Here is an 86,035-nt window from a genome sequence, read left to right as displayed (position 1 = left end):
TATGGGCGGCGATCTGGGGTTTTCTGGGTGCCAAGATCTTTGATAACCTGGAGCATTGGGATACTTTTGTTGCTGATCCGATCAACAGCTTATTGTCATTCAGTGGTTTGACCTTTTACGGCGGACTGATCTGCGGTGGTGCTGCCGTGCTGTATATTGCCAGAAAGAACAACATTAAACCCCTGCACATGCTGGACATCGGTGGACCCGGGATGATGCTTGCTTACAGCATCGGACGGATCGGGTGTCATATGTCTGGAGATGGCGACTGGGGAATTGCGAACCTAAATCCTAAGCCCTTTACCTGGCTTCCGGACTGGCTATGGGCCTATACGTATCCTAACAACGTGGCCAATGAAGGTCAGCATATAGCCGGCTGTGTGGGTAAATTCTGTAACGAGCTTCCATTACCGGTATATCCTACACCTATTTATGAGGTGATCGTTTGTTTTATCCTGTTTCTGATCCTCTGGCGTATCCGTACGCGGATCCATCTGCCGGGAATGATGTTCGGCATTTACCTGATGATGAATGGTGTGGAACGCTTTTTCGTAGAGCTGATCCGTGTGAATACGAAGTATCACGTCGCGGGAATTGCCTTTACACAGGCAGAGATGATTTCTTTAATCCTTTTCCTTTCTGGTCTGCTTCTTGTCGTTTTTGCAATTAAGAATAAGGAAAAACACGCAAACTACTAAAATCAGGGCTTTGAATTACGAATTATTATGTGCTAAAGTCGTTTCGATCGTAAGGCTGACTGGCAATTATATCCGCAGGGAATCGATGACCTTCAATGAGCAGTCTATAGAACTGAAGGGATTGAACGATCTGGTGTCTCATGTTGATAAAAATGCAGAGAAACAGCTGGTACGAAATTTAACAAAGCTGATTCCTGAGGCTGGATTTTTTACAGAAGAAGATACCGTCAATACCAATGGGGAACATTTTAACTGGATCATCGATCCTCTCGATGGGACCACCAACTTTATTCATGGTGTGCCGACCTACGCGGTCAGCGTTGCCCTGTATGAAGACGGAAAGCCGGTGATCGGCGTCGTATATGAGATCAACCGCGGAGAGATGTTCTCTACGTACAAGGGCGGTGCTGCTTATCTGAATAACAAAGAAATCCGGGTTTCTCAGCGAACTGCTCTTTCGAACTCGCTGCTGGCAACAGGCTTCCCTTATTATCAGTTTGATAAACAACCTCAGTATATGCGACTGCTGGAAGATCTCATGAAGAAGTGCCATGGCTTGCGTCGAATTGGTTCAGCAGCTACTGATCTTGCTTATGTGGCTTGTGGCCGCTTTGATGCCTTCTTTGAGTATAATCTGAATGCTTACGATGTTGCTGCCGGGGCATATCTTGTAGAGCAGGCGGGAGGGAAGATCCTTAACTTCTCCGGAGGCAATGAGTTTATTGAAAAACGCGAAATCCTGGCTAGCAATGGTGGGGTTACCGAAGAATTGCTTACCAACATTGCCCAGCATTTCAATTCCGACATTTAGCATTTTATTTTTTTCTTCTTGGTTGTCCTGTTATTCGAGGCCGGCAGGTGTTTTATTCATAAAAATTCATGCTGGTATGTTGGCCGTGTATGTCACGCAGGAATCTGGATAGTCTGAACTTGGTAAAGGATATGGATAAGATTGATGGGCGAAAAGATCAAAAATACTTCTGCGCTCATTCTGATCTTGTTTTCTATTGAAGGTAGGTTGGGTTCATATTGTCCCCTGGTTGGTGGGACCTTCCATGTACCAATAGTCCCGGTAAGCTGGTGTCAAGCATAACTGATGCAGCAAACAGATCCACACTAATGCAAAACAAGATGAGCACAAGCAAATAATATAAGCGGAGCAAATTCAAAATACGTTTGCATTTTAAACACAGGAGTGCTAAATTGGTCAGCAATTAATTGAAAGTCACTTACAAAATTAAACTAACTAACTATGGCAATCGCAAATCACAACAACGGCCTGTTTATCGGGAAAGTCGGCAACACCGTTACTTATCTACTTAATGGAAAGTACGTCATGCGTACTATTGGCAAATCTAAAAAAAAGCTCAGTGACAAACAACTGGCGAACCTGATGTCCATGAGGGTAACCATGAAATTCCTTTGCTCCCTGAAACCTTTCGTTGATGCGGGCTTCGGACTGGAGGCTGTGGGGACGGATAAAAATGCTTTTAACCTCGCTACCTCTGCAGTCAAAAAACACGCAATTAAGGGAGAATATCCAAATTTAAATATCGATTACAGCAAGGTGCTACTGAGTAGGGGCACAGTGCCTGCACCGGAGGGAGTAAGTATCAGCAAAGCAGATCATGGGATACTGATCAAATGGGATGAAGCCCGGCCGGGACAGGCCCGCAGACTGGAAGACAGTGTAATGGTGCTGCTCCATTTTCCTGAAACGGATAATTCTATGATGACATTTCATGCTGGAAAACGAAAAGACGGGTCATGTTTCTATGAACTACCAAAATCTTACCAAAACAGGCACATTGAAGCGTACGTCAGTTTTAGACAGAGTGATGCAAAGGCGGTATCTGATTCGGTATATGCGGGATCATTAAATGCTGAATACAAAAGGGATAAGGACATCGAGAACAACAAACGTTACACGGAAACGAAAGCGCGTTTTGATGTAATAGAAGCGACTTTGAAGAAAAAGCTGGTCCTCAGCAACGGCATGATCATTAACAATAAACCTTACAGGCATTTAACCAGGGAATATGAGGTGCTGAAGGAGCAACTGAAAAATATGCCAGGGAAGTCACTCTCCTAAAAAGGCAATCGATTAGGGATCATATCAGTACAGCAATAAAAAAAAACCTGTAACCCCAGTCTTATAGGCATGCGTTTTTCCCTGTAAAAAGGTAAAACAAGGTATTGGTATGCGGTTTTTTTTGTCAGCAAATTTAAAAAGTATACTCCTGACTTAAGCATATAGGTCGGATGCCTGATGTGCGCCCAATAAAAAAAGCCTTTATACAAAGAGCACATATAAAATCTTTCCTTCAAAAGATTTTGAGTCCGATTGTATAAAGGCCTTTTTTTAACCTAAAACAACAATAATGATTGTATTATAGCGCTTCAGATACTACTTCTTTTACTTCCGGAACCATGCGCTGTAACAAGTTCTGTATACCTGATTTTAGCGTGATGGTAGAAGAAGGGCAACCGCTGCATGAACCGCGAAGTTCTACAGTAACGACACCTTCGTCGAAAGATTTATAACTGATGGCACCACCGTCCTGTTCAACAGCCGGGCGCACATAGTCATGAAGAATCTGCTGAATCTTGATCTCCAGGTCAGAACCTTCAAATGCAGGAGCTTCAGCCTGTGTTTCTTCTTTGATTTTATATTCTGATTCTACAGCACCTTTGACAAAATCTTTAAGGAGTGCTTCAATGTCTTGCCAGTCAGCATCCTCTGTTTTTGTGATGGTCACAAAATTGCTGGCAAAGAATACACCGTTCACAAAGTTGAACTTGAACAGTTCCTTTGCAAACTGCGAATGTTCAGCGCTTTCTCTTGTTGCAAAATCTTCACTGCCATTGATCAATAATTTATTGACCATGAATTTCATGGTGGCAGGGTTAGGGGTTTGTTCTGTATATACGTTGATAGTCATTGTCTTTTTTTATTACAAAAATAAATAATTCGACTAAGCAATTTATGGTGCCGATGTCTGTTTTAGGTCATTATAATATTAGAAAATTCCCGTGTAGTTGAAAGGGGTAATTTTCTTAAGCTCAGTTTTAATGAGGTCACTTACCTGAAGGCCGTCAATGAATACGGCCATGGTATCAGCTGTAATCTTCTGATTTGTTCTGGTGAGGTCTTTTAACGCTTCATAAGGGTTCGGGTAGGCCTCTCTTCTCAGCACAGTCTGGATCGCTTCAGCCACAACAGCCCAGTTGTTTTCCAGATCTGCGGCAATCATCTCGTTGTTCAGGAGCAGCTTATTAAGTCCCCTTAAGGTAGAATTGATCGCGATGGTGGTGTGTGCCATCGGAACGCCTACATTTCTCAGTACTGTAGAGTCTGTAAGGTCACGTTGTAACCTCGATATTGGCAATTTGGCCGCAAAGAATTCAAATAATGCATTTGCAATGCCGGCGTTACCTTCTGCGTTCTCAAAATCGATTGGATTGACTTTATGAGGCATGGCAGAGGATCCCACTTCACCTTCTTTAATTTTCTGTTTGAAATAATTTTTGGAGATGTAGGCCCAGATGTCCCTGTCCAGATCGATGATGATGTTGTTGATTCTTTTTAGCGCATCACATTGAGCCGCAAACTGATCATAATGTTCAATCTGGGTGGTGTGCTGTGCACGTGTAAGTCCCAGGACATTGTTTACGAAGTTGTTGGAGAAGTCTACCCAATTCAGTTCCGGATAGGCGATGTGGTGTGCATTGAAATTTCCTGTAGCACCACCAAATTTTGCACTGTTGGGGATATTTTGCAGATTCTTCAATTGTATTTCCAATCGCTCAGCGAACACCAGGAATTCCTTTCCCAGTTTTGTGGGAGATGCCGGTTGTCCGTGGGTATGTGCGAGCAGGGGAATGTCTTTCCATTCTGTCGCCAGTTCTTTGATCCTTCCGATCAGGCTGGTGATGGCCGGATAGTACACTTCCTGCAGGGCAAGTTTAAATGTATAAGGAATCGCGGTGTTATTGATGTCCTGAGAGGTCAGTCCGAAGTGGATAAACTCTTTGTAGTCCTGAAGACCGAGGATGTCAAATTGTTTCTTAATGAAATATTCAACCGCTTTGACGTCGTGGTTGGTGATTTTTTCGGTGTCTTTGATTTCCTGTGCATGGCTGTCGTCAAATTGTTTATAGATCAGACGCAGCTTATCGTATGTTCCTTTATCAAATTCAGTAAGGCCAGGGAGTCCGGTTTCCGCCAATGCGATGAAATACTCTACCTCTACATATACTCTGTATTTGATCAGTGCATATTCCGAAAAATATTTTGAAAGGTTTTCTGTAGTATTTCTATAACGTCCATCAACAGGGGAGATGGCTTGAAGTGATGATAAATTCATGAATGTAACGATTTTTAAAAATGCAAAGTTAACATTATTAGCCGTTTTTCATGAATATGATTGCTGAAAGCAGTGGGAGGAGGATTGGTCAGATAGGTTATATCGACCGGGCTTGATGAATGAAAGGACAGCCGTAAGCCTGGGCGGAAGTTATGGACATAAAAAAAGTCTTTGGAATCATCCAAAGACTTTTTTTATAAAGCTTTTTTAAGCTTAGTGTTTAGCTACAGTGTCAGTAGTAGTAGTTGTAGTTTTAACTGTAGTATCTTTTACAGTTGAATCAACAACGTTAGTATCAACTTCAGTAACAACTGCGCTTGAATCAGTTACAGTAGTATCTGTAGATTCGCCAGTTTTTTCTGAACCGCCACAAGCTGAAACTGATAAAGTGATTGCTAAAGCTAAAAAGCCTAATTTAAATGCGTTTTTCATTCTAATTCTGTTTTAAATAATTAATTAATTTTACAGATTAATACCTCAAATATGAAAAGGTAACCCAGTAACCTTAAAAAAAATAAAAAATATTTTTTCGATGCGATTTAGGTTACCCACAGCGTTCTTCAGGTATTAAGCTGCAGGTTATTTTCCTACCAGATACCGCGGTATTTGGTATTCACGCGGCGAAGGTAAAAAAAATATTTTTTTTTGCTATCATTGGGTTACCATTCACGTATAAATGTATTAATTGGTGAGTAATAAGTTAAGCAGTTCAGTTCCAACAGATAGAGAGGTAGTTTTAGGGGTACTTAATAACTCAGATGATGCACTAAATAAATTGTATACCGGGTACTTTCCGATGATTTTACAATTTATATTAAATAATAACGGTGACGAGGATGATGCAAAAGATGTGTATCAGGAAGGAATCATCGTTTTATATAATAAGATTAAAGGTGGTGATTTTGAGTTGAGCAGTAAGTTAAAGACCTATATCTATTCAGTTTGCAGACGCATATGGCTAAAGAAGCTTGCACAGCAGAGTAAGAAGACCAGCAACATTGCGGACTTTGAAGATGTGATCTCCGTCGAGGTAGATGTAGAGCATCATGAAGAGAAGGACAAACAATTTGATAAGATGCAGGATGCATTGGTCCATCTGGGAGAACCTTGCAAAACCATTATTCAGGATTTTTACATCAACAATCTCAGCATGCAGGACATCTGTGAGAAATTTGGCTACACGAATACAGACAATGCCAAAACACAGAAATATAAATGTCTGCAGCGACTGAAGAAGTTGTTTTTTCAAGTTTAAGGTGATATGAGAAACGAGATTGAGTTACAGGTTATAATAGAAGACTACCTTAAGGGTAATCTTTCGGAATCAGAGGCAAAAGCTTTTGAGGAACTGCGCATTAGCGATCCTTCGGTAGATCATAAGGTAGTTACTCATAAGGTGTTTCTTGATGCTATGGGAGATTATGCTGCTACGCTTGATTTGAAGAGCAGGATGGATCAGATCCATGCGGATATCGACGTTCCGGCGCTGAGCAGGGAGCTTGGACCTCATCCATCGAAGATCGTCAATATGTGGCGTAAAAATAAAGCTGCAATTGCTGTTGCTGCTTCATTCATCTTCCTGGCCTCGGTTACCGTATATTCCATTAAACAAAATACAAAACAGATTGGTGACGTTCAGTTGGTGAGCAGACAGCTTGCGAAGATGAGCTCTGTTCAGAACAACCTGATCCGTAAGTTAAATAACGGTGCAGCTGCGCAGAAAAGCGCTAAACCTGCAAACTATGGTGGAACAGGCTTTGCGCTGACCGCAAATGGCTACATCTGCACAAACCTTCATGTGGTCGATGGAGCAGACTCCGTCTATGTTCAGAATAGCAAGGGTGAATCATTTAAAGTTTCTATTCCTTTCCGTGATCCTCAGTATGACCTTGCCATTTTGAAAATTGAGGATGAGGGTTTCAAATCATTATCAAATCTGCCATACAAGATCAGAAATAACAACATCGGCATGGGAGAACAAGTATATACACTGGGCTTTCCTAAGGATGATGCTGTTTTTGGTGAAGGTTATGTGAGTTCTAAAACCGGTCACAATGGTGACACTACCCAGTATCAGGTTTCTATATTAGTGAATCCGGGCAACAGTGGTGGTCCTTTGCTGGACAACCAGGGAAATGTGATCGGTGTGGTCTCTGCGAAGGAGAACCAGGTTGATGGTGCCACTTTCGCCATTAAATCTAAATATGTCCAGGAGGCTTTGCGCTCTATTGCCGATGATTCCTTAGGCAGAAGGACACCTTTTAATAAAAGAAAGTCGCTTCAGGGCTTGAGCAGAACCAAGCAGATTGAGAAAATGCAGGATTATGTATTTATGATCAAAGTATATAAATAGTCATCATTCATTTCGATGATGAATCTTAAAAACCCCGAAACTAATTGTTAGTTTCGGGGTTTTTATTTGATAGGTCAGGTCTTAAAATCGTTAGCTATTTTAGCATTGACAACAAAATACTTATATATGGAATTTGGAAAAGCATCAACAGAATCAATCAATAGTATCGATTTTACCCTGCCACCAGATGGCTTGCAGACCTTGGAAACCTTAAAAGGAAGGCCTGCAGATGCATTTTCCAGTTTTGTAGGCTGTGCAAAATGGGGTAGAAAGGAATGGGTTAACATGATTTACCCAGCAAAAACAAAGGAAGCCGATTTTCTTGACCAATATGTCAGACACTTTAATTCTATTGAACTCAATGCCGTATTTTACAGCATCCCTGGTCCTGAGCTGATCCGTAAATGGAAGGAAAAGGCTGAGGCAAATCATACGCAGGACTTTGTATTCTGTCCCAAGTTTTCACGTACCATCAGCCATATCAAACGGTTGAAAGATGCTGAAGAAGCAACAGACCTTTTCCTGAGCAGCATTTATGAGTTTGGTAAATATCTGGGTCCTTGCTTTTTACAGATGGGTGATAACTTCGGTCCGAAGAATATGGAGGTACTTGAGAAGTTCCTAACCTATCTTCCTATTGATCTGGACGTTTTTGTGGAGGTCCGTCATGAAGGCTGGTTTGCTGATCCTAAAGTACGCCAGGAACTGTTCGCCATGCTTTCCAGGTTAAAAAAGGGCGCTGTGATTACTGATGCCAGTGCCAGACGGGACTGTGTACACATGGAGTTGCCTACTTCACAGGCTTTTATCCGTTTTGTCGGGAATGGATCTGATTTTCAGGCATCCGATGAAGCCAGGATTGATGAATGGGTGCAGCGGCTGAAACTCTGGAAAGCACAAGGACTGGAGAAGCTTTATTTCTTTCTGCATCAGCACGATGAAAAGGATACACCATACATCGCTGATTATACGATCCGGGCATTTAACGAGCACCTGGGAACTGCAATTCCCACGGTCACTTTTCTATCTGAAAAAATTTCAGGCAAGGAAGATATGACAAAACAGCGTTCGTTATTTTAAAAAGTATACCTAACTTGTAGATTATTTTATATCCTTAAAAAAACACAATATTATGAGTTTAAGAATCGGGGACGTTGCTCCCAACTTTAAAGCACAAACATCCATTGGCAATATCGATTTTTATGAATTTTTAGGAGATAGCTGGGGTGTTTTATTTTCACATCCGGCAGACTATACTCCGGTTTGTACCACAGAGCTTGGCCGCACCGCCTCTCTGAAATCAGAGTTTGAAAAGAGAAATGTCAAAGTTCTGGCTTTAAGCGTGGACTCTGCAGAGTCGCACAAGGGCTGGATCAACGACATTAACGAAACTCAGAACACTAATGTAGAGTTCCCGATCATTGCCGATGAAGATAAAAAAGTGGCCGACCTTTATGATATGATCCATCCAAACGCATCTGAAACGTTGACGGTAAGGTCGCTGTTTGTGATTTCACCAGATAAAAAGGTCAAGCTGATGCTTACTTACCCTGCATCAACAGGAAGAAATTTCGATGAAGTCTTGAGAGTAATCGATTCCTTACAGCTTACTGCAAACTATAGCGTGGCTACTCCGGCCGACTGGAAAGATGGTGATGATGTGGTGGTAATGAACAGCATCAAAACAGAAGATATCCCGGCGAAGTTCCCTAAAGGGCATAAGGTCATCAAACCTTACCTGAGAACCACACCACAACCTAATAAATAAGAAGTTGTAATTATTTAATTAAGCAATCGTCATCATGGACTTCCAAGATGACGATTGTTGTTTATAAGTTGGTTGTCTACTGCTTTTAGCAATTTAAAAACTAGCCTAAAGAAGCGGTGAAGGCGTCTTCGAGCTGTCTACAGCGATCTTTGATCAATGTATGCAGACCTTGCTGTTTGTTCACTGCCGTGAGTTGCTGCAAACCGTTAAGAACGTGCATGCCCCATTGTATATCCCGTATCCTTCGCCGTTGTTGATTTCCTGTTAATGAAGTAAGGTATGCAAGTTCCTGATCAACAAATGAAAAGGTACTCTTAGCAAGCTGTGCCGCCTCATTTGGAGCTTTAAGTTCGTACAAAAGGTGTATGGTTTCCAGCTTATTCAGAGAATCTTTGATGGTATAATTTCTGGTAGGCATTTGCCTGATTGTTTTCAATAATAAATTGCGGGCTTTTGTGGGTTCTCCTGCCGTTAAAAGATTTCTGGCCAATGTATTATTGGTGGACCAGGTGCCGAACGCGATTCTGCGCGCCTCTGGGTCAAGATAATGAGCACGACGAAATGCAGAGAAGTCCATTTTGTCCATGACATTTTGATACATGACGTCATTGTTTGTGAGTTCTTCTTTTATACGTTCGTCCTTAGGGTCGCGCGCGAGTGGGAGCAGGCGGTAGGCATAACCTTCCTGATAAAGGTATTTGTCCAGGCCGATATAGGTGTCCTCAGACAAAGAAGTTCCAAAGTACACAGGTCTTTCCCAGTTGTTGTTGATCAGAATATCGAACATGGCGAGATCGGCCTTTCCGGCAAAATTTTTATTGAACGTCCACTCTATATTGCTGATCTGGTCCTTTTGCTCCCTGGATACCGTATTTGTTTTGATGACCTGGTCAGCATGTACAGTCAGCTTTAGTTTTTTGGTAGGCAGAAAATTCCTGTAAGTGCCATCCATCATTGGCACCTGATCTTCCTTCGCATCAGAAGTAAGTACTCCCAGCAGGTCCTTCAATTCAACACTATCTGTAAAATCATAATCTACATAAGGAAGGTAGTCCCTCAGACCTTTAACATATTTGCTTTCTGTCATTCTTATAGGAAGAGGGGCTGACTTGTTCATTTGTTTTTTCATCTGATTGATGTAGTTGTCATCACCCAGAAACTGCAGACAGACGACCCTAACATCTGTCCTGATCCCCTCTACTTCCTGCGCATACCATAAAGGGAAAGTATCATTGTCTGCGTTGGTGAATAGAATAGCATTTGCTGCGCATGAATTCAAGTAGTTTGTAGCATACTGAAGTGCCGTCGTTTTATTTGAACGGTTGTGGTCGTCCCATCCTTCTAAACCCATGAGTACAGGGACGGCCAATATGCAGGAGATAGCGGCTGCGACAAGACTAAGTCTGGCGGACACGTAGCGGTTTAGTAAATCTTTTACTGCAAGGAAGCCGAAGCCGATGAGAATGGCGAAGGCATAGAAGGATCCGACGTAAGCATAATCTCTTTCCCGCACCTGTAAAGGATCCTGGTTTAAGTAAAGGATAATGGCAAGCCCTGTGAAAAAGAACAAGGTGCAGACGACGAGGGCGATACCTTTGTTTCGCTGATAGAGAAAGACCAGTCCTGCGATGCCTAATAATAAGGGAAGGCCATAGTAAACATTTCTACCTTCGTTATTTTTTAATGTTTCTGGTAGATGGGATTGATTGCCCAGGCGCATGGCATCCAGTGGTTTGATGCCACTGATCCAGTTTCCTTCATGAAGGCTGCCCTGCCCTTGCTCATCATTCTGTCGTCCCACGAAATTCCAAAGGAAATAGCGGAAATACATGAATCCAACCTGGTAGCTGCTAAAAAAATGAAGGTTCTGAAAAAAGCCAGGACTCGTCCCTTCCTGAAGCCCCGTCCATTGCCTGTAGAATTCGGGATGCTGAGCTTTGTTGCTATACATCCGTGGAAAGAACATGTTTTTGTCGTACTCCAGCTTGAAGGACTGACCGGACTCTTCGTAAGTTGCTGCAGCTTTTCTATAGGTTTTGCCGGTGTCCTTCGATCCTGTCTGCTCTGCATCAAATGTCCTTCCATAGAGCAGCGGTGTTTCTCCATAATTTGTTCGCCCCAGATAATCGTATAGTGAATAGGCGTTATCAGGATTGGACAAGTTGATGTTCGGTTTAGCATTTGCCCTAATGACGATGGTAAAATAGCTGCTGAATCCGAACAACAGAAAGGTAAGGCAAACGAGTCCGAGGTTGAGCCGGTATTTTTTTTTGTGATTGGAATAGTAAAGCCCGTAACCGAGGCCGACGGCAACAATAAATATAAAAAACAGCGCTCCGGAGCCAAAGCCTAGTTTAAGCGTGTTCACAAAAAAGAGATCCATTTTTGCCGCCATGAGCACCGTATATTGCACGATGAGCACCTGTACGATGCCAACAAGGAGACAGCCGACACCTAAGGTTTTCCAGATGCCGGCGGTGCTCAGCTTTGGTGTCTTGTTGAGATAGTAGATGAATACCACAGCAGGAATTGTCAGCAGACTGAGCAAATGTGCACCTATGGAAAGACCAATGAGAAATGCAATGAAAATCAGCCAGCGATCGTTCTGCTGTCGCTCCCACTTCAGGATGGCCCAGAATACCATCGCTGTAAACAAAGAGGAGAGGGCATATACTTCAGCCTCTACCGCCGAAAACCAAAAGGTATCAGAAAAGGTGTAAGCCAGAGCCCCTACTATGCCAGCAGCAAATATGCCGGCAGTTTCCAGTTTCCGGCGACTGGGGTAAAGGCGTAGCGCCAGGGCGGTAATGGTCCAGTATAAAAACATAATTGTCCCTGCACTAAACAATACGGAGCTAAAGTTGAGCCAATAGGCCACTTTGGCGGTATCTCCCATTGCAAGAATAGAAAACATCCGTCCAATCATTAGAAACAGAGGTGCTCCCGGTTGATGTCCTACCTGGAGTTTATAAGCCGCGGAGAGGAACTCACCACAGTCCCAGAAACTAAGCGATGGTTCCATTGTAAGCCAATACACACCGGTGGCGACCGCAAAAAGAATAAACCCGATAAGATTGTTGATGCGTTGGTAATTTTTCATGAAAGCGGGATTTGGTTAGGTAATTTCAAAAGACACGGCCGTCAACTTGAAAAGAAAATGCGGCCTGTCATTCAAAAATACTTAAATCCTTGTCATTTAGTTTTTTACAAACGTTAAAGTATGTTAAAAAATGTTAATAGTGCTGCTCTATTTCGGTGTCAATAATGACATTCCCCCCATCTTTGGTCTGCGTGAAGATGAGGAAACGTAGCTGATCAGGTTTGATCTTGTACTTTTTTACCAGCTGTTCTGCTTTGTCAGGATAGTTTCTGGAGATCACATTTGCCTTTAAATTTTTTTCTTTCTTCAGTGTGGTTGCGGAAAGAAAACCCCGGACTTTAAACCGCCGTCCCGGAAATTCGGGGATTGCTGATGCTGACGTGTAAAGTTGTGTCTGATGCTGCAGTTTAAAAAGACCATAGCGCTCGCCAATCAGGTTAAATGCACCGCTTTTCAAGAGCGCTGCGTCAGGTTCATAAAGATACTCCTGAACCGGCCCCTGAAGCAGCCTTGCCTCCAGCTCTTCTTCTCCCTTTATGAAACTGAAGATTTTTTCTTCTTCATTTAGCGTGATGCAGCTGATTATTAACGCTTCCGGCTGTTTTTTTTCTAATATCCAGACCAGCTCTTTACATTCATTCCTGACACTTACAATGTGTATTTCAGCAACATGGTGCAGTTCCTTGAGACCAGAGCTAAGGTCAAGCAGGGGAGCAGTCTTCAGGATGACCCGATGTGCCCTGCTGAGGAGCAAGCTAAGGTTTTCTACAACATTGGGCGTACAATCCTTGAGCATGAAAACTTTGCCCATTGTACCCCTTCTGGCGGGGTCTATATAGATGTTGTCATAATGGGTTGTGTTGTTTTGGAGCTGAGCAATGCCATCTCCCGCAAAGAAAGTCAGGTTATCCTGCCCGAGGGTAGCCGCGTTATGGGCTGCAATTTCAGAGAGTTCCTGATTCAGCTCACAATGTGTGACGCTGCTGCAGCTTTTGGCGAAATAGAAGCTGTCGACACCAAAACCACCGGTAAGGTCGATCAAAGTGCCTTTTAAGGCCAGTCTGGATTTGTAAATTGCCGTACGTTCCGAGGAACATTGTTCTATGGATAACACCGGCGGAAAATACAGAAAGGAGCGCTCATACCACAACGGCAGCTTTTTCAGACATTTCTGCTTTGCCACAATCTGACCCGCAAGCTCCTGCCCGCTGACCGTAGGAAAAGGGCTTTTGGCCATGGCTATTTTGTAGGCGTCCTCATGAAGGTGCTGCCGGATGTAATGTTGTACCTCGCTATCTAAAATGTCTGGGTTCAAGGGCTGCCTGCTTACAAGTTTAACTGGTATGTTCCTTATCTCTCATTACGATCTGGCAGGTGTTGCGGCTTTTGACCTCCAGTAGGATGTTTTTATTGATTGTTACGCGGTCGATGGTCTGCTGGTTATAATACCTGATGGTCACCAATTCCAGTCCCGTGTTGTATTTTACCTGATAACGTACAGATAGCGCGGCAATCAATGCCTGTAGTTTTTCGGCATTGTCGTCAATACTCACTGAAAAGCTGATCGCCGAATTCAACATGGTGTTGATCTTTACCTTATGCTCATGAAAGATGTTGAAGATGTCACTCAGGTTTTCCTCAATGATGAACGAGAAGTCTTTTGGCAGAATGGAGATCAGGACCTGGTTGACCTTGAAGATGAACGAGGGTACCGGCAGATGATTCTCGGCGGTAGTAATGTCTGTTCCTTCAGCAGTGCTGTCGATGAAAGACCTCACATACAGCGGGATATTTTTATTTTGTAAAGGTTTGATGGTTTTAGGGTGAATGATCGTTGCCCCATAGTAAGCAAGTTCAATGGCATCACGATAGGACAATTGCGGAATTCTTTCCGTTTCATCAAACCATTTAGGATCCGCATTCAGGACACCTGGAACATCTTTCCAGATCGTCAGGTAATCAGCATGGAGGCAGGAGCAGAAGATGGCCGCACTGTAGTCGGAGCCCTCACGTCCAAGGGTTGTGGTGAAATTTTCGCTGGTGCCGCCGATGAACCCTTGCGTGACAACAATATTTTTTTCAAGTACCTGAGGAAGCTGAGCGCGGATGTCCATTTCTGTTTTTTCCCAATTTACATTCCCCTCGCGGTAGTTATTGTCGGTATGGATAAAGTTTCTGGCATCCACCCATTTTGCCTGGCATCCGGCGCTGTTCAGGTAGGCAGCAACGATTTTTGTCGACACCAACTCGCCAATGGACACAATCTGATCGTAGATGTAGTCCGGGGCATCTGAAGGCTCTTCTTCCAGCAGCCATTCCACCTCGACAAAGCTGTTGTTTACATCATCAAAAACAGGGTTTTTATGATCCGGAAAGAGCGTCGCCATCATGTTAAAGTGAAAGGCCTTGATCCCGTCAAAGATCTCCTGGGTATGGTCCATCCCTGAGATGTAGGCCCTGTAGAGGTCTTCCAGCTGATTGGTGATTTTTCCCATTGCGGAAATTACGATAAGCAGCTTTTCCTGTTGATGGTTACGTACAATATTGGCAACATTCATCACGCCTGTTGCGTCTTTCACAGAGGCGCCTCCGAATTTAAAAACGATCATATTATTTTGTGGTACTAAGTAAGTTATCTTGTCGGGCAATGGTATTGAGCTCGGCAAAAGGAATCAGCAGTTCCGTAGTGCCAAAGGCATAGGCTTTAATTTCATAAGGGTTGTACAGGAACTTGAGGCCATCTTTGGTGATGGTGAAGTTTCCGTTCAAATGAAAACGGTCGTTCTCAAAGAAGTAGACATCCTTCAGGCTTGCTGTAGGAGAGAGCTTCTCATTTTTCCTGAAGATCTGCTCTGCTAAGGCAACGAGCTGGGGCATGGTGCCCGGTTTGATCAGCGAGTCGAGCAGAATTTCCTGGTGTGTGGTGGGGTTGTAGTTCCAGTAGACTGCCATACTGTTTGGATGGGCACCACCGGCAAAACTTTCCGTAAAATGCAGGAGCGAAAGATAGTTGGGGTTTTTGGTGATGACCTCCGTTCTGTCGTTCAGCATCCAGGTTTGCGCGTACTCCTTATTTTCTTTAGCGAATTTGTCGAAATCATTGATAAATGTCGACACGACCTCCTGATACGATTTTGGTTTGGCCTGATCCGGTGAGTTGACCGATGCCTGAAGCACTTTCTCCTGTACAAAAGCATTGATCTGTGTGTCCTTGAAGATTGGGTATACCAGCACGGCGGTAGTCGTGTCAGCAATGCCGCTCTCGCCGGGCACCAGTTTTTTGCTGTCTACACTGATGGTATCATAAGAAAAACTCAGTGCGTTGGCATTGCCCTCATGAGTGGTGGTGTCGGTAGTGTCATTTGTTTTTTTCTCACTCTGACAAGCGGCGAAGCTTAAAGAAATCAATAATATGGCTAATTTTTTCATCTGCATTTGCTTTATGTTTACTCATGACCAGAACAAAGGCTGTGCCTTTATTCTAATTTTCAATTTTGTCCAGCTGCGCCGCAGACAGGGAAGCATTGAGCCATCCGGCTTCCACACCGGCATTGTATTTATTGTAGAAGTTGATCGCCGGAGTATTCCAGTCGAGCACCTGCCATACCATACCGGAGTAATTGCCTTCGCGTGCTTCCTGTACCACACGGTCAAACAATATTTTTCCTATGCCCTTGCCGCGTTGTGCATCTGTTACGATGAAATCTTCGAGGTATAACCTGCGTCCTTTCCAGGTAGAATAGCGGGTATAGAACAAGGCAAATCCAGCAATTTGACCATCACATTCTGCAACAAAAGCTTTCCATACCGGCTTTAGACCAAAACCTGCATCTACAAACTCTTCCAGTGTCACGGTGACTTCTTCCGGTGCTTTCTCGTAAAGCGCAAGTTCATGGATCAGCTCCATCAGCCGCCCACAGTCTTCCTGGCGTGCCGTTCTCATTGATATTTCCATTATTCGGCTTTCCAATGTTTGATTTTACGCTTTCCAAAAATACTGCTGCCAATGCGCACCATGGTACTTCCCGCTTCGATGGCAATTTTATAATCACCGGACATGCCCATAGACAACTCTTTGAAAGCGTCATCTTTTCTGAAGAAGCTGAGTTTGATGCCATCAAAAAGCACTTTAAGCTCGGTAAACTCGTCGTTGGTCTGCTTTTCTGATGCGTTGTTGCTTGCAATTCCCATCAGGCCGACAATGCGTACATTTTTAAGTACTGCAAACTCTTCGGAACGCAGGAGCTCAACGGCTTCGTCAAAGCCCAGACCAAATTTGGTATCTTCATCAGCAATATAAATCTGCAGCAGGCAGTCGATTACTCTTTTATGCTTTGCTGCCTGTTTATCAATCTCTATCAGTAGTTTAAGGCTGTCTACCGATTGGATCAGGCTGATGAATGGGGCAATGTATTTGACTTTGTTCGTTTGCAGGTGTCCGATCAGGTGCCATTCAATGTCCTTTGGTAGCTGAGCCTGTTTGTCAACAAGTTCCTGTACAATATTTTCTCCAAACACCCTTTGTCCGGCTTCATATGCTTCCAAAACTGCTTCGGCTTCATTGAATTTAGAAACCGCAATTAGTTGTACCTGCTCACTATCCAGCTCACTTTTATATTTTAATAAGTTATCTGCTATACTCATTTATCAGTATTTTTGGTAAAATTAAGAACCTTAGCGAACTTTGACTAAGAAATAATGATGTTTTGACCATAATGAGAAACTTTTTATATATAGCCCTCCTGATTTTATCCCTCAGCGGATGTAAGCCTGGAGTTCCCGGAGACATCATTCCAGCATCAGAAATGAGCAGCGTACTGATTGATATTCATGTTGCTGACGGCATCATTGGGAACATTCCTACGCCAGATTCGGCAAAAAAGATTGCCAGTGCTTATTACAATGGAATCTTCAAAAAGTACGGAATAGATTCTGCAAAATATGTGAAAAGCATGAACTATTACAACAGGAACCCTAAGGTAATGGACGAAATATACACTAGGGTAGTGGTTAACCTCGGGCATCAGAAAGATCTGATTTCCAAGGCCGACTCCCTGTCGTCGGTGAAGATGATGGCAGAAAGTAAATTAAAGATGCAGCGGGATTCCCTGAAAAGAGCCGGTCCTGAAGCACAGGTAAAGATGTTGCTCCGTGACACGGCCACGAAGACCATCGACTATGTCCAGTTTAAAATGAATTATAAATTGCCCAATAAATAAGTATGTTATATCCGGAGAATTGTTTAGAGCGTTTGGGATTTAATGAGATCAGACAACTTATTCATCAGCACTGCCTGAGCCCTATGGGCCAGCAGATGGTTAGTAAAATGCAGGTCATGACCAAGTATGACCAGATTAATAAATTTCTGAGGCAGACACATGAGTTCAAGAGCATTCTTGAAAATCAGGAACCCCTGCAGATCAGTACCTTTTTTGACATTAAAACTTTAGCCGATAAGATCAAGGTAGAAGGAACGTACCTCGTGGAGGAGGAGCTGCACCAGATGTATGCCTCCTTGCAGACGGTATTTTCCGTGCTCCGTTTTTTTGAAGAACGTAAAGAAGTATATCCGAACCTGGAGGCTCTTCTGGAACACCTTCCGGTAGAGAAGAATATCCTAAAACGCATTGAGACGGTGCTGGATCCAAAAGGAAAGATCAAGCCCAATGCCTCAACGGCCCTGCAGACCATCATTGGCGATATTGCAAAGACAGAACAGGATGTCCGCAAGCGGATGGACTCCATTTATAAACAGGCGGTAAGCAACAATTGGGTTGCTGATGGCAGCCTTACCATCCGTGATGGGAGGATGTGTATCCCTATCCTTGCTGAAAACAAAAGGAAGCTAAAGGGCTTTATCCATGATGAGTCGGCAAGTGGTCAGACAGTATATCTGGAACCTGAGGAAGTGTTCACCATGAACAACAAACTCAGGGACCTTGAATTTGACAAACGCCGGGAGATCATCAAGATCCTGATTGCGCTTACCACGGACCTGAGGCCTTATACGCCACTGCTGCTGTCCTATCATGGCTTCCTGACTAAACTCGACTTTGTGCGGGCGAAAGCTTTGTTCGCCATAGACATCGAAGCGGATATGCCCGTATTGGTGAAGGGACCCGTGGCCAGATTGATCAATGCCAGGCATCCACTACTGTACCTGTCTTTCAAAGAAGACCGTAAAACTGTAGTGCCACTCAATGTAGAAATTAAGGAAGACCTGCGTATTGTACTGGTGTCCGGCCCAAATGCAGGAGGAAAGTCAGTATGCATGAAGACTGTTGGCCTTTTACAGCTCATGTTGCAATCAGGGCTGCTGATTCCTGTTCATGAGTCCAGTGAGGTAGGGATCTATGAGAATATTTTTGCGGACATTGGTGATGACCAGTCTATTGAAAGTGATTTAAGTACTTACAGCGCACACCTGACCAAAATGCGCTACTTCGTGGCGCATGCCAGTCCCAAAACCCTCGTGCTGATCGATGAGTTTGGTACGGGTACGGATCCTCAGTTTGGAGGGCCGATGGCTGAAGCGGTGCTTGAAGTGCTGAACAACAAAAAGGTTCGTGGCGTGATTACCACGCACTATTCCAATTTAAAGCTGTTTGCCGGAAATACCCCGGGCCTGGAAAATGCATCCATGCTGTTCGACAATGACCGCATGAAACCGCTGTATGTGCTGGAAGTAGGTAAGCCGGGCAGTTCGTATGCTTTTGAAATTGCGCAGAACATCGGACTGCAAAAGGAGGTGCTGGAGCTCGCAAGGGCTAAAACAGGCACAAACCAGAACCGCATCGACAGCCTGCTGGTGGATCTTGAAAGGGAGAAAAAGCAGATTTACGATACCAAACTGCACCTCTCTACACAGCAGAATAAGGTGAAAAACCTGGTTGCTGAAAACGAGAAGCTGAAGTTGTTTCTTGATGAGAACAAAAAAGTGCTCATCAAAGAGGCGAAGCTGGAGGCACAGGCCATCATCAAAAATGCAAACAAGCTGGTAGAAAATACCATTGCTGAGATTAAAGAGAAGCAGGCCGACAAAACGGTAACCAAGCAACTGAGACAAAACCTGCAGAAGGTGATGGTACAGAACCATGTGAAGGAGGAGCCTAAGCCGGAACAGTCGGTACCCCTGAACACGCCTATCGAGGTGGGGGACTGGGTTCAGCTGCGCGACAGTGAGACTACAGGGCAGGTGCTGGAAATCAACAGGGATAACCTTGTTATTGCCCTTGGGGACCTGCGCTCGGTACTTAAGAAAAACAGGGTATTCAAGATCAGCAATAAACAGGCTAAAAAAGCCATACAGGCCAATTCTTATACCGGCAGCATCTCGGAGGCCATCGGGAACTTTACCGCAGAACTTGACCTGCGTGGTATGCGTGGCGATAATGCCCTTCACGAAGTAGAGAAGTATCTTGATAAGTCGATCATGCTGGGTTTCCCTTTTATCAAAATCATCCATGGTAAAGGTGATGGTATCCTCAGGAAACTGATCCGGGAATACCTTAGGAAATATAGCCAGGTCAACCGTGTGGAAGATGAACATGCCGACAGGGGTGGGGATGGGATCACTTACGTGTACTTTAATTGATGTTTTTAGGTTTCAGTGCGTTGACAGCCAATTGGTTTTGTGTTGATTTCAGTTAGTTCCGTGTTGATTTCATTTGGTTTTGTATCAGGTATCAGCCGGTTGTGTAATTGCTAAACATATTGAGGACATTGCTGTTGTATATCAAAAGCAATGTCCTATGAAACACTTGATGATAAGCGCTTTAGTGCTGCTGATTTGCTGCACGGCCTGTAAGAAGAACAAGTCCGATAATGGTGAAGAAACTCTTCCTGACGTCGACATCAAAACCCGGGTGGTGGCTTCGGGATTATCAAATCCCTGGGAAATGATCTATGGCCCGGATGGATTGCTTTGGATCACAGAGCGATCAGGAAAGATCAGTAGGGTAAACCCACAGACTGGGGCGGTGACCTTACTCCATACTGTTTCAGACGTGGTCTCCAATGGAGAAGGGGGGCTGCTGGGCATGGCCTTACATCCCAATTTCACAGCAAATCCTTATGTATATGTAGTGTATAATTATAACAGCAGCGGCAACTACAGGGAGAAGGTGGTACGCTTTTCTTATGCAAACAATGCACTGAGCAATCCGCAGATCCTCCTCCAGCAGATCCCGGCGGCGAACATTCACAATGGCTCAAGATTACTCATCACCTCTGATCAGAAACTGTTGATCAGCACCGGGGATGCCAACGTAGCTGAAAATGCACAGAATAAAAACTCCCTCTCCGGAAAAATCCTGCGCATCAATCTTGATGGATCGATTCCTGCAGATAATCCCGTTGCCGGCAATCCGATGTGGAGCTTTGGACATCGCAACGCACAGGGACTGATACAGGTGGGCGACCGTATTTATGCTTCTGAACATGGTCCGGATAGCGACGATGAGATCAACCTGATCACAAAAGGAAAAAATTATGGATGGCCTAACGTGAAAGGCTTTTGCAATGAACCTGCTGAGCAGACCTTCTGCGCTGCCAATGATGTTGCAGAGCCACTGAAAGCCTGGACGCCGACCATTGCTACGGCCAGTATTTCCTATTATAATTCTGACTACATCCCGCAGTGGAAAAACTCCTTACTGCTCATGACACTCAAGGGGACCCGTCTGGTGCAATTGAAGTTAAATGAAGCAGGTACTGAGATCACAGCAAGCAAAGATTTCCTGGACGGCGACTTTGGTCGTCTTCGTGCCATTACGCAATCTCCTGATGGTAAGGTGTATATATCCAGCAGTAATGGTAACGATGATAAAATCATTGAAATAGCCAAATAAATTGTTCAAACACAATTTATACTATAATTTAGTGGCAAAACCATTTATATGATCAACAAAGTAGTTTCGGGTCCTGAAGAAGCCATCAGCGACATCGAGAACGGGCAAACGTTGATGCTGGGCGGATTCGGGCTTTGCGGAATCCCCGAGAACTGCATCAATGCACTGGTAAAAAAGGGCGTTAGCGGACTGACCTGCATCTCCAACAATGCAGGTGTGGACGACTTCGGGATAGGCCTGATGCTGCAACAGCGTCAGGTAAAAAAAATGATTTCTTCTTATGTAGGTGAAAATGCAGAATTCGAGCGGCAGCTACTGAGCGGTGAGCTTGAGGTGGAACTGATTCCTCAGGGTACGCTGGCTACGCGCTGCATGGCTGCGGGATATGGTATGCCTGCAATCTTCACTCCTGCAGGAGTGGGAACTGAAGTTGCTGAGGGTAAAGAAGTCAGGAACTTTAATGGCAAGGATTACCTGATGGAGTATGCTTTTGAGGCAGACTTTGCCCTTGTGAAAGCCTGGAAGGGGGATACCGCAGGAAACCTGATCTTCAGGTCTACGAGTAGGAACTTTAACCCTGTGATGGCTATGGCAGGTAAGGTAACGATTGCCGAAGTCGAGGAACTGGTGGAGGCAGGAAGCCTTGATCCCGATCATATCCATACGCCAGGTGTATTTGTACACCGTATTTTCCAGGGCAAAGGATATGAAAAAAGAATTGAACAGCGAACAGTCAGAACAAGAAATTAATCATCCTAAGCATGTTGGATAAAAATGGAATTGCGAAACGTATCGCAAAAGAAATCAAAGACGGATATTATGTGAACCTTGGGATAGGTATCCCTACCCTGGTGGCCAACTACATACCTGAGGGCATCAACGTGGTACTACAGTCAGAAAACGGCTTGTTGGGTATGGGGCCATTTCCTTTCGAAGGGGAAGAAGATGCGGACCTCATCAATGCCGGTAAACAGACCATCACCACATTGCCAGGCTCGTCGATCTTCGATTCGGCACTCAGCTTTGGCATGATCAGAAGCCAGAAAATCGACCTTACCATCCTTGGTGCTATGGAAGTTTCAGAATATGGTGACATTGCCAACTGGAAGATTCCCGGAAAGATGGTGAAGGGGATGGGCGGAGCGATGGACCTTGTTGCTTCCGCAAAGAACATCATCGTGGCCATGCAGCATGTCAATAAAGCTGGTGAAAGTAAATTACTGCCAAGCTGTACCTTACCGTTAACAGGTGTCAAATGCATCAAAAAGATCGTTACTGAGCTTGCTGTATTGGATGTTCTGCCGGAAGGAGGATTTAAGTTGATCGAGCGTGCACCAGGAGTGAGTGTAGATTACATCAGACAGGCAACAGCAGGAAAGTTATATGCTGATGATGACGTGCCCGAAATGGCATTTGGTTAATCATTCGCAAATGATATTTACAAAAAAGGGGCATTAAAGCCCCTTTGCTTATTCTTCAGTTCTCCTGAAATATTTTGCTTTCAGTTCTTCTGAGATCTCTTCAGTAATCCTGATGATGTCATCAGGCATATTCGAGTTGTTGATCACCAGCTTATTGCATTCGTTCTTGTAGGGAAGGAGGAACTCTTTATACGCCGGCACGACGTGGTTTTCCCATTTGTACCTGACATCTTCTTCCGGATAACCCCTTTCCATTCCATCACGCTTTATGCGGCGCTGAAGTGCGATTTCCTCGTCTGCCTCCACAAAAATGCGGTGGTCCAGTGTCTGGGCGATCTCCTTAAAATGGAGGATAAAAAGCCCTTCAACAATAATGATTGGGGCAGGTTTGATTTCCAGGATCTTCACCACCGCAAGCGGGTTGTTGAAGTTATATTCCTTTTTATAAACAACATCTCCCTTGACCAGCTGTTTGATGTCATGGAGAAACTGACCGTCATCAATCGTAGAAGGAAGGTCAAAGTTATAAAGTTTGTTTTCTTCCTGGGTCATGTCTCCCGCAGGGATGTAATAATCATCCTGCGAGACCAGTGTCACTTCATCGTGTTTAAAATGATGAAGAAAGCAGTTTAAGAAAAAAGTCTTCCCGGAGCCGCTGCCTCCGGCAATACCTATAATGAAAGGTTTATTGGTCATTATCCTGTCCGCCGTATGTTAAATTGCAAAAAAATCTTTTATCGATGGCACCAAGTGCATCGGCAACAGCTTTCGTCATTACGATGATCACATCTTTGGTGGATTCATTTTCGGTAAACTTCCCTACGACTTTGGCGAAGGTGGATCTGTTGGTCATTGGGTTGGTAATTTTCATCACCGTACCAATTGGTGCATTGCGGTGTAAAACCAACATTTTCGATGGATCAAGATCTTGGTTGTCAATCCATACTGCAGTTCCCTTTTCATCAATCTGGTTCAGCCCATACCTGCTGGCGGGAAACCTTAAAGAAGGATCTTTGATAGAGGAAAGCGTATCGGCATCATTGTCCTGGGTAGGAAGGTGTCTTTCTGATGGCCGCGGATAAGTTCCTTTGATGAGCAGATGCTGACCTACGCGAAGCGAATTATCAGTCAGGTTGTTCTTTGCCTTCAACTGCTCCATCGTCAATTTATATTTTGTAGCAATTGAATACATGGTCTCATTAGAGGCCACTGTGTGCTCAATAAATTCTTCCTCTTGTTCTTTTACCGCCGGCACAACCTTTTCTTTTCTCTTTTCTTTCTCATCTACAATGGGAACGATAGGTGCTTTAGGTTGCTCCGTAGGTTTAGGTGCAGTCACCACTTGTTCCTTTGGCTTTTCTTCGACAGGAGTCTCAGTTTCAGTTGCAGGGTTTTTTGTCGGTATTTTTAACAGCTGCCCAATCTGAAGGTTGATTGTCCTCAGGTTATTTATCCTTTTTATCTCATTTACTGTAGTGCCATAACGTTCAGCAAGCAAATTGAGGTTTTCCTTCCGTTGCACCGCATGTTCTACCAGTGTAATGCCATCTTCGGTAACGGTAGTTTCAGTAGTTTCCGTTACGCCGCCGGCAGGAGTGGTGGTCGTGTTTCCTACAGGGTTCTTTCCTGCAGTTGTACTGTTACTGCCTGCTGATTTGTCAAATGGAATATTGGTAGGGACCTTAATGATGACACCGATCTGGAGAAACTTGTTGTCATTAAAGGTGATGATATCTTTAGGTAAGACACTGTATCTGCGGCCAATGGAGTAATAGGTGTCTTTGGCTACAACCTGGTGTACAATTAGCTTTTTACCATTGTAATTCTCTACACCAATAGAGTCTCTGGTATTGCTACTTGCATGGGCAGTCAGACTACCTAAAACTGCAAACAGCGATACTACATAATATTTATACATTAAATGATCTTATAAGTTAATTTTAGCAATGATACGAATAATAAAAGAAAGCGGGGATAGTGAATATCTAACGCTGAATCCAATGCCGTATTATATCTGATTATATAACAATTTTCAAACATTAGATAGTAGCAATTGTTGTATATTCATCCCTATATTAAAGAACAAAAATAAATAATTTTATATCATGGACGCAAAAGAAATCAGTTTAAATGAGAAAGAAGTAAAGCCAGTTGTAGACTTGTTGAACGACTATCTGGCTAATTATCATATACATTATCAGAAATTAAGAGGCTGTCACTGGAACATCAAAGGGCAGAATTTTTTCACATTACATGTCAAATTTGAAGAGTTATATACCAATGCCCAGCTCACCATCGACGAGATTGCTGAACGTGTACTTACCCTCGGTAAACCGCCGCACAGCCGTTTTGCAGATTACATCAAAGAGTCTGGAATCAAGGAAATTGACACCATCGGACTAAAAGATTTGGATATGGTGGATGCCATTCTGGATGACATGGCACACTTGATCCAGCTGGAACGCGAGTTGCTCGAAGCCACTGCAGATGCTGGTGATGACGGATCAAATGATATGGTCAACAGGTTCATGCAGTTCAAAGAAAAGAACACCTGGATGCTGCGCTCGTTTGCAGGCAAGAAATAGGCATTTGCCATCCCTAAATTAGAAAAGCCATGCCCAAAGCATGGTTTTTTCTGTTTAAGATCATTTGTACAAGCTGATTTGTTGATATCTTTGGCTTACTATGGGATATCAGAGTTTAGCAGAATGCGTCGCCGATCTAGAAAAACACGGACACCTGATCCGGATAAAGGAAGAAGTTGATCCCTACCTGGAGATGGCTGCCATTCATTTACGTGTATATGAAAAGCAGGGGCCTGCGTTATTGTTTGAAAATGTCAAAGGCTCTAAGTTTCCTGCGGTTTCCAACTTATTTGGTACGCTGGAGCGTTCTAAATTTATGTTTCGGGATAGCCTGCATAAGGTCGAGCAGCTCGTTGGCTTGCGCTCGGATCCCATGAAGGTCCTTAAAAACCCACTGAAACTTCCTGGGATTGGCTTAACGGCATTGACCGCCCTGCCGATGAAGCAGCGTTTCCAGTCGGCCTTCAGTAAAACGACCATAAGTGCCTTGCCACAGATTGTCAATTGGCCCATGGATGGAGGGCCTTTTATTACAATGCCACAGGTATACACGGAGGATATAGATAAACCAGGGATTATGAATGCAAACCTTGGGATGTACAGGATACAGCTTGCGGGAAACGACTACATACAGGATAAGGAAATAGGACTGCATTATCAGATCCACCGTGGCATAGGTGTACATCAATCCAAGGCCAATGCTAAAGGTCAGCCTTTAAAGGTCAGCATATTTGTTGGAGGGCCTCCATCTCATCCTTTAGCTGCGGTCATGCCATTGCCCGAAGGTTTGTCGGAAATGACCTTCGCGGGTGCATTGGGAAACAGGCGCTTCCGTTATTTCTATGATGAGGAAGGCTTTTGTATCTCTGCGGATGCAGATTTTATCATTACCGGCACCGTCTATCCGCAGGAGAATAAACCCGAGGGACCTTTTGGTGACCACCTGGGATATTACAGCCTTACCCATCCTTTTCCGCTGATGAAGGTGCACAATGTTTACCACCGCAATGATGCGATCTGGTCATTTACCGTAGTAGGCCGCCCTCCACAGGAAGACACGAGTTTTGGGGCGTTGATCCATGAAATCTCGGGATCTGCATTGCCGCAGGAGATCCATGGATTGAAAGAAGTCAATGCAGTAGATGCAGCAGGGGTGCACCCATTGCTTTTTGCGATTGGTAGTGAACGTTATACGCCATATTTAAAGGAACGCAGACCTCAGGAAATTCTGACAATTGCCAACCACATCCTGGGTAAAAACCAGCTTAGTCTGGCGAAGTATCTTTTCATTGCCGCCCGGGAGGATGATGAACAACTGGATACACATGATTTATCGGCATTTATGCAGCATGTACTTTCCAGGATGGACTTCAAGAAAGACCTTCATTTTCATACCCACACCACAATAGATACGCTGGATTATAGTGGCGACGGATTGAACAGTGGATCAAAGGTGGTGTTTGCAGCTGCGGGAAGTCAAAAAAGAACGTTATCAGCAGTGCTTCCTCAGGGATTTTCGCTCCCACCAGTTTTTGAACAGCCGTATGTCGCTATTCCAGGTGTAGTGGCGGTTAAAGCGCCGGCTTATATAAATCATGTACAGGCAAAACAAGAGATTTTGGCATTAAATGAGCATTTACAGGATTTTGACTTATCAGGTGTTGCTCTGCTGGTGATCTGTGATGACAGTGCATTTACTGCGGCGAATATCAATAACCTGGTATGGGTAACCTTTACAAGGAGCAATCCAGCTTCAGATATTGACGGCATTGGTGCTTATCATGAAAACAAACATTGGGGATGCAAAGGACCGGTAATCATTGACGCGCGTAAAAAGCCACATCACGCACCAGAACTGATTAAAGATGAAGAGGTAGAGCGGCGTGTGGACCTGATGGCTACGGCCGGTGGGTCATTGCATGGTATCATCTAATTGCCAATCAAAGGTATTCTGCTGATCAGTTTTTGATATTCTGATCATTCTATGAAATAAAAAAATCCCGCAACAGGCAAGATGCACGGTGCGGGATTTTTCATGTCTTTTATCTTGGTAGTTAGAACCTAACGCCAAATGTCAGGAATACATTGTTTCTTGAAGTTTTGATGTCTGCTACGGGCTCTAAAAGCTCACCATTTGGTCCATCCAAAACGTAAGGAGCAAGTTCAGTGTTGGTTTGTACCCTTTGGAATGCAGCATCAACAAAGTAGTTTTTTACCCGGTAGCCGATACCGCCAGTGTAGTAGTTGGTCTCAAATTTACTGGCACCATCTACAGGACTACCCTTGAAACCATAACCAGCTCTCAGGCTTACAAAATCATCTACCTTAAATTCACCACCAAACCTATAGTTTACCGCTTCTTTATAAGTGTTTCTGATTTCATTATTTTGGGAATTGATGATGCTCTCATCACCATTTTGGTCAATTGAAAAATGCATGGTTGAATAATCGATATAGTCGATGTCGGCGGAGAGCAATGCTCTGTTTCCAATCACGTAACTGGCACCGAAAGATCCCTTTAATGGAGTTCTCAAGCGATAGGAGAAAGGGAAGTATCCCGGGTCAGGCATGGTTGTTCCGGCAGTAGGACCACTCTCGATTCTTGAATCCAGAACGATTGAGGTATTGTCCTCTACCAGCATCCAGGTGGGAGTCTCTAAGGTTGCACCGACTCTGAAGTTGCTTACCGGTCTGAAGATCATACCAATCCGTGCGTTCACGCCATTTCCGCGTGTCTCCTGATTTTGTCTTAATGAAAGGCTGTAACCAGGGCTACCTGTATCTATCGTAGTTCCGCTTTCAGTAAACTCAGAGACATTGTCATATCTGGAGTTTACAAAATTCAGGCTGGCACCTACATAAAATTGATTGGAGATGTTCAGGGCGCCGGCCAGGTTTACTTCAGAAGTGGATCCCGCTCTTACTTCTCTTTTTGATTGTAAGTTTGGTCCTGTTACAGCAGAGGTATAGACATCATTGGCTTCATTATAGTCATATAGCAGTCCATCAAATGCCATTGTTTCAGGATAACCATCAGGTAAGGCATTAGGATTATCATTAGCCAGTTGAACATAATGATCAACTATGGAGTTTCTGGTATTCTGTCCCTGATATTTGAATGTCGCCCTATAGTCGCTATGGCGGCTATAACCGATACCAAAAACTGTACTAAGTACACCTGTTTTGGTATCCTGACCTTTTACCTTGTAAGTAGGGTTATAAAATACAACCCCAAGGTTGTTGATGTTCAAGCTATTTCTGTCAGAATTGGTCGTTTCGCCAAGGTAGTTCGCTTTTCCTTTCATCATATTGAATTCAGGAGTAAAGCTGAATTCAGACTTTGTGAAAAGGCCTAAACCGGCAGGGTTGGCACTTAAAGAACTCATATCGCCGCCCACACCGATCTGCGCGCCGCCCATTCCTTTAAATCTTGCAGAGCTTCCGTAATCATTTTGTGAGAACCTTGCGGCGTCTGGGACATATTGTGCATATGATGTTCCGATAGTTGCTACTGTAGCAACTACAGATAATAATAGTTTTTTCATGTGTGTTATAATAAGTCGAGAATGATGGATTTTCCGGAGTACCTAACTATACTCCGGAAAATGATGTTTTTAGCCTCTACCGCCTCTGGATGATCTGCCTGAAGAGCCTGAGCCTGACGAAGATCTACCGCCGCCGCTTTCGCCGCGTGACGAAGGTGGAGGTGAATAGGTAGGTCTGCTTTGGGGTTCAGGTCTGTAGCTTTCCCTGGTTGGCCTGTTCTGTGGTGCAGGTCTCGAAGCTTCTCCTGTTGGCCTGGTACCACGTGTGGACTGCCCATTTGCAGGACGGGTTCCGTTGCCGTCAGTATTATATATTTCGGCTCGTGTTCTTCTGGTGACTACGTTTCCATTTGCGTCCGTGCGTGTCGAAGAACCTCTAGATCCTCTGACGCCGTTACTACCACCAATACCAAAATTGCTTCGTGGTGTGTTTTCACGACCCATGGATGGACGAGGGACATTTGTAGTCCTGCCAGTATAGGTTCCGCCACCATAGTAACCTCCGCCATAATAACCGCCTCCATAGAATCCACCTCCGTAAAAGCCTCCGCCGTAGAAATTGTTGTATCCCCATCCCCACGGACTGTAAAGGTTACTGAAAGGAGAATAGAAGCTTCCCCATCCGTAGTATGGAGAGTTCCAGATCGAACCGAAGCCTAATCCTAACGAAAATCCATTATAACCAAATCCGTTGTAACCATAAAAACCGTTGTCAAAATACGGATCATAGTACGATCTCCATGAGCTGCCATTATAGAACCTGTTGATACGTGACGAATAGTCCATGTCATAGTATGGATCACTTGTTCCATAGTAATCGTCATTCTCGTCGTAAGTATCCTGATATGCTTGTTGCTGTACCGGAGCAAGAGGAGTATATTCCTTCGCTTGAGCAGTCGAACCGTAAACATCATCCGCACTATTACTTTGCTGCGCAATGCGGGGCGCAGAGCAGGAAGTAACAACTATCGTTGCCAAAGCCAGCATACTGGTGAATAAATATTTGGGTTTCATGACTATATGTGTTGTTTGTGTGTTGCACAATTTTTTTGTAGGTATAAATTTATAAATTTGTAACCTACGTTACAAGCAAAGTTACACAAAAAACGTTCCATATAGTTATGAGCAAAGGCATTACAAGTAAAAACGAAGATTATTCCCAGTGGTATAACGACATTGTTATAAAGGCTGATCTGGCAGAGCACTCCTCTGTGAAAGGATGTATGGTGATTAAACCTTATGGATATTCCATATGGGAGAAAATACAGGCAGTTTTGGACCAGAAATTCAAAGATACAGGCCACAGTAATGCTTATTTTCCGTTATTCATTCCTAAGTCATATTTTTCTAAGGAAGCTTCCCACGTGGAGGGTTTCGCCACAGAATGTGCCGTAGTGACACACTACCGCCTTAAAAATGATGGAAATGGCAACATCATTGTCGATGAAACTGCTAAACTTGAAGAGGAGCTGATCGTCAGACCGACTTCAGAAACCATCATCTGGAATACCTACAAAGGATGGATCCAATCCTACAGGGACCTTCCCTTGCTCATCAACCAATGGGCCAACGTGGTGCGCTGGGAAATGCGTACCCGTTTATTCCTGCGTACCACAGAATTTCTTTGGCAGGAGGGGCATACTGCGCACTCTACCGCTGAAGAGGCCATCGAGGAAACAGAAAGAATGCTGAACGTGTATGCCGATTTTGCAGAAAACTGGCTGGCTCTGCCGGTGGTAAGAGGTCTGAAAACCCCTAATGAGCGTTTCGCCGGTGCCTTGGATACCTATTGTATTGAGGCGCTGATGCAGGATGGTAAAGCCCTGCAGGCAGGTACTTCTCACTTCCTGGGTCAGAACTTCGCCAAAGCATTTGATGTAAAATTCACCAATAAAGAAGGTAAAATTGAACACGTATGGGCTACTTCATGGGGTGTATCCACCCGTTTGATGGGTGCATTGATCATGGCCCACAGTGATGATGCCGGACTGGTATTGCCACCGAAACTGGCGCCGATCCAGGTGGTCATCGTGCCGATTTACAAAGGCGATGAAGAATTGAAAAAGATCTCTTCATTTGTTGATGAGCTGATGCCGAAGCTGAAACGCCTGGGTATTTCTGTGAAATATGACGACCGTGATACGCAACGTCCAGGGTTCAAGTTTGCTGAATATGAACTGAAAGGCGTGCCAATTCGTCTGGCTATCGGTGGCCGCGACATGGAGAATGGCACCGTGGAACTTGCCCGTCGTGATACCCGTGAGAAACAAACCGTCATTCAGGATGGTCTTGAGATCCATATTGCTCAGTTGCTCGAAGAGATTCAGCAGAATATCTTTAACAAGGCGTTGAACTTCCGGGATGAACACATCACTGAAGCCAACTCTTATGACGAACTGAAAGAATTGCTGGATTCAAAGGCTGGATTTATCTCGGCACATTGGGATGGCACACCGGAAACTGAACAGAAGATCAAAGAAGAAACAAAGGCGACCATCAGGTGTGTGCCTTTAAACAATAAACTGGAGGATGGTGTTTGTATCTATTCTGGTAAGCCTTCAAAACAACGTGTGTTGTTTGCCAGAGCTTACTAATCCTTCATTTAACTCAATAACGATATGAAATTCGCAACTAAAGCCATACATGCCGGTCAGGAGCCTGATCCTACAACAGGAGCGGTAATGACGCCAATATACCAGACTTCCACTTACTGGCAAAAGTCTCCCGGTGATAACAAGGGATTTGAATACTCCAGGGGTACTAACCCTACGCGTAAAGCACTCGAAGATTGCCTGGCGGCATTGGAGAATGCCAAATATGGTCTGGCTTTTTCCAGCGGGATGGGTGCTACGGATGCGGTGATGAAGTTGCTGCAACCTGGCGATGAAGTGATTACCGGTAATGACCTCTATGGAGGATCTTACCGCATCTTCACTAAGATCTATGCGAAGTACGGCATCAAATTTCATTTCATTGACCTCTCGAAGCCTGAAAATGTGCTTCCTTACATCAATGATAAAACGAAACTGGTATGGATTGAAACACCGACCAACCCAACGATGCAGGTCATTGACATCGAGGGAGTCGCGAAGATCACTAAGGAACGTAAGCTGCTGCTGACGGTCGACAATACCTTTGCTTCGCCATACCTGCAGAATCCAATGGACCTGGGCGCAGATATCGTCATGCACTCTGTGACCAAATACATCGGTGGTCACTCTGATGTGGTGATGGGTGCGTTGTTGGTAAATGACGATCAGTTGTATAAAGACCTTTGGTTCATCTACAATGCCTGCGGTGCTACTCCAGGACCTCAGGATGCCTTTCTCGTATTACGGGGGATCAAAACCCTTCACCTCAGAATGAAGGCGCATTGTGAAAACGGAGAGAAGGTCGCTCATTTCCTGAAAAACCACCCCCGGATTGATAAGATCTACTGGCCTGGTTTTGAAGATCACCCTAACCATGATATTGCTAAAAAACAGATGCGTGGTTTCGGAGGAATGGTCTCCATCACGCTCAAAGGCGCCGATCTGCAGGAGACTTTCCGTATCGCTTCCTCTTTCAAGGTGTTTACCCTTGCGGAATCTTTAGGGGGTGTAGAGTCACTCATCAATCACCCAACCAGTATGACACATGGATCTATTCCCAAAGAAGAACGTGAAAAAGTTGGTGTAACCGATAACCTGCTCCGTCTGAGTGTGGGTGTAGAAGACATAGACGACCTGATTGCGGATTTAGAACAAGCTTTAAAATAATTAATTTGGAATTCCTGGAGCTCAAAGATTTTCTGGATCTGAAAGTGGATCAGTACAACAGACCCAACTTCATTCAGAACGACCCCATTTGTATTCCCCATCGTTTCACAAAGAAACAAGATGTTGAAATTGCCGCATTCTTTGCGGCAATTTTAGCATGGGGACAACGTAAAACCATTATCAATAAATGCAGCGAGCTATTTGACCGCATGGACAATCAGCCCTACGATTTCATGTTAAACCATGGTGATGATGACCTGAAACGACTATTGGGCTTCAAACACCGCACGTTTAATGATACGGACTTGCTCTACTTCGTATCTTTCTTCAATCATCACTACCAGCAATCTGACAGCCTGGAAACGGCCTTTCTCTTTCCTGATCCGATGTTCACTGAGAGACTGGCCAGCCACGTTGAAGGATCGGAAGGGAAAGGTATTGGCAAGGTCAACAAAGCTGGAAAAAAACAAAATACCATAGAAGAAGCACGCAGCATTCCAGTCGGGGAAGAGGCGCTGAACTATTTCAGGTCTTATTTCTTCAGTCTGCCCGACTTTCCACGAAGGACCATCAAACACATCTCATCGCCTTTGCAAAAGTCGACCTGTAAAAGGCTGAATATGTTTCTTCGCTGGATGGTGCGTAGTGACGACCGGGGCGTCGACTTTGGTTTGTGGCACAAACTGACCCCTGCCGACTTGATTTGCCCATGTGATGTACACGTTGACCGTGTGGCACGAAGGCTTTCCCTGATCAGCCGCAAGCAGACCGACTGGAGGACAGCAGTGGAGCTTACTGAGGAACTTCGTCGCTTTGATCCCCTGGATCCGGTTAAATATGATTTTGCACTCTTTGGCCTCGGTGTGGAAGAAAAGTTTTAATTTAAGGATACAGATTGACAAACAATCAAATCATTATGATCACATTTAAAGCAGAAATAGAGCGGTTTGAAAAAATGGGAGAGAAGACCGGATGGACTTATATTGCTGTGCCGGCGGCAATAGCGGAACAGATTAAAGCAGGATGTAAAAAAAGCTACCGCATTAAAGGGTATTTGGATCAGGTGCCGATTGCCGGGCTGTCGATGGTGCCCATGGGAGAGGGGAACTTTATCATCGCCTTAAAGGCTTCTTTACGTAAAGAGCTGCGCAAGCAGGAGGGTGGGGTATTGCAGGTTTCTTTGGAAGAGGATACGACTTTTAAGATTGAGATGCCTGAAGACCTGGAACTCTGTCTTGCCGATGAGCCTGTATTGCTTGACCGTTTTCTGAGTCAGGCTAAGTCGCACCAAAACTATTACATCACCTGGCTGAATTCTGCGAAAACGGAGCCTACCCGTACAAAGAGAATAGTGAAAATCATCGAAGCGATGTCCAGGGACTGGGATTTTGGAACGATGATCAGGGATGGAAAACCGCCGAAAAGTAGCTAATAATACCTTTTCTAGCTGTTATTTATAATTTCTGAACCAGCTCCACACTTTCATCTGGATCACGCCAATGAAAGCTTCTCTGAAGATACGGGTACTCATCTTCGAACTGCCCTCGGTACGGTCAGTAAAAATGATCGGTACTTCCTGGACTTTGAAGCCATATTTTATGGCGGTAAACTTCATTTCTATCTGAAAGGCATAACCTACAAATTTAATCTTGTCCAAAGGGATTTTTGCCAGTACACGCCTGCGGTAACATTTAAACCCGGCAGTGGCATCCTGGATATTGATGCGCGTAATCAGGCGGACATACATTGAAGCAAAATAGGACATCAGCACCCTGCTCATCGGCCAGTTGACCACATTGACACCATTGACATAACGTGAACCAATGGCTACGTCGGCGCCTTTTACACAGGCATCCCGAAGACGCGTCAGGTCATCTGGATTGTGGGAGAAATCGGCGTCCATCTCAAAAATGTATTCGTATTCTTCTTTTGCCAAAGCCCATTTAAATCCATGGATGTAGGCCGTGCCCAGTCCGAGTTTACCGGTACGCTGTTCCAGGTGAAGTGCGGGGAATTCCGTTTGTAAACGTTTCACAATGTCGGCAGTGCCATCCGGTGAACCATCATCAATGATGAGTACTTCAAAAAAATAGGGTAAGGAAAAGACTTTCCTGATGATCTTTTCAATGTTTTCCTTTTCGTTGTAGGTGGGGATGATGATTAAACTGTCTGACACGTAAATTTGATTATTCAGCGAAATTATGGATTCTAAACGAAAAACCCTCAGCATATCGAATATACTGAGGGTTAAAATTTGTTAAAAGCTTTCTATTTGACCTCCTGCATTAGTTTTCTTACAAATGGACTGATCAGGATCAGCACCACACCTGCAACCAACGAATAGATGGCCAGCGTTTTGTAACCGTCAGTATAAGTGATCAGCTTGTCTACCAGGCTTTCTGATTCACTGTTGGTGCCAGACATACTGGCGCCTATAATACCAGCAGCATACTGTCCATAAGCGCTGGCAAGGAACCACATGCCCATCATTACACCTTGCAATTTCACGGGAGATAGTTTGGTCATGATGGAAAGGCCAATTGGCGATAGACACAACTCCCCGAAGGTCACAAACAGATAAGCAACAGTGAAGACATCAAGCGAAGTCACCCCATTTGCGTCTGCGAAAAATCTGGTTGCATAGAAGATGTAATAAGCCAGGGCCAGGAACAAAAAGCCCATTCCGAACTTAATCAAAGTATTCGGCTCTATTTTCTTTTTTGCCATTGCCAGCCAGATGATTCCAAAAAGGAAAGCAAAGATGATTACAAAAAGGGAGTTTGCCGCGTTATTCACACCGTTAGGGTCCACCACGATGCTTCCCAACAAGGTATTGTTCAGGTTTCTCGCAGCAAAGAGGCTTAGTGAACCACCGCTTTGTTCAAAGATACCCCAGAAGATGATAGAGAATAGAATAAATACCAATGCAGCAAGCAGTTTCTTTCTCTCTGCCCAGCTGTATTTTGTCATCTCATAAAACAGGTACAACAAGGTTGCGGGACCAATGATGTACATGAACTTGTCGGTATACTCCGTTTTGGCGACCATGATCATGATGACCGGAATGACGGCCAAAGATCCTGCATAAACGGCATAGTCGTACCATTTTTTGTTTGCCGACTTCCGTACGATGGTCGCAGGTGTTGTGTCAGGATTGTTTCCGATACCATCTACGGTAACCTCTTCCAATGTTTCATGTTCACCTGGCGCCAGCCCTATGGGCCCCAGCGTACGCTTGGTGAAAACGAAAGTGATCAGACTGATCGTCATCACGATCCCCGCCAGACCGAAGGCCAGGTGCCAGGAATATTCCTTACCGATGGCAATACACGCATATCCGCCCAGTAAAGCACCAATGTTGATCCCTGCGTAGAACAAGGAAAACCCTGCATCGCGTCTTTCATCACCGGATTTATACAATGAACCCACCATTGTGGAAATGTTTGGTTTAAAAAATCCCGTACCTACTACGGTGAAGCTGATGCCAAGAAAGAAAAACTGATGAGGATCGTAAGAAAGTATGGCACTTCCCACAATCATCAGCAAGCCACCCCAGAACAACGACTTTCGGAAACCGAGTATCTTATCGGCAAACAATCCCCCAATAAAGGTGAACGCATAAACAAAAGCTTGTGTAGCCCCATATTGCAGGTTGGCAACATCATCTTTCATCATCAGTTGCGTCACCATAAAGTAGGTGAGCATTCCCCGCATTCCGTAGAAGCAGAAACGCTCCCACATTTCTGAGAAAAACAGGTACCATAGTTGTTTTGGGTATTTGCCTTTAAAATTCTGAATTTGTTCAAGGCTAAGATTCTCTGGCATATCTTATTATCGTTCTGTTAGGTTTTGTTCAAATATTGCTCATCAAAAAAGCCTTTGGGTTTATCCAAAGGCTTTCTGTTGTGTTTTCTATTTTACACCGTGCATTAATTTTTTCATAATCGGTGTCAGCAGGATGATGAACACGCCTAGTCCCACAGGAATCAGGGTGAAGATCAGGAAGAAGGTAGACATCGAGTATTTGGCGGTAATTTCATCAATCATACCACCCATGGTACCGGCAATCTTGTTTCCGATGGCAATTGCCAGGTACCAGATGCCAAACATGATGGCGATCATCCGTCCTGGAACCAGCTTGCTCACATATGAAAGCCCGACAGGGGAGATGAACAGCTCACCCATGGTGTGGAAAAAGTAGGCCAGCACCAACCATACCATACTTACCTGCGCTACGGTGGCTCCTTGTGGGATAGAGCTCGCTCCATAAGCCAATGCTGCAAATCCAATACCGAGCAGGATCATCCCAAACCCGTTTTTGAGCGTAGCCACGGGATTGTATTTACTTTCCCATAACTTGGAAACAATAGGTGCACAGCTGATGATAAACAGGGAGTTTAAGATCCCAAACCAGGTGGCAGGAACTTCAGATTTAACCTCGCTGTACTGGTTGCTCAGCATATAAATTACAATGCCCCAGATGATCACAAAGCTGCCTGCAAGAATCAAGTTCCCCAAAGCATACTTTGCGAAAGTTTTGCTGAAAAGTTTGAAGAGTACATAGGAGATGATCGCAAGAGGGATCACCGTAATCAAGGTATTGACAATATTAAAGATGACCTTTGAGTCGCCTGTAAGTACACGTTGGGTGTAATCTTTGGCGAAGATGGTCATCGAACCGCCAGCCTGCTCAAATGAAGCCCAGAAGAAAATCGTAATGAAAGCAAGTACGATGACGGCAATCATTTTGTCACGCAGTACCGGTGTATACTGAGAAATCCTTTTGATCAGAATGAAAATAAACAAAATCAGGGCTACAGAAATCATGAAGCTGCTGCCGTCCATACTTCCTACCTGGAAGCTAAAAAGATTCAGGCTGGTGATTTTCGAAACCGGGTCATTGATGATCCAGGACAGGCCGATTACAGAAATGAGGGCGATGATCACCAGGTCAAACTTCGAGAATGGGTTGCGTGTCGCTTCATCAGGATGTTCCGTAGCTTCCTGTTTGTCCGCTACAGGTTTCAGTCCGATAGAACCAAAGATGTTCTGTGTGAAATAAAACTGGAGCATACCGAAGAACATGAAAATTCCGGCAAGTCCAAAGCCATAAGCCCATCCCCATTCCGGGCTCTCACCGATGTATCCGCACAACAACATTCCCAGAAACGCACCAGCGTTTACACCCATATAGAAGATGGTATATGCACCGTCTTTCTTTTCAGGATGTTCTTTATACATCTGAGCTACGATGGAGGTCATGTTTGGTTTGAAGAAACCGTTACCAATAACCAGAAGACCAAGTCCGAGGTACATGAAAGCATGGTCGATTTCTATGGCCATGGACAAGTGTCCCAATGTCATCAGGAATGCACCAACAATTACTGCCCAGCGGTATCCGATAATCCTGTCGGCAATATAACCACCGAGAATAGGAGTGAGGTACGCCAGACCAGTGTAAGAACCGTAGATGGCAAGCGCATGCTCACGTGGCCATCCCCAGCCGGCATTTTCACCAATTAGTGAGGAGGTCAGGAAGAGAACCAGCAGGGCCCTCATACCGTAATAAGAGAACCGCTCCCACATTTCGGTAAAGAACAGGACGAACAGTCCTGCCGGATGTCCTAATACCTTACTTTCAAAAAAGTTATTTGGAGACTCCAAATTTTGTGCATTCATGTGTTAGTTTTTTTGTGTAATAATTTATAAGAAAAGTTCAGTTAGTTCTTGTTTGATGGTTTAAAATGGAATGCCCCTGAGTTAACCACCGCGCAAGATAGGCACATGCAGCGAAACTCACAAATTTTTTAAAGTTGATTAAAGCATTGCCAGTGCTGTTTAAAGCTTCTTTATCGGGCTTATATTTTTGTCTTTAGGATCTATGTACAGTTCATCAGCATCGTTTGGATCATTCTTAAGTTCGACATCTTCCACCAGCCTCAGTCTGCCACCTGCAATCCGGTAGCCATCAAAAGAAAGGTCTGACGCATAATATTCAAAGTTGCCTTCCATATCCGGCGTAAACGGTGCCAGGTGGTCAAGTATGATCATATTTACCTGTTTATCCACCTTCAAGGTCATGGTGTTGAGCTTATTGTATTCATAGATCATCCTGTTTCTTCCTTTTGGTGTTTTCTGATCGAAGACATTTTTCCCGAATACAGGGGCGTCTTTCACAAAAGAAAGGATTTCGATGACCTTTTTGGTCGTCTTCTGATTGTTGCCTTTCCAGCCAATCAAGGCATAGTACGTACTGCCATTACCGTTTACAGGGATGATCTCATAATAGCGGGCACCAAACCAGTTTTTGTTGTCCGTCACCTGATTCGGGTCTGTCAGCTGCTCAGTTTCGTCGATCAAAGGAAATAATTTGAGCTTTCCATCTTTTGTGGCAAGTTGTATGGCACCGAAGAAGCGGTAGCTGCCGTCGTCTACCGGCAGGTGCCAGGAGAATATTTTGAGAAGATTGTCCGGTGATTTCAGGATGGAAATCTTTTTCAGGGAGTCAAAACCGTAGTTGAAGGAGCCATTGGTCTTTAGTGCGTTGACGAGGGTTTTGATGAAGACCGCATTTTGCTCAAAGCGGGGTTCATTAGATGGCGAGTTATAGGTGCTGTCGCTGATGCGGACCAGGGAATCCTGATATTTGTTCATTTCCAGCAGGTTTCCTTTCGGAAAGGTATGCTGTGCAGTCACTTTAGCAACTACACAGCACAACATCATCAATAATATTAAAGGTGTTAAGACCTTAGACATAGGTTTATATTTTTTCAATTACAATCGCACTTGCACCACCACCACCATTACATATACCTGCCACGCCTATTTTCCCGTCATTCTGGTTCAATACAGAAAGTAAGGTGACGACAATCCTGGCGCCCGAGGCCCCCAGTGGATGGCCGATCGCTACAGCACCACCATTTACGTTTACTTTGGTGTCGTCAAGGTTCAGTATTTTGTTGTTGGCCAGTGAAACTACAGAAAAAGCTTCATTGATTTCGAAAAAATCTACATCAGCAAGTGTTTTGCCTGCTTTTTCTAATGCAAGAGGGATCGCCTTTGCAGGGGCAGTGGTGAACCACTCCGGTGCCTGTTGGGCATCTGCATAACCAAGGATTTTAGCGAGGGGCTTCAATCCCAGTGATTTTGCTTTTTCAGCGCTCATCAATACGAGCGCTGCGGCGCCATCATTTAATGTTGAAGCATTGGCTGCTGTAACGGTGCCTTCTTTTTTGAATACAGGTTTCAGGCCGGGAATCTTGTCGAACTTCACTGCGAAAGGCTCTTCATCCTTGTCAATCCTGCTGATTTCCCCCTTACGGTCTTTTACTTCAATCGCTACGATTTCATTGTCAAACTTACCTGCTGTCTGTGCGGCCTGAGATTTTTTATAGGAGTTGATGGCAAAAGCATCCTGATCTTCCCTGCTGATGTCACAGTCCGCAGCACAAAGCTCGGCAGCAGAACCCATGTGGTAGTCGTTGTATACGTCCCAGAGGCCATCTTTCAACAGGCCGTCGGTTAGCTGCCCATGCCCTAAGCGATAGCCGTTCCGCGCTTTGTCCAGGTAATAGGGTACATTGCTCATGCTCTCCATGCCGCCCGCTATGACGATTTCCTGATGTCCCAAGGCGATGCTTTGCGCAGCAAGCATGATGGCTTTTGTGCCTGAAGCACACACTTTGTTTACAGTGGTTGCAGGCAGGTCTGGCAAACCTGCCAATTTCGCCGCTTGTGTGGCGGGTGCCTGGCCAAGATTAGCAGACAATACGTTGCCCATATATACTTCCTGAACTTCTTCTGGTTTGATGCCGGCACGGTCTACTGCCGCTTTAATCGAATAGCCACCCAGTTGAGCAGCTGAAAAACCGGATAATGAACCACCAAAGCTGCCTATTGGCGTTCTTACAGCGGATACTATTACTACTTCTATCATTTAAGTCGTTGAGTTTTGGTTAGCAGCAAAGTTAAGTAATTACTGACATCCGCTGGTTGCCCTCAATTCGCATTTAACATTTTCACTATGTATCATTTTTGTTTACTCTCTTTTTTCTCTTTGATTTCAGGGCTTCCGACAGCAGGTATTCTATCTGGCCATTGGTGCTCCTGAATTCATCGGCAGCCCACTGCTCAATTTCCTTGAGCAGTGCCGGACTGATTCTGAGTGCAAAAGCTTTTTTATCTTTATCTGACATGTTTGTTTTTATCTGACATGCGTCGGGTGTCTGCAGGCAATTGTGTTTGTAGCCGTCTCGTGTATTGCTAATGTGTTATACGCTGCCCTGTTGTTTTTTACAATGCTACTTACTCATACTGCAGATGAGTGGAGCTTATTAATGCTGCTTGTCAATTTTCTGAGAAAAAGTGGCGCCTAATTGTATAATGTTCCTGTGTTTACCACCGGCTGGACATTACGGTCGCCGCACAGTACCACAAGCAGGTTGCTTACCATTGCCGCTTTTCGCTCCTCATCCAGCTCCACAATGTTTTTCTCTGATAAACGGTCCAGTGCCATTTCCACCATTCCTACGGCACCTTCGACAATCAGTTTCCGGGCAGCAATGACCGCGGTAGCCTGCTGACGCTGTAACATGGCACTTGCAATCTCCTGCGCATAGGCAAGGTGAGAGATCCTGGCCTCGATGACCAGTATGCCAGCCCTCGACAAACGTTCACTCAGCTCAGCCTCCAATATGGAACTTACCTTTTCTGCACCGTCTTTTAGTGTGATGGTTGCTTCTTCATCCTCAAAATTATCATAAGGAAAAATGTTTGCAAGGTGTCTTACTGCAGCCTCGCTTTGAATGGTAACATACTGAAGATAATCTTCTACTGCAAAGCTTGCCTTTGCAGTTTCCTCTATCTGCCATACCACTACAGCTGCAATTTCAATAGGGTTCCCCAGCTTGTCGTTCACCTTAATCTGATGGCCATTCAGGTTCCTGGCTTTTAAGGAAACCTTTTTCTTTCCTGTAAGTGGGTTTACCCAGAAAAAGCCATCCGCTTTTACCGTGCCTACATATTTGCCGAAAAGTGTGAGCACTTTAGCTTCATTGGGATTGTTGATGATCAGGCCGGGCAGCACCAGTATGAAATCAATTAATAATACGGTGACACCAATTGCCACCTGTTGTGTGGCACAGGCGAAGATGCCGCCGCCAAGAAGGAGGAGGAATAGAAAGAAGGTAATATAACCTGAAGGTGGGGTGATGATTTTTTCCTGATACATAGCTGGGTTCTGCTTTGGTTAAATTATTGTTTTATGAAACTGTTAACTGTTGGTAGTCATCTTAATACCTTGTATATGTGTTATTGTTATGATATTATTTTGATATCACTAATTACTGAAATGTTTTTGTGAAATGCAAGCTTTTTATTTGCTTTGCGCTTTCACACCTTAAATTTGTCTTCTGTTCTATTCCTGGGGGAGCACTTTTGCTTACATGATTAGTCACCGTTAGACCCGGGTTGGCTGCCGTTGGATCTGCGCCTGGTAACGGTAGGTACCAGTTCCTTAGCAGGCCTATATCAAATCCATTACGAAGCCAGATCGCAAGCATCTCAAGTCTACGTTTTACCAGAAAAACGTGGACTAGACGTGGATATGGGGTGGATTTGATATAGGCTTGGTATAGCCCGTGTCTAGGGATCGTCAGGTTCAGCCGTACACTAGATTGGCTATATAATTTTCGAGTGTAGTTACTGGATTTTGGTTTAGAATTTACATTATTCTGCTGATATAATTACATGAATTTGCCCTGGTATACGTCATCACTTTTCAATTGACTCCTCCGTTTTACCGCTGTTCGGTTGCAATTAAAACAATTACCAGAAAAAATGTATTATTTTTGAATAAAATCAAGAACTCATCATTTTGGCTAAAATCAAAAAGAATTCCCACAGGGTGCTTTATCGCAAGTACTCGTCCAATATCAAATATGTGATGATGGTGCTTTGTGTAGTGATCGTCACCGCCTTTCTACCAAAACAACCACGCTTTAGGTACGAATTTGAAAAAGGAGAGGTCTGGAAAAACAAAGACTTAATTTCTCCTTTCAGTTTCGCCATATTGAAAACTGCACCCCAGGTGATCACCGATAAAAAAGATGCACTTGATAATGTATTGCCAATTTACAGGATGAACCGGGAGCTCATCAATGCCGTGGATGAAGCTTATCAGAATGAGTTTGATGTCAAATGGAAAACCAATGCTTTTCCTGAAAATGACCGGGTAGGTTACAAAACTTCTTCACTAAAGCTGTTGGATGCAATTTATACCCGCGGGATCATTGCCTCTGATGCCAAACATCAGCAGGGCAACAAGTACTATGATTTCACACTAATGGACAATAATATTGGCAGGAAATTGAGCACCCAGGACGTCTTTACCGTAAATACCGCACTTGAATATTATTCAAGAACATATAATTCTGTCAATCTCAAGATGAAGGACATGATCCTGGAATTGGTGGAAGACCATCTGCAGCCCAATATCATTTTTGATGACAAGCTGACTACCGTGGTGCAGAACAATACCGTAAACAGTCTCTCGACCACGAGGGGTATGGTGCAGAAAGGAGAGCTGATCATTGCCAAAGATAATGTGATCGATGATGAGGTTTATCAGAAGCTGCAGTCGTTCAAGGAGGCTTATGAGGCACAAACAAAAACAATAGGAGACAGCAAGCTGGTCTATCTGGGGCAAATTCTCCTTGTAGGGTTTATCGTGGCACTTCAGATGGTATTCCTGAAGTTGTTCAGGAAAGACATCTTCGCTGATAACAGGCAGCTGTCGCTGCTCTTGCTGGTCATTACTACCATGCTGCTATGTTTAACCTGGGCCATTAAACTGAACCTGAATAGCATTTATTACATTCCTTTTTGTATCGTTCCCATCATTATTCGTATTTTATTTGATACCAGGCTTGCTTTATACCTGCATTTACTGGTGGTGCTGATTGCCGGTTTTTTTGTGCCCAATAGCTTTGAATTTGTATTCTACCAGATCACTGCCGGTATGGTGGCCATCTACAGCATCAGGAACCTGATCAAAAGAGAACAGCTGTTGTTGTCAGCATTGTTTATCCTCACAGCGTACTTCATATCTTTTGTCGGAATAGGTCTGCTTAGGGAAGGGTCTTTCACAGAAATTGAATGGGCCAATTTCTCTCCGTTTATCATTAGTGTGTTGCTTTCGCTGTTGGCCTATCCATTGATCTACGCTTTCGAGCGGATGTTCGGCATTACCTCAGATATTGCTTTGATAGAGCTGACGAACACCAATAACAAATTGCTGCGTGAGTTGGCTTATAAAGCGCCAGGGACATTCCAGCATTCGTTGCAGGTGGCGAACCTCGCAGAAGCAGCGATATTCAAGATAGGAGGGAATTCCCTGCTGGTGCGGGCGGGTGCGCTGTATCATGATATTGGGAAAATTGAGAACCCACAGTATTTCATCGAGAACCAGAATACCGGCGTCAGTCCGCATGATAAGTTGCCTTACGAACAAAGTGCACAGATCATTATTAAACACGTTCACAAGGGTATTGAAATTACGCGCAGGCATCAGTTACCGGAGACTGTCATTGATTTCATCAGAACACACCATGGGAATACGAGGGTAGATTATTTTTATCAATCGTTTTTGAAAAACTCCCCGGAGAAATTTGTGGATGAAAATATTTTCAGATATCCCGGACCCATCCCTTTTTCGAAGGAAACAGGTGTTTTAATGCTTGCGGATTCGGTGGAAGCGGCCTCAAGAAGCCTTAAAAATCCAGATGCCCAGGGCATCAATGACCTGGTCGAACGCATCATTAATTACAAACTTGAACAAAATCAGCTTGACAACTGTGATATTACGTTAAAAGATTTAGAAACTATCAAACTGATATTCAAGACTATGCTTATGAGCATCTATCATGTGCGCATAGATTACCTCCAAAATGTGTAATTTTATTTTGCAAATATGAACTAATCACTATATTTGCATTCCCGAAAACGGGGAGCGTTTTTTGAAAAGGAGAGGTGCCTGAGTGGCCGAAAGGAACAGTTTGCTAAACTGTCGTACTGGCAACGGTACCGCGGGTTCGAATCCCGCCCTCTCCGCTTTAAAAATTGATTTTATCCAATAGGATTTGTCATTTTTAAATTGTTACTTTGCACACCCTTCGGAAGAAGGAAAAAAGGTGATACCAAAGATCGGGGTGTAGCGTAGCCCGGTATCGCGCCACATTTGGGATGTGGAGGTCGTAGGTTCGAATCCTGCCACCCCGACTAAAAAGCCAAATGGCGCCACTTAAAGACAAGTGGTGCCATTTTTTGTTTAAGTGGCTTTTTCCAACCATAGGAAGGGTTCGTGTTGAGATTTTCTTTAGTTGCAAAAGTATGTTTTAACTGTTTTTGAATTAAAAGTTGAGAATATTGAAATATGTTGACAGGATTCGAACCACGTTCACGTTTTTAAATATTTTCATTTTTTCAACCGATCTTGATTTTGATAGAAATACAAATTTCTGCAAGTTTTAACAGGAAGGATAGAACTTTGGTGGCATTTTGAGTTGATATTTTATTCCCTTTGTTCAATTCAATTTTTATAACATTCGAGATTAACTCTTGTTGTTCTTTGCTAATATTTTTGAGAATGTCTGCTTCTTCAAAATTCTCTTTCGCATTTGAGTACTGAGATCCATAGACGATCCTAACCTCATCTTTCAATTGACTTATAAAGTCGGGATCGTTATATACAAAATCTTTATTCAAGAACAACGAAGCAACTTTTAATTCTATAGAATTATCTGTACCACGAAAAATAAGAGCGGGCTTTAAGAAACATTTTGTAGGCTTTTTTAAACTCTGCTTCTGCTGTACATCAAGTTTATAAACATCATTGAGTTGCGTGCCTAAGATGTCAATTCTATTCTCACAGTCTGATTTTATTGAAAGATAGTCTTCTTCGTCAATAATACCTTTTACTAAAAGCTCCCTTGCATTAGCAACTCGTTCTATCATCATATGTAATGATCTATTGATATTGGTTTTATCAATAGATTTTTGTTCGTACAAATTGCCGTAAATCTTTCTGATAAGATCTTCGAAAATTGGAGTATATTCCACATTGGGTTTTAGCAAACCAATCCCTGATAATAAGTTTTCATTTACTTGATCTGCCCGTACTCGATAACCACAAGAAGAAGAACAATGATAATAAAAGTACTTTTTAGACCTTCCTTTTGAACCACTTCCAGACATTTTTTTTGAACAAAGAGAACAACTGAGTATTCCTCTAAACATAAGTTCACTATTGGTGTTTTGTTTAATGTATTTTTTGTCGCGTCGTTTAATTCTTGATTGTACTTCATCAAAAAGTTCTATCGAAATTAAAGAATTATGGATTCCGTAAACCTCTACTATATTTTTTCCATCTAAAGATGGGACTCTTATTTTACCACAGTAGACTGGATTTTGAAGTATATTGAAGAAAGCATTTAGACTACATTTTAACCCTGTATTGAGAACTGTTTTATAGTAAGAGCGAACGGACACACTTTCATCGAATCCTTCAAATATTTTTTTGATTAATGTTGCCTCTGGCTCACGGGGAATGATTGTTTTGTTCCGTCTGGCAACGATATATTGAGATAACCTATAGGTGCTCGCCCCATATATCGTCCTTCCTTCTTGGCTTTGTGTATACCTTGCTTAATATTTAAAGATCTTCGGTCATTCTCTACTTCTGCTGTGACAATGTACATCGCCAGTAATACTTTGTTTTCAGGTACCGACATATCCAAAGGTTGATCTGTAGCCTGAGGTTCAATACCGAGTTTTTGTAGTTGCGTGATCATGTAATAAGCATTTGCTGTATTCCTGCTAAATCGATCCCAACGAGTAAATAGGATAAGTCGTGGCCTTGCAGCTTTATTCATGTTCAATTGTTTCATCATGGTAGTCCATGCCGGCCGTTCGAAGTTTTTTGCTGAATGGTCTTCAAATACGGTCTGGACAATTTCAATTTGATTGTCTTTACAATATTTATTTAATTTTTCTTCTTGGCTACGTTGAGAGTACCCTTTTTGTGCTTGTTCGTCTGTGCTGACTCTGATGTAAATAATTGCTGTTTTCATAGTGATAAAACTTTGCGTTAATATAGTAGCAATTAAGTCCTTGATTGCGAAAGGAGTTGGAATTAGGTGGTATTGCAAAGGTGAACTGGTTTGGAATTCCTTTTGATACTTTGTTTGTATAATTAATAACATTAAATTCGCACAATATGCGTATTAAATAGCATCGTATGAAAATCAATCGACTGAAAATTGTACTAACAGAACAATCTAGAACCAGTAAATGGTTGGCTAAAGAGCTGGGCAAAAGTGCCAGTACTGTTTCCCGTTGGTGTACTAATGAAGTACAGCCATCAGTGGAAACTTTGGCAGAGATTGCCCAATTATTGAAAATTGATGTACGGGAATTATTAAACCCAACAAGCAAAAGTTAATGGGAGATTTGCCTAACATACAAATTGAAGTAGAAAATTAAGACGAGAATCGATAAATAATAAAAATGACGACACATCAACAACATATCAAATTCATTTGGGATATAGCAGACTTATTACGTGGACCTTACCGTCCTCCACAATACGAACGAGTGATGCTACCTATGACGGTTTTGCGTCGTTTTGATTCAGTACTGGAAAATTCGAAATCGGACGTTTTGCAAGAATTTGAGAGCTTAAAGGTGAGGTATAAAGGAGAAATACCTCCTTCTATTTTAAGTTCCAAGTTAGAAAAAATTACAGGTCAAAAATTTTATAATACCTCTCCTTTTACATTTGAAAAATTGAAGGGAGCACCTGATAGTATTGCTCAGGATCTGGTGAGCTACATCAATGGGTTTTCACCTAATGTGCGACGAATCTTTGAATACTTCGACTTTGAGAAAGAGATCTTTGCAATGAACGATGCCAATATTTTATATCTAATCGTTTCTGAGTTTGCAAAGGTCAACTTGCATCCCAGCTTAGTTTCTAACCGGGACATGGGGTTGATATTCGAAAACCTGATTCGTCGATTCAACGAATTAGCCAATGAAACGGCCGGGGATCACTTTACGCCTCGTGAGATTATCAAGTTGATGGTCAATCTATTGTTTGTGGATGATGATAAATTTTTGAGAGATAAGTATCACTTGAGAAAAATCTTAGATCCCACCTGTGGTACAGGTGGGATGTTATCTGAAGCTAAAAATTATCTGAAGCAAAATAACTCTGACATTATATTGTTGACATATGGACAAGAGTACAATAAGAGAGCTTATGCTACTGCTGCGTCAGATTTATTAATAAAGGGCCGTAGTTCAGATAAAGTTGGAAAATATGAACAAGCAGAAGGTGAGATAAAATTTGGAGATACTTTAACTGAAGATCAATTCGAAGATGATACTTTTGATTATCTGATTGCCAACCCACCTTTTGGTGTGGATTGGAAAAAGCAAAAACCACAGATAGATCGTGATAAAACAGGTCGTTTTGAAGCAGGTTTACCTCGTGTGAACGATGGTGCTTTATTGTTTTTGCAGCACATGATCAGCAAGTTTGAGCCTTATGAACCCAAAAATAAAAAATTCGGTTCCCGTTTAGCCATTGTATTCAGTGGTTCACCTATGTTCTCGGGGGGAGCCGGTTCAGGTGAAAGTGATATTCGAAAATGGATTATAGAAAATGACTGGCTGGAAGGTATTATTGCCTTGCCGGAACAGATGTTTTATAACACAGGTATCAATACCTATATCTGGGTTTTGACCAACAGAAAATCTAAGAATCGAAAAGGTAAAATTCAATTGTTTGATGCCCGGGAATTTTATATCCAAATGCGAAAAAGCCAGGGAAGCAAACGCCGAAAAATAGGTGAAGGTGAGGTAGATGATGGAATTATTCATGTGATGGAGCCGAATCAAATAGCCGAGATTATTACCGAATACGGTCAGTTTGACAATACGACAAATGCTAAGCTATTCGATAATGAAGATTTTGGTTTTACACGGGTAACGGTAGAACGTCCTTTACGTTTGAAATACCAAATGACGGCAGAAAGAAAACTAGCATTTTTAGATGCTTGCCCACATTTGCTAGACGATGTACAGACAATTGACAAAAAATTAGGTCAGGAAATCCTGATGGATTGGAACAAGGTATTGAAAGACATCAAAAAGATAAGTGAACAGAAATGGTCGGCTAGAGAATTGGTAATTTTCCGCAACGTATTTACTGATAAAGATCCCGAAGCAGCCAAAGTACAAAAAGGAAAAAATGACTTTGAAGCGGATGCAGATTTAAGGGAATTCGAAAATGTGCCATTGAAGATAGATATTGACACCTATTTCAAAAACGAAGTTTTACCCTTTGCACCTGATGCATGGACGGATCGCTCTAAAGACAAAGTAGGTTACGAAATCAATTTTAACCGTTATTTCTTTAAAAATGCGGAGAATCGTTCTTTAAAAGTCATCAATAAAGAATTGAGTGAGATTGAAAAGGAAATTTTAGAATTATTGAATAATTAACATAGTAATGAATCAAATATCAGTTAAATATATATTCAATATTTTCAGTGGATCTACTCCGGAATCTGGTCAGGCATTTTTCTGGGATGGCGATCATAATTGGTTTACCCCAGATGATTTAGGGAAAATTGGTAATAAAATATATGTAGATGAATCCAATAGAAAAATCACGGATGAAGGAGTAGAGAATGCGAATTTAAAATTTGGAGTGGCAAATTCAATAATCATTACAAAACGAGCCCCTATTGGAAATTTAGCTATTACTACATTACCTTCAAGCTGTAATCAAGGCTGCTTTATTCTTGAACAAAAAAATTCTGATATTAATGTTAAATACTACTATTATTACTTTTTAATTCAGAAGGACAAGCTGAATAATTTAGGTAGAGGTTCAACTTTTTTAGAGTTGAATGCTGATGAAATGAAGAGCTACAAAGCTCCCTTACCATCACTTTCACAACAAAACAAAATAGTTGACTATCTTGATAATGAAGTAGCGAAAATAGATGCCTTAATTGAGAAGAAAACCCAGCTAGTCACTATTCTCGAAGAAAAGAAAAAAGCAGTGATCAACCAAACGGTAACTAAGGGCTTAGATCCGAATGTTTCTATGAAAGATTCTGGAATTCAGTGGTTAGGATATATTCCGAAACATTGGGAACTAGTGAAATTGAAATATGTTTCAAATTTAAAAAGTGGAGATTTTTTACCTGCTGAAAATATTAAAGAAGAAGGTGATTTTAAAGTTTTTGGAGGGAATGGAGCGCGTGGCTATTTTGACAATTATAATCACGAAGGAGATCTTATTTTAATCGGACGTCAGGGAGCATTATGTGGCAATATTAATTTTGCTAATGAAAAATTTTGGGCGACAGAACATGCTATAGTATGTAATCCAATCGCTCTGTTTGATTATTATTGGCTGGGAAAGCAGCTAGAATTGATGAATCTAAATCAATATTCATTAGCAGCTGCACAACCAGGATTATCAGTTGATGTAATTAAAAATTTATTTATAGTATTCCCTCCTATAAATGAGCAACGTTCAATCTCAAATTATTTACTAGAACTAGATAAAAAAAATGGTTTAGCTGTAAAAAAAATAAGAGATTCAATAGACTTATTAAAAGAAAAACGAACCGCCGTTATATCAGCCGCGGTTAATGGTGAACTAAATGCAATCTTGTCATGAGAATTAATACATTAGAGCTGACCAATGTGCGTGGTTTTACACATGCAAAGCTGGAATTTCAACCCGGTTTTAATCTCATTGTGGGAATTAATGGTGTTGGTAAAACTACTGTTTTGGAAGCCTTAAGAATATCTATGACCCATATTCTTAAAGAAATAAAATCACCCATTATCGCAAGTGAATCTTTTAAGAAATCTGACATCAACATCAATACAGATCAGTTACATGTAAATACATCATTTACGATTGATGAGCATAATTATGATTTTATTTATTCTAAATCGGCAAAGAGTTCTTATATTAAGGAAGTAGAAATTATTACATCTCAAAACAAAGCAATAAGACGAGAGCAAGAAGCAAAAGAAAGTGAGAAGGCTAAACAAAAGCTAGAAGCTGAAAAAAGCGGAATCGAAGAAGCGAAAGAAGAAAAATCAGAAACTAAAATTCCTTTTAGAGAAGAAGGCATCACATTAGAGGATATTATTAGTTTTAAACCTGAAATAAAAAGAACACAGAATACCCCGGAGTTAGGCTTATTTTTTTCAACAAGAAGATCATTATTAGTCAATCAAAGTCAAAAATCTGGCAACCCGAAAATTCCTCATTCAGCTGCGTATGTACATGCTTTGTCTGAAACTAGGGCTTTCAATGTAAAGATGTTTGCAGAATGGTTTAAAGTTCGTAAAGAATTAGCCAATTTTACGCCAGAACAAATAAATGTTATAAAACTGATCGAACAAACCATTTATACATTTTTACCCGGTTTTTCTGACTTGGATTTAGTAGAAGATGAAATTTCAAAAGAACTGATCTTTTGTATTACCAAATCCAAAAAGGTTCTAAATTTCAACCAGCTTTCTGATGGTGAGAGGGGCGTATTAGCATTGGTATTTGATATTGCAAGGAGGTTAATCATTGCTTATATGCATAGTGATAATCCTTTAGAAGGAGAAGCTGTCATTTTAATTGATGAACTCGATTTGCACCTGCATCCCAAATGGCAACGCACCATTGTAAGCGATTTACAACGAACTTTTCCTAATTGCCAATTTATTGCTACAACGCATTCGCCTCAGATTATATCTTCAGTACTTCCTGAAAATATTCAAATCATCAAAAACTTTGAAATTGATCAAACCGTAAAGAGTTTCGGATTGGATATTAACTGGATTTTAAAATTTATCATGGAAGACAGTGATCGGTTAAAGGAATCGGAAGAAGCGATTACAGCAGTTCAAAAATTAATAGATGAAGTAGAATTTGAAAAAGCCAGAGCCCTAATCAATCAATACAAAAATCAAGAAAATCTTAACCTTGACGAATGGATAATGTTTGAAGCCCGAATGTCTCACTTTGAAATGTTTGACGATGAAGAGGATAATTAAAGGGCATGAACCAGCAAGCTTTATTCAATTTAAACAAGAGAATGAGAAGGGGGGAGTAAAGTTACGCTATGATGAAAGTTTAGGAAGTGCACAAAGAACTCCTATTAAGGAAGCTTTACTAAAAGAGCAAGGTTATATCTGTGCATATACATTGAAGCGTATCGCCTTAGAATCAAGTCATATTGAACATTTAAAGCCAGAAGAATTGTGCAGGAAGCAAATGGAAGAAGAAATAGTTACAGTATCGGATTTGGATTATGGCAATATGGTAGCCTGTTTTCCCAAAAAAGGACTAAAAGGAATCCCTAATGAAAAGTATTTTGGAGCCATTAAAAAAGATGCTTGGTGGGAAAATGAAGGAGCTGATTTCATAAGTCCTTTAAGAGAAGATTGCGAAATTCATTTTAAATACAATAAAGATGGTTCTGTCGAAGAGGTAACTCTTAAAGGCAAAAAAACAATTGAAGTGTTAAGCTTAAATCATGACATTTTAAAACATGAGAGAGCTAATGCGATTAATGAATTTATCTATAAGAATGATAAACCTCTAAATACGTTACAGACGCTTCATGCTATTGAAAATATATGCAAAAAGAATAAAGGTAGTTTTGTTGAATTTTGTATACCAATAAAACATTCCTTAGATAATCATTTGGAATATTTGGAGAAGGTTAAACAAAAAAGGAAAATTATATCAAAAGCAAAAAAGAAACAGTAATGAGGAATAACCAAACCAAAGAAATAGCATTTGAAGAAAGCATAGAGCAAGTGCTTTGGGTCAATGGATATTTATCATTAGCCAGCTCCGCTTATGATAAAGAAAAAGCGATATTCCCGGATACCTTGATTGCGTTTATCCAGGCTACCCAACCTAAAGCATGGACTAAACTGTATTCTATTCTGGGAGATAATACCGCCAATCAGATCATCTATGACTTGACGAAATGGATAGAGTTGAATGGTATGCTTTCTACGCTTCGCCATGGCTTTAAATGTTACGGTACACAATTACAATTAGCCTATTTCAAACCTTCTCATTCTATGAATGCGGAAGTATTGGAACGTTATGATAAAAATATCTTTGGCATTACCCGACAATTATATTACAGTTCACGTAATCAAAATTCAATAGATGTTGTATTAAGTGTGAACGGTATTCCGCTGATCACTTTGGAGCTTAAAAATCCATTATCCCATCAAAATATCAATCATGCCAAACACCAATATAGGCATGATCGTGATCCTCGTGAATTGATATTCGAGTTCAAGAAAAGAACATTGGTTCATTTTGCCGTAGATACCGATGTAGTAGAAATGACCACACGATTAGCCAAAGATGCTACCTATTTCCTTCCATTCAACAAGGGTAATCAAGGTGGTGCAGGCAATCCGATAGATCAGGAGGGACTGAGTTATAAGACGGCTTATCTCTGGAAAGAAGTCTTACAAAAAGATAGCCTGATGGATATCCTTGGAAAATTCATGCACCTGCAAACAGATGAACGGTATACCGAAGAAGGCAGGAAGGTGAAAAAAGAAACCATGATCTTTCCCCGCTACCACCAATTACAGGCAGTTCATCAAATGATACAAACATCATTAGCAGATGAAGTAGGTACCAATTATTTGATCGAGCATTCAGCAGGCAGTGGAAAAAGTAATACTATTGCTTGGGTGGCACATCGCTTGTCCTCTTTGCATAAAACAGATAATACCAAATTATTCGATTCGGTGGTGGTGATTACCGATCGTGTGGTTTTGGATCGTCAATTACAGGATACCATCTACCAGTTTGAACATAAAAAAGGTGTGGTACTGAAAATTGATAAAGACTCCAAGCAATTAGCCGAAGCTCTGGAAAATTCAGTACCTATTGTCATTACCACTTTACAAAAATTCCCGTTCGTCACCGAGCAATTGCGTAAACTGGCTGAAGAACGTGGCGAAGATTCTAAAGGCTTATTAAAAACCCGGAATTACGCTATTTTGGTAGATGAAGCACATAGCTCGCAATCAGGTGAAACAGCTGTCGATTTAAAAGAAGTATTAGGAGGTGAGAAACTTGCCAGAGAAGCAGAAGAAAGAGCGAAGGAAGATGGAGAAAATACTTTGGAACTCTTGTATCGAAATATGGCAAAAAGAGGAAAGCAAAAGAACATCAGTTTTTTTGCTTTTACAGCAACACCCAAACATAAAACCATCAAATTATTTTCCAGCAATGGAGAACCATTGCATAAATATACCATGCGACAAGCCATTGAGGAAGGCTTTATCCTAGATGTATTGCAAAACTATACCTCGTATGCTACATTTTATAAACTGGTAAAAGCCTCGGAAGATGATCCAAAAGTAGAGCGTAAAAAAGCAGCAAAAGCTTTAGGGCGTTTTATGCGTTTGCATCCGCATAATATTGCACAGAAAACAGAAATCATGGTAGAACATTTCTACCAGTCTACCCGGCATAAAATAGGTGGTAAAGCTAAAGCTATGGTGGTAACAGGATCTCGCTTAGAAGCGGTTCGTTATAAGCAAAGCTTTGATGAGATCATTAAGACCAAAGGATATAAAATCAAATCCTTAGTTGCTTTTTCAGGCGAAGTTGCCGATGATAAAATTCCCGATCTGACCTATACGGAGGTTGGGATGAACAATGGTATTAAAGAAAAAGATCTACCTGAAAAATTTGATACGGCAGAATATCACATTCTTTTAGTTGCCGAAAAATATCAGACGGGTTTCGACCAGCCTTTATTACATACCATGTATGTAGATAAGAGATTATCAGGCATTCAGTCGGTCCAGACCTTATCTCGTTTGAACCGTATTCATCCCTTGAAAGAGGATACTTTTGTGTTGGATTTTGTAAATGATCGGGATGAAATTCAGGCCGCTTTTAAAACCTACTATGATGGTGCAGCACTAGGACAGGAAGCCGATCCAAATAATTTGTATCGTATTCAACAAGAATTATTATTAGCTGATGTTTTCACAACGGAGGACATAGATGCTTTCACAGCGATTTATTTCAAATCCAGAGAAAAACAGAGCCATAAAGATCATGAAGATATGAATCACATCTTAGACCATCCTGTTGAAAGATTCAGGGAGTTTTCACAAGAAAAAGAAGAAGATGCAGAATTATGGAGGGGTAAGATTACTGCTTTTAAGAACTTGTACGCTTTCTTAAGCCAGATCATTCCTTACCAAGATACGGATCTTGAAAAGTTGTTTATTTTCCTGAGACATTTGTCAAGTAAGTTGCCTAAACGCAATACAGGTCCCAACTATAATTTTGATGATTCTGTAAGATTGGAATACTATCGATTGCAAAAAATCAGTGAAGGTTCTATAAGTCTTAATACAGCTAAAGAATATAAACTGGATGGTCCGACAGATGTAGGTACCGGAATAGTGAGAGAACCAGAAGTTCCTTTTTCCCGGATCATAGATGTGGTAAATAATCGGTTTGGAACAGAATTTAATCAGGCAGATCAATACTTTTTTGATCAGATTATAGAAACAGCTATTGCGGATGAAGACATTATTCAGGCAGCTCAATCCAATTCTCAGGATAAGTTTATCTTGATGTTTAAAAGTATTTTACAACAATTATTCATTGAGCGTATCGACCAGAACGAAGATATTTTTGCCCGTTTTATGGAAGAGAAAGATTTTAATAAAACCTTGACCGAGTTGTTGGCGAAAGAAGCTTTTAAGAAAATAAAGAAAAATGAATAAAACGATATATGAGACAAGATCGCTTAGCTATACTTATAGTAGGGAATCCTAATTCAGGAAAAACAACTACACTCAAACATTTTTGTAACGAATATAATAAACCACATACGGTATCTACTTTCAAACAAGGATGGAGATACTCTATAACTCCTTTTGCTGATAAATATTTTGGTGTAAAAATCGTGGCATATTTTTTACCATCTTCCAGAACAGAAAGAGCAATGCCACTGAAAGAAACTTTTGATTCTCTTGATTGGTGGCCAGACTTTTTATTTATGGCAGAGCAATTGAATGGTGCTGAATATGCAAATACTATTAAAACCTTAAGAGAAAAGGACTACCATATTAAAGAGTTTGTTCTTGATAACAATAATCCGGATACTATATGGAATTATTATGACCCTGCAGATGAAAGCCTATTTTTACAATACAGAAAAGAAGCAATTGCAGAGTATGTACGCCAATTTATTTTAGCAAGAATATAATCTCTAATTCAAATGAACACTTTTGGAAAAACCATACGATTATTTTTAGTAGATGGGACTGCTAATGGTCTTACGACAGCAGAATTGAGTAACTGGACGGGGGTAGGCATTAAAGTACCTCGCATTAAAATCAAAGAATATAGTAACCGTCCAGAATTTCAAAAGCCTGGTGTTTATATTCTGATAGGTAAAGGAGAAAATAACGAAGATGCCGCCTACATTGGCGAAGCCGAGGTAATTGCTAATCGTTTGTTTCAACAAATCTCTGATAAAGATTTTTGGAATGAAGCTATCTTTTTTAGCAGTAAAGACAAATATCTGAATAAAGCGAGTATAAAATATTTGGAGAACCGTTTGCATGACTTGGCCCTGAAAGCTAATAGGTATTCTATCGATCAAAATATCCCTACCAGATCTGAATTATCAGAAGCAGAGCAGGCAGAGTTGGAAGAATTTTTGGCACATATAAAAATCCTTACCGCCACTTTGGGACACAAGTTATTTGAAGCCTTGGATGAAACTATTGAAGATAAAGAAGTACAAAATCAACTCTTTTATTGTCGAAATGGAGCGGGAGCTGACAGCAAGGGAAGCCCATCTACAGAAGGCTTTATTGTTTATAAAGATTCACTATTTATGGTTCAAGAACAACCTTCTTTAGCTGAGGGTATTCACCTTGAAAGACAAAAAATGCTAAGTGATGGAACTTTGAAAACTGAAGGAGCATTTTATCTGCTTACAAAAGATTATGTATTCACATCACCATCTCGGGCTGCCGCTGCAACACTTGCCAGATCAGCAAGTGGTCCTTTGGAATGGAAAACAGCTGAAGGTATTCAGTTGAAGTTTTTTGACATCTAAAATTAGATCGAACGCATAAACTAAGAAATTATGTCATACTATAGCCTTACTTTGGAGCTTAAAAAGTAAAACTATAGTATGGCTATTTAATTTGACAAATGCTTAAATGGGCTAAATGAAGGAAATTGTTAGTGAGATTGGAGTATATTACTGTAACCTGCTTTCGTTATGAATTAAAAATCATTCATTAGTATCTATTTTAAGCTTTAATGCGTTATATTTCATTCAAAAATAAAGTTTTAAAAAACCAAATAATCATCATTTTCGGAGGTCAATTTTCTTAAATCTTCCAAAAAATGGTTCGAAAATTGTCCCGACAGGACGACACAATGCTAACAAGCTTCGAAACCCCTTGAAATCTAAGATTTAAGGGGTTTTTTGTTTTTCCTTAAATTTTGGGTATTTCGGCGTGATGGTGCCAGTGATTTCGGTCAAACCGTGCCACTTAAAAGATCATACAATGATATAAAAAAGCTGGGATTATTCCTTTTTCAATATTCCTTTTCTGAGGGATTCACCTTTCAGATCAATCCTGTGTGAGGAGTTTACAATCCGATCCAATATTGCATCTGCAATAGTTCCTTCACCACCGATAATTTCGTACCATGCCGAGACTGGTATTTGTGAGGATATGATAGTTGATTTTTTACCATGCCGGTCGTCTATAATATCCATCAGTGTTTCCCGGTCCTGGTTATCGAAAGCCTGCAGTCCAAAGTCATCCAGTATGAGCAGATCCATTTTAGTTAGTTTTTCCAGTTCCTTGAGGTAGGTTCCATCAACTTTGCTCAATTTCAGCTTTTTGATCAGCCTGGCGGTTACTGTATAGAGTGTTTTTACTCCAGTAAGACATGCCTGATGTCCAAGGGCCTGTGAGAGATAGCTTTTGCCTGTGCCGCAGGCGCCACATATAATGATGTTCTCCTTTCTCATTGTAAAGTCCAGTGTGCCAAGTCGTGCAAACATGTTCTTGTCCAGATTTCTTTCACTGGCATAGTTTATATCGGCAAGACTGGCGTTCTGCCTAAAGTTTGCCAGTTTCAGCAACCGATCAATTTTGTTGTTCTCGCGGTCTTCCCACTGATGGTCGGTCAGTAGTGCCAGGTATTCATCGCATGTGATGCCTTCAAACCTGTTTTCCTTTACATACTGTTGGTGTAATTGAGCCATCGCCCCAAGGCGCATGTTACGTAGTTTTTCAACTGTCTGATTATTCATTGTTGTGATTTTTGATTGTCTTTATTGGTAAGCGGAAGCACCGCGTATGTTGTTATGAAAAGGTATATGTGGTTTTATGGTATCGGGTTGCTCATCAATAGCGGGCAGTCTGTCCATATTATTTTTCAGGATGTTCTTTATGCGCAGGTAAGAGCAGCTATCTGTTGCCAGAGCTCTTTTGCAGGCATTATTGAGCCGCTCAGAGCCATAGGAACGGTTCAAATGAATAATGCCCAAAGAGCGCTTATAGCTTATTTCCGGGTAATCCTGCGAGGCCAGTACTTTTTCTATGCATGCCAAAACATATTCACCATGTGGCAACGCTTTTTTCCTGAAGAACTCAGGGCTCCAATCCGAGTAGAACTTATGTGTGCTGCTCAAGTGATCTGTGTTAGTGATGTAGCTACCTTTATTCAGGTTACGCTGATGCAGGGCAATCCTCTCATGATTATAATAGATCTCAATACGACTCTTGGTGTAGTGGATCATGGTCTCCTTTCCAATATATCGGTAGGAACACTGTAATAACATTTGTCAGGAGAAAAGTATGCGTAACCCATCTTCTGCACCTTGGCCCTTTTATAGTCTTTCATTTCATAGGTACTGGGTGGTAGCTCTTTTAGATACTGACGTTCAATACTTTGGAAGAGTTCAATACGGCTGGATTCTTTTCGTTTGAACAAAAGCGTGTTGTAACACTCCAATAAGACAGCAATTTCCCTGTTAAGATCTTCCAGAGAAAAGAAGGTCATTTCCCGTAGAGGATAATAAATACGCTGGTAGACCAAATGCACCGCATTCTCAACCAGCGCCTTGTCCTGGGGAGCGTAACTACGGGTGGGGTTGATAACACAATTATAATGGCGGGCAAAGTCTTTAAAGCTACGGTTGATATCGGCCTCGTATTTACTCGATCTGTTAACTGCGGACTTAAGGTTATCCGATACAATCGCTTTAGGCGATCCGCCATAGAAACGTAAGGCATCAGCACAACATGATAGCATGTCTTCGCGTTTTTGGCTCATACATGCCTGAACATAAGTGTACTGGCTGCAGGGAAGTATGGCTACAAATACTTCCACGGGAACAATCTCCCCGGTCTGCTTATCGATGATCTGCAGCTTTTTACCGGCAAAGTCTATGAACATTTCTTCGCCAGCCAAGTGCTGAAGTTTCATTGACCCTTTTTCTTTAGGATACTTGCGGCGAAAATGCTCAAGGAACTGCGTATAACTGTAAGGTTCTGCCGCCAGCTCAACATATTGCTGATAATGATACAGGAAGGTAAAACCGGGATGGTTCCGGGCCTTGTTGACCCCCTCAAAATAAAGCATGAGCTCATTGTGGCGAATGGTGTCCAGGGTGGTATGTGATGAGAACAGTTCGGATAAGGCAACCGTATCAAACCCCAGAAGCTCCTGACATGAATAGTCGCTACCAGCAAATAGTTGCATATAGGTGTTGACAGTGTTACGGGAAATACCGAGAACAGAACCTATTTTACGGTTACTGTAACCCTCCAGATGTAATGTGAGTATTTGTTTTAAGTCCATCGGATCAAGTTTGTTGGCCATATCGCTGTATTTAATAGCGAAAAGGTAATTCTTTCTTGATCTTTTAAAGTGGCACAGTTTGAACCGTAAAAACCGATAAATGGATGAAAATTTAAACCACCAAAGTGGCATCATTTAAACCGTAATCGCTGGCACTAACAGACCGAAATAGCTGGCACCATTCGAACCGTAATATCCAAATTTGTCCAGATCAATAACTTTCAAGGAAAATGTGCCCTATTCGGTGCCTAGGTTTCTAATATTTATATTAGGGCACAGATATTTTTCTGTTATGATGTCAATTTTATGGTAAACGATTCGCTTGAAAAATTAAAGAAAAAAGTTGAAGAACTAGCGTTCAAAATAAATGCCCCGTCAAACCTACTGCCGGAATTTGGACGGGAAATTTGGAATGCACCCCGTAATGTCCAGGTAGACGGCTTTGGGTTTATGCATTATTTTATTTTTGAGGACTGTCAGGAAATTGAAAGAAGGATAACCAACGAAATCGATGAAATACTTTATTGGATTTTCGCGGATGTTACTCTTTCTATGGCAATTAATTATGAGCGTCACCATAGGGTTCAACGACAGGATTTTAGAAGAGTAAGATTTGACAAACAGGAAGAGTTACTTGGAAAACTTAGCCAGAAATGGAAAGACAAAGAATATGCAGAACATCAACGTTTGTTGACATCATATCCTTTTGATGACCTGGCAAGACCAGATTCCAGAAAGAATTTTGAAGATTTTTATTGTCATGTCAGAAATGAGTTTTCACAGATTGGACTGTTAAATGCCTGGACTAGATATGACTGGAGCTTGGGAGGCAATGAGAATAGTTTCATAATGTCGGAACTTTGTATGGAAATGGCAGGTTGGGTATCGAAAGGCAGTCAAACGGATACTAAGTGTTTTATGGATATCATTGAGCAGTATCTGACAGATGGAGATATTGCCCTTATTTCCATGATTTACACAGATTTCCTGGTCGCGATTGTAGAATTGAAATCGAATGAAAGAGATGTGATTAAGGGGATGATGGGAGTGGAAACTAGGACTCATTATCAAAACCTATTAAATTTATATAGCGAGAACGATTAATGGTAACGTTCCGAATTCCTTTTCAGGGATGAAAAGCTGCTGATTTTAAAGCAGCCTTTCTACCATTCAGTTTGAGAAAAAACAATCTTTCCTGCGGGCGGGTGACCTCTTTAAGAACGCAAAAAACTCACTTTATGTCAACAGGTCTTTCAATCCGAATGCGGCAAGAACTTTTGCATATTCAACATTTACTGCCTCATTAGCCCTTTCAACAATTTCTCCTGTGGATGAATCAACGACCGTTCTCAGTGGCCTTTGTCCTTTTGGTAAATTGATCAGGTTGATCACTGCATCTGCTACATCCTGTGGGTTAGGTTTCGCAGTTTCAAATATTTGACCAATGGCACTAAACATCTTATCTGGAAATTCAGCTATCGCTTTGTAATCCTCAACAACCGATGGATCAGAGCCCAGTTGAAGCTTCTGGGACATTTCAGTAGGAAAAGCCCCCGGTTGAATAATGGCTACATCCACACCTAACGGACGTAATTCATAATGCAAGCCTTCACTTAAACCTTCCAAAGCGAACTTCGACGCAGCATATACTGCTGAAAAAGGAGCTGAGAACCGTCCCCATCCACTTGAAACATTGATGATTAATCCTTCTGATTGTTTGCGCATAGCCGGTAATGCCAATTTCATCAACCTCCATGGTGCGATTACGTTGACGTCAAACATCCGTTGGACATCGGCAGGAGTAGCGCTCTCGGCCACGCCAAACATTGAAATCCCTGCGTTATTCACCAATACATCAATTGTCCCTTCTGTAGCTATAACGGTGTCAATAGCGTTTTTTACACTTGTTTCATCGGTGAGTGTCACATCCAGAACCGTAACATTCGCTACCTGGGCCAACGCTTTTGCCTTATCAGCATTCTTTCCAGCAGTATCTCTCATGGTAGCATAAACTTTATGCCCCAAAGCTGCAACACTATTGGCAGTAAGCCATCCGAAGCCACTGTTTGTTCCTGTGATTAATACGACTTTTTTGTTCATCTTTTTTTCGTTGATTAAAATAATGATACAAATGTTGTGGTATAAAAAAGGAAACCGTTTACCAATTGGTAAAAAGTGATGTTAACGGATGTTTTTCCTTATCCTGCTCAATGACTGCTGAGTAATTCCCAGGTAAGAAGCGATATAAGAAAGGGGAATGCGGTTAACCAGCGTCGGGAATTTTTCAATGAACGATAAGTACCGGGTGGTTGCATCTTCAGAAACCAGGGGACTTCTCCTTTCTATCGTTTCCATTAAACATTTTCTGACCATCTTGACTTCAATCTTATCCCAGCCGACTATTGTGTTTGAGATGTCGTCCCAGTCTTTTTTCGAAAATACCAGCATCTTACAGTTAGTAACTGCCTGTACATATTCGGATGCCACTGCCTGTATTTCAAACTTTTGATAATCCGTCACAAAACTGTTATCCTCAATAAAATAGTTCGTGATTTCTTCGCCTTTATTGTTATAATAGCAAAAGCGAAATATGCCCTCAAGAACAAATCCAACCTGCTTTGGAACCTTTCCTGCTTCAGAAAAATATTCGTCTTTATGAAGTTCAAGCCTCGTTGCTTTGCTCAAAATGAAGTCGATCTGTTGTTCATTCAGATTACCAAACTGCAGGATATAATCAGTAAAAGCTTTCATGTGTGAAAGATAGCGTTTATTGTAAACAAGAAATTTACCATATGGTAAAAAAGGTCATCGACATTTATCTACGCTTTTTTTCGACATAGGTCATCTTCAACTTTTGCGTGATAGTCGAACTTTGCTTCATCAATTATTTTTTTAGTTCTATATCATCTAACTATCAAATCATGTCAAAAAATGGAAAAGCAGGTCTTGAGGCCTTATTGCTTCCCGAAGACAGTATTGTCGTATTAATCGATCACCAGCCTTTCCAGTTCACAAACCTGGACAGCCACGATCCATCCGCAATGATCAATGCTGTTGCCGGATTTGCCAATATCCTCGTAGAACATGGCGGTACAAGAGGTGTAGCATTTGCCTGGGAACAACAACTGTTGAATACCCCTGTACCCGCAGAATAAATTATTCTCCAGCAAGGTGGCATCTTGATTGGTATCAAGATGTTATTTGTTTGTTATATGAAAAGATCTCTGAATCCATCGGAGGTAACAATAATAAGAAATTGTAAACAACAGTAAATCGTAAACAATAGTAAGTCATAAACTAAAAAAGAAGATAACATGGAAATAGGTATAGATAGTTTTGCTTCGGCAATGTACGGAAGTAAGGCTTTAAGCAGTGAGGCAGCAATGGAGCAACTGTTGGACAGAATAGTCGCTGCGGATGAGGCCGGCCTGGATATTTTTGGCATTGGCGAGCATCATAAGAAAGAATTTCTGGACTCCGTTCCTGCTGTGATACTTGCAGCGGCAGCGGCCCGCACTAAAAATATCCGGTTGACCAGTGCTGTGACTGTACTCAGCACCTCAGATCCTGTCCGCGTATTTCAAAGTTTCGCAACGCTGGATATTATTTCCAAAGGGCGTGCGGAAATGGTGGTTGGCCGGGGCTCCGCAATAGAAGCATATCCTTTATTTGGGTTTGACCTGAACCAATATGATGCGTTGTTCAAGGAAAAACTGAACCTGTTGCTGCGCCTGCGTGAAGATGAATTCATCACCTGGTCTGGAAAATTCAGACCTGCATTAACAAATCAGCCCGTATATCCACGGCCTTTACAGGAAAAAATACCTGTATGGCTGGGAGTAGGAGGTACACCTGAATCATTTGTACGCGCAGGAATGCTGGGACTTCCCCTGATGGTTGCCATCATAGGTGGCGAGACTGAACGCTTTAGGCCCTTGATAGACCTATATAGGAGATCTGGCAAGGAAGCAGGATTCAGTCCGGAGGAGCTTAAAGTCGGACTGCATTCACCGGGTTACGTCGGCGACAACGACCAGTCTGCAGAAGCCGATTATTACCCGGGATATGCTGAATTGTGGACAAAGTTAGGGCATGAGCGGGGATGGCCGCCGGTAACAAGAAGACAGTTTGAAGATCTGATTGCGCCTAAAGGTGTACTCGTTGTGGGGGGGCCGGAAAAGGTAGCTGAGAAACTGCTGAGACATAGCGAAGCCCTTGGTGGTGTAGACCGCTTTACCTTTCAGATGGACAATGCAGGCCTTAGTCACCAACAGCTCTTAAAGTCCATTGACTTGATCGGCACCAAGGTGATACCACTGATCAGACCAGGCGCCTAAGGATTTCTACAATGTCATGTACGCCAAAATAGATTATGCCTGGTTGGCCTTGACTCTTTTTCTGATCCTGCTGAGTGAGGGATTGGTGATACCCAGAAAGGAAGATATGTGGTAAGCTGGAATGCGCTCTATGATATTCGGGTGTTCTTCAAGCAGCCTCAAAAACCTTTTTTCATGGGACAAAAACAGGAACTCCTCAGCCCGGGATTGGGCATAGGCAAAAAATGTTTCCGCCAGCAGCCTGCCGAATTTGCCCCAGTTCAGGTTTCTTTCATAAAGACTATTGAGGTCCTGGTAGGAAATGAAAATAACTTCGGAATCTTCCATCGCTTCAATAAAATACCAGCAAGGGTTCTGGGAGATGAAACTTCTGAAAGAGACTACAAACTGATTTTCTGAGAAGAAGAAGAGATTTTTCTCTTCTTCACCCTCGGGGTCTCTGTAATAAATGCGGAATATGCCTTTGACGATTAATCCGAGGTCATTACAGACCATACTCTGCATGTTGAAGAAATCCCCCTTAGCAATCTTTCGGGGTTTCCAGAAAGCTTTGCTCTCGGCGATGTCCTGGTCAGTTAATGCTGCGAAACTTTTTAAATGCTGTTGTAATAGCTCATTGTGATCACTCATGACAAAATGTTTTTATAGGTAAATATAGGCATGACGTCATTACGGTCAGGATGGACAAAGTACGGAATTGGAATCCTATTATTTCTAACTCAAGGTAAAATCCGCTGTAAATGTAATCTTAGGCTTCGTGGCGCTGTTTTTATAAATATTGCGCTATCGGCAGTCAATAACAGCGACTATAAAATGACAAAACAGAGATCTCAAATTGTAGACTGTAATGGTATATTTGAGTACATTGATCGCGACAGATGGAGGAGACAAAAGGACTACTGGAGAAAATCAGGCAACATGATAAACTATCCATTGCACTCAACAAAGACTGCAAGATTGCTTTACCAGATGACGTAATGGAGATTTTAGTCAAGCCTCACAGACTTTCCTTTTATTATTTTCAGTACATAGATGTGGGTTCGGCAATTTTTAAGACAGACCTGGAGGAATTTACGATCAGGGATGGTCAACTCGCTTTCGGCGTACCTAACCAGATCATCACGAAACTTCCCTACGATAAAAGCATGCTTCATTATGCACTTTCGTTTGATGAACAGACGTTGACACTGCTGCCAGGATCCTACCCCTTTCTCGGTAATCCATTAAATGCGAACTCGATCACATTTGATCCGATGGCACAGGAAAGGGTGAAGATCATCTTGCTGACGTTGTTTCAACTGCTCCACTTTTCCAAAATACAAAGAAAGGCCGAGGTGATCCTGGCATACCTGCATACCCTGATGACGGAATTCAATAGCGCCTATTTTGAGGAACATAAAGGACGGGAAATGCTATCTAATTCCAGGATTTCCAAATACATTGCCTTTAAACTTGCGGTGGAGACCAACATGACTGAACAGCATGATGTAAACAACATCGCGGAAAGCCTTGCAATGACCTCCAATAGCCTTTATCGCACGGTAAAAGAATTTTCAGGCGTTTCCCCTAAAGAATGGATCACCAACAGGCTGATGCTGGAAGCTCAGCGTAAACTGCAATATTCCACAATTTCCGTTAAGGAGCTGGCCTATAGCCTTGGCTTTAATGATCCGGGGTATTTTTCGCGACTTTTCAAAAAGAATACGGGTAGAAGTGTCAGCAGTTATCTTGCAGAGTTGCAGGATTTGTCCCGCAATTAAGTCGATTTGTCCTCAGTAGTCGGTGCTGACCTTGACTACCTTCGCTTCATCAAAAAGAGAAATCAGATGAAAACAGCATTAGTCACCGGTGCCAATAAAGGAATTGGCTTTCAAATCGTAAAACAACTCGCAGAAAAAGGTTTTTTTGTTTATTTAGGTTGTCGCAATCCTGAAAAGGGCTTGTCAGCAGTTGAAAAACTTAAGGCCGATGGTATTGAACATATAGAAGCCATCCAGCTCGATGTAACTAGTCAGGCATCGGTAGATGCAGCCCGGGAGCTGATCGGTACGAAAACAGACACATTGGATGTACTGATCAACAATGCAGGGATCTCAGGAGATTTCCAGCAATCTGCATTGGCATCAACAGCTGATCAATATCAGTTGGTTTATGATACCAATGTGTTCGGCGTAGTAAGAGTTACACAAGCATTTATCGACTTACTGAGCAAATCAGCGGAACCCCGGATTGTGAATGTGAGTACCGCAATGGCATCGCTTTCACAGGCCTCAGATCTGGATAACGCGAACTATCCGAAACGATATGTTGTTTACCAATCTTCCAAATCCGCGCTTAATATGTTTACCGTAAATCTTGCTTTTGAGCTTAAGGACACGTCGTTCAAGGTGAATGCCGTTTGTCCCGGATGGACTCAAACTGATTTCACAGGAAACCAGGGTACAAGTACAGCTGAAGAGGCTGCACAACGCATCATTAAGTATGTGGTCATTGACCAGGATGGACCTACAGGTAAGTTTTTTAGCGAGGAATATTTCGGGGAGAACGTTTGTCCCTGGTAGTTTTAAATGAGTAATTTTGTCGGCTATGAACTTAAAACCATTAAGACCGGGCCGTCAGCTCATGCCTTCTGATGTTAAAAGGTTGGAAGAGATATTACACCAGGAATACAACAGTTCTGAGTTTATCGCCATGTATTACAGTTATCCTCTGAACGACAACCGCCTGCTACTGGAGTACATCATCAACCTTTACGGAAATGACGATCATACCCGGTTCTTCAGGACAGCTTATAAGAAAAATGGAGACTGGTATTTAAGTGCGGATCTGAGAACGCTGACCTATAAAATAGGAACCGAGGATGGTCAAACTGAAGAAATGGCAAAAGTGATTTATGATTACCTCGGGGAATAGAGCTGATTTTTCCATGTAGCACAGTACCTGACAAAAAATGAAGGTTGCTCATGAGGTGACTGCGTAATAAGAATATAAAAACAAGAAATGAAATTTTATAAACGCTATTTTGAAATTGGAACACTATTAGCTGAATATTCATTCAAAATATAGCATCTAAAATTATGCAGATACATCCTTATTGGGGCAATGTCGGACAGGATTGGGCGGGTTTCTCCTCAGACATTACTTTTAATCATTCTTTTTTTCAAGGTTCCGATATAGAGATCTTCCTGGGTGAAGAGTTTGATGAGGATGGTGACGAAATTGAAGAAGCCCCAACCTCCGCGCAACTCGATGGTTTCGCTGCGACCTATCAGCATTTCATGAATAACATGGAAAGCTGTCTGGATGAATTGTGTCAAAAAGCTTTTGAGCGATACCAGCGACTGTATGCACATTATTATGAACATACTGAGGAGTCGGGAGAACCACCGTTAAATGTGGACACCATTGATAAACATGATCCCTATATCAAAGAGCTGATGTACCTTCGTGTGCTGGAAGGTCATACCGTCAAATTGACCATCCGTTACGAATTGGATACCGAACATGGCATGGAATTTCGATTTGAAAATGGACTCATCGCTGCCGTTGGAGGCATTGCGACTACCTGATGTCTTCTAGACGTCCAGAGGCTGAAGTTCCTTTTTAGGTTGTTCCTTTTTTTGCTTTTCCGGTCTGATGATCAGCCTTAATGTTGGATCATTCGTTACAAAACTCCAGAACCAGTTCATCGCCAGCATCCATTTGTTTCGGAATCCTGCGATAGGGATGATGTGGATAAACAACCATACCAGCCATGCAAAGAAACCTTTAAAGAACCCCTTCGGGAGGTCTACAACAGCCTTAAACTTTGCAATGATCGCCATGCTTCCCTTGTCATTGTATTTGAATGGACGTAGTGATTTTCCTTCCGCCATGTTCAGGAAATTATGTGCGAGCAATGCACTTTGCTGAAGGGCTACCTGTGCCAGCTGCGGGTGTCCTTTAGGAAACTGCTCATCGCTTTGCTGCAGGCTGATGTCACCAAGGGCAAATACATTTTCCAGTCCATTTACCTTATTGTATTCATCAACCATAATCCTTCTTCCACGGGCAATTACTTCTTCCGGTAATCCCGGAGCTGGTCTGCCGATTACTCCTGATGCCCAGATGAGCGTAGCTGCAGTGATACTTTGACCATCACCAAATATGACTTTGTCGCCGGTATAGTCCTTCACCGTGGTATTGAGCATAATTTGTACACCCAACTTTGAAAGCACCTGGTAGGCCTCGTCCTGTGATTTTTTTGACATTGGTGCCAGCAGTGTCCCCAACGCATCAACAAGATAAATCTTTCCTACGCCCTTTCTTGCGGTAGGATAGTCTTTTGATACAATATTTCCGCCCATCTCGGCCAGCATCCCTGCGATCTCGACACCTGTTGGCCCGCCACCGGCAATGACCACATTTCCTAATTTCTCTTTCTCCTTGATGTTTTGCGAGCGTGCTGCTTCCTCCAGTTGCAGAAGGACGTGGTTTCTCAATTTTAGTGCATCATCAATGGTCTTCATCGGCATGGACTTCTCTTTCACATTATCCATTCCAAAGTAATTGGTCTCTGTACCCATGGCCAGCACCAGATAATCGTAGTGCAGCGTTCCATTCTCTGTCTCAATATAGTTTCTTTGATGGTTGATCTGTTGCAGCTCGCCCATAAAGAAACTCAGGTTTCTCTTTTCCTGAAACATGCGTCGGAAAGGGTAGGAGATATTGGAAGGTTCTATAAATGCGGTCGATACCTGGTAGAGTAACGGCGGGAAGAAATGATAGTTATTCTTGTCGACAAGTGTCACCTGATAGATGTCGTGATTAGCCAGCTTCTTGGCGAGATTCAGCCCTGCAAAACCTCCCCCAACGATTACGATTCTCTTGATAGATGCTTTCATACTGAGATAACCATTTATCTGGTATAAAGTTTTGTGTACTCCATGTTGTTCATGTGCCGCAATCGTACTATCTTAAGGCAGTTTAGACGAGACGATATGGTTACAGAAACCCAAAACTTAAAGCTGACTAATTCTAAATATTTCCTGGCAATCCTGCTTTCAGTCCTTATTATGGCCTGTACAGGCACAAAAAGGACTGAAAAAGCTGTAGCTGACACTCTTGAACTATCAGGTGACAGCCAACTTAAGCAGCGCTCGGACTTGAGGAGTGTCAGGCAGCAGGACACATCCACTGTAAACATACCTTCTTTTAAAACGGCAGATGGTTTATCAACAGTTGGCATCACAAATGACAGTTGTCTGATCATTACAGATGCTAAGACAGGGAAACCAACCTTCGATAAATGCTTTGAAAACATCATCATTCAGTTCAGACCTATGAAGGGGAATGTGCTGCCCTTAACATTCATCAGTGGAAAACATTATATGGATATTGATTTTCGACCTGAAGGAGGAGAGTGGGTCGCCAGTGAAGTGATGATCTTTAATCCGGCGAAAGATGGAGAAAAAGGAGCACTAAAAAAGGTTCATGTTGTCCTTAGTGATTTTGATTACAGCAGCATCGCGGAAGGTGAATGATGCTGCTATTAAATGAATGATTAATTATTCGGGCTTGCGTTTATTCCAGATTTGTCGACACTGGAAGTAACCTTCGTGTTTGACGGTATGGCTTGCCTTCCGGTAGTATCTGCTGCTGTGGAATCCACCGAAGATGAGTCTTTCATGCTCCCGTCAGCAGTGTTTTCAGATCCACAGGCGGAGATGAATAAAACTGAGCATAGGGTCAGGCTAAATAGTATCTTTTTCATAATTGTGATTTTAGTTAAATAGTAAAGGATCGTGCTCGCTGATAGTTATTTAACTATTTTCAAAATAATTGGTTTTGATTATATGAAATCAGTCTGGATTGATGATTTATAAGTAGGGTACCGGTATGGTGAATTGAAAAAAATCTGAAACCATACAATTTGGAAATGGCTGACCGATGATCGGAAGTGATAATAGTGCCACGGTTTGTCCTATTATTACAATATAGTTCCATGTATCTTTGTTAAACAGATTAAAGGAGGAATATGATGGCGAAAAAAGTGAAACAGATCAATAACCTGCAGGAGTTCAGGCAAGGATTCATGACTGCTCAGCAGTCCTTGTGTGCCACTGCAACCGATCATGGTCATCATACTTCTGAACAGCTGAATCATAACAACTTCTTTCAGGTTGCTCCATTGGAGAAATTGAGAGCATTGATGAAAAGTGACATGCTGGGATCGACAAAAAGAAGTTTTTATACCATCGTACTGATCACCGCCGGAAATGTAAAAGAGACCATTGGGTTTAATAGTTATGAATTTGGTGCCAACATGCTCTATTTTATCCCTGAAAACCAATTGCACACCATCAGCCACTGGAGCAAGGATCTGAAAGGTTTTCATTGCATCTTCGATGCGGACTATTTCCTGCTTTGTCTGCGGGATCAGGTACGGCTCAGCGAATATCCTTTCTTTCAGCCGGAAAAAGACCATGCAATGAAGTTGTCGGACCTGCAGGCGGACAACATTGTCAGACTCTTTGAGAAGATGTCTTTTGAATATTGCGCCCGTAAAACACATAACGACGATTTGCTGGTCCGCTTATACCTGAACGTATTGCTGATTGAAGCGGAGAGGATTTATAAAAGTCAGCAGCAGGCTGAGCTGATGAACCTTCCTAAAAAGAAAAATCTGGTTTCAAGCTTTCGCCTGCTGGTGGCGCAGCACTACCTGATCAAGCGACAGGTAATGGATTATGCCGAGCTCCTGTATGTGACTCCTCATTATATAAACGACAGTGTGCGCGAGGAGACGGGGAAGCCTGCAAGTGAGTTTATCCGCGACTACATACTCAGCGAAGCGAAATCTCTGCTGATACAAACCAGCCTGACAGTGGCCCAGGTTTCTGCGGAGCTGAACTTCTCCGAACAGTCTTACTTTGGCAGGTTTTTTAAAAAACATACTGGATTGAGCCCTGCCGCTTTCAGAAAACAACACCTAACGCAAGTCTGACAACATCCATTTTCTCATGATGCACATCGATCCGGAATCAGTTGAGGGAAAATTGTCCAGACGTTCTTTTATTGCAAGAGGAGGGGTGGCAGTAGCGCTGTTTACTGCCGGTGTTCCCCTGCTTTCATTTCAAAAAAATAATCTTATGACAGAACAGAATACTTATGACGTCATCATTATCGGTGGCAGTTACGCAGGCCTTTCAGCCGCAATGGCACTTGGTAGGTCGCTGAGAAAAACCCTGATCATTGACAGCGGTTTACCATGTAACAGGCAGACGCCTCAATCACACAACCTGATCACCCAGGATGGCGTGCCGCCTGCGGAAATCGCTGCAATTGCAAAAGGGCAGGTATTGAAATATGATACGGTACAGTTTATTCATGATCAGGCTTTAACTGCCAGAAAAATAGGAACGGCCTTTGAGGTAGCCACCAAAAGTGGCGAGCGCTTTAATGCTTCCAAAATTCTGTTTACTGCGGGTATCAAAGATCTGCTGCCGGAGATCGATGGTGTTACAGCATGCTGGGGAATCTCGGTCATCCACTGCCCATATTGCCATGGTTATGAATATAGTCATCAAAAAACTGGAATTCTTGCCAATGGCGATGTCGCTTTTGAGATGGGTAAGCTGATCTCCAACTGGACGGAGCAGCTGACCATCTTGACGAATGGGAAATCCACCATCCAGGCTGCTGAGCGGGACAAGTTAGTTAAACATGGGATCAATATCGTGGAAGATGAAATTGAAAGACTGGAACATCAGGATGGCCACCTCCGGAAAGTCATTTTTAAAAATCGTGCTGAACTGGAGATCAACGCGATGTATGCCAGGCCGGCATTTGTGCAACATACCGATATTCCCGAAATGCTGAACTGCGAATTTACGGAACAGGGGCATATTAAAGTAGATGCTTTTCAAAAGACGACTATTGAAGGTGCCTATGCGGCGGGGGACAGTACCTCAGCGATGCGCTCTGTGTCTAATGCAATCAGCGCTGGCGCAATGGCGGGGGCGATGATCAACAGGGAGCTGATCGAAGAACGCTTCTAGGGAAAGGCCTTAGGTTCCGGTCGCAGTTCGAAAATAACCTGTCTTCATTGTGACGGAATCGTTGAAGAATCATAAAACATGCTACTCAGCATGTTTTATGATGTCAGATCTTATCCAAAAAACGCTTTGTCCAGATCCCAGTGGAAACCTTCAGCTCCCAATTTCAGTCTTTTTTCATATTCGCCGGTAGCGATTGCTCCCGCCTGGTAGCGTAGTTGATCTTTGCCATCAGTCGCTGCTTCGTAAATGACTGCTGATACGTTTTCGGCAGCGTCCAGGTTAGTCATCAGCTCCTCGTTGAAAAATAGTTTCTGAAACTTGTCAAACATTTCGGTGTAGGCGGCATGTTCAGGAATCACCAGCGAACGTCCTGCGAAATCAGTCCTGGTAGGGCCGGGCTGTACGGTCTTAATTTGGATGCCAAAATTCTTTAGCTCGAAAGCCATGCTCTCCGTCCAGCCTTCAATGGCCCATTTTGTCGCATGATAGAGGGAAAAGAAGGGATAGGCAACGAGGCCCCCGATGGAGGAGATGGTAATGAAGACTCCGCTTTGTCTCTCCCTGAAGTGCGGAATGAATGCCTTGGTCAGCTGGATGACACCCAGGAAGTTAGTGTCTATGATTTGCCTGATGTCTTCATCAGAGGTGCCTTCCAGAGGGCCAACGGTGCCGTAGCCGGCGTTATTCAGGACTACGTCTACCTGTCCCATCTCAGTTGCCTGTTTTACAGCATCAGCAATTTGCTCCGGCTTGGTGACGTCCAGGGTAAGCAACGTGATGTTTTTATTTTCCGCAAGCTCCGCTGCAGATTGCGTATTGCGCATCGTTGCGATCACCTGCCAGCCTTTGGCAGCAAAATATAGCGCTGTTGTTTTTCCGATGCCCGTTGAAGCACCGGTGATGAAAATTGTTTTTGCCATTGTTCTTTGTTTTAATAAAAATGATGGGACAAAATTAGCGCGCTAAGTATCCTTTATGAGAGCATAAAACAATCCAATGATTGCAAAAATCAAATGTCCCGGAATTGAGTGGGTGTCATTTCCATGTGTTTTTTGAAAAAGTTATTGAAATGAGAATTTTCTTTGAACCCCAGACTGAAGGCGATTTCTGATATGTCCTTACGGGAGTGAGTCAGCAGGATTTTCGCTTCCAGAAGGATCCTTTCCTGTATGACAAGTGAGGTCGGTTTGCCCAGTCTTTCCCGAACGGCCTTGTTCAGGTGGTTGACATGTACAGCCAGCTGCTCTGCAAAAGCAGACGCAGATCGCAGTATTAAATTGCCGCCTGTGTTTTCAACCGGGAACTGTCGTTCCAAAAGATCTAAAAACTGACTGGAGATTTTCTCTGAGGCCTTAGAGAATTTTTTTGCTGCAAGTGGTACTGGTTGTGTTTTTTCTGCATTGTATAAAAGCTCAAATACCAGAACCCGCATCCTGTCGTACTTATGCAGTTGAGAGGAACCCCACTCGGCCAGCATTTCTTCAAATATGTCTGTTGCTCTTGCGGTCTGTTCATCCGTTAGCTCGATCACCGGGTTACCACCTTGCTGAAATACTGAATAATCCTTCGGGTTGCCAAAATGATGAAAGAAACTTTCCGTGAACACGCAGGAGTAGCCAGTTTGTGCCGCACCGATGGCCTCCCAATTATAAGGCACATCTGGGTTGGCGAATAAAAGTGCCTGTTTTTTGATGTGTATGGTCTTATCCGACAGGTAGACTTTATTTTCTCCTTTGATCAGGCCGATTTTGAAATATTCCCTCCTGCTATAAGGGATGGGTTGAACACTGCAACCCGGTAAGTCCTCAAACCTGAGCACGTTGAAATGCCCGATCTCATTTTTTATCCGGCCCGGAATTGAATTCAACCGTGCTTTATAAAAATCTTCTAACGTTTCAATGCCTTTCATCCCGTAAACATACAAACATCAGTTGCAAAGAGCGATAAAGAGGACTGCACATTCGCAAAGTTTTACGCCGATGTTACCATCATGATCTAGGTGCAGGCCGTCATAACAGCATGCACAGACATTTGCCACTATTGCGGGATTATTTCCGCCAGAAGCGCCTGGCCTGCGCCGTCGAAATAAATGCAGGTTAAGGTCTTCATCACCACTTGCCATTTGTAAACTCCTGACTTTGCAGCATCCTTACAAAAGGTAAGGTAATCTGTCTTGCCCTGTTGGTGTGCCTTCAGGTCAACCTTGAACTGCCCGGGATTGGAAACATCTGAAATGGTCAGCTGATCGTACTTTCCATCTGATGAGATCTTAAAGTCCCGCTCGCCGTAATAGTCGGTGTGTCCGTCTGAAACATATACGTCGTATCTGATTACACCCATCCCATGGATTGTGGTGATGTATGCGGGGAAGTCGGCACCAGACTTTACATTGCTATGTGCTGCTTTGATTTCTGCGATGGTGAACATTGTTTTCTGGTTAAAGGTTCCTCAATTTTTATCCGATAAAGTAAAATTGTACTAAATTAGTCTGGCTGATCAACCGTCTTTGAAAATTACACAAATTACCACCTAAAGATCAAAGAGCGCTTCGATGAAGGTCCGGATATTTATCAAATATAAGCATAAGATGAACACCTCAGAATTAGAGCTGACACAATTCGAAAATAAGATTCAAGCCATTCATAAGGCCGATTACATCCTGAATTATGTCATAGTTTTTACAACCATTGCGATAGCTCCGGTCGTGATGTACAAAGGACTGATGGCGGCGCAGGATGAACAATGGAAGTTGCTCGTTTTTGGAGGATTTATGCTGATCACAGGCTGTTATACCCTGGTCGTATTAGGAAGAAAATACAAAGTTGAGCTCCTCGAAACGGGGCTTGAGAAAGATAAAAACATTGAACTTATTCACTTTATCCGCAATCATTATGCGGAGAAAGCGCTGCCGCCAGCTGGAGACCATGTCTGCTTGTGGATTTTCGGCGGAATACAGAAGCAGAGTTATATTGTCAACCTTTTTGCCGCTCAACATGCTGTGGTGATAAACGTAAAGATTCAGAGGGGGATACTGGATTTTGGATCTGTAAAAAAGAAGAGGAAAGAAATTGAAGACCTTATCAATGGATTTGTGAGCAAGGAAGGGGGCTGAGGTGCATGAAATGTAAATGTAGCCCTTCATTTTATGGTTGCAGATACAGAAAAAAAATTCTTTATGGGTACAGGTGTGCATACAAAAAAAAGTAAAACAGAAAACCGCCTGCCATACAAAATGACAGACGGTCTCTGATTGGGTTGCAAATGTACCTTTAATTGTTCTGGACGGTGACGGATTTACCTGACCTTCCCACATGATTGAAAACTTTCAGGGTGATGGTTCCTTTTTCCGATACCGGCGTTGTATACACTTTACTCTGCACATCTGGTTCTGCGCCATTTGTGGTATACCTGATTTCAAATCCAGGAAGCTGCACATTGGCGTATACCTTTCCGTCCCGCTGCTGCACACCCGGCTCCGGAATCCGGTACAGAAAGCCGGCCTTGTAGTGATCAAGTCTCGGCAGCTCACGTAGTCCAATGGTACTGGTAAACGTGCTCCATGCCTGTTTGTATTCCTGACTGCTAAAAATGGCTCCCTGAGTACCACTCCATGCAGGGTCCTTTGCCCATGAACGCTCAGCAGAGCCCAGCAGCTTAGGCAATACCATATACTCCAGAAGGCCCTCAGCCACCAGCGTTTCCGACCATAGTGCGGATTGTAATCCAATAATATTGTTTTTGGATTCTGCTTTCAGCTGATCTTTATTCCTGAAAAAGGACTGCGCTACAGGCTCCCCGTATTCATTTTCGGTTGTCGTGAGGTAATAATTGTATGGGATAAAATAAAATGGCTTGTCGACATTCACAAAGCCTGCCCAATTCATGCCGTGCTCATAAAAACTATTGTTATAAGCCATATCGAGGTAGTTGTTGGTGACGTTTGAAAGTACCACCTTGAATCCTCCGTTCGCCAGTTTGTAGGCGAGATCCTCCGCGCCGGTCCCGATAATGTTGTTCCAGACATCAGTGGTGTACCCACGGCCTGACACTGTAGGATCGGTGATCCATTTTCCCTTTCCATTGACCAGTGTCTTTTTCAGACCAATCTCTTCCCATCCCGAAAGGTACAGGTGCTGCGTTTTTAAAATGTCGTTGACCTTACTGAAATAGTATTTCCACATCCCGTATACCGATCCAATAGATGGTTCTTTTTCCAGCAATTGTAATACCGCAGGAGATTTGGCCCATACGCCTTCAGGTACCTCATCTCCTCCCATATGGATGGTCTTTAGCGGGGCACCGGCCTCTGCATACATCCTGACCAGTTCGCCAGTTACTTTCCTGATAAACTGATAGGTAGAAGGGAGGGCGGGATTGATCACATTGTCGTTCCAGCCCTGAACGGAGCGATATACAGAGCTGTCCGCCCTGTCGCGTAACAGGAATTCTTCTGCTTCCTGTTTTTTACCCTTTTTCATATAATAGTCGTACCTGGCATCCATGGACTTAATGGCGGCTCTGGCGTGACCCGGGGTTTCAATTTCGGGAATGATGTCTACATAACGTGCAGCTGCGTATTTCAGCAACGCTATGTATTCTTTCCTGCTGAAATATCCGGTGCCGAAAGGATTGTCTGTTCCCGGGCCGGAACCGTAAGAGGGGGGCAACATATCGTTTGCAATCGAATGTCCACGTCTGGAGCCAATGCTCGTCAGCTCTGGTAAACCATCAATCTCAATTCTCCAGCCTTCATCGTCATTGAGGTGCAGGTGCAGGACGTTCATCTTATATAAAGCCATCAGGTCGATGATTTTGTACACCTCATCTTTCGACTGGAAATTACGCGCTATGTCCAGTAAAAAAGCGCGGTGGCCAAACCTTGGCGCATCGCTCACCTCTACCGCAGGTACAATGAGCTGTTTTCTTTTCGCTGCCCAGCTTTCCGCAGGAAGCATGGTCTTCAACGACTGGATGCCATAGAATATGCCGGAGCCCTCATTGGCGGTGATGGTGATGCCCTGAGGACCTGAACTCAGCAGGTAGCCTCCCTCAGGAGACTCACCGCGTTGAAGTACAATCGCCGGATTCGTTGTCTTTTGAGTAACTATGCCTGGTTTTTTACCTAGAAGTACTCCCAGCTCATCGGCCAGCAACTGTGCCTCTTTGGTAAACGTTGGATCACTGACAATCCTGGTATCCTGATTAACCGTAAAAGATCCTTGAAGCATTTTAATACTTACAGGTGTAGGGAAGACTATTGAAGGTGCGGAAAGGGGCAGGGTGTTCAGTTGCTCGTTATTTTTGTAGGAGGTCAGGGCGACCGCGGGTTCGATACCCGGGATGGCTTTACTTGTGTTCTTCAGGGGATGACCTTTTCCCGGTTCGCGGTCGTAAACGAGATAAAATCCGGAGGGCAATTCTGTATAATTGCGGATTTCAGGTACAGTCAGCGAAATCCTTAGACTACCGTTGCCAGCAATTTCTGTAAGTCCGGGTTTGCTGCGGATCTTAAACAGGTCTCCATTGACCTGGCTCATCTGAAGCTGCTGCTGATGGCCGGCTCCAAGGATAGGTTTCTTGATGGAGTTGAAGTAAAGGCTTAACCCAGACATCTTTATACCGCCGCTGCCACTGTTCTTCAGCACCAGCACAGGTTCGTGTTTTCCTGTTTGCTGGTCAATTTCCCAGCTGTAAGTCAGGGCAGTATGGTCATTGCCGTTGCTGCTTTGTGCAGTGCAATGCAAACAGGTCAGTGCCAAAAATAGTGCGCTCAAAACCAATGTCAGGTTGCTGCGCGTGCTCATCAGATTTCTCATGTCTCAAAACTATCATAGATCTGCCCTCAGGAATTTCCAATGATCCTGATTGGATGTAATTCTGTCCGGTATTCGCTATTCTGCCAGGCCGCGGATGTCTACTGCGTTTTGTTTTAAGGAGGCGACATATTCCTTTGGTGTAAGGCCATACTGTTTGCTGAAACTTTTGGAGAAATAGGAAGGCGTCGAGAACCCCACCTCGTAGGCGATCTGGCTGATGTTCAGCTTTCCTTCCTGAAGGTGTTTCAATGCCGCTTTGAGTCGGATGTTCTTGATAAAATCATGCACACCCATACCGGTCAGCATTTTAAATTTGGAATAGAGTACCGTTCTGCTCATCGCAGCATGCTCGCTCAGCTTTTTGTAGTCGAGATCAGCCTGTGAAAGGTGTGCTTCAATGAACACACTCATCCGCTCCAGAAATTCGCGGTCCAGCTTATTGTAATCCAGGTTCTCCGGAATCAATTCCTCCGATACCGTATATTTTCTTTTTACATTCTCCCTATTGTGAATCAGGTTATAGATGACCCTCAGCAGGATTTTATTGTTGATCGGTTTGTTGATGTAGATGTCTGCACCGGATTCATAACTGGAAATCTGACTTTCCTGATTGCTTTCTCCTGTTAACATCAGCACGGGCACGTGACTGGTCAGCAGGTTGTTTTTGGTCCTATGGCAAAACTCCAGTCCGTCCATCACCGGCATGATCAGGTCAGTGATGATCAGGTCCGGCTGGTTTTCTGTGGCTTTCTGAATGCCATCCCTGCCATCTTCAGCTTCGAAGATTTCAAAAGTCCCCGACAGGAGTATTTTCAGGTAATTCCGGATTTCCCGGTTGTCGTCCACAATAAGAATACGCTTTCCCTTGAGCAGCTGCTTCTGCTGTGGTGGAAACAGCTCTTCTGCGGCCTCCTCATTTGCCGTTTCGTCCGTATAAAGGCTAGACATGAAGGGTAGGGCACTGTCTTTAAGGGCACTGGCGGATAATTCCGAAGCTCCCGGCAGTGTAATGATGACCGATGACCCCCGGCCGGGCAGGCTCTCAATCTTCAGCTGGCCCTGGTTTCTTTTGATAAAGTCCCTGCAGATTTGCAGTCCCAGGCCTGTTCCGGTTTCTCCGGCGGTGCCCAGTGAGGGCATTGGCTGCTGGTTTTCCAGCTGTTCCAGCTGCATACCGGACATGCCCACGCCATTATCGCAGATGCTGATCGTGATCTGCTCTGCTGTATAAAAAGAGCTGATCTCAATCTCCCCGGCCACGGGAGTGAACTTGATGCTGTTACCGATGATGTTCCTGATTACCGTATTGATCATCTGATAGTCTGCATAAATTACATGTTTACTGTCGATGTCGATCCGGCAATGGATATTTTTGTTGTTCAGCTGTATCTGTGCCAGATAAATATTTTTGGCAACCAGCTCATGCAGGGAGATGTAGGAAGGCTGGTAATGGAGCTCGGCCGACTGTGTCCTTGCCCAGTCGAGTAGGTTCATCACCAGTGTATTCACCGAATGTGTCGATCGGCTGATGTCGTACACATAAGAGGTAATCTCAGAAGGTCCGAGCATATTCAGCCTGTTTTTTAGTAGGTCTGCAAGTCCTGTGAGTGCCGATATCGGGTTTTTCAGGTCATGTGCAAGGATGGAAAAGAACCTGTCTTTGGTCTGGTTGCTGCTTTCAAGCGCCTTCACTGCTGACTCCAGTTGTTCGTTTTGCACCAGGATCTGTTTCTGCTGGTTCAGAATCTTGTCGGTTTTCCTCACAATCTCCTTATTTACCTCTTCCAGGTTCTCATTCTGCAGCTTGATCTTTTCGTTACTTTCCAGCAGGAAGGAGTTGCTCTCCGACAGTTCCATGGTCCGCATTTCCACTTCCTGTTTCAGCTGCCGGTTCCGTTTTTTCACCTCGGAAAGGCGGAGGTAAAATATACCCAGTACTAAGCCTGATATCATCAGCAAAAGCAAACCCATAAACCACCAGGTTTTCCAGAATGGCGGGGTAATGATGAGTTCAATGCTGGCAGTCCGGTCAGACCATTCTTTATTGTTCTTCAGACCACGGATGCTAAGCGTGTAAGTTCCAGGATCCAGGTTGGTATAAGTCAGTTTGTTGAGCCGTTGTAGTTTATGCCACTCACCGTCCAGGCCTTCAAGTTTGTACTGGTACTGCTTATGCTCATCTGAAGTGTAGTTCAGGGAAGCGAATTCAAATGAAAAGGAGGACTGCTTATAAGAAAGCACAATTTGTTTCACCTCGCTGATGGCCGCTTTAAGTGGCGAAGGGTCATCCTCATCACCTGCAACGTTCACATCTTCATTGAACAGCTGAAACCTGGTGAAAAGGATAGGAGGATCATAGTTTAAGGGGCTTATTTTTGCGGGGTTGAATACGTTGAAACCATTTCGTCCACCAAAATAAATCTGCCCGGTATGGTCAATGCATTTTGCATATTTGAACTCATCTGCCTGGAGTCCATCTGCAGTAGAGAAATTCTCAAAGGTCTTTGTCTTCAGGTTATATTTGCTGAGCCCCTTATTGGTGCTGATCCATACGGCACCGCGACCATCACCAATGACTGCGCCAATGGCATCATTGGACAACCCGTTGTCGGACAGTAGTACTTCATTGGTCAGGTGGTAGGGATCAAAAACGTTCAGTCCATAGTTTGTGCCAATCCAGAGCTTGCCGTCTTTGTCATCCCAGATGGAGGTCACACTTTCATTGCTCAGCTTCTTGCTGTTTTTCTGGTAGTGTCCGCTGGTAGGTGTATAGGCCGTGAAATTCCTGTCGCGTTCGTTGAACTTGTTCAGCCCGCCGCCATCGGTCCCAACCCAGATGGTGCCGGCATCATCCTCGTGTATGGTCAGGATGTGGTTGCTGCTGATGCTCTTCGGATCAGTGCGGCGGTTGATAAACCTGTTGAATGTTCCACTGTCTTCATTATACAGGTTGAGCCCAGCACCGTACGTGCCTACCCACATCCTGTTTTTGCTGTCGCGGAAGATGGAAAAGGCATAGTTGCTGCTCAGACTATTTGGATCAGAGGGGTCATTTTTCAGATGTTTCCAGGACTGTTGCTCATAGTTGAAGATGGAAATGCCATCCCCCCAGGTACCGAGCCAGAGGTTGTGGTTCCTGTCTTCATTGATGCTCAGCACAAAGTTACCACAGATTCCTGCCTTTCCCGACTGGTGCAAAAAATGTTTGAACTTGCCGTCCGCAGGGTTAAAAAGGTTGAGCCCGCCACCATCTGTTCCAATCCATATGCGGTGAGCGGCGTCTTCAAATATAGTGTTGACAATGTTGTTGCTCAGGCTGTTTTTCGTTTGCTCATACTTATAGTGAACAAAGTTGGACTCATCGGCACTGACCATAGAGATGCCCGCGTTCGTCGTGCCGAGCCAGATGTTCCCTTTAGCATCTCTTTTAATGCAGTTTATGGAGTTGCTCCCAATGCTGGTGAAATCGTTGTCGATGTGCCGGTAAGCGATGGATTGCTGACTGGAGGGATTGTAAATGGCGAGGCCGCCATTCTCTGTGCCGATCCACAAATTCCCCTTTAGATCCTCCTCCATGCAGAGCAGGAAGTTGTGTATAGTTTGATCCGAGCCTGTCTTCTCAAAGTTAATACGCCTGAACCCCTGTGTCGTAGCATCAAATAAATGGAGCCCGCCACCATAAGTGCCTAGCCATATCCGCTTTTTCGAATCCTGGAAAATGAAGCGGAGGTGGTCATCTGACAGTCCTTTTCCGCTTCCGTTAGCGACGCTGAACTGCCGGACGATCGCGCCGGAAGGCGAGATGATAAAGAGCCCTGAGTTTGATGTCCCTACCCAGATGTTTCCTTTATCATCTTCGGTTACACAGGCAATGGCACCGATTGTCCCGTAATGTTTGTAATATCCGGTGCTCTTATTATAGACATACAGACCTTTGCTGCTGCTGCAGATCCATAAGTTATCTTTCTTATCTTTATACAGGTATTGAATGCTGGTACTGACCTGGAGATTCTTGGGAAGCAGTTCTCGGGGCGACAGAAAGCGTTCCTTCTCCATATCCAGCATATTTAGTCCGCCACCGGCGGTTGCCACCCATAGATGATGCAGCTTATCTTCCACAATGCCTTTAACATCGTTGGAGCTGATGGTGTTTTTGCTGGAGGCACTTCGGCGATAAGTGCTGAAATGGTAACCATCGTATTTGTTCAGCCCGTCTCTCGTACCAAACCACATAAAGCCATGATGATCCTGAAAGATGGTCTGCACCACGCTGTTGGAAAGCCCCTGGCTTGTTCCGATCTGGCGAAACTTGAGGTTCGTAGGTTGTGCGCAGACGGTAATGGTTAGAAAAAAGCAAATTTTAAAGAGGATCAGGTGAGTAATTCTCATTCAGTTCTGGTTAGGTGTTGATTTCATTACAATTTATCAATTATTTGCAGAAAATGTTGCCGTTTACACTGTTAAAATTAAATTGCGGACGGAATTACTGTTAAATAGGATTATAGGAAAAGTTTAAAACCAGCCTCCGCGTATTATTGTAAGGAGAATAACAAAGGGCTAAACCAACTACTTCCTGCTTAACGATGACCAACCAAATCAACCATTTCCTGATCACCTATATATTATGTTCTATGGCGCTGACCGTTAAATCCCAGGAGTTCTTTGACGACTTTAACGGCAAGCGACTGGATACTAAGGTATGGGAGAAGGTGAACCGGAAGTGGGGGGAGGATACCACAAAGGCCAGACATGGTGGGGTGATTGGCAGGAATGTTTTCCTGAAAGATGGTAACCTGGTGATTCAGGCCAATGGCAATCTGTACAAAGGGATCGTCTGGGGCCATGGGCAGAAAACCAAAGTAGGGGGTGCCATCTCTACCCGCCAGAAGTTCGCCTCAGGCAGCTATGAGATCCGTGCGAAGATCTGCCCGCAACCAGGGGCATTGTCGGCATTCTGGACTTACTACAATCAAAATGACAGCATCAACCATGAAATAGATTTTGAGTTTCCTGGCAAAAATCAGGAACCCAATGGCCCAAAGGATTCAGACATCCATTGGGGACTGATGACCAACTGGCGTGGTGTGAAAGCTCATGAGTTTAAAAATGCCGATAAATATTTTGGCAACCAGACTGATGGCCAGTATCACCTTTACCGCTTTGAATGGCATACCGGTAGTAAGGAAGAAAAGCGACGCGTGGAATGGTATTATGACAATCAGCTGCTGCACACTTCGTATGATATGGTGCCTACCATCGCCTCGAATTTTTGGGTCGGGATCTGGTTTCCATGGTGGATCGGCAATGCAGATTTCAATAGCGACTATATGTATGTCGACTGGATCAGGATCCGGCCTTTCCATGAACAGGGGGATCAGCTGCGGCAGGAATAACGGACATCGGAAAAAACAAGAACCATAATACATAAAAAAACAAAATCAAATTAATGCTCAGCGCCCTGTTAAATAGCTAACTAAACCAAACAACAGATTATGAACAGAATTTTTACTAAAAAACAACTGCCACCAGGATTGGAAGTTTTGGGATTCCGGGTTTTGCCTACCTTCATGGTATGTGCTTTACTCTGCTTGCCAGCACCTGCATCGGCAAGCCTGAAGGCCAACGTTGCGGTTCAGGTGCCGCAGAGCCAGCAGCAGCTCACAGGTACGGTGACCGATGATGAAAATATTACCGTGCCAGGTGTGAGTGTGACCGTAAAAGGAACTAAAATCAGCACGGCTACCAATTCCGATGGTGTTTTTAAGGTTGCTGCTGCTCCCGGAGCTGTACTGGTCTTTTCCATGTTGGGCTTCCAGACACAGGAAGTAACTGTAGGCAGTCAAAAAGTACTCAGCGTACAGCTGAAGTCGACCTCCAAACAACTCACTGAGGTAATGGTAGTGGGCTACGGTTCAAAAAACAAAAGTACCTTTACCGGCTCAGCAGTTACACTCAAAGCGGAAGACCTGAACAAGTCATCTTTGTCTTTGGCAAACATGCTTCAGGGACGCGCAGCGGGTGTGCAGGTAAGCCAAAGCAACGGAACACCCGGTGCGGCACTGTCCATCCGGATCCGTGGTACCAACTCCATCAACGCCAATTCGGAACCTCTATATGTGATTGATGGATTCCCGGTAAGTGATCAGGTAGGATTTTCCCTCAACCCTGATGATGTAGCCTCTATCACCATTCTGAAGGATGCGGCATCCACAGCGATCTATGGTGCAAGGGGAGCTAATGGGGTCATCCTGGTGACCACCAAAAGTGGCTCTGGACGCAAAAGCAGCCTCAATGTGCACAGCTATGGCGGTTTTCAGAACGTTGTGGAGCAGTTCGACCTGATGAATGGCTATCAGAATGCCTTGCGCATCAATGAAATCTCCAGACAGGAAGGCAATACACCTCCCTATTCTGCAGGCAGACTGGATTCCCTGCAACAGGGGATATTGGGTACCGACTGGCAGAAACAGGTGTTCAGGACGGCTTATGTGAATAACCATAACCTCAGTTTTGAAGGTGGAAGTGCCAAAACGAATGTGTTTTCGAGCTTCGACTACATGGATCAGGCAGGGGTAGTGGTGAAGTCAAACTACAAGCGTATCGGTGGACGTGTGAACGTCAACCATGAGATCAACGATAAATTTAAAATGTCAGCAAGGGTATTTGGAAACTATGGCATCCAGAATGACCTTCCCCTGGCACCTTCTTCCATCAATGGGTTCCTCAAGCAGGTGCTGAAAGCAAACCCTGCTTCAACATTCGACAGTGGGATAAGTGCGCGTCGTGATGCGCAAAACCCTTTACACTTCCTCGAAGCGGAAGACCGTGAGAATTCGACCTTCAGAACGCAGGCTTATTATACGCTTCAATATGAACCTATCAAAAACCTCGTATTGCAGTCGGACTTGGGTGCCGACCTGTCCCGCTCAGAAGCACTTTACTTCGCACCATCTACAGTGATCAGCGCCCAGGCAACAAAAGGGAGAGGCAGCGTTACCAATATTGATGAGCGTGACCTGATCATCAACCCAACGGCAAACTATACCTTCAATAAGTCCGGCCACAATACGAAGCTCCTTCTGGGATACAATGGCCAGAAGTATATGTACAAAGAGGTGGGTACCAATGCCACAAACTTCAGTAGTGATGAGCTGGGGTATGACAATCTGGGGGTTGCTTCGGTATTTCAGGCCTACTCCAGCAAAACGCAGATCAAACGCAAGAGCTGGTTCGGACGTATCGACTATGATTACAAAAACAAGTACATCTTCACAGGTACCTACCGTATTGATGGCTCGTCAGTATTTGGTGCAAATAATAAATTGGGATATTTTCCTTCGGCAGCAGTAGCATGGAACTTTAATGAAGAGAGTTTTGTCAAAGACCTGGGCATCCTTCAATCAGGAAAGCTACGCGTCAGCTACGGGATTACTGGTAATGACCGCATTCCAACGGGTATCTCACAGGCTACTTTCTCCAGTGACAATTCTACTAAGTACACCTTCGATGGCGTCTCAACAGTGAATGGAATTGCCATCACCAGACTTTCCAACCCTGACCTGAAATGGGAAGAAACGAATGCGCTGGATCTGGGCTTAGACTTCAGCTTTCTCGGAAACAGGATCATCGTGGAGGCAGATTATTATAACAAGGTTACCAAAGACTTGCTGTTAGATCGTACCATTGCCTCCTCCAATGGATTCCAGACCCGTTTTGGAAATGCAGGTGAGGTCACCAACAAAGGCTTCGAGCTCTTCCTCCAAACCAGGAATATTGATGCCAAAGGTTTTAAATGGAATACCACTTTCTCCTACGCCAGCAACAAGAATGAAGTAACCTCATTGGGTACTAATAATGCGGACATCTATGTGGGGAACTTCAAGCCGGAAGGAAATGCCAACTTTGAAACTCCTTTTATTGTCAGGGTAGGCGAACAGATCGGCTCTATCTATGGTTATGTGTATGATGGCATCATCCAGACAGGTGACCCGGTGCTGACCACCACACACCCGAATGCGGAAGCAGGTGACCCTAAGTTCGTGGATGTGAACGGCGATGGTATTGTCAATGCGGATGACCGGGTGATCCTGGGATCTGCAGTTCCAAAGTTCAACTTTGGCTTCACCAACAGTTTTACTTATAAAGGATTTGAGCTGGACATCGTGATGCAGGCACAAACGGGTGGTAAATTGGTAAATGTGCAGAAACTGGATCTCCTGAACCCGATTTCTTCAGGCAATGGGCTGGCACAACTGGTGACCGATACCTGGTCGGAAGATAATCCTACAGGAAGCATTCCTGCCAGAGGATTTTATGGTAACACTCACGGTGGATGGGTAAACTCAAGATTTGTAGAAAGTTCTAATTTCTTAAGGTTGAAAAATGTTACTTTAGGGTATACGAT

75 protein-coding genes, 2 tRNA genes and 1 pseudogene are annotated in these 86,035 nt (G+C 43.1%); 42 read left to right on the top strand and 36 right to left on the bottom strand.

What is annotated here, in order from left to right; all coding sequences use genetic code 11:
* The 3 genes from PBAL39_RS21825 to PBAL39_RS21815 all read left to right on the top strand — a co-directional run.
* The coding region (locus tag PBAL39_RS21825; protein WP_008245722.1) for a prolipoprotein diacylglyceryl transferase at positions 1-698 on the top strand (698 nt) is incomplete at its 5' end.
* A gap of 10 nt (positions 699-708) precedes the next feature.
* The gene (locus PBAL39_RS21820; protein ID WP_039867423.1) at positions 709-1,509 is read left to right on the top strand and encodes an inositol monophosphatase family protein; all 801 of its coding nucleotides are present in this window, start codon (positions 709-711) and stop codon (positions 1,507-1,509) included.
* A 441-nt stretch (positions 1,510-1,950) separates the two neighbouring features.
* Positions 1,951-2,790 (top strand): DUF6266 family protein, encoded by an 840-nt coding sequence (locus PBAL39_RS21815; RefSeq protein ID WP_008245720.1) that lies wholly within the window; start codon positions 1,951-1,953, stop codon positions 2,788-2,790.
* A 298-nt stretch (positions 2,791-3,088) separates the two neighbouring features.
* Here PBAL39_RS21815 and PBAL39_RS21810 read toward each other — a convergent pair whose 3' ends face one another.
* From PBAL39_RS21810 to PBAL39_RS21800, 3 genes are all read right to left on the bottom strand, one after another.
* A complete protein-coding gene (locus PBAL39_RS21810) occupies positions 3,089-3,640 on the bottom strand; it encodes a NifU family protein (RefSeq protein WP_008245719.1) in 552 nt (183 codons plus the stop codon).
* A 78-nt stretch (positions 3,641-3,718) separates the two neighbouring features.
* Positions 3,719-5,065: an adenylosuccinate lyase gene (purB, locus tag PBAL39_RS21805; protein WP_008245718.1), complete on the bottom strand. Its 1,347-nt coding sequence runs from the start codon at positions 5,063-5,065 to the stop codon at positions 3,719-3,721.
* A gap of 213 nt (positions 5,066-5,278) precedes the next feature.
* Positions 5,279-5,497: a hypothetical protein gene (locus PBAL39_RS21800; protein WP_039867408.1), complete on the bottom strand. Its 219-nt coding sequence runs from the start codon at positions 5,495-5,497 to the stop codon at positions 5,279-5,281.
* Positions 5,498-5,861: 364 nt separating this feature from the next.
* Between PBAL39_RS21800 and PBAL39_RS21795 the strand changes: the two genes are divergently transcribed.
* From PBAL39_RS21795 to PBAL39_RS21780, 4 genes are all read left to right on the top strand, one after another.
* Positions 5,862-6,320, top strand: a complete 459-nt coding sequence (locus PBAL39_RS21795; RefSeq protein WP_008245717.1) for a sigma-70 family RNA polymerase sigma factor — start codon at positions 5,862-5,864, stop codon at positions 6,318-6,320.
* Between the two features lie 6 nt (positions 6,321-6,326).
* Positions 6,327-7,418, top strand: coding sequence for a S1C family serine protease (locus PBAL39_RS21790; protein WP_008245715.1), 1,092 nt, complete (start codon positions 6,327-6,329; stop codon positions 7,416-7,418).
* Positions 7,419-7,544: 126 nt separating this feature from the next.
* Positions 7,545-8,498, top strand: a complete 954-nt coding sequence (locus PBAL39_RS21785) for a DUF72 domain-containing protein (protein WP_008245713.1) — start codon at positions 7,545-7,547, stop codon at positions 8,496-8,498.
* Between the two features lie 52 nt (positions 8,499-8,550).
* Positions 8,551-9,186: a peroxiredoxin gene (locus PBAL39_RS21780; RefSeq protein WP_008245710.1), complete on the top strand. Its 636-nt coding sequence runs from the start codon at positions 8,551-8,553 to the stop codon at positions 9,184-9,186.
* A gap of 100 nt (positions 9,187-9,286) precedes the next feature.
* On the opposite strand, the gene PBAL39_RS21775 is transcribed toward PBAL39_RS21780, so the two are convergent.
* From PBAL39_RS21775 to PBAL39_RS21750, 6 genes are all read right to left on the bottom strand, one after another.
* Positions 9,287-12,286 (bottom strand): DUF2723 domain-containing protein, encoded by a 3,000-nt coding sequence (locus PBAL39_RS21775; RefSeq protein ID WP_008245708.1) that lies wholly within the window; start codon positions 12,284-12,286, stop codon positions 9,287-9,289.
* Positions 12,287-12,419: 133 nt separating this feature from the next.
* Complete coding sequence (locus PBAL39_RS21770; RefSeq protein ID WP_008245705.1) at positions 12,420-13,601, bottom strand: hypothetical protein; 1,182 nt, start codon at positions 13,599-13,601, stop codon at positions 12,420-12,422.
* A 19-nt stretch (positions 13,602-13,620) separates the two neighbouring features.
* The gene (locus tag PBAL39_RS21765; protein WP_008245703.1) at positions 13,621-14,895 is read right to left on the bottom strand and encodes an aspartate kinase; all 1,275 of its coding nucleotides are present in this window, start codon (positions 14,893-14,895) and stop codon (positions 13,621-13,623) included.
* A gap of 1 nt (position 14,896) precedes the next feature.
* Positions 14,897-15,715, bottom strand: a complete 819-nt coding sequence (locus PBAL39_RS21760) for a DUF3298 and DUF4163 domain-containing protein (RefSeq protein ID WP_232282996.1) — start codon at positions 15,713-15,715, stop codon at positions 14,897-14,899.
* A gap of 52 nt (positions 15,716-15,767) precedes the next feature.
* Positions 15,768-16,241, bottom strand: a complete 474-nt coding sequence (locus PBAL39_RS21755; protein WP_008245701.1) for a GNAT family N-acetyltransferase — start codon at positions 16,239-16,241, stop codon at positions 15,768-15,770.
* Positions 16,241-16,930, bottom strand: a complete 690-nt coding sequence (locus tag PBAL39_RS21750) for a YggS family pyridoxal phosphate-dependent enzyme (protein WP_008245700.1) — start codon at positions 16,928-16,930, stop codon at positions 16,241-16,243. Before PBAL39_RS21750 ends, PBAL39_RS21755 begins: the two co-directional genes overlap by 1 nt.
* A gap of 71 nt (positions 16,931-17,001) precedes the next feature.
* Here PBAL39_RS21750 and PBAL39_RS21745 point away from each other — a divergent pair, with 71 nt between their 5' ends.
* The 5 genes from PBAL39_RS21745 (at position 17,002) to PBAL39_RS21725 (ending at position 22,556) form a co-directional block, all read left to right on the top strand.
* Complete coding sequence (locus tag PBAL39_RS21745) at positions 17,002-17,505, top strand: DUF4296 domain-containing protein (RefSeq protein ID WP_008245699.1); 504 nt, start codon at positions 17,002-17,004, stop codon at positions 17,503-17,505.
* A 2-nt stretch (positions 17,506-17,507) separates the two neighbouring features.
* Entirely contained in the window at positions 17,508-19,880 is a 2,373-nt protein-coding gene (locus PBAL39_RS21740) for an endonuclease MutS2 (protein ID WP_039867404.1), read from the top strand.
* 157 nt (positions 19,881-20,037) lie between these two features.
* Positions 20,038-21,135 (top strand): sorbosone dehydrogenase family protein, encoded by a 1,098-nt coding sequence (locus PBAL39_RS21735; RefSeq protein ID WP_008245696.1) that lies wholly within the window; start codon positions 20,038-20,040, stop codon positions 21,133-21,135.
* A 48-nt stretch (positions 21,136-21,183) separates the two neighbouring features.
* Complete coding sequence (locus PBAL39_RS21730; RefSeq protein WP_008245695.1) at positions 21,184-21,885, top strand: CoA transferase subunit A; 702 nt, start codon at positions 21,184-21,186, stop codon at positions 21,883-21,885.
* Positions 21,886-21,896: 11 nt separating this feature from the next.
* On the top strand, positions 21,897-22,556 hold the full coding sequence (locus PBAL39_RS21725) for a CoA transferase subunit B (RefSeq protein ID WP_008245693.1): 660 nt from the start codon (positions 21,897-21,899) through the stop codon (positions 22,554-22,556).
* A 48-nt stretch (positions 22,557-22,604) separates the two neighbouring features.
* Here PBAL39_RS21725 and PBAL39_RS21720 read toward each other — a convergent pair whose 3' ends face one another.
* Positions 22,605-23,252 carry a uridine kinase gene (locus PBAL39_RS21720; RefSeq protein WP_008245691.1) on the bottom strand — a complete coding sequence of 216 codons (648 nt, stop codon included), beginning with the start codon at positions 23,250-23,252 and terminating at the stop codon, positions 22,605-22,607.
* Positions 23,242-24,474: a LysM peptidoglycan-binding domain-containing protein gene (locus PBAL39_RS21715; RefSeq protein WP_008245689.1), complete on the bottom strand. Its 1,233-nt coding sequence runs from the start codon at positions 24,472-24,474 to the stop codon at positions 23,242-23,244. Before PBAL39_RS21715 ends, PBAL39_RS21720 begins: the two co-directional genes overlap by 11 nt.
* Before the next feature lie 187 nt (positions 24,475-24,661).
* On the opposite strand from PBAL39_RS21715, the gene PBAL39_RS21710 reads away from it, so the two are divergent.
* Complete coding sequence (locus PBAL39_RS21710; protein ID WP_008245687.1) at positions 24,662-25,141, top strand: Dps family protein; 480 nt, start codon at positions 24,662-24,664, stop codon at positions 25,139-25,141.
* A 100-nt stretch (positions 25,142-25,241) separates the two neighbouring features.
* The gene (locus PBAL39_RS21705; RefSeq protein ID WP_008245685.1) at positions 25,242-27,074 is read left to right on the top strand and encodes a UbiD family decarboxylase; all 1,833 of its coding nucleotides are present in this window, start codon (positions 25,242-25,244) and stop codon (positions 27,072-27,074) included.
* Positions 27,075-27,195: 121 nt separating this feature from the next.
* On the opposite strand, the gene PBAL39_RS21700 is transcribed toward PBAL39_RS21705, so the two are convergent.
* Together PBAL39_RS21700 and PBAL39_RS21695 are read right to left on the bottom strand one after the other, a co-directional pair.
* Positions 27,196-28,686 (bottom strand): OmpP1/FadL family transporter, encoded by a 1,491-nt coding sequence (locus PBAL39_RS21700; protein WP_008245683.1) that lies wholly within the window; start codon positions 28,684-28,686, stop codon positions 27,196-27,198.
* Between the two features lie 69 nt (positions 28,687-28,755).
* Complete coding sequence (locus tag PBAL39_RS21695) at positions 28,756-29,700, bottom strand: hypothetical protein (protein WP_008245681.1); 945 nt, start codon at positions 29,698-29,700, stop codon at positions 28,756-28,758.
* Between the two features lie 107 nt (positions 29,701-29,807).
* Here PBAL39_RS21695 and proS point away from each other — a divergent pair, with 107 nt between their 5' ends.
* Genes proS through PBAL39_RS21675 form a run of 4 tightly spaced genes read left to right on the top strand, consistent with a single transcriptional unit; the run spans position 29,808 to position 33,876 of the window.
* The gene (gene proS / locus PBAL39_RS21690; RefSeq protein WP_008245679.1) at positions 29,808-31,280 is read left to right on the top strand and encodes a proline--tRNA ligase; all 1,473 of its coding nucleotides are present in this window, start codon (positions 29,808-29,810) and stop codon (positions 31,278-31,280) included.
* 24 nt (positions 31,281-31,304) lie between these two features.
* The gene (locus tag PBAL39_RS21685) at positions 31,305-32,444 is read left to right on the top strand and encodes a cystathionine gamma-synthase (protein WP_008245676.1); all 1,140 of its coding nucleotides are present in this window, start codon (positions 31,305-31,307) and stop codon (positions 32,442-32,444) included.
* Positions 32,445-32,449: 5 nt separating this feature from the next.
* Positions 32,450-33,325: a TIGR02757 family protein gene (locus PBAL39_RS21680; protein WP_008245675.1), complete on the top strand. Its 876-nt coding sequence runs from the start codon at positions 32,450-32,452 to the stop codon at positions 33,323-33,325.
* A gap of 35 nt (positions 33,326-33,360) precedes the next feature.
* Entirely contained in the window at positions 33,361-33,876 is a 516-nt protein-coding gene (locus PBAL39_RS21675) for a YdeI/OmpD-associated family protein (RefSeq protein ID WP_008245673.1), read from the top strand.
* An 18-nt stretch (positions 33,877-33,894) separates the two neighbouring features.
* Here PBAL39_RS21675 and PBAL39_RS21670 read toward each other — a convergent pair whose 3' ends face one another.
* The 7 genes from PBAL39_RS21670 to PBAL39_RS21645 all read right to left on the bottom strand — a co-directional run bounded on the left by PBAL39_RS21670 (position 33,895) and on the right by PBAL39_RS21645 (position 41,673).
* A complete protein-coding gene (locus tag PBAL39_RS21670; RefSeq protein ID WP_039867421.1) occupies positions 33,895-34,620 on the bottom strand; it encodes a polyprenol monophosphomannose synthase in 726 nt (241 codons plus the stop codon).
* 92 nt (positions 34,621-34,712) lie between these two features.
* Positions 34,713-36,269, bottom strand: a complete 1,557-nt coding sequence (locus PBAL39_RS21665) for a peptide MFS transporter (RefSeq protein ID WP_008245670.1) — start codon at positions 36,267-36,269, stop codon at positions 34,713-34,715.
* A gap of 87 nt (positions 36,270-36,356) precedes the next feature.
* A complete protein-coding gene (locus PBAL39_RS21660) occupies positions 36,357-38,123 on the bottom strand; it encodes a peptide MFS transporter (RefSeq protein ID WP_008245668.1) in 1,767 nt (588 codons plus the stop codon).
* A gap of 159 nt (positions 38,124-38,282) precedes the next feature.
* A complete protein-coding gene (locus PBAL39_RS21655) occupies positions 38,283-39,200 on the bottom strand; it encodes a hypothetical protein (RefSeq protein WP_157274167.1) in 918 nt (305 codons plus the stop codon).
* Positions 39,201-39,204: 4 nt separating this feature from the next.
* A complete protein-coding gene (locus PBAL39_RS21650) occupies positions 39,205-40,380 on the bottom strand; it encodes an acetyl-CoA C-acyltransferase (RefSeq protein WP_008245663.1) in 1,176 nt (391 codons plus the stop codon).
* Positions 40,381-40,465: 85 nt separating this feature from the next.
* Positions 40,466-40,639: a hypothetical protein gene (locus PBAL39_RS25125; RefSeq protein ID WP_008245660.1), complete on the bottom strand. Its 174-nt coding sequence runs from the start codon at positions 40,637-40,639 to the stop codon at positions 40,466-40,468.
* Between the two features lie 176 nt (positions 40,640-40,815).
* Positions 40,816-41,673 carry an SPFH domain-containing protein gene (locus tag PBAL39_RS21645; protein ID WP_008245659.1) on the bottom strand — a complete coding sequence of 286 codons (858 nt, stop codon included), beginning with the start codon at positions 41,671-41,673 and terminating at the stop codon, positions 40,816-40,818.
* Positions 41,674-42,318: 645 nt separating this feature from the next.
* On the opposite strand from PBAL39_RS21645, the gene PBAL39_RS21635 reads away from it, so the two are divergent.
* From PBAL39_RS21635 to PBAL39_RS21625, 3 genes are all read left to right on the top strand, one after another.
* On the top strand, positions 42,319-44,397 hold the full coding sequence (locus PBAL39_RS21635; RefSeq protein WP_008245656.1) for an HD family phosphohydrolase: 2,079 nt from the start codon (positions 42,319-42,321) through the stop codon (positions 44,395-44,397).
* A gap of 68 nt (positions 44,398-44,465) precedes the next feature.
* Positions 44,466-44,552 (top strand) — tRNA-Ser (locus tag PBAL39_RS21630).
* A gap of 94 nt (positions 44,553-44,646) precedes the next feature.
* Positions 44,647-44,720: transfer RNA gene (locus PBAL39_RS21625), tRNA-Pro, on the top strand.
* A gap of 204 nt (positions 44,721-44,924) precedes the next feature.
* Here PBAL39_RS21625 and PBAL39_RS25120 read toward each other — a convergent pair.
* The 3 genes and pseudogenes from PBAL39_RS25120 to PBAL39_RS24885 all read right to left on the bottom strand — a co-directional run bounded on the left by PBAL39_RS25120 (position 44,925) and on the right by PBAL39_RS24885 (position 46,570).
* Complete coding sequence (locus PBAL39_RS25120) at positions 44,925-45,737, bottom strand: zinc ribbon domain-containing protein (protein ID WP_232282995.1); 813 nt, start codon at positions 45,735-45,737, stop codon at positions 44,925-44,927.
* 99 nt (positions 45,738-45,836) lie between these two features.
* A pseudogene (locus PBAL39_RS25950) lies at positions 45,837-45,989 on the bottom strand (hypothetical protein); the annotation flags it as partial.
* A gap of 32 nt (positions 45,990-46,021) precedes the next feature.
* A complete protein-coding gene (locus tag PBAL39_RS24885; protein WP_157274166.1) occupies positions 46,022-46,570 on the bottom strand; it encodes a recombinase family protein in 549 nt (182 codons plus the stop codon).
* Positions 46,571-46,737: 167 nt separating this feature from the next.
* Between PBAL39_RS24885 and PBAL39_RS25115 the strand changes: the two genes are divergently transcribed.
* The 8 genes from PBAL39_RS25115 to PBAL39_RS21585 all read left to right on the top strand — a co-directional run bounded on the left by PBAL39_RS25115 (position 46,738) and on the right by PBAL39_RS21585 (position 56,668).
* Positions 46,738-46,941 carry a helix-turn-helix transcriptional regulator gene (locus tag PBAL39_RS25115; RefSeq protein WP_008245646.1) on the top strand — a complete coding sequence of 68 codons (204 nt, stop codon included), beginning with the start codon at positions 46,738-46,740 and terminating at the stop codon, positions 46,939-46,941.
* Positions 46,942-47,006: 65 nt separating this feature from the next.
* The gene (locus tag PBAL39_RS21615; RefSeq protein ID WP_083801803.1) at positions 47,007-49,007 is read left to right on the top strand and encodes a class I SAM-dependent DNA methyltransferase; all 2,001 of its coding nucleotides are present in this window, start codon (positions 47,007-47,009) and stop codon (positions 49,005-49,007) included.
* Between the two features lie 7 nt (positions 49,008-49,014).
* The gene (locus PBAL39_RS21610) at positions 49,015-50,199 is read left to right on the top strand and encodes a restriction endonuclease subunit S (protein WP_008245642.1); all 1,185 of its coding nucleotides are present in this window, start codon (positions 49,015-49,017) and stop codon (positions 50,197-50,199) included.
* Positions 50,196-51,584 carry an AAA family ATPase gene (locus PBAL39_RS24880; RefSeq protein ID WP_008245640.1) on the top strand — a complete coding sequence of 463 codons (1,389 nt, stop codon included), beginning with the start codon at positions 50,196-50,198 and terminating at the stop codon, positions 51,582-51,584. The genes PBAL39_RS21610 and PBAL39_RS24880 overlap by 4 nt, the downstream gene beginning before the upstream one ends.
* Positions 51,568-52,302 carry a retron system putative HNH endonuclease gene (locus PBAL39_RS21600; RefSeq protein WP_008245638.1) on the top strand — a complete coding sequence of 245 codons (735 nt, stop codon included), beginning with the start codon at positions 51,568-51,570 and terminating at the stop codon, positions 52,300-52,302. The genes PBAL39_RS24880 and PBAL39_RS21600 overlap by 17 nt, the downstream gene beginning before the upstream one ends.
* Positions 52,302-55,322: a type I restriction endonuclease subunit R gene (locus PBAL39_RS21595; RefSeq protein WP_008245636.1), complete on the top strand. Its 3,021-nt coding sequence runs from the start codon at positions 52,302-52,304 to the stop codon at positions 55,320-55,322. The genes PBAL39_RS21600 and PBAL39_RS21595 overlap by 1 nt, the downstream gene beginning before the upstream one ends.
* Positions 55,323-55,330: 8 nt before the next feature.
* Positions 55,331-55,807, top strand: coding sequence for an ATP-binding protein (locus PBAL39_RS21590; RefSeq protein WP_008245634.1), 477 nt, complete (start codon positions 55,331-55,333; stop codon positions 55,805-55,807).
* Between the two features lie 12 nt (positions 55,808-55,819).
* Positions 55,820-56,668 (top strand): GIY-YIG nuclease family protein, encoded by an 849-nt coding sequence (locus tag PBAL39_RS21585; RefSeq protein WP_008245632.1) that lies wholly within the window; start codon positions 55,820-55,822, stop codon positions 56,666-56,668.
* A 480-nt stretch (positions 56,669-57,148) separates the two neighbouring features.
* On the opposite strand, the gene istB is transcribed toward PBAL39_RS21585, so the two are convergent.
* Genes istB through istA form a run of 3 tightly spaced genes read right to left on the bottom strand, consistent with a single transcriptional unit; the run spans position 57,149 to position 59,460 of the window.
* A complete protein-coding gene (gene istB, locus PBAL39_RS21580) occupies positions 57,149-57,886 on the bottom strand; it encodes an IS21-like element helper ATPase IstB (protein WP_008245629.1) in 738 nt (245 codons plus the stop codon).
* Positions 57,887-57,907: 21 nt separating this feature from the next.
* Positions 57,908-58,417: a transposase gene (locus tag PBAL39_RS25760; RefSeq protein WP_232282994.1), complete on the bottom strand. Its 510-nt coding sequence runs from the start codon at positions 58,415-58,417 to the stop codon at positions 57,908-57,910.
* Positions 58,372-59,460 carry an IS21 family transposase gene (istA, locus tag PBAL39_RS21575; protein WP_008245626.1) on the bottom strand — a complete coding sequence of 363 codons (1,089 nt, stop codon included), beginning with the start codon at positions 59,458-59,460 and terminating at the stop codon, positions 58,372-58,374. The genes PBAL39_RS25760 and istA overlap by 46 nt, the downstream gene beginning before the upstream one ends.
* Before the next feature lie 285 nt (positions 59,461-59,745).
* Between istA and PBAL39_RS24875 the strand changes: the two genes are divergently transcribed.
* On the top strand, positions 59,746-60,543 hold the full coding sequence (locus PBAL39_RS24875; protein WP_008245625.1) for an Imm63 family immunity protein: 798 nt from the start codon (positions 59,746-59,748) through the stop codon (positions 60,541-60,543).
* A 132-nt stretch (positions 60,544-60,675) separates the two neighbouring features.
* Here PBAL39_RS24875 and PBAL39_RS21565 read toward each other — a convergent pair whose 3' ends face one another.
* Both PBAL39_RS21565 and PBAL39_RS21560 read right to left on the bottom strand, forming a co-directional pair.
* Complete coding sequence (locus PBAL39_RS21565; protein WP_008245624.1) at positions 60,676-61,539, bottom strand: SDR family oxidoreductase; 864 nt, start codon at positions 61,537-61,539, stop codon at positions 60,676-60,678.
* 81 nt (positions 61,540-61,620) lie between these two features.
* On the bottom strand, positions 61,621-62,190 hold the full coding sequence (locus PBAL39_RS21560) for a Crp/Fnr family transcriptional regulator (protein WP_008245623.1): 570 nt from the start codon (positions 62,188-62,190) through the stop codon (positions 61,621-61,623).
* A 170-nt stretch (positions 62,191-62,360) separates the two neighbouring features.
* Between PBAL39_RS21560 and PBAL39_RS25640 the strand changes: the two genes are divergently transcribed.
* A complete protein-coding gene (locus PBAL39_RS25640; RefSeq protein WP_008245622.1) occupies positions 62,361-62,594 on the top strand; it encodes a hypothetical protein in 234 nt (77 codons plus the stop codon).
* 159 nt (positions 62,595-62,753) lie between these two features.
* On the top strand, positions 62,754-63,776 hold the full coding sequence (locus PBAL39_RS21550; protein WP_039867397.1) for an LLM class flavin-dependent oxidoreductase: 1,023 nt from the start codon (positions 62,754-62,756) through the stop codon (positions 63,774-63,776).
* Between the two features lie 33 nt (positions 63,777-63,809).
* Here the strand turns inward: PBAL39_RS21550 and PBAL39_RS21545 are convergent, their stop codons facing one another.
* Positions 63,810-64,406, bottom strand: coding sequence for a Crp/Fnr family transcriptional regulator (locus PBAL39_RS21545; protein ID WP_008245620.1), 597 nt, complete (start codon positions 64,404-64,406; stop codon positions 63,810-63,812).
* Between the two features lie 248 nt (positions 64,407-64,654).
* Here PBAL39_RS21545 and PBAL39_RS21540 point away from each other — a divergent pair, with 248 nt between their 5' ends.
* The 4 genes from PBAL39_RS21540 to PBAL39_RS21525 all read left to right on the top strand — a co-directional run bounded on the left by PBAL39_RS21540 (position 64,655) and on the right by PBAL39_RS21525 (position 67,345).
* Positions 64,655-65,536 carry an AraC family transcriptional regulator gene (locus PBAL39_RS21540; protein ID WP_008245619.1) on the top strand — a complete coding sequence of 294 codons (882 nt, stop codon included), beginning with the start codon at positions 64,655-64,657 and terminating at the stop codon, positions 65,534-65,536.
* Positions 65,537-65,602: 66 nt separating this feature from the next.
* Positions 65,603-66,337 (top strand): SDR family oxidoreductase, encoded by a 735-nt coding sequence (locus PBAL39_RS21535; RefSeq protein WP_039867415.1) that lies wholly within the window; start codon positions 65,603-65,605, stop codon positions 66,335-66,337.
* A 25-nt stretch (positions 66,338-66,362) separates the two neighbouring features.
* Positions 66,363-66,689 carry a hypothetical protein gene (locus PBAL39_RS21530; protein ID WP_008245617.1) on the top strand — a complete coding sequence of 109 codons (327 nt, stop codon included), beginning with the start codon at positions 66,363-66,365 and terminating at the stop codon, positions 66,687-66,689.
* A 164-nt stretch (positions 66,690-66,853) separates the two neighbouring features.
* Positions 66,854-67,345, top strand: coding sequence for a hypothetical protein (locus tag PBAL39_RS21525; RefSeq protein WP_008245616.1), 492 nt, complete (start codon positions 66,854-66,856; stop codon positions 67,343-67,345).
* A gap of 6 nt (positions 67,346-67,351) precedes the next feature.
* Here the strand turns inward: PBAL39_RS21525 and PBAL39_RS21520 are convergent, their stop codons facing one another.
* A complete protein-coding gene (locus tag PBAL39_RS21520; protein ID WP_008245614.1) occupies positions 67,352-68,659 on the bottom strand; it encodes an NAD(P)/FAD-dependent oxidoreductase in 1,308 nt (435 codons plus the stop codon).
* A gap of 96 nt (positions 68,660-68,755) precedes the next feature.
* On the opposite strand from PBAL39_RS21520, the gene PBAL39_RS21515 reads away from it, so the two are divergent.
* A complete protein-coding gene (locus PBAL39_RS21515) occupies positions 68,756-69,298 on the top strand; it encodes a hypothetical protein (RefSeq protein ID WP_008245613.1) in 543 nt (180 codons plus the stop codon).
* Positions 69,299-69,318: 20 nt separating this feature from the next.
* Here the strand turns inward: PBAL39_RS21515 and PBAL39_RS25470 are convergent, their stop codons facing one another.
* Positions 69,319-69,528 (bottom strand): hypothetical protein, encoded by a 210-nt coding sequence (locus tag PBAL39_RS25470; protein ID WP_157274165.1) that lies wholly within the window; start codon positions 69,526-69,528, stop codon positions 69,319-69,321.
* A gap of 264 nt (positions 69,529-69,792) precedes the next feature.
* Here PBAL39_RS25470 and PBAL39_RS21510 point away from each other — a divergent pair, with 264 nt between their 5' ends.
* Together PBAL39_RS21510 and PBAL39_RS21505 are read left to right on the top strand one after the other, a co-directional pair.
* Complete coding sequence (locus PBAL39_RS21510) at positions 69,793-70,761, top strand: AraC family transcriptional regulator (RefSeq protein ID WP_008245611.1); 969 nt, start codon at positions 69,793-69,795, stop codon at positions 70,759-70,761.
* A 16-nt stretch (positions 70,762-70,777) separates the two neighbouring features.
* Complete coding sequence (locus PBAL39_RS21505) at positions 70,778-71,815, top strand: NAD(P)/FAD-dependent oxidoreductase (RefSeq protein ID WP_008245610.1); 1,038 nt, start codon at positions 70,778-70,780, stop codon at positions 71,813-71,815.
* A 110-nt stretch (positions 71,816-71,925) separates the two neighbouring features.
* On the opposite strand, the gene PBAL39_RS21500 is transcribed toward PBAL39_RS21505, so the two are convergent.
* From PBAL39_RS21500 to PBAL39_RS21490, 3 genes are all read right to left on the bottom strand, one after another.
* Positions 71,926-72,735: an SDR family oxidoreductase gene (locus tag PBAL39_RS21500; RefSeq protein WP_008245609.1), complete on the bottom strand. Its 810-nt coding sequence runs from the start codon at positions 72,733-72,735 to the stop codon at positions 71,926-71,928.
* Positions 72,736-72,824: 89 nt separating this feature from the next.
* Positions 72,825-73,724 (bottom strand): AraC family transcriptional regulator, encoded by a 900-nt coding sequence (locus PBAL39_RS21495; RefSeq protein WP_008245608.1) that lies wholly within the window; start codon positions 73,722-73,724, stop codon positions 72,825-72,827.
* Between the two features lie 128 nt (positions 73,725-73,852).
* The gene (locus tag PBAL39_RS21490) at positions 73,853-74,242 is read right to left on the bottom strand and encodes a DUF1398 domain-containing protein (protein WP_008245607.1); all 390 of its coding nucleotides are present in this window, start codon (positions 74,240-74,242) and stop codon (positions 73,853-73,855) included.
* A 160-nt stretch (positions 74,243-74,402) separates the two neighbouring features.
* Between PBAL39_RS21490 and PBAL39_RS21485 the strand changes: the two genes are divergently transcribed.
* The gene (locus PBAL39_RS21485) at positions 74,403-74,927 is read left to right on the top strand and encodes a hypothetical protein (protein ID WP_157274164.1); all 525 of its coding nucleotides are present in this window, start codon (positions 74,403-74,405) and stop codon (positions 74,925-74,927) included.
* 157 nt (positions 74,928-75,084) lie between these two features.
* Here the strand turns inward: PBAL39_RS21485 and PBAL39_RS21480 are convergent, their stop codons facing one another.
* Both PBAL39_RS21480 and PBAL39_RS21475 read right to left on the bottom strand, forming a co-directional pair.
* The gene (locus PBAL39_RS21480) at positions 75,085-77,631 is read right to left on the bottom strand and encodes a family 20 glycosylhydrolase (RefSeq protein ID WP_008245586.1); all 2,547 of its coding nucleotides are present in this window, start codon (positions 77,629-77,631) and stop codon (positions 75,085-75,087) included.
* A gap of 75 nt (positions 77,632-77,706) precedes the next feature.
* Complete coding sequence (locus tag PBAL39_RS21475) at positions 77,707-82,020, bottom strand: two-component regulator propeller domain-containing protein (RefSeq protein ID WP_008245585.1); 4,314 nt, start codon at positions 82,018-82,020, stop codon at positions 77,707-77,709.
* 194 nt (positions 82,021-82,214) lie between these two features.
* Between PBAL39_RS21475 and PBAL39_RS21470 the strand changes: the two genes are divergently transcribed.
* Positions 82,215-83,024, top strand: coding sequence for a glycoside hydrolase family 16 protein (locus PBAL39_RS21470; protein WP_008245581.1), 810 nt, complete (start codon positions 82,215-82,217; stop codon positions 83,022-83,024).
* Between the two features lie 99 nt (positions 83,025-83,123).
* Positions 83,124-86,035: TonB-dependent receptor (locus PBAL39_RS21465; RefSeq protein WP_008245579.1), on the top strand; the 2,912-nt coding region annotated here is incomplete at its 3' end.

This window comes from Pedobacter sp. BAL39 (genome assembly GCF_000170795.1).
Classification (GTDB): domain Bacteria; phylum Bacteroidota; class Bacteroidia; order Sphingobacteriales; family Sphingobacteriaceae; genus Pedobacter.
Note: the sequence above shows the minus strand (reverse complement) of the source record. Positions and strands in the feature narration are given on the sequence as shown.

Coding starts and splice junctions, on each gene's coding strand:
- PBAL39_RS21815 (WP_008245720.1), top strand. CDS start 1,951: ATGGCAATCGCAAATCACAACAACGGCCTGTTTATCGGGAAAGTCGGC.
- PBAL39_RS21810 (WP_008245719.1), bottom strand. CDS start 3,640: ATGACTATCAACGTATATACAGAACAAACCCCTAACCCTGCCACCATG.
- purB (WP_008245718.1), bottom strand. CDS start 5,065: ATGAATTTATCATCACTTCAAGCCATCTCCCCTGTTGATGGACGTTAT.
- PBAL39_RS21800 (WP_039867408.1), bottom strand. CDS start 5,497: ATGAAAAACGCATTTAAATTAGGCTTTTTAGCTTTAGCAATCACTTTA.
- PBAL39_RS21795 (WP_008245717.1), top strand. CDS start 5,862: ATGATTTTACAATTTATATTAAATAATAACGGTGACGAGGATGATGCA.
- PBAL39_RS21790 (WP_008245715.1), top strand. CDS start 6,327: ATGAGAAACGAGATTGAGTTACAGGTTATAATAGAAGACTACCTTAAG.
- PBAL39_RS21785 (WP_008245713.1), top strand. CDS start 7,545: ATGGAATTTGGAAAAGCATCAACAGAATCAATCAATAGTATCGATTTT.
- PBAL39_RS21780 (WP_008245710.1), top strand. CDS start 8,551: ATGAGTTTAAGAATCGGGGACGTTGCTCCCAACTTTAAAGCACAAACA.
- PBAL39_RS21775 (WP_008245708.1), bottom strand. CDS start 12,286: ATGAAAAATTACCAACGCATCAACAATCTTATCGGGTTTATTCTTTTT.
- PBAL39_RS21765 (WP_008245703.1), bottom strand. CDS start 14,895: ATGATCGTTTTTAAATTCGGAGGCGCCTCTGTGAAAGACGCAACAGGC.
- PBAL39_RS21760 (WP_232282996.1), bottom strand. CDS start 15,715: ATGAAAAAATTAGCCATATTATTGATTTCTTTAAGCTTCGCCGCTTGT.
- PBAL39_RS21755 (WP_008245701.1), bottom strand. CDS start 16,241: ATGGAAATATCAATGAGAACGGCACGCCAGGAAGACTGTGGGCGGCTG.
- PBAL39_RS21750 (WP_008245700.1), bottom strand. CDS start 16,930: ATGAGTATAGCAGATAACTTATTAAAATATAAAAGTGAGCTGGATAGT.
- PBAL39_RS21745 (WP_008245699.1), top strand. CDS start 17,002: ATGAGAAACTTTTTATATATAGCCCTCCTGATTTTATCCCTCAGCGGA.
- PBAL39_RS21740 (WP_039867404.1), top strand. CDS start 17,508: ATGTTATATCCGGAGAATTGTTTAGAGCGTTTGGGATTTAATGAGATC.
- PBAL39_RS21735 (WP_008245696.1), top strand. CDS start 20,038: ATGAAACACTTGATGATAAGCGCTTTAGTGCTGCTGATTTGCTGCACG.
- PBAL39_RS21730 (WP_008245695.1), top strand. CDS start 21,184: ATGATCAACAAAGTAGTTTCGGGTCCTGAAGAAGCCATCAGCGACATC.
- PBAL39_RS21725 (WP_008245693.1), top strand. CDS start 21,897: ATGTTGGATAAAAATGGAATTGCGAAACGTATCGCAAAAGAAATCAAA.
- PBAL39_RS21720 (WP_008245691.1), bottom strand. CDS start 23,252: ATGACCAATAAACCTTTCATTATAGGTATTGCCGGAGGCAGCGGCTCC.
- PBAL39_RS21715 (WP_008245689.1), bottom strand. CDS start 24,474: ATGTATAAATATTATGTAGTATCGCTGTTTGCAGTTTTAGGTAGTCTG.
- PBAL39_RS21710 (WP_008245687.1), top strand. CDS start 24,662: ATGGACGCAAAAGAAATCAGTTTAAATGAGAAAGAAGTAAAGCCAGTT.
- PBAL39_RS21705 (WP_008245685.1), top strand. CDS start 25,242: ATGGGATATCAGAGTTTAGCAGAATGCGTCGCCGATCTAGAAAAACAC.
- PBAL39_RS21700 (WP_008245683.1), bottom strand. CDS start 28,686: ATGAAAAAACTATTATTATCTGTAGTTGCTACAGTAGCAACTATCGGA.
- PBAL39_RS21695 (WP_008245681.1), bottom strand. CDS start 29,700: ATGAAACCCAAATATTTATTCACCAGTATGCTGGCTTTGGCAACGATA.
- proS (WP_008245679.1), top strand. CDS start 29,808: ATGAGCAAAGGCATTACAAGTAAAAACGAAGATTATTCCCAGTGGTAT.
- PBAL39_RS21685 (WP_008245676.1), top strand. CDS start 31,305: ATGAAATTCGCAACTAAAGCCATACATGCCGGTCAGGAGCCTGATCCT.
- PBAL39_RS21675 (WP_008245673.1), top strand. CDS start 33,361: ATGATCACATTTAAAGCAGAAATAGAGCGGTTTGAAAAAATGGGAGAG.
- PBAL39_RS21665 (WP_008245670.1), bottom strand. CDS start 36,269: ATGCCAGAGAATCTTAGCCTTGAACAAATTCAGAATTTTAAAGGCAAA.
- PBAL39_RS21660 (WP_008245668.1), bottom strand. CDS start 38,123: ATGAATGCACAAAATTTGGAGTCTCCAAATAACTTTTTTGAAAGTAAG.
- PBAL39_RS21655 (WP_157274167.1), bottom strand. CDS start 39,200: ATGTCTAAGGTCTTAACACCTTTAATATTATTGATGATGTTGTGCTGT.
- PBAL39_RS21650 (WP_008245663.1), bottom strand. CDS start 40,380: ATGATAGAAGTAGTAATAGTATCCGCTGTAAGAACGCCAATAGGCAGC.
- PBAL39_RS25125 (WP_008245660.1), bottom strand. CDS start 40,639: ATGTCAGATAAAGATAAAAAAGCTTTTGCACTCAGAATCAGTCCGGCA.
- PBAL39_RS21645 (WP_008245659.1), bottom strand. CDS start 41,673: ATGTATCAGGAAAAAATCATCACCCCACCTTCAGGTTATATTACCTTC.
- PBAL39_RS25120 (WP_232282995.1), bottom strand. CDS start 45,737: ATGTTTAGAGGAATACTCAGTTGTTCTCTTTGTTCAAAAAAAATGTCT.
- PBAL39_RS24885 (WP_157274166.1), bottom strand. CDS start 46,570: ATGAAAACAGCAATTATTTACATCAGAGTCAGCACAGACGAACAAGCA.
- PBAL39_RS25115 (WP_008245646.1), top strand. CDS start 46,738: ATGAAAATCAATCGACTGAAAATTGTACTAACAGAACAATCTAGAACC.
- PBAL39_RS21615 (WP_083801803.1), top strand. CDS start 47,007: ATGACGACACATCAACAACATATCAAATTCATTTGGGATATAGCAGAC.
- PBAL39_RS21610 (WP_008245642.1), top strand. CDS start 49,015: ATGAATCAAATATCAGTTAAATATATATTCAATATTTTCAGTGGATCT.
- PBAL39_RS24880 (WP_008245640.1), top strand. CDS start 50,196: ATGAGAATTAATACATTAGAGCTGACCAATGTGCGTGGTTTTACACAT.
- PBAL39_RS21600 (WP_008245638.1), top strand. CDS start 51,568: ATGAAGAGGATAATTAAAGGGCATGAACCAGCAAGCTTTATTCAATTT.
- PBAL39_RS21595 (WP_008245636.1), top strand. CDS start 52,302: ATGAGGAATAACCAAACCAAAGAAATAGCATTTGAAGAAAGCATAGAG.
- PBAL39_RS21590 (WP_008245634.1), top strand. CDS start 55,331: ATGAGACAAGATCGCTTAGCTATACTTATAGTAGGGAATCCTAATTCA.
- PBAL39_RS21585 (WP_008245632.1), top strand. CDS start 55,820: ATGAACACTTTTGGAAAAACCATACGATTATTTTTAGTAGATGGGACT.
- istB (WP_008245629.1), bottom strand. CDS start 57,886: ATGAATAATCAGACAGTTGAAAAACTACGTAACATGCGCCTTGGGGCG.
- PBAL39_RS25760 (WP_232282994.1), bottom strand. CDS start 58,417: ATGTTATTACAGTGTTCCTACCGATATATTGGAAAGGAGACCATGATC.
- istA (WP_008245626.1), bottom strand. CDS start 59,460: ATGGCCAACAAACTTGATCCGATGGACTTAAAACAAATACTCACATTA.
- PBAL39_RS24875 (WP_008245625.1), top strand. CDS start 59,746: ATGGTAAACGATTCGCTTGAAAAATTAAAGAAAAAAGTTGAAGAACTA.
- PBAL39_RS21565 (WP_008245624.1), bottom strand. CDS start 61,539: ATGAACAAAAAAGTCGTATTAATCACAGGAACAAACAGTGGCTTCGGA.
- PBAL39_RS21560 (WP_008245623.1), bottom strand. CDS start 62,190: ATGAAAGCTTTTACTGATTATATCCTGCAGTTTGGTAATCTGAATGAA.
- PBAL39_RS25640 (WP_008245622.1), top strand. CDS start 62,361: ATGTCAAAAAATGGAAAAGCAGGTCTTGAGGCCTTATTGCTTCCCGAA.
- PBAL39_RS21550 (WP_039867397.1), top strand. CDS start 62,754: ATGGAAATAGGTATAGATAGTTTTGCTTCGGCAATGTACGGAAGTAAG.
- PBAL39_RS21545 (WP_008245620.1), bottom strand. CDS start 64,406: ATGAGTGATCACAATGAGCTATTACAACAGCATTTAAAAAGTTTCGCA.
- PBAL39_RS21540 (WP_008245619.1), top strand. CDS start 64,655: ATGGAGGAGACAAAAGGACTACTGGAGAAAATCAGGCAACATGATAAA.
- PBAL39_RS21535 (WP_039867415.1), top strand. CDS start 65,603: ATGAAAACAGCATTAGTCACCGGTGCCAATAAAGGAATTGGCTTTCAA.
- PBAL39_RS21530 (WP_008245617.1), top strand. CDS start 66,363: ATGAACTTAAAACCATTAAGACCGGGCCGTCAGCTCATGCCTTCTGAT.
- PBAL39_RS21525 (WP_008245616.1), top strand. CDS start 66,854: ATGCAGATACATCCTTATTGGGGCAATGTCGGACAGGATTGGGCGGGT.
- PBAL39_RS21520 (WP_008245614.1), bottom strand. CDS start 68,659: ATGAAAGCATCTATCAAGAGAATCGTAATCGTTGGGGGAGGTTTTGCA.
- PBAL39_RS21515 (WP_008245613.1), top strand. CDS start 68,756: ATGGTTACAGAAACCCAAAACTTAAAGCTGACTAATTCTAAATATTTC.
- PBAL39_RS25470 (WP_157274165.1), bottom strand. CDS start 69,528: ATGAAAAAGATACTATTTAGCCTGACCCTATGCTCAGTTTTATTCATC.
- PBAL39_RS21510 (WP_008245611.1), top strand. CDS start 69,793: ATGATGGCGAAAAAAGTGAAACAGATCAATAACCTGCAGGAGTTCAGG.
- PBAL39_RS21505 (WP_008245610.1), top strand. CDS start 70,778: ATGATGCACATCGATCCGGAATCAGTTGAGGGAAAATTGTCCAGACGT.
- PBAL39_RS21500 (WP_008245609.1), bottom strand. CDS start 72,735: ATGGCAAAAACAATTTTCATCACCGGTGCTTCAACGGGCATCGGAAAA.
- PBAL39_RS21495 (WP_008245608.1), bottom strand. CDS start 73,724: ATGAAAGGCATTGAAACGTTAGAAGATTTTTATAAAGCACGGTTGAAT.
- PBAL39_RS21490 (WP_008245607.1), bottom strand. CDS start 74,242: ATGTTCACCATCGCAGAAATCAAAGCAGCACATAGCAATGTAAAGTCT.
- PBAL39_RS21485 (WP_157274164.1), top strand. CDS start 74,403: ATGAACACCTCAGAATTAGAGCTGACACAATTCGAAAATAAGATTCAA.
- PBAL39_RS21480 (WP_008245586.1), bottom strand. CDS start 77,631: ATGAGAAATCTGATGAGCACGCGCAGCAACCTGACATTGGTTTTGAGC.
- PBAL39_RS21475 (WP_008245585.1), bottom strand. CDS start 82,020: ATGAGAATTACTCACCTGATCCTCTTTAAAATTTGCTTTTTTCTAACC.
- PBAL39_RS21470 (WP_008245581.1), top strand. CDS start 82,215: ATGACCAACCAAATCAACCATTTCCTGATCACCTATATATTATGTTCT.